This is a genomic window from Flavobacterium tagetis (assembly GCF_016735615.1).
GTDB classification, from domain to species: Bacteria; Bacteroidota; Bacteroidia; order Flavobacteriales; family Flavobacteriaceae; genus Flavobacterium; species Flavobacterium tagetis.
On the sequence record NZ_JAERSF010000001.1, the window covers coordinates 980414 to 1095756 of the forward strand.

Sequence of the window (115343 nt, forward strand, 5' to 3'; positions counted from 1 at the left end):
AATTCTAATTTCAAAAAAGACTTTGATTTTGTTAGACAAATAAGACGTGCATCACTTTCTATATCATCAAATATAGCAGAAGGCTTTGAAAGAAATACAGACAAAGAGTTTATTTACTTTTTATATGTAGCCAAAGCATCAGCAGGAGAAGTAAGATCTCAATTATATTTAGCTTTTGATTTAGAATATATTATAAAAGAAGAATTTGAAATGCTTTTAGAATCGATAACAGAAATATCGAAATTATTAAGCGGTTTCATTAAATATTTGAGCCCAAAGTCATAAAGTCGAAAGTCATAAACTTTATGCTTTAATTCTTGACCTTTTGGCAAAAACAGTCGACAATCCTAAGTCTTTCGACTTTCGACTTTCGACTTTAAGACTAAACAGAAAAATGGATTTAAAAGAAAAATTAGTATCGTCTTTTATGGCTTTTGAAGAGCGTGTTGATGTACATTCAGATTTACATGACATACGCACAAATGCTTTAAAAAACTTCGAAAATAAAGGTTTCCCAACCAAAAAAGAAGAAGCTTGGAAATATACATCGCTAAATGCCATCTTAAAAAATGACTTTACGGTTTTTCCAAAGCAGGAAAATGCAATCGAATTTAATCAGGTAAAAAAATACTTTTTACACGAAATCGATACGTACAAATTAGTATTTATCGATGGCGTTTTCAGTTCGCATTTGTCTTCTACAACGCATGACGGAATCGATGTTTGCTTGATGTCATCAGCATTGACCAAACCAAAATATAAAATGGTTATTGATACGTACTTTAATCAGATTGCAAGTAAAGATGACAGCTTGACTTCATTGAATACGGCTTTTGCAATTGAAGGTGCGTTTATCAATATCCCGAAGAAAAAAGTGGCTGATAAACCAATCGAGATCATGTATTTCTCAACTGGAAACGAAGCAGCTTTAATGGTTCAGCCAAGAAATTTGGTTATTGTGGGCGAAAATTCACATGTTCAAATTATCGAGCGTCACCAAAGTTTGAACGAAAATCCAGTTTTGACAAACTCTGTTACTGAGATTTTTGCTCAAAAACGTGCAATTGTTGATTATTACAAAATTCAAAACGATAATAGCGAAGCGAATTTAATCGACAACACTTATGTTTCTCAACAACAAGAAAGCCACGCTTATGTGCATACTTTCTCTTTTGGTGGAAATTTAACTCGTAACAACCTAAACTTTTACCATTTCGGAGAAAGATTAACAAGTACGTTAAACGGAATTTCTATCTTGAATGACAAACAACACGTTGACCATTATACTTTGGTAAACCACGCACAACCAAACTGCGAAAGTTTCCAAGATTATAAAGGAATTTTCTCTGATCGTTCAACAGGAGTTTTCAACGGAAAAGTTTTGGTAGAAAAAGAAGCTCAAAAAACAAATGCTTTCCAAAAAAGCAACAATATTTTATTGAGCGACAAAGCTACTATCAACGCAAAACCACAATTAGAGATTTTTGCTGATGACGTAAAATGTTCTCACGGATGTACTGTTGGACAGCTTGATGAAACAGCAATGTTCTACATGCAGTCACGTGGAATCCCGAAAAAAGAAGCTAAAGCTTTATTGATGTACGCATTCTCAAATGCCGTGATCGAAAGCATTAAAATACCAGAATTAAAACAAAGAATTACTAAAATCATTGCCACTAAATTAGGCGTGAATTTAGGATTTGATTTGTAGTCAGGTTTTACCGCAAAGGCACAAAGGTTACGCAAAGTTCGCAAAGGTTTATTATAAAACTTTGCGAACTTTGCGCTTTTAAAACAATTTTATTCTTCTACTTTTTTAAATCTTCTCTTAAAAAAGAATACAAACAATGAAAAAATACTGCAAAAAACAATAGCAGTAATTTCATTAATCCATATACTATATATTAAAAACCCAAGACTCCCAATAAAAATTATTGTACTAACTAAATAATACAAAAATCTAAGTTCTTCATTTAATTTTACTTTCATAACTGCCCTAAATTACTTTTTCACAGAAGAAATAACCTCCTTCAAAAACCCGTTAAAATCAAATCCTGGTTCTTCTTCTCTCACTCCCATTCTTACAATTACCATATCTAAAGATGGAATAATCGCCACCATTTGCCCTTGGTAACCACTGCAATAAAACATATCTCTAGGAACATCTGGAAATTTCCCTCCAGCGTTTAACCAAAATTGCGCTCCATATTTTCCATCAGAAGTATTCGTTGGAGTTGCAGTATATTTTACCCAGCTTTCGTCAAGGATTTGTTCGCCGTTCCAGTTTCCTTTATGAAGATATAATAATCCGAATTTTGACCAATCTCTTGGCGTTGCCCATCCATAAGATGAACCTACGAAAGTTCCTGACATATCTTGTTCAACAATCATCGAGTTCATTCCGATTTTATCGATTACAGCGCTGTACCAAAAGTCAAGATATTCCTGTTGTGTTTTAAATTGCCTTCTTAAAATAAGAGACAAGAGATTTGTAGTTCCTGAAGAATAGTTCCAATGCGTATTTGGTTTGAATTGAGCTGGTTTTTCCAATTGTACTTTACCCATATCTTCTGCTTGGAAAAGCATTTTTGTTGCATCGCAGATTGTGCTATAATTCTCTTCCCATTCTAAACCAGAATTCATATGAAGTAAATCGTTAAGCGTAATATTTTTACGCTCATCATTTTTCCATTCTACAACTGGAGCAGGTTTATAAATATCAATTTTCCCTTGTTTAGCCAAAACTCCGAAAGCTGAACTTGTGATACTTTTTGTCATTGACCAACCTAAAATTTTACTGTCTTTATTAAAACCTGTATCGTATTTTTCGGCAATCAATTTATCTTTATATAAAACTACAACAGCGCGAGTTCTTTTAATTCTTCCACCTGTTTTGTCGAATGCATTATCAACTGCTTTTTTCAGTTTCGAATAATCAATATTAGAAAATGAAGTGTCTTTTGGTTCATTATTTCCATATGGAAAAGGAAGATTGTTTTCTAATTTCGTTCTTTTTGGAAGAAGATACGGTTTCGAAACATCAAAATCATCATTAATCAAAGTCGCTCCTAATCCTTCGCGATAAATCGCTTTTCTTTCTTTCAACCCATAAACAGAAGAAATGGCATATTTTCCAGCATCATCAATTGAGTTTTTAGCCAAGTCGACCAAATTGATATCATTATCCGTTTTCTGAATTAAATCCAACGGGCGATTATCTATAAAATGCCCAGACGCGACACTTTTAGCTGAGAAACCAGAAATTAAATCAAGCTTTGGATAAGTCGTAAATCCAAAATATAAAAAAGCAAGAACCACAACAAGCAAAAGTACTTTGAGAAATTTTTTCATGATAGTTAGTTATTTTTAATGCAATATAAATAATTTATGTTCACGATTTTAGAACCCAAATTATAAATCTGGTTCAGATAATTCAGAAAACAGAACAGATTTTTACAGAATCAGCATTTGCGCCTTGTGACAATGGCATCATAAAAGGAAATTATAGAATTACTGTATAAACAAATTTAGTTTTAGTACTTTTGTAAATAGATTTTTTCTAAATAAGACATGCTAGATATTCAAAAAATAAGAGCTGATTTCCCGATACTTTCTGAAACTGTAAACGGAAAGCCATTAGTATATTTCGACAACGGAGCTACTTCGCAAAAACCACAAGTTGTGATTGATGCAGAAGTAAAATATTATCAGGAAATCAACGCCAATATTCACCGCGGCGTTCACACTTTGAGCCAGTTAGCAACTGATGCTTACGAGGTTGCTCGCGGAAAAGTAAAAGATCACATCAACGCAAAACATGCTCACGAAGTGCTTTTTACTTCGGGAACAACGCACGGAATTAACTTAGTTGCAAACGGATTTGCTTCTATTTTAAAACCTGGCGATGAAGTTGTCGTTTCTTCATTAGAACACCACAGCAATATTGTGCCTTGGCAAATGTTATGCGAAAAAACTGGTGCTGTTTTAAAAGTTATTCCAATCGATGATAATGGAGAATTAATCATTGACGAATTTGACAAATTGCTTTCGGATAAAACGAAAATCGTTACTGTAAATCATATTTCAAACGCATTGGGTGTAATCAATCCAATCAAATATATTATTGATAAAGCGCATTCAGTTGGAGCTGCAGTTTTAATTGATGGCGCGCAGGCTGTTCCGCATTTAAAACCAAATGTTCAGGAATTAGATTGTGATTTTTATGCTTTTTCTGGTCATAAAATGTGCGGTCCAACGGGAACTGGAATTTTATACGGAAAAGAAGAATGGCTAAACAAACTTCCTCCTTATCAAGGTGGTGGAGAAATGATCAAAGAAGTTACTTTCGAAAAAACAACTTATGCAGATCTTCCTCATAAATTTGAAGCTGGAACGCCAAACATCGCTGGCGGAATTGTTTTAGGAACTGCAATTGATTATCTAAACGAGATCGGTTTTGATAAAATTCATGAATATGAGAATGAATTGTTAGAACACGCTACAAAACGTCTTAACGAAATTGAAGGCATACGAATTTACGGAAACACAAAAAATAAAGCTTCTGTAGTTTCATTTAATATCGATGGAATTCATCCGTATGATGTTGGTTCAATTATAGATAAATTAGGAATTGCTGTTAGAACCGGGCATCATTGCGCGCAGCCAATCATGAATTTCTTCTGTATTCCGGGAACGATTCGTGCTTCATTTTCTTTCTATAATACAAAAGAAGAAATCGATGCAATGGTTGATGCTGTTAAGAAAGCACAAACTATGTTAAGCTAAAAAAACTAAATATGCGAATAGTATCATTATTGCTCCTGACACTTTTTATTGCTACGGGATGCTGCAGTCAAAAAAAAGCAGACATGAAATCGACTCAAATTGAATATTCTGCAATGTCGAGAGGTTATTACAAGAGTATTGTAGTCCAAAACAAATCGGTTTCGGTTGTTAAAGAACGTAACGCAGAAGCTGTTAAAAGCAATATTGATGATGCAAAATGGAATAAAATTGTTGATGCTTATTCAAAAGTAAATTTAGAAAGTCTTTCTACGTTAAAAGCACCAACAGACAAACGTACTTATGATGGTGCAGCAATAGGAAATTTAAAAATAACTAAAGATGGAAAAACATATGAAACTCCAGGTTTCGACAATGGTTTTCCGCCAAAAGAAATCGAAAAACTAGTAAATTTATTAGTTGATTTTTCTAAAGAATAATTATGACGATAAAAGAAATACAAGACGAAATAATAGATGAGTTTTCAATGTTCGACGACTGGATGCAGCGTTATGAATACATCATCGAACTAGGAAAAAGTCTTCCGTTAATCAAAGAAGAGTACAAAACCGACGATAATTTAATCAAAGGCTGCCAATCAAAAGTTTGGTTGCAAGGTGAAGAACAAGGCGATAAAATCGTTTTTACAGCAGATAGCGATGCTATTTTGACGAAAGGAATAATTGCAATTTTAATTCGCGCTTTCTCAAATCAAAAGGCAAAAGATATTCTAGAAGCTGATACTGATTTTATAGACGAAATTGGTTTAAAAGAACATTTATCTGCAACACGTGCCAACGGTTTGGTTTCGATGATAAAAAACATCAAAATGTACGCTTTGGCTTTTGATGCAAAAAACAAAAATTAAAAAATTTTAAACCATTAAGGCATTAAGATTCATAAAGTAATAAGCTTAATTTTCTAACTATTAAAAGAGAATTAAGCATACTACAAAACTTAATTCCCTTAATATCTTAATGGTAAAAACAAAAATAAAAATGGAACAAGAAATAGACACAAACGAATTAGGAGAATCAATCGTAAGAGTTTTAAAAGGCATTTACGATCCTGAAATTCCTGTAGATATTTACGAATTAGGATTAATTTACGACGTAATGGTAAATACTGATTACGAAGTAAAAATCCTTATGACACTTACATCTCCAAACTGCCCAGTTGCAGAAAGTTTGCCAAGAGAAGTAGAAGAAAAAGTAAAAGCAATAGAAAACATTAAAGATGTTGACGTTGAAATTACTTTTGATCCGCCTTGGAGCAAAGATTTAATGAGCGAAGAAGCTAAATTAGAATTAGGAATGCTTTAAAAAATAGTCATAAAGTTCAAAGTCATAAAGTCTCAAAGTAAAAGGCTTTATGACTTTCGACCTTCGACTTTCAGACTAAAAAAATGGAAGAAATTATCAATAAAGTTGCCAATAGTGCTTTAGAAGTTTTTGATCTTGAGGATTATTACCCAAAAGGAATGCGCGTGCAGATTGACATTTCGCAATGGCTTTTGGAAGGATTTTTATTGAAAGAAAAAGACTTTAGAGAATACCTTAAAAACCACGACTGGTCACAATACCAAGATCAATATGTTGCTGTATACTGTAGCACAGATGCTATTATTCCCGCTTGGGCACTAATTTTAGTGAGTGTTCATTTGGCTCCTTTTGCAAAAAAAGTTGTTAACGGAACTATAGAAGATCTTGACGCTAGCCTTTACGAAGAGCTCTTAAGCAAGATAGATTATTCTGTTTACAAAGGCAAACCCGTTATTGTAAAAGGCTGTTCAAGAAAGCCGGTTCCAATGCGTGCTTATATTTTAGCAGCAAATTATTTACAGCCATTTGTCCGCAGTATTATGTACGGCGAAGCATGCTCTGCAGTGCCTTTATACAAAGAATCTAAGAAATAACCTGCAATAACACTACAACAAACCTTAACTTTCCATTGGTTTTTAGTATATTTGATTATACACTCTAAACTAAAAACCATGAGAAAGCTAACCTTATTACTTTTCATTTTAGTAAACTTCACATTTGTACAAGCCCAAAATTCAGAAAAAGAGTTAATTCAGAATACTGAAAAAGCAGTAAAAAAAATTAACGATACTATAGAAGGCGAAGGCTGGAAAACAAAAGGAACTGTTTCTCTTTTACTAAACCAATCGAGTTTTAACAACTGGATTGCAGGAGGCGAAGACAGTTTTTCTGGAACATTAGGAATCAATTATGATTTCAATTACAAAAAAGATGATTTAACTTGGGACAACAAGGTTTTAGCATCGTACGGTCTTCTTCAAACCAAAAATGATGATTTCACAAAAAAAACAGATGACCGCTTAGAGTTCAATTCTATACTCGGAAAAAGAGCTTTTGGAGAATGGTATTATTCATACTTTCTAAATTTTAGAACACAGTTTTCAACTGGCTATATTTATGATCAAGATGCCAATGGAAAGCAAATCAGGACTGAACAAACCAAATTTATGTCTCCTGGCTATCTAACAACAGGGCCAGGTATTTACTGGACAAAAGATGACAATCTTAAAATAAATTTTGCTCCGCTAACTTCAAAATTCACTTTTGTCGATAATGCCTATACAACTGGAATTGATAGATTTACAGGCCTTCCATATGTAGACGGCAGTTATTTTGGCGTTGACGAAGGTAAAAGTATGCGTTATGAACTTGGTTTTTATGCTTCAGTTTATTACAAATTAGCAATCATGACAAACGTTACTGCCGAAAACACACTTAATCTTTATTCTAATTATCTAGAAGACCCACAAAATGTAGATATAAATTATTCATTAAATGTCATAATGAAAATCAACAAGTTTTTATCTGCTAATTTATCGTTTCAGGCTATTTATGATGATAATGCGTTTGCAGGACTTCAAACTAGAGAAGTATTTGGTCTAGGAGTCAATTTTGGGTTTTAATTATCATAACAACTAAACTTTAAAATTTATAATGCCACAGATTAAAGGATTATTTCAGATTAAAAAATCTTTTAAATCCTTTAATCTGTGGCAAAACAAAAAGAGCTTTTGATAAAATCAAAAGCTCTTTTGTTATTCTTCATCCTTTTCAACTGCATCCTTATAATCAGGATACAAGAAATTATTATAAGGAAAACGTGTTATATGAATCTGGCGGACAGCTTCATAAACTGTCTCTCTGAACTCTTCAAAATTCTCTTTATTTCTAGCAGAAATAAACAATGCGTTATGCTCTCCTACATTACTCATCCAAGTTTGTTTCCACTCGTCAAGCGTCCAGTGTTTTCTGGTTCTTTCTGTGATCAAATCATCTTCGTCGATCGTAAGATGTTTATAGGCATCGATCTTATTAAAAACCATAATAGTTGGTTTGTCGTTGCTTTTGATCTCTTGCAAAGTCTTATTTACAGACTCAATATGATCTTCAAAATCAGGATGTGAAATATCCACCACATGCAAAAGCAAATCGGCTTCTCGAACCTCATCTAAAGTACTTTTAAACGAATCTACCAATTGAGTTGGCAATTTTCGAATAAATCCAACTGTATCAGAAAGCAAGAAAGGAAGGTTTTTAATCACCACTTTTCTAACTGTTGTATCTAAAGTTGCAAACAGCTTATTCTCGACAAAAACATCGCTTTTACCAATTGCATTCATCAAAGTCGATTTTCCAACATTGGTATATCCAACCAAAGCTACACGAACCATTGCTCCACGATTACTTCGTTGAATACTCATTTGTTTATCGATCGTTTTGATTTTATCTTTCAATAACGAAATTCGGTCACGTACAATACGTCTATCGGTTTCAATCTCCGTTTCTCCAGGTCCACGCATACCAATTCCCCCTTTTTGGCGCTCAAGGTGTGTCCATAAACCAGAAAGTCTTGGTAACAAATATTGACATTGTGCCAATTCTACCTGTGTTCTAGCATATGAAGTTTCAGCTCTCTGCGCAAAAATGTCTAGAATTAAGTTGGTTCTGTCTAGAATTTTACAGTCAATAATTCTTGAGATATTTTTCTGCTGCGATGGCGTTAATTCATCATCAAAAATTACAGTCGATATTTTATTTTCTTTTACAAAAAGATTGATGTCATCAATTTTCCCTGTCCCCACAAAAGTTTTCGGATTAGGGCGTTCCATTTTTTGCGAAAAGCGTTTAATAACTTCACCTCCTGCGGTAAAAGTCAAAAACTCCAATTCGTCTAAATATTCATTTAGTTTTTCTTCACTTTGATTCTGAGTAACAATACCAACGATAACTGTTCTCTCAAAATTTATAACTTCTTTTTCTAACATAGTCTTGAATAAGGTGCAAATTTAATCATTTGTCCGCTACAATCAATTATACAATTTTGTTTTTACATTTATATTTAGAAGAATAGACTTCAAAAAAAAATGGAACCCGTCAAGATAAACTCAACAAGGTTCCACTTACTCAATAAATGGTCTAAGTTTAAAACTTTTATTCGTAAATAAACGTTTTTTCCGTTTTCACAATTCCGTTTTCTTCTATTTGAGAACAAGAAATTGGGTAATTTAATTTGTTGTATTTGTATTTTCTGCTCACCGCAACTAAAGCTGTTGATGATGGACTGAAATTCATTTCGTTATTATAAGAAATCGATTCAAACTCAAATTCTTCTTCATGATAAGAAATCATCGGAACGATTACTTTGTAATTATCTCCAAAAAGGTTTTGAACGATTAACTGATCAACCGATTTTTTATCGTCATAAGTATATGATTTTGAGATTTTATCTCCAACCAAACCTTTGTGTCTTGACACGTTATCATTTACATAAACATATTCCAATTTTCCAATAATCGCCTTATTTCTATCGCGAGAAGTACGTCTTACAATAATTCCGTTTTCGACAAGATATTCAATATCATCTACTAAATTCTGATGATTGGTACTCTTTTTTGTTGTTACTTTTACCCTTGCTCCTTCATAAACAAATGAAACAGTTTTGGTAATGTAATTTGGACCTTCCTGATACTTTTTCACAAACTTGGTAATATTGTTATCCGGATTATAAGTATAATTGATTACTTCTTTCCAGTCGCTTCCCACTTTATCTTTTACAGACATATCCAGCAAGCCATTTTTGTTATAATAGAAATGCTGTACAACATCTGAAGTAGTAATAGTTTGAAGTTTACCGTCTTTAAAAACCATTGTTTTATTAACAATTTCGCCGTCTTTAGAGTTTTGGTAATTTGTTTTTACAATGTTAATCTGCTTTAGTTTAACGTTGTCTTGACTGTGCATCAAGAAAGGAAACACCATCATTAAGATGGCAATAAAGTAGGTTTTCATGTGGTATTGTATTGATTTGGGATGACCAAAGTACGAAATTCAATTAGATTTTAACGTTTTGAAATACAAAAACTACAAACTTTTCAACAATACTCTAAAAATCAGCACATTATTTCAATTATTCTAAATTACTTGCTATTTCTCTCCAAATATCTTTATGTCATCTACCATAAATGCACCATTTAGTGTTTTGTCTTTTCCAGAACCAATGTACTTAAAAGCAATATTTATGTTTCCAGAATAAGCAGAAAGATCGATTCCTCCAGAGCTGATAAACTCACGGGTAGGCGTTGAAAGTGTTGGAATTTTTGCTTCCAATTTTGTCCATTTTGCTTTAGTCACGCTTGCGCCATCAAAATTTGTTGAAACGTAAACTTCCAGCGTATTTAACGGAGAATCAACTTTCAAATCGTGTTGAGCACTTCTAAACGAAAGCACCGCATTTTTATACCCTGTTAGATTTATTTTAGGTGAAACAAGCCAAGCCACATTTTCGGCTGCGGTCGTACTCGTAGTATTAAATTCTGCATAGCCATTTCCAGAATATACCATGCTTTTCCAGAGTTTTGTGGCTTTTTCCACAATATTGCTCCAGCCTGGAAGCGCAAAATTCACATTACTTTTAACTGACTGAAAATCTTCAGCAAAAAATGGAGTATTTCTTTTTCCGTTCATTACAATATCACTTTCATATCGAACCATAAATTGATAGTCAGTACCAAATTTTGTTAGAATTCCCTTGACTTTTCCACTTCCTTCTGGCACATCATGATCTGCAAATTTTGCATAACTACTGGTTCTAAAAATAACTTGATTTCCTGTTTTATCTCTCAAATACCAGTTTGTTGAACCTCCAACATTATTAGATTCTTCAAAGTAATGACGCCCTAATGCTGCCTCTGTAAATTCAACATCATTTAATTCAATTAAAGTATTGAGTTTAGAATCTGAAAGAGCCTCTTCTACAGAAAGTGATTTAACCAATTGGCTCTCATCTATATTTGCACACGAAGCGTTTAATACATTTTTGTATTCGTTTTGAGAAATTCTTCCAATTGTCGGATCTCCTGCATTGCTTACGTACAAACTTCCTATTCTTAAACCTCCGTAATACAAATCTGTGAATTGGTTTTTAAGTTTTACAAATACTTTATTTCCTACACGGTAATCAATGTAAGTGTTTGTTGCATCAATAGGAACACTAAAACCAATTGCTGGCACTTTTTCTGTTTCTTTGGTCTGAAGTGAAATAGTTTTAAAAAAATTACCTCCTTCATCGCTTGAAACTACATAAGCTTCTATAATGTCATCATACAAATATTGCTTGGCTGTTGTACCCGAAAGCTCATAGACTTTTTCTACACTTTTATTTACAGTAAGATTTGGCTGAGTGCAAGCTAATTCTGGAGTTTCGACTTCTTTACTGCAGCTAATTAGGCATAATGCAAAAAATATAATTAGGTTTTTCATGAGAAATAGGTTTTCAGTTTATAAACCGATTGTAAGATTTAGAAAATAAGTTCGGCCATAGCCATAATAATATCTTGGGCCAAAAGATGGTGTTCTGCTTGAAGCATCTTGATTTAGCGCTCTAAAATTGGCATTTCTTGCCTGTTCAAAACCGCCTGTTTTATATATTAAATCCAAAACATTATTTACACTGGCAAAAAGCCCCACATATTTTTTATGGATACGCCAAGATTTGCCTCCGCTCAAATTCAACAATGTAACAGGATTAAATTTTTCCTGCTTTAGCAATTCATTTCCTCTTTCTGAAGTTGCCTCAGGAAAAGGAAAACCATTGGCTGGATTGATGTAAAATTGAGATGTTCTAGAAATTGGCGAAACATCGATATAACTTTCTACCAAATAATTGATGTTCCCACCAATCCACCAAAACTTTGGATTGCGATATTCCAATCCAAATGAACACGCTTGCTGTGGAGTTCCTGGCTGTTTATAATTCTTTAAATAAGCTGGCCCAAAATCAAAATTAGTTTGCGCTCCTTCTTTTGCTCTATTGGCATCATTTACAATCATTACATTTGGATTACTGCTATAGATATAATTTCCAAATGCTGCCGATAAAGTTGTTTTTAATGTTGGCCAAATTTGATATTCAAAACTTAATTCTACTCCCGTATTTTTCTTATCCAAATTGGTCAGAGTTTGGCTGACAAATGCATTTGTTGCATCATAACCAGAACCGTTATCAAAAATTCCTTCGGCATAGAAATAAGAAGTTTTTGAAGTATTTTTAATTGCAGTATAATAAGCTGTTAATCGCAATTTGAGTTTTGCTGAACGGTATACGTAATTAGCTTCAGCACTACTAATATTCTCACTTTCGACCCCATCCACAACATTATTATTCAATCGTGAATTCGAAAAAGTATTTCGAAGTGAAGGCGCTCTTGTAAAATGTGCTCCATTAAAAAACAACAATTGTTTTCCTGAAATTTTATAAGTGAAACCGCCTTTGAAGCCGAAATTCTCAAAATTTACTTTCTCACTTTTCCCCAATGAATTTGTCGGGTATAACCCGTTTTGATATAATCCTTCTCTTTGATAATCTGACATAGAATACGATTGTGCCAAGAAGAATTCTGTTTTATTGTAACTAAATTTAAATTGTGCAAAAACATCTAAAGTATTGGCTAGTAAATTATAATTATATCCGTAAATATCTCCTTTTACGACTTGGCGCTCTGGATGCTGTAAGTCAGATTGAGAAAGGCTACCTTTGTAAAACGGATCTATATCTTCAAAATACGCTCCGCCAAGAAGGTCTAATAAATACTGAAAATTATGCGATTTTAATTTCTTAAAAGTAAATCCGCTATCAAAAGAAATATTGGAAGTTATCTGTCTATTCAGATTTGAATTTACAGCAAAAGTCTGATCATCTGTTCTATCTTCATAAAGCACATAATGACTCTGCGCAGGCTCATATCCATTAGTTCCTAGTTTTTGATTAGCAAAATACATTTCGCCCCAATTGATCTGCAGATTTGCTAAAAAAGTTATTTTGCTTTTTTCTGCGTTATCATAATCCGGAGTAAATGCACCAGAAAATTCTCCTTGCTCTTTCGCGTAAAGCGAGCTAAAATAACTTGGCATTTTTTTATAATAAACAGGATCTGGACTATCAGCATTTTGATAATCAATATTACTATTTCCTACTTTTCCGAATTGATACATTACGGCAGAATTCAGATTGGTTTTATCATCAATTTTAAAATAATGGTTTAGCATAAAGAGTGGTTCTTCTACATTTTTCACTCTTGCATTTCGTTTTTCGCCATTCTGAAATCCCCAATATGAGTTATATTTTTCGCCCATTAAATTGGTAACCTCAGCTGTATTAGAAGAGTTTTTTCCTCGAGAATTTGGAGTATAAACCCCTGTAAAGTTGATTGAATTCCTATTGTTTAATTTCTTTTCAACACTAAGGAAAAAAGAGTTGGCATCGAAGTTTGTGCCTTCAAAATAACCTTCATCGGCCCAACGTTTTCCAGCGGAAACCACAAAAGCCCAACCAGAAGCATTCATTCCTGAAGCATAAGTGCCAATTGCTCGACATAAATAAGTAGTATTGCTTCCCGAAAGTGTAAGCGACGCACCTTTTCTATACAAAGAAGCACGTGTAAAAATCTGCTGAGTACCTAAAACACCTCCAAAAGTATAATTGGAAGCTGCTGTTCCAACTGAAAATTCCTGGTTACGAAGCAGATTATTTAAACCGCCCCAATTGCCCCATTGCGGTCTGCCATCGTAGATTTTATTCATTGCCATTCCGTTGAGCATCATAGTTCCGTTTTCGCTATCTAAACCACGAATACGAAATCGAGCTTGCCCCCAATTGAATGCCGATGCTTGCATAAAAGCATCTCTTGAAGATTGCAAAAGTCCAGATGTCATTTCAGATGAACTATTATCATCTGAAAAATCATTATCTGATAAAGTAATTAATGCAGCAGGAACCTCATCTGAATAAGTATCTTCTAATTGTAATATTCCAAGATTGATATTCTGTCCAGCGTTTGACTTTACTTTTAGAAGAAAATCTTTGTATCCCTGACTTCTGAGTAAAAGCAATTGTTCTTTTTGAGGAAATATATGAAGTTCGAATTTTCCTGATATTGAAGTAAGCTGCATCACAGCCGTATTTTGTATTGTTACCACTACATTCTCTAGCGGATTCTGCGTTCTGGCATCAATAACAATTCCTGTTACTGTTATTTCCTGCTGTGCAAAAGCAAAATTAAAAAAACAAAAAATAAAGAAGACTGCGTAATTTTTTACCATTAAAACCTATAATTAACTTTGAAACTTTTTAGGATGATAGTCCTTAATTCAAAAGATAAAATTGGTTCTTGGAAAAAGAGAAACTTAAACTTCTAAGTTAGAAATTCAAAAATAAAAAAAATATTTAATTATAAGTAAATTCTTTCAAATTTATTTTAGTTTAAAGAAAGAATAATCAAATAATGATAATTTTAAAAAGTTGATTTATTAAGCCGATGTCCTAATTTTAGAAACCATAAAAGCAATCAGCACTCCAAAAATTCCGATAAAGGCAAATGAAAACTGCAACCCGAAGCTTTGTGCGATATGACCAATTACCGGTGGTCCCATTAAGAAACCTAAGAAACTTACACTCGAAACAATCGTTAAAGCTTCTCCAGCAGGAACGGTTGGATTTTTACCTGCAATGCTATAAACGGTAGGAACAATTGTTGCAACGCCTAAACCTACAAACATAAATGCGATTGTACACGGAATGATATAAGGAAGAAAAACAGCTGTAAAAAGTCCTGCCGAAATCATCACACCGCTAATTTGCATAACGCGTTCGCGGCCAAATTTGTTGATTAATCCGTCGCCTAGAAATCTTCCGCTGGCCATCATAATCATGAAAGAAGTATAACCTAAAACCACTAAAGGTCCAGGTGCTTTTACAATATCTTTAAAATAAACTCCGCTCCAGTCGAACATAACACCTTCGCTAGCCATACTGCAGAATCCGATGACGCCTAGCCAAAGTAAAGCTGTATCTGGTTTTACAAATAGTTTTTTCCCTTCTTCTTTTGGTTTCTTTTTTTCTTTGGCTCTAACCAAAAATTTAAAGTTAAAGGCTACCATCAATAAAACAATTCCGGCTACAATTATAAAATGATGCAGCGGACTCAATTTTAAAGCCAACATTCCTAAACCTACTAGCGCGCCAGTAAATCCGGCAAAACTCCACATTCCGTGAAAAGAAGACATGATTGTTTTTTTAAACAAAACTTCTGTGTAAACTCCTTGAGTATTTACGGCAATATTGGCAAGATTTCCGAACACGCCAAATAGAAATAATCCTAATGACAGTTGCAATGATGTTGTTGCCAAACCTAAATTTATTAAGCATAAAACATACATTATTAAAGAGAAAATCAGAATGCGATGGCTACCGAATTTGGTTACCATTTTTCCTGAAAAAGGCATAACTATTAGCTGTCCAACCGGAAGTGCAAAAAGTATAGATCCTAAATCGCCTTCTGTTAAATGTAAAGCAGTTTTGATATCTGGAATTCTGCTGGCCCATGTGGCAAAACTCAAACCCATTCCGAAATAGAACATTCCAACAGCAAAACGAATGCGATTTAAATATGAAGCTTTGGCTTCTCTAAATACTTTCTTGATTTTGGCTTTGGTCTGAAAAAGCGATAATGGATTAATGTTTATCAGCATATTGAATTTTATTGGAATGTTGTCAAAAATACTAAAAACGCTCGTTAAAGCGCACAAAACCTAAGGTTATACACAATATACAACGTTATTGTTTATAAATTCAATGGTTTTTATTTGAATTTAGCTTATTAAAATTACAACATTTCAACTTTATTTCTGGAATTGCGGTCAAAAAAAAGACGCACAATAGTGCGTCTCCATTTTATTGTATTCCGATTACCTTTTGTTGTGCATTACTCGCAATCGCAGCTTCTATAACCTGCATTACTTTTACACCTTCATCTGCGGTAACAGGTTCTTTTTTATCGTTTGTAATTGATTCGTAAACGCCATCGAAGAAACTGAAATAATTGCCTTGAAGCGTTGGGATTTTTTCTCGCACAATTTTACCGTCAATTTCGGTATGCAAAAGTCCTTGCAAGCTTACATCTTCAGTTCCCCAAGAATCTAGGTTTGGCTTTTTCCCAATTTTCAAATCATCTTCCTGAACATCTCCACGAGGTTTTAAAAATGAGCCTTTTTTTCCATGCAAAGTATACGCTGGATTGGCTTCTCTCACAAAAAATCCTGCTTTTAGACGGACTCTGAAATTAGAATAAAACAAAGTCAGGTCGATCCAATCGTCTACAACAGAATTTTCTCTGGTTACGCGAATATCTCCAAATACTGCTTTCGGGCATCCAAACAGACTTATCGCTTGATCTATAATATGCGGTCCTAAATCTTTTAGAACTCCTGCTCCATCATTGGCAGTTTCTTTATGCGCTTTCGGACTCAATAACGGATTATATCTGTCAAAGTGAAATTCGGCTTCGACTAAATCTCCTAAAACGCCTTCGTCAATTACTTTTTTTACGGTTTTAAAATCGCTGTCCCATCTTCTGTTCTGAAAAACAGCCAATTTCAAGCCTTTTTCTTTTGCAATTTTTGCCAATTCTTTTGCTTCTGCGGCCGTTGTAGTAAACGCTTTTTCTACCACAGCATGTTTTCCCGCCAAAAGCACTTTTTTAGCATATTCGTAATGGGTTCCAACTGGTGTATTTACAATTACCAAATCGACATCGTCACTTAATAATTCGTCTAGCGAAGCGTAACTTTTTACGTATGGATAATCTTCCTGAATTAATTTTTTGCTTCTTTCCCAAGAACCTAATAATTCAAATCCTTCGTGAATATCTAAAAACGGAGCGTGAAAAACTTTCCCTGACATTCCGTATGATAATAGTGCTGTTTTTATCTTTTGCATTGGTTTTGTTTTAGTTTTTTCGCCACGAATTCACGAATCTATTTTTTAATTCGTTATCCCGATAGCTATCGGGAGTGGCGGAAAAAAAATTTAAAGTTTAGCTCTTTCGTATTGTTTTGGCCATTGAATATCGTCGTTTAATGCTGCGGCAAAATCCAAAGGCAGGTTTGGGTTTCTCAATGATTCTCTAGCGAATAAAATCAAATCGGCTTGATCCAAATTTAAAATTTCTTCTGCTTGTTCTGCTTCTGTAATTAATCCGACTGCACCTGTAGCAATATTCGCTTCTGCTTTCACTTTTTCTGCAAAAGGAACTTGATAACCTGGCCCTAATGTTATTTTCTGATGCGAAACCAATCCGCCTGACGAAACATCGATTAAATCTACTCCTTTTTCTTTTAATATTTTAGAAAGCTGTACAAATTCTTCTGGATTCCATCCGTTTTCCGCCCAATCGGTTGCTGAAATTCTAACAAACAAAGGTAAATCCGAAGGCCATTCTGATTGGACTGCTTCTACAATTTCTAATGTAAAACGGATTCTATTTTTGAAACTTCCTCCATATTCATCTGTTCTTACGTTTGTTAAAGGTGATAAAAACTGGTGTAGCAAATATCCATGAGCCGCATGGATTTCTACAACCTTATACCCTGCTTCGACTACTCTTTTGGTTGCTGTTTTAAAATCGGAGATCACTTTTTGAATTCCGTTTTTGTCTAATTCCTCTGGAAGAAATGGCTCGCCTTCATGATACGGAATCGCACTTGGCGCAACAGTCTGCCATCCGCCTTGAGCGAAATCTAACTTCTTGTTTCCAAGCCACGGAGCCGAAACACTTGCTTTTCTTCCTGCATGCGCTAACTGAATTCCAGGAATAGAATTTTGAGAAACTATAAAGGCGTTGATTTGTTTTAGCTTTTCGATATGTTCATCTTTCCAAATTCCAAGATCGGAAGGAGAAATTCTAGCTTCTGGAGAAACCGCTGTTGCTTCTTGAATAATAAGTCCGGCACCTCCGCTGGCACGGCTTCCTAAGTGGACCAGATGCCAATCATTTGCAAATCCGTCAATTGCAGAATACTGGCACATTGGCGAAATCGCAATTCTATTTTTTAAAGTGATATTTTTTATAGTAAGAGGAGAAAATAATTTCGTTGCCATATACTTGTTACTTTTAATGATTTTATACTACCAATTGAGCAAGGCAGTGTTCGAAAAGTAAAGTTACGGCATCTTGTTAAAACGAGAAATCTAAATGTTTATTAATTAACAAACATTTAAATCACATCTCATTTATTTTAATCAATGAAATTATTTAGCCATTGCCTTGCCAAGAATTTCTCCTTTATCAAATGCATAAGCCATTATTAACATAACTACAAAGCCTAAGACCAAAACATAAAACAAGTTGCTTTTGAAAAACTTCATATTATAATTTTTTAAATTCATAATTTTTATTATCCTTATCAAAGGTTCTATCTATTTTAAGCAGAAAAGAATTTTCCAAAAATGTAACCCGAAAAATAGGCTGCAGCTATCAAAATAAAAGCAGTATACATAACCTTTAATGCTGTTGGAGTTTTTTCAAAAATATCATCCATGATCATTTTTTTTTGTTGTTTGTAAATCAAATATAAGAAAATATCTTACAAATTCAACTTTGAAACATTAATTTAAAATTTCCTTTTTTTTGTAAAATCAACACTATTATATAGTAAGGCATCATGTTTGTAACATAATCAGCAAATAGGTTACTAATAAAATAACGTTTAATTGATTTGTAAAAACTTACCTTAATTATTAACAAACATTTAAAATCTTAAACACTATCTTGCATACTTATATTAAAATAGAAAACGCTACTTTTGTGCGTTAAATACGAATTAAAAACAAAAAATGGATATAGTTATCAAACTCTCTCAATTTCTATTGAGTTTATCTTTACTTATTATTCTTCATGAATTAGGGCATTTTATCCCTGCTAAATTGTTTAAAACTAGAGTCGAAAAATTTTACTTGTTTTTTGATGTTAAATATTCACTTTTCAAAAAGAAAATCGGAGAAACAGAATATGGTATCGGATGGCTTCCACTGGGTGGTTATGTAAAAATTTCTGGAATGATTGACGAAAGTATGGACAAAGAGCAAATGGCTCTGCCTCCTCAGCCTTGGGAATTTCGTACTAAACCAGCTTGGCAACGTTTAATTATTATGCTTGGCGGTGTTACGGTAAACTTTATCTTGGCTTTTATTATCTATATCGGAATGGCATTTGCTTACGGAGATACTTATATTGCTAATGCTGATTTAAAAGACGGTGTTGCAATTGAAAACCCTGCTATGCTTAAGGCTGGTTTTAAAACCGGTGATAAAATTATTTCTATTGATGGAAAGGCTGTAGAAAATTTTGACAGCGATATGAACATGAATGTAATCATGGCTAAACACGTTTTGATTGAAAGAAACGGACAACAACAAACGATTACAATGCCAACAGATTTTGTTGATCAGCTTTCTAAAACAGAAAAAGGCTTATTAGTAGGCATTAGAATGCCATTTGTTGTGGGCAAAGTTACTGAAGAATCTGAAAATACTGCTCTAAAACCAAAAGATTTAGTGGTAAGTCTGAACGGACAGAAAATCAAATATTTTGATGAAGCTAAAGCTATTTTAGAAAGCAATAAAGGAAAATCTATTCCTGCTGTTGTTTTGCGTGATTTGAAAGAAACTCCTATTACAGTAAAAGTATCTAATGCAGGGAAACTTGGAGTTGCTGTTGGCGGTTTAGGAATGGATTCTTTAGAAAAATTAGGTTATTATAAAGTAAGTAAAAAAGAATACGGTTTCTTCGAATCGATTCCGGTTGGTCTTCAAAAAGGAAAAGATCAATTGGTAGGTTACGGAAAACAATTGAAAATGATTTTTAATCCAGAAACTAAAGCTTACAAACAAGTAGGTGGTTTTGCTGCGATTTACAACATTTTTCCAAGTTCTTGGAGCTGGGAAGTTTTCTGGTCAATCACTGCTTTATTGTCGATTATGCTTGGAGTTATGAATTTATTGCCAATTCCGGCACTTGATGGTGGACACGTGATGTTTTTATTGTATGAAATAATTAGTGGTAAAAAACCAAGCGATAAATTCTTAGAGAATGCGCAAATGGTTGGTTTTGTTTTACTTATTTCACTACTACTGTTTGCTAACGGTAACGACATTTACAAAGCAATTGTAGGCAAGTAAAAAAAAGTCAAAAAAAGAGTGAAAATGTTTTTGAGAAACTAAAAATAGTTTTATATTTGCACTCGCTAAAAAGAGCAATACTTTCCTCCTTAGCTCAGTTGGTTAGAGCATCTGACTGTTAATCAGAGGGTCCTTGGTTCGAGCCCAAGAGGGGGAGCAACTTTTTTTAGCAAACATATTAACCTTTTAAGGTGATTCCTCCTTAGCTCAGTTGGTTAGAGCATCTGACTGTTAATCAGAGGGTCCTTGGTTCGAGCCCAAGAGGGGGAGCAAAAAAGACTATCAGAAATGATAGTCTTTTTTTTTGCCCAAATTTCAAAGTTTAAAAATTCCAATATCATAAGACTGCTTATTTAACCGCAAAGTACGCGAAGGTTTTACGCAGAGAACGCTAAGAATTTTTTATCCGAGATTTAATAGGAATCTATAAAAGAGATCGCAAAGGTCGCCAATCTGTGTCGATATGCGAGTGTGATTTATCCTTCGATTGAAATGACAAAACCATTCCATTAAATAAAACAAAAAAAGCTCGCAGAGCTTTATAAACGCAAAACTTTGCGAACTTAATCTTTAGATTTAACTCAAAATAACCTTAGCGAACTTTGCGGTAAAAAAACTTCACACAAAAAAAGCTCGCAGTGCTTTATAAACACAAAGCTTTGCGAACTTAATCTTTAGATTTTGGATAAACTCCACATTAAAATAACTTTGTGCTCTTTGCGTAAATCTTAGCGTACTTTGCGTTAAAAAACTTTTGCACAAACCTTATCGTCCTTTGCGGTTAAAAAAAGACAAAACCTATTTCATAGTCAAAGTTTCACTCTTAAACCTTTTCATTAAAGTATTTGCTTTTTCATCTTCATTAATTGCTTTTAAAGACTGTGCGTATCTATAATAGTAAATAACATCCAAATCTTTGGCTTGATCAAACAACTGTGTGTAATAGCCCGCTGCGGCTGTTAGATTGCCTTCAAAATAAAATCGGTCGGCTACTTTTTTAAGCATATCGATAGATTTGTAACCTTTATCAATCACTTTTTCATAAGTGTCAACCATATTAACAGTGACATATTTGGAACCTGTAGCCACAGGTGCCGCAATTTCAACTTTAACAGGCTCTACGAAGGCAGACGAACTTGCAACTGTTGTTTTTGTTTCTATTGCATTTGGAGCTACTTTAGGTTTTCTTTTTACGTAATTAGGAATTACTGTTCTTGTATTATTAGGTCCAAGATCGTAGGTGTCGACCATGTCCAATTTTGAAACTTGGTAGGTAATAATTCTACCTCCAAAAAGCTTATTTATTCTTTCCTCTACGTAATACGATTGTATTACCAAATCATCTGTAGGGAAACTATCCGTCAATAATGTCGTTTTTCCTGGCGCTGGAGAAGCAGAGACACTGTTTGTGCTCTGAGCAAAACAGCCGAGAGAAAATACGAACGCAAGTGTACATAAAATTGCTTCATACTTTTTCATGATTTTTTGAATAAAATTAATTCTCCTATTAAAAAACTCAGACTAAAGATACTGATTTTCTTTTAGTTAGCTTTTATTCTGACCATGAATTACTTAGAAAGCCGATAAAGTACTTCTTTTTACGCATTTATCATTTGAACACAGGCTTTTGCATTTCTTCGTCTGAAAATAGCTCTAGCACTTTTGCCAACATTTTACTGGTTCTAATGCGACCATAAACTCAAAAAAGCGCCGTAATCCAAAGATTACGGCGCTTTCTATTTTTTTAAAACTCTCAGAATAATTAAACCCCTAATTTCTTAGCAATTTCAGCAGGAATTCCTCCTTTGTTTACTAGTAATGCAGTAGTTTTATATTTTACGAAGTTCTTAGTTACAAACAAGAAGCCTTTGTAGTCGTTTGTTTCTCCCCAAGAATTTTTTACGATATAGTATTCTTTTCCAGTTTGATCTTTTGCAAGACCAATAATGTGCATTCCATGGTCGTCTGTTGTAGTGTAGTTATCAAACGCAGCCTGACGCATTTCTGGAGTAATTTCTGGTTCAGCTTTTGGTCCGTTAAACATGTCTGCTTTTTCTTCAGCCGTCATATCGTCGAATTTTTTAGTTGCAACGTAAGCTACACCATTTTTCCAGCTAAAGCTTTTCTCGCTAACATCTGTTGCCCAAGCTACAGTATATCCTTTTTTAAGCGCATTGTCGATAACGTCTGTCATATCGTTCAATTTTACGTTGTAAACTTGATCCAATGACCAGTTGTCTGGCACCATCATAGTTGTTTTTTGGTAGTATGGAGCATTTGTAAAAGATGACATTTCTACATACTCATCTGGGTTAATTCCTACTACTTCTTTAGCAAAAGATTGTGGCGTATAGCTTTTTCCTTTGTATGTGAAGTTATCTGGCACTTTTCCTAAATAAGAATCAATAACAGCTGAGTAAGCTTTTTGCCAGTTTGGAGTCAATTCTCCGTTCGGGTTTTTAACTACTGCTGCAAGAACACCTTCAATAAGAGAGCTCATTTCAGCAAATTTGTTTTTGTCTGTTCCGTAGTTTAAACCTGTGTAAACTTCTCTTGGTACAGTTCCGTATTTTTTGTACATATTAATTACATCATGAAGAGCACCTCCATCACCAAGCGTAATTGCTCCGTGCATACGAACATAGTTAATCCCTTTTTCTACATATACGTTTCTTGCAGAATAAATTTGAGATAACTCAACAGGCTGTTTTCCTAAACGAATCATTTCTGACTCTAAGAATGAGTTTGTTGAGTAGCTCCAGCAAGTTCCAGATGATCCTTGAGATTTTACTGATGTTGTTCCTAGGTTGATTACTTCTGTAAATTTGAAGTTCTCTTTACTTTTGTCGCTAGCATTTAATTTAAGTGAATTTACTAAAATGTCTTGCGCAAAACAGCCTGCAGTTCCAGCCAAAAATATTGAAGCAGCAAACACTGATTTGAATGAAAATGTATTCATAAGTTATGTTTAAGATTTAATAAAATTAGTCTCAAATGTTTCCAATTTGTTACAAAACAATTAAATATTATACAATTTGTGCAATGTTTAGTTGTTAATATTTTCTTAATGACATTAATTATTAAGGTATTTAATACAAAAAAGCCTCAATATGGTATTATTGAAGCTTTTTGAGTTTTTTATTTATAAATCAACTTCTTACAAGTCTTTTGCTTTTTTTAGCTATCGCATCCAGTTACTTCCAAAAACGATATAGTAAGCCCATTCTTCGTTTCCTTTAGCCACATCGACACCCATGCGAAGTTTGAACTTTCTGGCAATGAGATATCTAAAACCTGTTCCGTAGCTGTACACAACGGGTTTGGCAAAAGCTTGATCCCAATCGTTAAAGGCGCTTGCAAGGCCTCCGTAACCCATAAGACTCCATCTTCGGTACAAATCCCATCTAAATTCTAGTTCAGACACAATACTGGTGTTTCCCATGTATCTCGCTGCGGGAATTCCTCGCATATTGATTCCCGGTTTTAAATAAAAAGGCGGACTCCCCAACGCCTGCTCTCCTTCAATCCTTAGTCCGCCAATTAGAGTTTTCGCCAACGGATAATATCCAATTGCCGATAAATTGATACGCCATGCCTGATAATCGCTCCCCAATGCTTTATCTGACCAAAAGAAATCAGATTGTATTCTTATTCCTTTATCTGGCGTAAATATATTGTCACGTCCGTCAAATTGGAGTGCAAGTCCAAGCTGACTTATGGTGCTTTTAATATCTTTTGGATCTACAAATGGTGGCGGAAGATTAAAATTGGGCAGGTTAATTTTTGAATTTAAAAATAAATACTGCGGTCCTGCACTCCATTTTGCATTATTAAACTGTTTGAGCCATTGTGTATAAAAAATGGTTGATTTAAAATTAAGTTTAAATTCTTCGTCATTATGATTAGGCAGATTATTGGCATAAAATGATAAATTCATATCGCCATAAGCTGCAAAACCACGATATAAGATTTTAGATTTTACCAATGTTGCTGAGCGAAAAGCTCCTGCCAGCCAGCTTTTATTTGCAGTGTACATTCCTAATCCTCCTGTAATATCTGGATTTACAAGACGTTTGGTTCCGTCTGCTTCAATAACTGGTGGACGTTTTTTTAGGAAAACTGGAGCAACAGCAACTCCAAATCCGCCTAAAGCAGGTTCTGTAACAATGGTTGGCACTACTAAGAATCCGTTGGCATAGATAAGAAAATCACTTAAATCGAAAGCTCCATCAAGAGAATCTTTAAAAACTACTTGGTGCTTTTGTGCGCTTAAAACATTAAACGATAAGATAATCCAAAGCAAAAACAGAAATTTTGTATGTATAGTTTTTTTGTTTTTCATAGAATAATTATCGTTTTAGATTTAAATTTTCACTTTGTCAAAAAAATTCAGCAATTATTTTTTCTTAAAACTGAACACGTGCGCCAACGTAATAAAGAAAGTATTTCCTTGAAATCTATTTACCGCGTTTACTTCGCCAATCCATCTAAAACCTGCCGAGGTCATACAGCCAAGATGCAAGTAATTTACCTCAGCGCCTAGTCCGCCAACTCTGTCTTTGTCTGGTTCGATTATGAATGCATTTCCTACCGGAATTTTATCATCTGATACTTTATATTGCAAGTAGTAAATAAGACCTGCATTGAATATGCCTTTTGGAGCCGTTTTTTCAGCATTCATACAATAAAAGGTTTTCCCTAAACCACCTTCAATGCTCAAAATATCTCCTGTTTTAATATCGGTATCTTTCTTTTTTCCGTTGATTTCATAAGCGGCCAATGCAGAAAAATGGAAGGTCTTTTTATCATTAAAATATACTGTTGTTCCTGCAGAAAACTCATTCATAAACATTCCTAAACCGCTATTATTGCTTCCTCCCGCTTCAAATTTTCCTGTTGGCAGATACATTTGATAACTGAAGACAAAATCGGCTCTTTTGTTATGCCATCCTAATTGAACGGGCTGTACGTACATATCTGTAAAAGCAAAATCACTTTTAGAATCTACGTAACCTCCTTGAATCGTATTAGAAGCGCCTGCTAATAAAATGGAAGCCCCATAATTGGCCCCTAAAATTTTAAAATCACTTACATAATTGGCACCAACTCCTGTGATAAACATGGTAAGATTAGGATCTCCTACTTTATCTCCGTCGCTATCTCTTAATGAAGATGCGGCATAAATATATCCTGGAATATAAACACTCAACGTCTTTTCTGGAGCTTGAGTTCCCGATTGGAGTCCCATTGCGCCAAGTATATGTCCTCCTTTTAATTGGGCATTGCTGTAAACAGAAACCAATAAAAACAGTGCTGTAAAGGCTAACTGTGCTTTTTTTCCGGAATAAATATTTTTTAATTTCATGATGGAATATTTTGCATTAAGATCCTGTAACAGCCATTACTTATTATTTTTTCAGAAAAACCTTTACTTAAAGTAATATGCTCCTGAACGGTCAGGATTTATTCGGATTGTTTTAAAGTATTCGGAAGGAGATTTTCCGGTGTGTTTTATAAATGCCCTGAAACAAGTTGTTCTAGATTTAAAACCAGAACCCCATGCCATGCCTTCCAATGATAAATCTTTCCATTCTGGATCATTTATTTTTTCTTTGAAATATTCAATTCTTTTAAGGTTTACATAATCCTGGAAATGAAGTCCGAATTCAGAATTAATTAAATTGGATAAATGATGTACTGATATTCCTGTTTCATCAGACAAATCTCTGATTACAAAATCTTTCTTTAAAAACAGATTTTTAGAGTTTAGCTCATAATCTAATTTTAAAAGGTATTCTTCTCTTTTTTCGAGAGTTAGTTCATTTGCAATTGGAAGCGCATTTTTTGTTTCTTTTGTTTTTACTACTAATGTATTGTCGACAACAAAATCAAATGTCTCTTCTTCATCATGAAAAATTTGGGGTCTGAAATAAAGCCATCCGACAGTAAAAAATAATACCGAAGAAATTAACACATAGCAGGAAAGGTCTGTTGCTTCAACTTTTTTCAGTAAAAAATGATGAACAAAAAGTGCCGAAAACAAAAACAAAATCATAAGATTGTACACTCTAATCCAGTTTATTACTTTACTATGATGAAATTGGTTTCCTTTAAATTTTTTCAGATCATAGTTTAAAATCAACATGGTTTGAAAAAATACATAGAAAAGCCAAATTGTCAAGGTTAAAACTGAAAATGGATTTTTGATTATGGTTGCAATATAATCGACAGCTTTTATATTGGTGTAACTTCCAACATAAACAACTAGCGTTAAAAAGAAATAAATAGCAAATGGCACAAAATGAAGCCAGTCGTATTTTCTGAAACTTTTATTTAATGATAAAATATTTCTAACGTACAAAAATGAGCATGGGGCGGTTAAAAATATAAACGCTTTTGTAATAGTAAGTAGATCTGGGAAATTTTTAAATAAATTGGCCGAAAGATAAAAATTGTAGATACTTACTACCGCCAAACTCAGCAGAAACATTCCCAAAAAGAAACTTTTCGAGTAATTTTTTTTGGAAAATAAAACCATGATTGCAGTAGCAAGGCCCGCAATAGTGGCTATAAAAAAGAATAGAGAAAGTAAAATATCGATCATTTTTTAAGTTTAATTAGTTGTATTAGAAAATTCTCTTAAAATCTTAAAAATAGAATACGATGGGGGCGTATGTATAAGGATAAAGAATTGTACTTGCCAAAGTTCGGCAAGTACAAAATCTTCATTTTTAGTTATTTTTTAACTGCTCCTGGAGGAAAGCCAGCTAATATTTTTTTGATTGCATCGTTGATGAATTGTTCAGGATTGTCTGGTCTGCTGTCAATTTCAGCATTTCCTATTCCCTGCCAAACCAGTTTATCTGTTTTTGTAGACACAATGTCTATTACCAATGAGCCATCAACATAATCGTAAGTATTGAATGTTGTATTAGCACCGCCCATCATAGCACCACCACCCCAATAACCGTATGGACGATACATTCCGCCATAACCGTAAAAGTCTGTGTTAGCACTAACCGATGTTTTGTTTTTTAGGATAGAAACGGCATTCACTTTTAAATCAGGATTACTAGATTCTGTAAATCCTTTTGCCAGCATTTCGTTTCGAATTGCTTTTGCAACACGATCAACATTTAACTGATTTACTTGGCCTTGCTGCGCTTTTAAGTCATAAACCGCAAAAGTTTTGTATTCGCTGAAGTTAGCAGAATGATCATAATCAGTTGTAACTTTTACAGTTGGAGAGCAGCTGTAAAATAAACCCAAAAATAAGACTGGGATTATACGAAGACTTGTTCTTTTAATATTCATGTTGTGGTATTTATTAAATTAATAATTAAATCAGTTTAACTCATGTATTAAAATCGTAAAAATCTTGAACGTGGGGCGGAACAGATGTCAATAATTGCTCGTATAACACAAACTATTACTAAACAATTACTTAGATCACTCTCAAAGATAAATCATTTTCTTTAATTAACAGTATTAAATAAATAAAATCTTACTTTGTGGTTTTCAAGCATATTTTGTTCAATATTTTAAGATTTTTTAAAGTTTTATTTACTTTGTACAGCTACATATCTTTTCTATTTCTTTTAATTGTAAAGAATCAGATTTCTGCAGCTATTGGTAGTTTTCCATGCTTTATCGCTTCGAGCATTTTATTATAATCCGACTCGTTTTGATCGGCATACAAAACCGAAAATTCTGAAATGGCATCGGCAAACTCGTTTGTATCTCCAATATAACCCGAAATCATAGAAGGATCTCCTGAACGTGCATGAGCTCTTGCAAGTGCCCACCCGCAAGCTTTGGCATAATCTGCCATATTTTTAGGTTTCATAACCTCTAAAACCGGTTTTATTTTGGCATCTCTCAGCTGTCTTATATAAAAGAATTTGTCCTTACTATCATTTGTCCAACCCAGAAACATATCAGATGCGGACTGCATTAGCTTTTGTCCCATCACAATACGTTCTCCTTGATGAATATATTTACCCTTTGCTTTTACATTTCCCTCCAATACACTTTTTCTGGCTTCTTTAAACTGTAAAAAAATAGGTTCGCCTGTAGCAGACATTAGCAGACTAATGCCACAAAGAGTTCCAACACTTCCTACACCCACCACTTTTACCACAATATCATGAAGCATGTATCTGCTTAACAAAATCTGTTTCTCATCTGAAAGCGATTCTAGATACCTTTTATGGATAATTTCGCCCTCTTTGGCAACTTGCTTTTCAAGATCTCCGCTTGGGTGAAATATCAAAGGCGGATCATCTTTTATACGTGCTCTAGCTCCGTCAAAATAAGTCATCTTTGCAAACTCTTTTTCATGAGCGGTATATTCTGATGCCTTTTTTATTCTCTTTTGGTCAAACTCTTTGAGTTCTTTATCATGTCCTAATTCAATCAGTTCTGCTAAATCAATATCTGCATACCAAATCTGGAGAGCCGATAATTTACTGTAATCCAACATGTGTCGTTTGTAACTATCAGCAACATGCCAAGCAAATTCTTTACTGTTTTTATTAGAAAATTTTCGCCATCTTCCTGCAATAACAAAACTGGCCGCCAGTCGTTTTACATCCCATTCCCAAGGGCCTGGATATGTTTCGTCAAAATCATTTATATCAAAGACCAATTTTCGTTCTGGAGTTGCAAATCCTCCAAAATTCATTAAATGGCAATCCCCGCAAAGCTGCAGGTTTATTCCCGATACAGAAGTATGAGCTAAGTCAGCAGCCATAATCGCGGCGGCTCCTCTATAAAATGCAAAAGGCGATTCCATCATTCTTCTGTATCGAATCGGCACTAGACTTTCTACTCTTCCTATACTAGTCTGAATCAAAATGTCTACTGGATCTTTTCGGTTTTTAAAAGAATTCCATTCCTGGTGCTTCGCCAAAGGTGTTTTTTTTCTTATCGAAGCTCCTTTTTCATAACGCTGTGCCTTTGATATAATGGGATCAAAAGGCTTCTCGATACTATCCGCAGATTTTTCAGTCATAATGATGGTTTTATTTCACTTCTGTCAAATCACCCATTTTCCAAGTTTTCTCAAAAAATCCTTTTTCTGGACCATAAAAACGAGCCAATAATTCAAATTTTCCTTTTGGATCTGTCGGAACCCAATTTGATTCTTTTCCAGCAGGAGCTTTCGCACCAAAATAAATATCTACAGAACCATCGCTGTTTTTTTGAAGTCCAGGCGATGTTGAAGCACGGCTGAAATACTTCATGTCTTTTATTAAAGCATGCGTTTCACGATCATAAGCTGTAACAGACCAGTATAATTTTACAGGAACATTTGGTGGCAGATGCAATTGATATAATTTTGAACCGTCAAATTCTTGCCCTTTGTCGTCTTTAATTGTCATTAAATAAAATTGTCCTGTTCCCAAATGTTTTGTGCTGAAATAAGCTATAGAGTAACTAATAGCTCTCTCACTTACGGGATAGATATTTGGCGCTTCATAATTAGACATTATTGCTTTTACAACATCTTGTGAAGCAGGTAATGCCCAATTTGTTCCATCATAATAAGGAGGTGTAAATATCTCTTCGTACTTTTTATCAATCCAAGCATGAGCATCTTTTATGGCAGCGTTTAAAATCTCTTTTCTTCTTGAATCAGCCTCAAAAGGTTTGCCTTTTTCAATGCCAATTGATTTCAGAAAATCAACCATAACTAGATCTCGAGTCAGCCACGGTTCTCTCTGTACAAACTGATTTAAAAGTTCGAAAAAATGAAAATTGTACGGAATTATATTGCTGAATGGAACTTGCAATAAATCGACAAATTTTGTAACCGGCGGATTTGATGCCTGAGAATAAGGATAAATTTTTATTCTTTTTCCATAATCAATTGCTCTCTTAAGATCATTCGGACTGCCATCTGTAAGATTTGAACGCAAAATTGCAAAACCAGTATAAGTAGAAGAAGGCATTGCAATATATCCTGCTGGAACTTTATCTTTATAATTTGGTGGCAATATCAAGTATTTCCCTCCTTTTCCTTTGTCAACGCCTGCTGGACCAATATCTTCTATTGCGGTTTGCCAGCCGTCATCTAAACTTCCTGTTAATGAGGAATTTCCTTCTGCAGGCGGAATCTCTAATACAATTGGGCCTTTTCTGGTATCATATAAAGGATTTATATAAACCACATCTGGATTTGGTGTCAAGGTTTGATTTTTTGAATTTATTAATCCTGACCAATAAATAATTTCATTAAAATTACCTTTTGCACTCGTCAGACTTTCATTTAATAATTCGAAATTAACTGCTGGCATTCCCCAGATTACAGCTTCAATTGCACGATTATAAATAATTTGTTCTTGCAGATTTGCTGGTTTAAAAGCACTTGAAACAGATTCTGGAGCAGTGTTTTCTGTTTTTTCTGAGGAAGTTTTATTGCATGAAAAAAATAAAGCAATAAGAAAAAGTGAAATTATTTTAGCCTTCATTTTTATACTATTTAAAAAAATTAAAATGATATTTTCTAAAAACTCTTATCAAAGATTATTGCGGAAATATAAAAGCTACTACCGCTCTCAATCCCCAATCTGGTCTTATGTTTGAATGTCCAACAACTGGAATTAAAGGCATAACGGCAAACTGCATCGTCTGACCGCCTAATTTTGTAATTGCACCAACGTTCGGACTAACTGTAATAAGGGTTGTATTGCCTTGCCAGTTTTGGGTAATTTCTGAAGTGATTCCTAAACTCGCTCCACTTTTGTAACTATGTGTTAGGAATATTTGTGTATAGAACTGATTGAAATCTGCTCTATCAGCATTTCCTGCAACAGACCAAATTTGATTGGCCAAAAAACCTATAGAAAGCCCTTTTCCTTGGTGCATCACCAAAACACTTGGACCAATTCCAAATTTTTCTGTTCCCAAAAGTTTTTCCGTGGCGGTTGGCACTAAAAAAGCAGGACCAACTCCTAATATGATTCCTTTTGTTTTTGGAGCAAAAAATGCTGTTACAGTTGCATCACTTAAACCGAACTCATGAGTGTTTTCTCCTGTAACATCCTGCTGATCTACAACTGGAAGAATATAACGAGTAATTAAGTTTAAATTTTCACTCAATTTAAAAGGAACAACAGGCTGTATATTGATCTGATATTTTATTCCATTATAAGGACCAATTCCATAAGTAAGGTTGTTTTGCAACGGAACACTAATTAAACTCGCTACGGGATTTGCCATTTTATCGGCAAGTTCTTGTGCGCTGTTTCCCGGTTTTGCAGGTTCTTCTTGAGCTGAAATTGTAAAAGTGACAAATAGTAGCAATATTGCTAGAAAAGAATTTTTCATACGGCTTAAAAACTTATTAATTAAAAACTTCAACTCTTTGCCTCCTTAATCTGCAAACAATTCTTTTTCTCTTACTCTGCAAAAACTTTTTTCCAGTCTTTCTGCATATCAACAACATGCCATTTATTTTTTGCCGCTGCATTTAATGAAGCATTATCTTTTTCTTGATACTTGTACTCTCTTATTGAATCGTTATGATTTACAAGTAATTGAAAAGATGGATATTTATTACCCTGCGAATAAGTTAGCATTGCAATATCTCCTGCACCGCCTTCGTTGCCGCAAGCAAAAACTGGTCGCTGTCCAATGTGCAATTGAATACCGACAGGTTTTCCTTCTTTATCGTTAAAATGATCTAGAGCTGCTTCTCGCTGTACTGCATTTTTAGTGGCATCATATTTATATTTAAAAGAAGTTCCTACAACTTGATCTTTCGGAATTCCATAAAAATCTTGAGATATTGCCCGTACCACTTCTATTGTTCCTCCAGTAACGATATAGGTTTTGAATCCATTGGCACGGAGATAGTTCAATAGCTCTAATTGTGGCTGATAACGTATTTGTTTTACCGGAACATTTTTACCAGGATATTGTGCGCTTTTAAAAAAGTCATTCACAGAAGTTTCAAATTCATCTTCCGTCATTCCGGTATGAGTTGCTGCAACCAATTCTATAAGTGCTTTATCGCCCCCTTTTTCGAAGAAAGTCTTGTCTTTTTCTATAACTGCTTTAAAAGGTTGTTTTTGCGCCAATTCAGGTTTTGTTTCTACCATTTTTTTGACTCTATAAAAAGCAAAAAGTTCTTGAACATAAGGCTTTTCGGCCCAAAGTGTTCCATCGTTATCAAAAGTTGCAATTCTGTCTTCTACCGGAATAAAATCTGGACTTCCTTCTTTTGTTACTTTTTCAACGTAGGCAATAATATCTTTTTTTAAAGGGCCATCATTCCAGCTTGGCAATGGATCACCGCTATTTGCAGTAGTTTCTGTTTGTTTATTTTCTGTTGGAGAAGTTACTGTATCCGATTTTTTACAGGAAAAGAAAAACAAAACCGTCAGAGACAATATATAGATACTTTTTTTCATGATGTTTATATTAATAAAGAGATTCAGATTTTTCAACCTGAATCTCTTTTGTTATGATTTATTTTTTCTTTTTTGAAGCTGTTTCTTCTTCTTTTACTTTAGGCAAAACATTTTTCTCCACATACTGATCGGCTTTAATACCCCTTAGAGTCTGCTGCATAATCGTAGTCGGATTAAAACTAGGCGGAATAGAACGTGGTGGATAGTCTTTAAAAGTTTCTGCAAAAACAAAAACATCATTCATAACACCATACATTGTCTGAACATGATTTAACTGCCAATCCCAAAATGTGTTAGAAGTGAAATCAGCACGTTCGTATGGATCTTGAAATATGTTAAATATTTTTTGCAAACGTAGTTCTGTAAATGGTTCTGCCCATACTCCAAGAGTACCAGGACTACGCTGCTCTGCAAAAACATATTTGTAATCTCCTTCTCTCAACCCTACTAAAAGACCATCATCATCAGAATAGAAGAATTTATCTCTAACACTTTTACCCCCTTCTAGCAACTTTGTTTGATCAAAACCATCTAGATGTACTTTATAACTTTTTCCATTTGCATTATATCCTTTCAAAAGTTTATTAACCAAATCAGGTTCTCCTGCAATAGATGCAAAAGTTGGCATCCAATCGTTGTGGCTCATTAATTCGTTAGTGATTGTTCCTGGTTTAATATGGCCTGGCCATCTTACAATGCAAGGTACACGGAAAGCTCCTTCCCAGTTTGTGTTTTTTTCTGAACGAAAAGAGGTCATTGCCCCATCTGGCCATGTATTCATATGAGGACCATTATCTGTTGAATATACTACGATAGTATTGTCTGCAATTCCTAAATCATCCAATGCTTTTAAGATACTTCCAATAGTTTCATCGTGTTCAATCATACCATCAATATACTCGCTATCTCCATGTGTATATCTTCCTCTATGTTCTTTTCTAACGTGTGTACGCAAGTGCATACGAGTAGCATTAAACCAACAGAAAAATGGTTTTCCAGCAGCATTTTGTCTCTTGATAAAATCGATGGCTGCTGCAGAAGTTTCATCATCAACAGTTTCCATTCTTTTTTTAGTAAGAGCTCCAGTATCTTCAATTTTTTGTTTTCCAACTCTACCAAAACGAGGATCTGTTGTCGCATCATCAACATTTGTTGCTACACATTTTAATACCCCTCTTGGACCAAATTTTTTCAAATATTCTGGGTCTTTTGGATAATCTGGCAATTCTGGTTCTTCTTCCGCATTTAAATGGTACAGATTTCCAAAAAATTCGTCAAAACCATTTACAGTTGGCAAACTTTCATTTCTATCTCCAACGTGATTTTTACCAAACTGCCCGGTAACATATCCCAAATTTTTCATTACACCCCCAATAGATGGATCTAACTGGCTCATTCCCATTGGTGCACCAGGAAAACCTACTTTTGTAAGCCCTGTACGAATACCATGCTGTCCTGTTAAAAAGGCCGCACGACCAGCAGTACAGCTCTGTTCTCCATAATAATGTAAAAATCGCATCCCCTCATTAGCCAAACGATCAATGTTGGGTGTAGTATATCCCATAAGTCCATCACTATAAGCACTTATATTGGTAATCCCGATATCATCACCCCAGAGTACCAGGATATTTGGTTTTTTGCTCTGTGCTGTAACAGAAACTCCAGAAAAAAACAATAAAACGAATACCTTTAAAATATTCGTGAATCTGCACTTTAATTTGATTTGTTTCATGATAAAAAAATTCGTTAGTAATTCTTATTGTATGAGTTTTGAAATCCAAAAAATAAAGGGAAAAACGGTAAGCTTTCAAAAAAAAACACTTTTAAAGCGAGGTTGCATTTTTTCGATGTGTTTCAAATTCATTTTATTTTAAAATCTGAAACAGAATATTTTTAACTTTTTCTTAAGTATCTCAAATTTAACTAGTAAAAGAGCGAACTATTGAATTTATAAGGCATGAACTTGTTTCATATTATAATATGAAACAAGATAATTGCAGAATCTGCACCAAAATGTTTCATTTTATAAAATGAAACACCTCAAACTGCCAGAAAATTAAGCAGTTGTAATTCTGGTTATAAAAAAGCAAAAAGGAAGATATAGATAATTTGAAATGATTTTTTGTGTAGATATTTTCTAATATTTTAGTCAAATGAAACAAGAAAAACCTTTCTTTAGTCTAAAATTTTATTAGATTCTCAGAAAATTAAGTGGTAAAATGTCCACAAAAAGACAAAATACCAAATTGGGAAAGTAATTTTACTTTTATAAAAAGTCTTAAAAACAAAAAGCCGCTTAATAAAAAATTAAGCGGCTTTTTTAAAATTTATTTGAAGTGATTATTCGATTTCAGAAACTCTCATCGTGTTAACCATTCCTTTATCTTTAATTGGCATTGCTGCAAGGTTGATTAGATAATCTCCTTTTTGTGCATAACCTTTATCAATTGCGATTTGATTTACATCTGTTACAGTATCGTCTGTACTTTCTTCATTATCATAGTAGAAAGATTTAACTCCCCATAATAAATTCAATTGTGTTAAGATTCTTCTGTTTGAAGTAAACACTAAGATATGAGCCGTTGATGGTCTCCAAGCCGAAATTTGGAAAGCTGTATAACCACTATTTGTTAAAGTACAAATTGCTTTAGCTTCAATTTCGTTAGCCAATAAAGCTGCTTGATGACAAACTGTTTTAGTAACAAAACGTTTAGTTTTAATTTGTGGTGTGTTTTGTGGAACTTGAATAAGTGGTGAATTCTCAACAGCCTCACAAATTTGTGCCATTCTTTGAATAACTTGTACTGGGTAGTTTCCTGTAGCAGTTTCTCCAGATAACATTACAGCATCTGCACCATCCATTACTGAGTTAGCAACGTCGTTTACCTCTGCTCTTGTTGGAGTTAAACTTGTAATCATTGTTTCCATCATTTGGGTAGCAACGATAACCGGAATTCTAGCCGTTTTAGCTCTTCTGATCAAATCTTTTTGTACCAATGGAACTTCGTGAGCAGGAAGCTCAACACCTAGATCTCCACGAGCAACCATTAAACCATCGCAATATGCTACAATTTTGTCCATGTTCTCAAGAGCTTCTGGCATTTCAATTTTAGCAACGATTGGAATTTTAACCTCTGAATGTTTTGCGATTAATTCTTGCAAATCTTGTAAATCGCGTGGAGTCTTTACGAATGAAAGTGCGATCCAGTCTACTTTTTGTTCAACTGCAAAAATTGCATCAGCAATATCTTTTTCTGTTAAAGCTGGTAAAGAAATTTTTGTGTTTGGAAGATTAACTCCTTTTTTAGATTTTAATTCTCCACCTTGAATAACTTTAGCAACAACCTCTGTTTTTTTATCTGTAGAAACAATTTCAAAAATAAGTTTACCATCATCAAGCAAGATTCGCTCTCCTGGGTTAACATCATTTGGGAAATTCTGATATTTCATGAACACTCTTTTTGATGTTCCTATAATATCTTCAGCAGTTGTAAAAGTGATTTCGTCTCCATCATGTACAACAGTTCCTTCTTCCATTACACCAACTCTAAGTTTTGGTCCTTGCAAATCTCCTAGAATTGCAGTTGTGTAACCAAACTCTTCGTTTAATCCTCTAATGATATCGATTTTTTCTTTTACTCCTTCGTAATCTGCATGCGAAAAATTGATTCTAAACACATTAACCCCAGCATCGATCATATCTTTAATGATCTCTCTTGTACTACAAGCGGGCCCAAGTGTAGCAACAATTTTGGTTTTCTTGTTTGTTAGCATTTTTTTTAAAAAATTAGATTGTTTTTTGATTTTATCTTGTCTGTATCAACGGCATAAATAGCCGCAATACTTTCTATTGTGTTTAATTTTTGTTGAATTTCTGAAAAATTAAGCGCCTCTTCGCTATTATCAATTTTCAGGAAAAAATCGACTTTTTTAAATTCAGGAAGTAAATGAATTGTTGTCGAAACCTCACTTGTTTCATTAGAAAACAAATTCTGGAAATCATTTGTACTCACAGAAATGATTTCATTTTTATTCTGAATTAAATTCCAAGAAACAGCTTTTTCTTCATCATAATAATAGAATCTAGAAAAATTTGCTTCACCTTCCTTAGTTTGAGCATGGATCTCGTTTTTGCTCTTACTTAAGTTGATCGGAAGGATTTTATTTATAAAATAGGCCAATCTATAATCTTCTAATGAAGTATGAATTGCCATTAAATAATAATCAATTTCGTCAAATTCGTCTAAATCCAATTTATGAATAGCCATGTCTTGAAAAATCAAGTTGTAAATATACTATTTCTAAACGGAGCATCAACAGTTATGACATGCTTGTTTTGTTAAATTATAAACGAAAACGTTGTAGCCTTGTGATAGTTACAACATTTTTACAGCTATTTCTTGTCAATTTTTTCTTGAAACGCAAAATAAGCTCTCTGCGATGCTTTTTCTTCTGCTTTCTTTTTTGATGTTGCTCGCGCTCTTGCGACAACTTTATCATCAATACTCAATTTGACACCAAATAAGCGTTGGCCATCTATACCATTATCTTCAAAAATGTCATAATGAAAAACTCTTTTTTCTTTCTGACACCATTCGATAACAAGACTTTTATAACTTATAACTTTCCCTTCTAGTCGAGCAATATCGACATAAGGGGTAACTACTCTTTTTTGGATGAATTTTTCGCAGAAAGAATAACCTTTATCCAAATAAATTGCTCCAATCAGAGACTCAAAAATGTTACCATGAATGTTTTCTCCAAAATGCTGAATTGGCACTTTACTTTCAACAAACTGTACTAGATTTAAGTCTTTTCCTAATTCATTTAAATGTTCTCGGCTCACAATTTTTGAACGCATTTTGGTTAAGTAACCTTCGTCGCCATTTGGAGCTTTATTAAATAAATGTGCAGCAATAACGGCACTTAACATAGCATCTCCTAAAAATTCTAAGCGTTCATAATTTATAGGATGCCCATTCTGATCTAATTTATTAGAAGAGCGATGCGTAAAAGCTCTCCGGTAAAAATCAACATTTGTAGGCGGAAAACCAAGAATTTTCTGAATAGTGTCAAAAAAAATCCCGTCTTCTAGAGAACGGGATTTAGAAAATATTTTTTTGATAATATTCATATACAGAAAATTAATCAGCTAGTTTTTTAAACAATACGCAAGCATTGTGTCCACCAAAACCAAATGTATTACTCATAGCAACATTTACTTCTCTTTTTTGAGGTTTGTTTAGAGTAAGGTTTAAAGATGGGTCAATGTTTTCGTCAACAACTGTATGGTTGATCGTTGGAGGAACAATTCCGTGCTGCATTGCCAAGATAGAAGCAATAGCTTCAATAGCTCCAGCCGCACCAAGTAAGTGTCCTGTCATCGATTTTGTAGAGTTGATGTTGATGTTTTTAGCATGATCTCCAAAAACTTTGCTAATCGCTTTTAATTCGGCAACGTCTCCTAATGGAGTAGAAGTTCCGTGAGTATTGATATGATCAACCTGATCAGGAGTCATACCAGCATCTCTCAATGTGTTTTCCATTACTGCAATAACTCCAATTCCTTCCGGATGTGGTGCAGTTAAGTGGTAAGCATCAGACGACATACCGCCACCGCCAATTTCGCAATAGATTTTTGCACCTCTTGCTTTAGCGTGTTCGTAATCTTCAAGAACCAAAGCTCCTGCTCCTTCTCCTAAAACGAAACCATCTCTGGTTGCATCAAAAGGTCTTGAAGCTGTTTCTGGACTTTCGTTTCTTGTAGATAAAGCGTGCATTGAGCTAAATCCTCCCATACCTGCAATTGTAACAGCAGCTTCAGAACCACCAGAAACAATAACATCACACATTCCTAAACGTATGTAGTTGAAGGCATCGATTAATGCATTTGCAGAAGATGCACAAGCAGAAACCGTTGTATAATTTGGCCCCATATACCCGTTACGCATAGAAATGTGCGCAGGAGCAATATCGGCAATCATTTTAGGAATAAAGAAAGGATTGAACTTTGGAGTTCCATCACCCTTTGCATAATACAATACTTCATCTTGGAAAGTCTCTAAACCTCCAATTCCTGCTCCCCAGATAACACCAACTCTTTGCTTGTTTACGTTATCATTTGTGATTCCAGCATCTTTAATAGCTTCATCACTGGCAGCAATTGCATATTGTGCAAATTTATCTAATCTACGAGATTCCTTGCGATCCATGTAATCTTCAATATTGAAGTTTTTTACTTCGCAGGCAAATTTCGTTTTGTGTTTCTCGGTATCATAATATGTGATCGGAGCGGCTCCGCTAACCCCATTCACAAGTGCATTCCAATATTCCTGGATATTATTCCCAATAGGAGTAAGTGCACCTAATCCTGTTACAACAACTCGCCTTAATGCCATAAATATGTGTTTTGTACTTTAAACAAATAAAACCCACGCTTTCTTAACTTATTGTTACTTAAGAGCCATGGGAATTACAATATAAATATATCTTTTTGATTGAAAATCAATCGAAATTTAAAATTTAAAAAAAATAATAACACCCGATTTTTAGAAAATCCAATTTTTCAAAAAACAAATCCCAATTTTGGAATTTGGACATTCAAATTTTGGAATTTTTAAAATTCGGGTGTGGTATTATTATTTTTTTGCTTCTTCGATATAAGAAATAGCTTGACCAACAGTAGCAATGTTTTCTGCTTGATCATCTGGAATTTGAATATCAAATTCTTTTTCGAATTCCATAATAAGCTCAACAGTGTCTAATGAGTCAGCTCCTAAATCATTAGTGAAGCTTGCTTCTGTTACAACTTCGTTTTCGTCAACACCTAATTTGTCTACGATAATCGCTTTTACTCTTGATGCAATGTCTGACATAATCTTTAATTTTAGAATTTAATTTGTTGGCAAAAATAAAAAACTTTATTTTAAAACCATGATTTAGTTAATAAATGTAACACTAATTTATAAAATTAATTTCAAGAAAGGTCCTTTAAAGCTATTTATTTTCGATTTTTATTCCGTTTTTTGCAGTCTTAAAACACACAACTTTATGAAAAAAATTATCGTTTTCGCCTCAGGATCAGGAACTAACGCAGAGAACATTATAAAATATTTTTCAAACACTGAAATTGCAAGGGTCGTTTCGGTCTTCACAAATAATGCCGCAGCAAAAGTGATTGAAAGAGCAAAAAATCATCAAATTCCAGTCGAAATCTTCTCAAAAAACGAACTTTTGGAAAGAAACGTACTACAAAAAGTACAAGAAATCGACCCGGATTTGATAATCTTGGCTGGCTTTTTATTAAAATTCCCAGAAAACATAATCGAACAATATCCAAATAAAATAATCAATATCCATCCAGCACTTTTACCTAATTATGGAGGCAAAGGAATGTATGGAATGCACATACATAGAGCAATTATAAACAATAAGGAAAAGGAAACTGGAATCTCTATTCATTATGTTAACGAAAACTACGATGAAGGCGCTATTATCTTTCAAGCAAATGTAGCCTTAACAGACGAAGATACTCCAGAAACGGTTGCTGAGAAGATTCATGAGCTGGAACAGAAACATTTCCCAGAGATTATTCATAGAATCCTTGAGGAAAATTCCAAAATTTAAATTCCAAATCCCAAACAATCTAAAGTCTAAAATTATTAATGAATCACGAAGTACATATATATACAGATGGCGCGGCAAAAGGAAATCCTGGTAATGGTGGTTACGGCGTGGTAATGGAACTGGTGGGAACTCCACACAAAAAAGAATTTTACGAAGGCTTTCGTCTTACTACCAATAATAGAATGGAACTACTAGCTGTAATTGTTGGCTTAGAAAAACTAAAAAAGCCAAACATGAAAGTTCTTGTAGTTTCAGATTCTAAATATGTGGTTGATTCTGTTGAAAAGAAATGGGTTTTCGGTTGGGAGAAAAAAGGTTATAAAGACAAGAAAAATCCAGATTTATGGAAACGTTTTTTAATTGCATATCGAAAACATCAAGTAGATTTCAAATGGATTAAAGGCCATAATAATCATCCACAAAATGAACGCTGTGATCAATTGGCTGTAATGGCATCCATGCAGCCGAAACTTTCGGTTGACGTTTATTACGAAACCATCGGATCTAAGGAATAAAAAAACGCATCAGAAATCTGATGCGTTTTTTGTAGCAACTTAAAATCTTACTAATTATTCTTTATCCAAATCTTTTGCAGTTTTAAATCCTGTCAAAAGTCCGATTCCCGCCATGATGAAAATGATTGAAGGATAAACTGCACCATCATCTAGAGACGTATAAGTTGTAATTAATAACGCTAGAAAAATTCCAACACCACTTCCTATTAATAAGAAAGCTATATTTACAACAAACACTTTCCAAGCTGGAACTCCGTTTCCTTTTCCTTGTAAAAAGATACTCGCATCTACTCCTTTTTCTATAAGAGCCAAACGCTCTCTATTTCTTGTTGAATAAATTAAATAAACAATTCCGAAGATCATTAAGAAAAAGCTAATTGGAATTAAAATTTTGTCGTCCATGATATTTTACGTTTTTAATTGATTGATATATTCCATATGACGAAGGTTTTTAAATTGAGGTTACAACTTTTGGTGAAAAATTTCAAATTTTAAATCCCAAACTCCAAAACTAATTGATTATCAATTAATTTTGATTCTGAGAAACTTTGTAAAAGTTCACCTATATACATATATAATATGTAAAGAATTAGATTTTTTGGAATTTGGAATTTATTTTCAAATTTCTTGTAACCTAAACAAGCAAACTATCGTCCTATATAATATGAGCGTATTAACTGATCAACATTATATCGATAAAATTCTGCAGGGCGAGACGAATGCTTTTTCCGTTCTTGTGGATCGTTATAAAGATATGATTTTTACTTTGGCACTAAAAATGGTGAAAAGCCGGGAAGAAGCCGAAGAAGTTGCTCAAGATACGTTTATTAAGATTTATAATTCATTGAATAAATTTAAAGGCGATTCTAAATTTTCGACTTGGATTTATAAAATTGCTTATAACACGTGCCTAGACCGTTTGAAAAAAAACAAAAAAGAAGATTTGAATATTTCTATTGATGATTTTTCGTCTCATTTAATTAAAACAATGGACAATGCATTGAGTGCTTTAGAGGAAAAAGAACGAAAGCACACCATTCAGAAATGTTTAAATTTATTACCGAGTGATGAAAATTTCCTTTTAACCTTATTTTATTTTGACGATCAGAATTTAGAAGAAATTGGAAAAATAATGAATATATCGGCCAATAATGCTAAAGTAAAGTTATTTAGGAGCCGACAAAAATTAGCAGTAATTTTGAGACAGCAGTTAGAACCAGAAATAATCGAATGTTATGAGAGAGAGCGATAAAAATATAGAACAACTTATTGAGAAGATAATGGCTGAAAATAACCTGCAGTCACCATCAATAGATTTTACTTCTAAAATTATGGCAAATGTTCAAATTTTGGAAGAAAAAAAATTGATAACATACAAACCTTTAATTTCGAAACCAATCTGGATTTTGATCGGATTGGCTGTAGCTGCATTAGTAATTTATGTTTCCTTTTTCTCCGTTTCTGAAACTGATTTCAAAATTGATGAAGTCGGAAAATTATATTCTGATAGAATGTCAACAGCATTTACTGGAATTCATTTCTCTAAAAATATCTTGTATGCCATTTTGATTGTTCCAATTATGATTTTGGTTCAGATTGGGATTTTGAAGAATTATTTTGACAAAAAGTATCAACTATAAATTTAAAAATGAAAAATAAAACAGCAACTTTTAAACACATTCAAAGACCAAAGAAAACATACATATATTCCTTTTTAATGTTGTTGTTATTTGTTACTAGTTATGCATCGGCAATTCCATCAACCTTTACCACTAAGGAAATAAAATTTGTTAGCGAAGGAATTTCACTTGCGGGAACTATTTTTATGCCTAACAACATACAAGCTGCCGTTGTAATTGTTCATGGATCTGGGCAAGAAAAAAGGATGATAGACTTTGCCACAACTCTTGCCAACAATGGAATTGCAGTTTTAACTTATGACAAACGCGGAGTCGGAGAATCAGGCGGCGTGTATGCAGGACCTGAAGTAGGAACAAATAATGTTGATTTTGCCAATCTAACTCTTTTGTCTTTAGATGCAAGTGCTGCTGTAAATGCTTTATCTAAATCCTTATCAAATAATAAAATATCAATCGGTTTAATAGGCGGTAGTCAAGCTGGATGGATAATTCCATTGGCTGCAGAGAAAAATAAGAAAGTCAAATTTATGACAATCTTTAGCGGAGCTCTTATAACGGTTAAAGAACAATTGAGATTCCAATTTTATACAAATGGTGATCAAAAATTCTGGGACACGCACTCTGAAGAAGAGGCAAGAAAACATGTATTTAATGATCCAGACAAATATGAGTTTGTTGATACAAATCCTATTGATGTACTTTCTAAATTATCTATCCCAGGAATTTGGATTTTTGGAGGCAAGGATATTCAAGTTCCTGTGAATTTATCAATCGAATATCTTGCTAAATTAAAATCAACAGGAAAACACTATAAATATAAATTGTTTCCAAATCTGGGACACAATACAGCATTTTCAAACTCTGAAGAACCGATGAAAGATGCAATCAATTGGATTAAAAATACAAGCAAACTAAAAAATCAGAAGCAAAAAAACTAAGATCGAAGAAAATGCTGTAAAATATTCGCAATTATTTTCAAAAAAGTTGCATCTTAAATTCAAAAAACCTATTATAAACACTGCGAAAAATCAATTTTAACCCATTCATTTACAATAGTTTTACTCCGAAATCGTTGTCATTTTTTTAAGAAAATTTTGAGAACCTAAACCATTGCAAGATTGTAACTTATGAAGTATCTTTGCACCCTAATTCGAAATTCATAAAATGAATAAACTATTGATTGTTGGAACAGTTGCTTTCGACGCGATTGAAACTCCTTTCGGAAAAACAGATAAAATATTAGGTGGTGCTGCAACCTACATCGGATTATCAGCGTCATTTTTTAACTTGCAATCGGCCATTGTTTCTGTAGTTGGCGACGATTTCCCTCAAGAACATTTAGATCTTTTAACTTCAAAAAATATTGATATCTCTGGTATCGAAATTGTAAAAGGCGGAAAGACTTTTTTCTGGAGCGGTTTATACCACAACGATTTAAATTCTAGAGATACTCTTGTAACGGAGTTGAACGTTTTAGCTGATTTTCAGCCGAAGGTTCCTCAAAACTACAAAGATGCTGATGTTGTGATGTTAGGAAACTTGCACCCATTAGTACAAAGCAGTGTTCTAGATCAAATGGAGAAAAAACCAAAATTAGTTGTTTTAGATACAATGAACTTTTGGATGGATTGCGCTCTTCCTGAATTATTAGACGTTATTAAACGTGTAGATGTTATTACAATCAATGACGAAGAAGCTAGACAGCTTTCTGGCGAATATTCATTAGTAAAAGCAGCTTCTAAAATCCAAGACATGGGACCAAAATATGTGGTGATCAAAAAAGGAGAACACGGAGCACTTTTATTCCACAACAGAGAAGTATTTTTTGCACCAGCTTTACCATTAGAAGATGTTTTTGACCCAACTGGAGCTGGAGACACTTTTGCAGGTGGTTTCTCTGGATTTATTGCGCAAAGCGAAAACATTTCGTTTAACAACATGAAGAATGCAATTATTTATGGTTCAAATTTAGCTTCGTTCTGCGTTGAAAAATTTGGAACTGAAAGGATGGAATCATTAAGCAAAGCCGAAGTAGCGATTCGATTACAGCAATTTAAGTCGTTAACTCAGTTTGACATAGAAATATAATGCCTAAGAGCCTCGGATAAAACGGGGCTTTTTTTATTACGTTAATACACACAACTTACAACAACACACAAATAACAAAAAACAATGAGCGACGCTTTAAAACACGAATGTGGGATAGCTTTAGTTAGACTACTTAAACCGCTTGAATATTATAAAGAAAAATACGGAACTGCTTTTTACGGAATCCAGAAGATGTATTTAATGATGGAAAAACAGCACAACCGCGGACAAGACGGAGCTGGTTTTGCAAGTATCAAATTTGATGTTGAACCTGGACAACGCTACATTAGCAGAGTTCGTTCAAATCATTCACAACCTATACAAGATGTTTTCAAACAAATCAATGAGCGTGTTAGTGAAGAACTAAAAGCGCATCCAGAACTTGGAGACGACATGAAAGAGCTAAAAGCAAACATTCCATATATTGGAGAATTGTTTTTAGGTCACGTTCGTTATGGAACTTTTGGAAAAAACAGTATAGAAAGTGTTCACCCATTTTTACGTCAAAGCAACTGGATGCACCGTAACTTGATTTTGGCAGGAAACTTCAACATGACCAATGTTAAAGAACTTTTCGAAAATCTTGTTGAATTAGGACAGCATCCAAAAGAAATGGCTGACACTGTGACTGTAATGGAAAAAATTGGCCACTTCTTAGACAAGGAAGTTATGCAATTGTACCAAGACTGTAAAGCTGAAGGTTACTCAAAAAGAGAGGCTTCTCCAGTAATTGCAGAGCGTTTGGATATTGCAAAAATATTAGCTCGTTCGGCTAAAAACTTAGACGGTGGTTACGCAATGGCTGGTTTATTAGGTCATGGTGATGCTTTTGTTTTTAGAGATCCAGCAGGAATTCGTCCAGCTTACTTTTATCAAGATGATGAAGTAGTAGTTGTGGCTTCTGAAAGACCTGTTATTCAAACGGTATTTAATGTTCCTTTTGAAAGTGTTCAGGAAATCGATCCAGGAAACGCGTTGATTATCAAGAAAAACGGAAAAGTTTCTATGAACCAAATCTTGGAACCAACCGTTAAAAAAGCTTGTTCTTTTGAAAGAATCTATTTCTCAAGAGGAAGTGATGCTGAAATCTATCAAGAACGTAAAGATTTAGGAAAATTAATTTTACCTGCTGTACTTAAAGCAATTGACAGCGATACAGACAACACTGTTTTCTCTTATATTCCAAATACAGCCGAAACTTCTTTTTATGGTTTAGTTGAAGCTGCTCAGGATTTCTTAAATCAGAGAAAAAACAATTATATTCTAGAAAATAGAAATACATTAACAACAGAAACTCTTCAGGAACTTTTAGCTGTAAAGATTCGTACAGAGAAAGTTGCAATTAAAGATGCTAAACTTAGAACTTTTATTACTGAAGATAGCAGCCGTGATGATTTGGTTGCTCACGTTTACGACGTTACTTATGGTGTAATCAAACCAGAAGACAATTTGGTAATTATTGACGACAGTATTGTTCGTGGTACTACACTAAAAATGAGCATCATTAAAATGATGGATCGTTTGAAACCAAAACGTATCGTAATTGTTTCATCGGCACCACAAATCCGTTACCCAGATTGTTACGGAATTGATATGGCGAAACTAGAAGGTTTAGTTGCTTTTAGAGCAGCGCTTGCTTTATTGAAAGAAAGAAACCTATACCATATTGTAGATGAAGTTTATGCTAAATGTAAAGCACAAGAAAATTTCCTTGACAAAGATGTTGTAAACTACGTAACAGCAATTTATGATCAATTTACAGATGAGGAGATTTCAGATAAAATTGCAGAAATGTTAAGCTCACCAGAAATTAATGCTGAAGTAAAAATCATTTTCCAAACCGTAGATGATTTACATAAAGCATGCCCTAAAAATTTAGGTGACTGGTATTTTACTGGAGACTACCCAACTCCTGGTGGAAATCGAGTTGTAAATCGTGCTTTCATGAATTTTTACGAAGGAAAAGACGCTAGGGCTTATTAATAAAATACTAACAAAAGGTTAAATTGTGCATTTCATCGGTTTTTTTTGCCGTTCATCCTATTTCTTTGGTGAAATTGAAAAGCTATGATACTTTTGAAATACCATAACATTAGTAGGTTAAGTTTATGGTAGATTTGGGGCAAAAAGGGTGGAAGCAATTCCACCTTTTTTATTGGAATTAACTCAAGCATTTTATAAACAGCCGATTACATCTCTTCATCGGATTTACTTACCTTTCATCTAAAATTTTTTCATCACAACAATAACTGGCATAAATTTACTATACCATAACATTAGTAGGTTAGTTTATGGTAGATTTGGGGCAAAAAAGGCGGAGTAATATCCGCCTTTTTTATTTTAAACACATAAAGCATTGAAAATCAATTGATTAAATGAATTTAATCGGATTTAATTGCCTTTCATCTAAAAAATTTTCTTTATAAAAATGTCCGCCATACATTTACTGAACCATAACATTAGTAGGTTAGTTTATGGTAGATTTGGGGCAAAAAAGGCGGAGTAACATCCGCCTTTTTTATTTGAAATAAATCCAATAATTTTCACAAATAGCCATTATGAGCGTTTTATCGGATATTATTGCCTTTTGTCTGAAATGTTTCATTCAAAAAAATATCTCCCATACCTTTACAGGACCATAACATTAGTAGGTTAAGTTTATGGTAGATTTGGGGCAAAAAAGGTGGAAGAACTTCCACCTTTTTTATTTTCTTTTTCAGAGAAAAGAAAATAGAGTATAGAATAAAAGACTTTTAAAAATTGAGCATAAAAAAAAAGACGAGCCATAGGTTCGTCTTTTTTTTTATGCTCAATTTTCTTATTTGTCTAAAGCAAATCTTCTAGCAACTTCTGTCCAGTTAATTACACTGAAGAAAGCTTCAATATAATCTGGTCTTCTGTTTTGGTAGTTTAAGTAGTAAGCGTGCTCCCAAACGTCCATTCCTAAGATTGGAGTTCCACCGTGACCAGCAACTTCTGGCATTAATGGATTATCTTGATTTGGAGTACCTACAACTTCTAATTTTCCTCCTTTTTGAACTGTTAACCAAGCCCATCCAGAACCAAATTGTGTTGCACCAGCTTTAGCAAATTTTGCTTTAAATTCTTCGAAAGATCCGAAAGAAGCTTCAATCGCTGCTAATAAATCACCAGTTGGTAATCCTCCTCCGTTTGGAGACATTACAGTCCAGAATAAATTGTGGTTGTAGAAACCTCCACCATTGTTACGAACTGCAGCGTTAGATTTATCTAAGTTAATTAAGATGTTTTCGATAGTTTTTCCTTCTAAATCTGTTCCAGCGATAGCAGCGTTAAGATTTGTCGTATAAGCGTTGTGGTGCTTTGTATGATGGATTTCCATTGTACGTGCATCAATATGTGGTTCTAATGCATCGTATGCATAAGGTAATTGTGGTAATTCAAAAGCCATGGTAAAATGATTTTTATGGTTTATAATAATTTATTCCAAATTTAGACATTTAACTTTGGAATTGAAAATACTATTTCGTTATAATTGAATTAAATTCGCTGATAATTTACATTTTTACAATATAAACACCTGAAAATCTTCATTTTCCATTAAATGTAGTCATTGTATTTTCTAAACCAGCTGTTCCAAAAGTTCTAATAATTTCTGCTGAAGTTTCTAAACGTTCTGGAAGTTTTGCTTCTTCTTCAGCTGTCCATTCTCCTAAAACATAATCTACCTGCTGTCCTTTTTTAAATTGATCACTTATACCAAATCTGTAGCGTGTATAATTTTGCGTATTCAGAACCAAATTGATGTTTTTAAGTCCATTATGACCTCCATCACTTCCTTTTGGCTTGATTCTAATAGTCCCGAATGAAAGGTTTAAATCATCTGTAATAACCAAAATATTCTCTAATGGTATATTTTCTTTATCCATCCAATATTTTACTGCTTTTCCGCTTAAATTCATGTAAGTATTTGGTTTAAGCAGAAAGAAAGCTCTTCCTTTGAATTTATACTCAGCCAAAGAACCTAGTTTTACGGTTTCAAAAGAAAGTCCTTCTTTCTTAGCTAAAAAGTCTAAGACTTTAAATCCGATATTGTGTCTCGTATTTACGTATTCCGCTCCTATATTTCCTAAACCTACTATTAAATATTTCTTCATATTATCTTCTATGTTCTCTTCTTTTGGTGTTGATGAAAACAGTTTTTTTATCCATTTTATCATGATTGCAAAAGTAAGATTAATTAGAGAATGTGACAATTTGTTAATTAGATAATTTGAGAATGCGGCAATTAGACAATTGCTTGCTGGTTGTGATTTAACCGCAAAGATCGCAAGGGTTTTGCGCTAAGAACGCTAAGAAATAGCTTTTACTGAGATTTGCAAAGAACACAAAGACTTCGACTTCGTTCGGCCTGACAACTATGAAAAAACTTAGTATATCAGACTCTTAGCAATTTAGAACCTTATGAAAAAGATATTTTCTCGCTAGCCCTGACAGGAGCGGCATCCTTTTTCTGGCTTCTTTAGCCAGGAAAAGATACAGCGGATGGCAGGAACGTCACGTCTTATGAAAACGGAAAGTTGCTGCTCCTAAAAAATAATTAGAAAATTTGAGAATGTGACAATTAGAGAATTTCTTTTAAAAAAAAACTTAGCATCTCAGCACCTTAGAAACTTAGAAGCTAAAAAAAAAGCCCCAATCGTAAGATTGAGGCTTTTTGTATTGAGTTGAAAAAAATTATTTTTTCTTTCCTTTTGCAGGAGCTTTTGCAGCTTTTGCAGCCTCTTGAGCAGCTTTCATAGCAGCACGAGAGATTCTCACTTGACAAACAACAGTGTTGTCTGGGTGCATAATTTTGTACTCTGGTTTTCCAACTTTAGTAACGTATAATTTGTTACCCATTTCAAGTGGAGTGATGTCAGCTTCAACGAAATCAGGAAGATTTGCTGGTAAAGCTTTAACTTTTAATTTACGTTGGTTTAAACGTAAAACACCTCCCGCAAGAACACCTTTAGATGTACCAACGATTTTCACAGGAACTTCCATTGTGATTTCTTTATCATCAAATAATTGGAAGAAGTCAATGTGTAAAATTTTGTCAGATACTGGGTGAACTTGGATATCTTGCAAAATTGCATTGAATGATTTTCCTTTTCCAAGTTCGATCACAACAGTGTGAGCGTTTGGAGTGTAAACCAAGTTTTTGAATGCAGTAACGTCTGCTGAGAAGTGTACTGCCTGGTTTCCTCCGTATAAAACGCAAGGTACCTGTCCAGCATTACGTAAGGCTTTAGTTGACACTTTGCCCACGCTTTCTCTTTCTGATCCTTTAATTGTAATCGATTTCATTGTAAAAAAATATAGTTATTAAATAAATATTCTATTTTGCTGTAAGCTTTAAGCAATAGGCTTTAGGCTTTTTATGCAAAGTATATAAGCTTATGGCCTAAAGCCTACAGCTTACTGCTTTTACATAATAAATTTTCCACTGATGGAATTGTTGTGGTGAACCATTTGCATTACCTCAGCAAATAAAGGTGCGCAGCTTACCACTTTTATCTTTTTTGACTCTTTCTTTAACGGAATAGAATCTGTTACGATCAATTCTGTTAATTTTGAGTTTTCAATTTTCTCGTATGCTCCGCCTGATAAAATAGCATGCGTACAAATTGCTCTTACACTTAGCGCTCCTTTTTCGATCATAAGGTCTGCCGCTTTCGCTAAAGTTCCTCCTGTATCGATCATGTCGTCTACTAAGATTACGTTACGTCCTTTTACTTCACCAATAAGCTCCATAGTGTCGATAACGTTGGCTGCTTTTCTTTGTTTGTAACAGATTACTACATCTGATTCTAAAAACTTAGAGTAAGCATATGCTCTTTTTGAACCTCCCATATCTGGAGATGCAATTGTTAGATTTTCTAATTTTAAACTTTCTACGTATGGTAAAAAGATTGTAGACGCAAATAAATGATCTACTGGTTTTTCGAAGAATCCTTGAATCTGGTCTGCGTGCAAATCCATTGTCATGATTCTTGTTGCTCCTGCAGCTGTTAGTAAATTAGCTACTAACTTGGCTCCAATTGGAACTCTTGGTTTGTCTTTTCTATCCTGTCTTGCCCAACCAAAATAAGGCATAACAGCTGTAATATGTCTTGCTGATGCACGTTTTGCCGCATCAATCATTAACAACAATTCCATCAGATTATCTGCACTTGGAAAAGTTGAACACACGATAAAAACGCGTAAACCTCTTATTGATTCTTCGTAAGACGGCTGAAATTCTCCATCACTATACGTTGACATCGTTACTTTTCCTAACGGAATCCCGTAATCTTTTGCAATTTTTTCTGCAAGATAAACACTTTGTGAACAAGCAAAAATTTTAGCTTCTGGTTCTAGGTGCGACATTGTAATTTGTTGTTTTATTCCGTTATTTTTCTACAATTCAACTTTATTATTTAAATAAAGCAGAAAGCGTATAAATGTCTCGGATGTAGTTAGTTGTGTGTGCTTCGTTTTAACGAGCTGCAAATTTATAAAATTTATTGAACACTGAAAGCAAAAAATTAAGTATTTTTATTAGAATTTTTAAAATTATTTTTTACATTTGCACCGTGTTAAAGGAATGGCGCCATTTATGACTTCATTCTATTGCGTTAAAATAACTGATTTATCATTTATTTTTTCGTCTGCTACGCCCGGATGGCGGAATTGGTAGACGCGCTGGTCTCAAACACCTGTGGGAAACCGTGCCGGTTCGACTCCGGCTCCGGGTACGAAAAACCTCTTCTTAACGGAAGAGGTTTTTTTATTTTTTATCTATCTGCATATAATTTTAAGTTAATTCCTCAACCTAATCTATTTTACTAAAGATTATAAATTAGATAACTAACCAAAATGCAATATACCAAATCAAAACTACTTTCTTAAAAATGTTATTACTGGATCAAGATTACCAATGATTGTATGACCACCAGTTCTGTAGACTGTTGTATCAACCACTCCTCCTGATTCCACAATATTATGAAACATTTTCTCTGTATCCTTGTAACCAACCCTACTATCTGTTGTATTCCATGAAATATAACCTTGACTAGACACCAGTGATTTATAATCTAATGTAGGATCAAAATGAGGTACATCTGCATAGGAAGAGAACTCTGTTAAAACGTTTAATTTTGTCACAGGAAGTACAGCAAAATATTTTTTGAAAAATTTTAGTTTCTGAGCACCATAAAGCGAATGTAATCCTCCATGAGAGATTCCTCCGATATAATAGTCATTACAATGTCCATAAGTTTTCTCCGCCCAAACAAGAACCTGAGTAAGCTTAGAAATATACGCTTTACTATAAGCTAATCCTCCATCTTCCCAATAATCAGAAACGGTTTTTTTATTTGGCAAGTCAAATTCTATTACTTGCCAACCCAAGTTCGATAGACTATCAACAAAACTTACATTCACAGGATCATTCATTAAGCAAGTACGATGATTATAAATTCCATATACACAACCATGTATAAAAATCAATCTTTTACCAGCAAACTTTTTGTTCGGGTTATGATAAACGAAATTTGAATCTGTAAACAAAGACCTATAAGATGTGTCAATCTTACTTAAATTAAGTTTCAAATTATTAATTGTCACAACATTGCTATCAATTTTATTTTCTTCACAAGAAAAAACAAAAATTAACAATGTTAAAATCGCAAAAAAAGTTGCTTTATAGTATAGTGTTTTCATTTTATAAATTAATAATATAAAAGTATGATACATTGAAATTTAGCTCAAATATAAATTTAAAATTCTGTTCTTGAACATCCTTACAAGAATTCTTAGCAAGCGATGCATAATGAGTCATATTATACAATAAACTATACAACATAAACCTCACAACTCGCATTATGCAAAACTGAAAAATTGCACGAATTAGCTATAAAGCATAATTGATTTGCTTTTTGATGCAATTCTAAAGCCAATTCAACTTTATCTGAATTTGAGATTTTTACTTTCGGATATAATCTTGCCTCAACAAAACGCCCGCTTCCGTCTGGATTTACTTCTAATGTTGCTTCGGCATTGTCTGAATATTCTAAAACTTCTATTCCATTTTGAGAGCAGACATATAAATAGGACATCATGTGGCAGGAAACCAAACTGCTTAACAATAAATCTTCGGGATTATATAATGAAGGATCGCCTTTGAAAGCTTTTGCTGCTGAAACGTCTAAAACCGGTTTTCCTTCAATTTGAATTTGATGACTTTTACTATAGAATCTTTTGGATGATTCTTCTGGGTTTTGTTTTGAAATCCAGTTTAATTGTGCTTTGAATAGATGTTTCATTTCGCTAAGTTAAGATTTTTCCAAACTTGGGATAAATTAATCTCGCAAAGTCGCGGAGCCGTATAGTTTATTTTCTTGGCGTCATTGCGACTTTGCGAGATTAAAAAACAATTCTATTGATTGAATTTTATTGACCCAATTTAGTCAAATCTGAATCTGGTCTTTTAAACGGTTCTGATAAAAACTTATTTGCGACTGCATTAAATACTTCCGGACTTGAAGCTGGAGCAAAATGCGTTTCGCCAGGTAAAATACAAAGCTGTGCTTTAGATAAATTTTCAAAAATTTCGACCGTATGCTCATTTCTGATTACATCCCTATCTCCAGCTATTACAAGCACTTTTGCTTTAATTTTTGACAAATCTTTAGTTGGTATATTAGGTTGATCTACTAAAAGTCCTGAAAGTTGTTTCAACAGATTCCAATTTTCGCTCGTGTCTTTTTCTTTAATTTTCGAAATAACCATTTTTCTCATACCCTGAATGTCTTTTATCGCGTACGAGTTAACAGCCGTAGAATCTGGCCTTAAATTGGCGCCCATGGTTACAATTTTCTTTATTTTTGACTTCCCTGAAATCCCCATTTGCAGCCCAACAATTCCTCCGTCACTCCAGCCAATAACACTTATCGAATCTAATTTTAAGTGATTAACCAGTCCTTCCATATCTTTTGTAATTTGCACATAGGTAAGAGAATCCGTTTTCAATTCCGATTTTCCTTGTCCTCTACTATCGATAGCAATAACTCTATACTTGCTTTTGAAATAATCAATTTGATTTCCCATTGATTCAATACTACCTCCGTTTCCGTGAATCAATAACAAAGGTTCGCCTTTTCCGTATTCTTCATAATAGATTTTAGCACCATTGAGTTCAACAAATTTTCCGACAGCGGAATTTTTACCATAAGGCGTATCAAATTTAAAATTCATCTGAACCTGGGCGTTTGCTATTACACATACAGAATAAGCTAATATGGCCATTAGCAATTTGACTGGTTTCTTCATAAGTAAGTTTTTTTTTGGATAGTTATTTCTCAAATGTAAGAAAGATTCTAAAAATTTAACAAAATACTTATCAAAAATATTCACTCTAATATTTACAAACAAAAAAACCTCGAAAGCACAAACTTTCGAGGTTCTTAGAAATTACTAAATTAATAAACAGATTCTAAAACTATTTCTTAACTGAAAACTTAAAAGTAGTTTTCGTTTTATAATTTTCTCCTGGGTTTAAAACCGTTGTTGGGAAATTTTTGTGGTTTGGAGAATCTGGATAATGTTCTGTTTCTAGACACAATCCTGTTCTATGTGCAAAAGTTCCTCCGTTTGGCATTGGCAAGGTTCCGTCAAGGAAGTTTCCAGAGTAGAACTGAATTCCAGGTTCGTCTGTTGTCATTTCCATAACTCTTCCGCTTGCTGCATGATATACTTTTGCAATAATTGTTTTTCCTTTTTCAGGGTTATTCAACACCCAGCAGTGGTCATAACCTTTTCCTTTTTCTAACTGGTCATTTTTAGCATTGATGTCTTTTCCAATTAATTTCGGAGTTCTGAAATCGAAAGGTGTACCAGCAACATCTTCTAATTTTCCTGTCGGAATCAAATCTGCATCAACTGGAACTAATTTATCAGCATTTAAAGTCACTTCGTGATCTAAGATGGTTTTGGTAAAATCTCCTGATAAATTGAAGTATGAATGTTGAGTTAAATTAACAACTGTTTTTTTGTCTGTTGTTGCTTCGTAAAGCACTTCCAACTGATTATCATTTGTCAAGGTATAAGTCACAAAAACCTTTAAGTTTCCTGGATAACCTTCTTCCATATCTTTACTTACATAAGATAATTTTAAAAAAGCTGTATCGCCAGATTTAACCTCATCTGCTTTCCAAACTACATTAAAAAATCCTTGCGGACCTCCGTGCAAAGCATTTGGAGCGTTGTTTAAAGCTAATTGATATTCTTTTCCATCTAATGAAAATTTACCTTTTGCAATTCGGTTTCCATATCTTCCGATCAAAGCTCCGAAGAAAGGATTTTCTTTTTCATATTGCGCTAAAGAACTAAAACCGATTACTACATTTTCAGAAACACCTGCTTTATTAGGCACTTTCAAATCTGTAATTCTTCCACCAAAAGTGATGATGTCCACTTCCATCCCGTTTTGGTTTTTCAATTTATAGCTTTCTACTTTTTCTCCTTTAGCAGTAGTTCCGTATTCCGATTTGTCAATTGTAACTAAAGCTTTTGCATCGGCTTCCGTTTTTTCTGTATCAGCTTTTTTATCGCCTTTACACTGAACTGAAACTATAGCAATACCAAGCATGCTTAATATGAAAAGAGAGCGTTTTAATACATTCATAAATGATAATTTTGGGTTTGTAAAAAAGTTAAATGTTAGATGTAAATTGTTAGATGTGAAATTTAATCATTTTAAAAATGTAAAAATTACCTTTTTAAGTTTTTTCACATTTTACATCTTACAAATTACATTTTACTGCCTTACAGGCCATGTTGAAACAAATGGAAATACGCTTCGTTAGCATTGATTTTATCTTTAAACTCTCTTACAGTTGTTTTTTCATCAATTACCAATAATTCGATTCCAGCGATGTCTGCAAAATCTTCCATATATTCTGTTGTAATCGACTGGCTGTAAACCGTGTGGTGCGCTCCTCCAGCTAAAATCCAAGCTGTTGCTGCAACTTCTAAATTTGGTTTACAATCCCATAAAACTCTAGCGACAGGAAGTTTTGGTAATTCTGCCATTGGTTTTATAGCTTCAACTTCGTTCACGATTAAACGGAAACGAGTTCCCATATCCACCAAAGAAACATTGATTGCATCTCCTGCAGGCGAATTAAACACCAAACGTGCAGGATCTTCTTTTCCGCCAATTCCTAATGGGTGAACTTCGCAAGAAGGTTTTCCATCAGCAATAGATGGACAAATCTCTAACATGTGAGATCCTAAAACGTATGATTTTTGTGGTGTGAAATGGTACGTATAATCTTCCATGAAAGAAGTTCCGCCTTCTAAACCAACACACATTACTTTTAAAGCTCTAACCATTGCAGCTGTTTTCCAGTCTCCTTCTCCACCAAAACCGTAACCATCGGCCATTAATCTTTGTGTCGCAATTCCTGGAAGTTGTTTCCAAACGCCAAGGTTTTCAAATGTATCTGTAAAAGCGCCGAATCCTCCTTCTTCAAGGAAAGCTCTTAATCCTAATTCGATTTTTGCCGCTTCAACCAAAGAACTTCTTTGTGCTCCGCCTTCTTTTAATGAATCTGTTAAGTTGTATGATTGCTCGTAAACTGTTAATAAATCGTTTAATTCTTTGTCCGTTACTTTTTCGATATGTTTGGTAACATCTGAAGAATCGTAACCGTTTACAGACATTCCGAAACGAATTTGAGCTTCAACTTTATCACCTTCTGTAACGGCAACTTCACGCATGTTGTCTCCAATACGAGCTACTTTTAAGTTTTGAAGTTCGTCCCATCCAAGAACTACTCTTGACCAGATTCCTAATTGTTTTTGAACTCTTTGATCTTCCCAGTGTCCAACAACAACTTTACGTTTTTTACGTAATCTAGACATGATAAAACCAAATTCACGATCTCCGTGAGCCGATTGGTTCAAGTTCATGAAATCCATGTCTATGCTTCCCCACGGAATTTCAGCATTATATTGTGTATGTAAATGGCATAATGGTTTTTTAAAGATATTTAAACCGCCAATCCACATTTTTGCTGGAGAGAAAGTATGCATCCAAGCAATAATTCCGATACAGTTTTTAGCAGAATTTGCTGCCAAACAAACATCTAAAATCTGCGATGGAGATTTCACCACATCTTTGTAAACCACTTTTACCGGAATTGAAGACGAAGCGTCTAATCCTTTTGCAATAATTTGAGAATGTTCTGCTACTTTTCTAAGTGTTTCTTCACCGTATAATTCCTGGCTTCCTACTACAAACCATACTTCTTTTTGAGAAATGTCTATCATTTTGTTATTTTTTGTTTCAAGTTTCAGGTTTCAGGTTATTGGAATCTGAAAACTCGATTTGTTATATTATTGTTTCTGTTTTGTTTGTTTCACATTCCAAATTTTACGTCCCAACAACTTGAAACTAAAAAAACCTGAAACCTGAAACAAAGCCTTTACTGTCCGTAATACGAATCTTTTCCGTGTTTACGGTTGTAATGTTTCTTTATTAATGAATCTTTTAATCTTGGTGCGTTTGGATTTATTTGTAAAGTCAAGTAAGCCATTTCTGCCACAACTTCTAAGACCTTACTGTTGTAAACCGCTTTTGCTGCATTTTTTCCCCATGCGAATGGACCGTGATTTCCAATCAAAATCATTTCTACTTCTTCATAAGAAAGATTCTTTTCTTTGAAGCAATCTAGAATCTGAATTCCGGTATTGTGTTCGTAGTTTCCTTCAATTAAATGATCTGCCATCGGGGGCGCACACGGAATATCTGCCGTTAAATGATCGGCATGCGTTGTTCCGAAAATTGGAATATCTTGTTGCGATTGTGCCCAAGCCACAGAATAAGTAGCGTGTGTATGAGCCACTCCGCCAATATTTGGCCAATGTTTGTATAAATAAGCATGCGTTTTTGTGTCCGATGACGGACGCATTGTGCCTTCAATAACATTATTATCAAAATCGACAATTACGATATCTTCAGGTTTTAAATCTTCATAAGGAACACCGCTTGGTTTAATGGCAAAAACACCATTTTTTCTATCCACGGCACTTACATTTCCAAAAGTATACACCACCAAATTCAATGCATTTAACTGCATGTTGGCTTCGTAACATTCTTGTTTTAAATCTTTATATTGAGAGCTCATGTTGCGATATTTTAAGGTTTGGATCTGCAAAAGCACTTAATTGTTCGTATCCCAAAAGCAGTTTATGATACGCTTCAACTTGGTCTGTTTGAGGGAAATATTCTCCGTCGAAATCACTTCCGATTTTCTGGCTTGCTTCGATTACATTTGGATAAATTTCAGCTGCAACGGCTGCATAGATTGCTGCACCTAAAGCTGGTGTTTGGTCTGAAGCTGCAATTTTAATTGGCTTATTTAAAACATTAGCCAAAGTCTGCATGATGAAAGGAGATTTTCTAGCAACACCGCCAATTCCGATTACGCTGTCAATCTTCACACCTTCTTCTTCAAAACGATCTACAATTTTCTTCGCTCCAAAACAAATTGCGTTTACTAAAGCTTTAAAAATATGAGGTGCTTTTGTTCCTAATGATAAATTTGAAATGGCGCTTTTTAATTCCTGATTAGCATCTGGAGTTCTTCTTCCGTTAATCCAGTCTAAAGCAATTGGAAGACTTTCTGAAACGGGGATTTTCTCTGCTTCTTTTGTTAATTCTACAATTAATTTATCGCTGAATTCCTCTCTTAACTGCTCTTTTTGAGCCTCATTTAAAACAGATGAAGAACCTAATAAATGTTCTGTCGGCCACATTAAAAGTTCTTTGTACCAAGCCAATAAATCTCCAAAAGCAGATTGTCCCGCTTCTAAACCAATAAATCCTGGAATAACAGATCCGTCAACTTGTCCGCAGATACCGCGAACCGTTTTTGTTCCCACCTCATCATAAAAACCCACAAGGATATCGCAAGTGGAAGTTCCCATAACACGAACTAAAGTATTCTCTTCGATTTTTGCTCCAACTGCTCCAGAATGCGCATCGAAGGTTCCAACAGCAACAACTGTTTCTGTTGAAAGTCCTAAACGCTCTGCCCATTCTTGGCTTAATTTTCCAGCAACTAAATCTGAAGTATAGGTTTCATCATATAAATTACCACGAAGCTGTGCTAAATACGGATGTAATTTTTCTAAAAATTCAACTGGCGGCAATCCGTTCCAGTCTGCGTGCCACATTGCTTTGTGTCCCGCAGCGCAACGGCTTCTTTTGAAGGTTTTTAAATCTTTATCTTCAATTAACAAATACGTCATTAAATCGCAGTGCTCCATCCAAGTATGTGCTGCATTTCTAACCGCTTCGTCTTGTCTTGCAATATGAAGGATTTTTGCCCAAAACCATTCCGAAGAATAAATTCCTCCAACGTATTTTGTTACGTCTTCTCCACCCCAGCTTACTGCCAGTTCGTTAATTTCGTTTGCTTCATTTATCGAAGTATGATCTTTCCATAATACCATCATGGCATTTGGATTTTCTTCAAAACCTTTTGTCAAAGCCAATGGCGTTCCGTCTTTTGTAACCGGAACTGGAGATGATCCTGTTGTATCGATACAAATTCCTTTTACCAGTGAAGGATCAACTTTACTTTCTTTAACTACATTTTGAATTGTAATTTCCAAACCTTCGATATGATCCAAAGGATGCTGGCGAAACTGGTTTATAGAGGCATCACAATATTGCTTGTTTTTCCATCTTTTGTAATGAGAAACATTGGATGCCAACTCTTGTCCATTTTCAGCGTCAATCAGCACCGCGCGAACAGAATCTGTTCCGTAGTCCAATCCTATTACATAATTTTTCATTCGTATTTTATTTTAAAATATTGACAAATATAGAGATAAATATTTTATAAGTGTACAAAAAACACTTAATTGAAATTGCATAATTCATTTTTGCTATAAATGCATTAAAACAGCATTTTAGCACCTTTTCAAAAAATAAATGTTAACAATACATTTATAACATTGCGATTATTTCATCTAAAATCCAGAAAATCGCATCTGTCCCGAAAAAAATTTAATTATTTAAATGTTATTTTCCCTCTAAAACCAATACCGAAAATGGTGGAATTGTAATTTCTAACTTTCCTTTTTTGTTTTCAAAACCTTTAAAAACAACTGGAATAATTTTATTTGGGTTTTCGAAAGAGTTATAATCCTGAAGTTTTGAAGCTGTAATTATACTTGCGGTATAGCTTTTAGCGCCAAGCGAAGCCACATCAATTTCCACTTTATTTTTATTTACGGCATCAACATTTACTAATGAAATATGAACCAATCCGCTTGCATCTTTTGAAGCCGAAGCCGAAACTGCTGGAATACTTTCTCCGTTAAAAGTATAAGAAGGTGATTTAAATTCGATCGGAATCAATTTAGCATCTTGATGTACGCTGTACATTTTCATGACGTGATAAGTTGGCGTTGTAATCATTTTGGCTTTGTCGGTCAAAATAACCGCTTGAAGCACATTAACACACTGCGCCAAATTTGCCATTTTAACTCGGTCTGCATGATTATTGAAAATATTTAAAGTTGCGCCTGCCAAAACTGCGTCTCTCATAGTATTTTGCTGATATAAAAATCCAGGATTTGTTCCTTTCTGAACTTCATACCAGCCTCCCCATTCGTCTACAATCATAGCCACCTTTTTTTCTGGATCGTATTTGTCCATAACAGCAGCATGTTTAGTCACTAATTCTTCCATTTTTAAGGCAGACTGCATGGTTAAGAAATACTCTTTTTCGGTAAAATCAACATCGGCACCTTTTTTGTCCCAATTGATTACAGCATAATGATGCACACCTACACCGCCAAGCATATTTAACGGAATATTTTTCATTAAAACTTCTGTCCAATTGTAATCAGAACTGTTTGCTCCAGACGCAATTCTTGTAATTCCACCTGTATTTCCCCAATCAGACATAAAAGTGGCAAACTTTTTATATTCGTTTGCGTAATAATCTGCGGTCATATTTCCTCCACATCCCCAAGCTTCATTTCCAATTCCCCAGTATTTTACTTTCCATGGCTCGGTTCTTCCATTTTTCTTTCTCATATCACTCATCGGACTTTTGCCTCCAAAATTGGTATACTGCACCCAGTCTGCCAATTCCTGAACTGTTCCACTTCCAACATTTCCAGACAAATAAGGTTCAGCGCCAAGCAATTCGCACATGTTTAAAAAATCGTGCGTTCCAAAACTATTGTCTTCTGTTACTCCTCCCCACCATTGGTTCACAATTGTCGGACGCTGTTCTTTTGGACCAATTCCGTCTTTCCAATGATACGTATCGGCAAAACACCCGCCTGGCCATCTCAAATTTGGAATTTTTAAATCTTTTAATGCCTTTACAATATCATTTCGAACTCCGTTGGTATTTGGAATTTTAGAAGTATCTCCAACAAAAAATCCTCCATAAATGCAATGTCCCAAATGTTCGGCAAAATGACCATAAATATGCTTGCTAATAATGGGCGAATCATTATTGTTTTTTATCGAAATTGTAGTGATTTGAGAAAATGCGAACTGACAAAACAGTGCCAGCACCAAAAGGAAAAGTGGTTTTTTCATAATGTGGTTTTTAATGGTAAGTAAGTTTTCAATAAAGCAATTGAATGCTTTTTTTAAGTTTTAAAGCAGACTTAAATAGCAATTAAGTGTGGTTTAAACATTTGTAAATGTAGTTAAAAAATTAACTAATAGTCAATTTAACCATAATTAAAAACAAATTTCCCAACAATTCCTTTAAAATAATTAGAAAGCAATATTTAGAAAATTTGTTATAATAAAAAACTTTGCACTAAATTTGGACACTTCTAAGCCGAACAAAATTTTATCCGCAATTCCCATAATTGTAAACCAAAAAACACATTTTTCGTAACAAATCATAATTAAGTGTAAATATCACATTAATAATTATGAAACCTTTTAGGAAGTTTATATATTTACCCATCCAAATTAATTATATATGCTAAATAGTTATAGCTCTGCTGATAAAGTTTTATTGGCGGTAGATTGCATCATTTTCGGGTTTGATAATGATGGTTTGAAAATTCTTTTGATTCAAAGAGATTTTGAACCAGAAAAAGGAAAATGGTCCTTGATTGGAGGATTTCTAAAACGCGATGAAGTTTTAGACACTGCAGCAACCAGAATATTAAATACGTATACAGGTCTTAACGATATTTATATGGAGCAATTACACGCTTACAGTGAAATCGATCGTGACCCTGTAGAAAGAACCATTTCGGTTTCTTATTTTGCTTTAATTAATATCGAAAACCATAATGCTGAATTGATTCAAAATTATCATGCTGAGTGGTTTCCGATTAACGACGCTCCAAACTTAATTTTTGACCATAACGAAATGGTTCAAAATGCCATAAAGAGACTTCGTTACAAAACTTCTGTAAAACCAATTGGTTTTGAATTGCTTCCTGAGAAATTCACCATGCGTCAGCTTTTAGAATTATATGAAGCTATTTTGAGCAAAGAATTAGACAAACGAAACTTCATCAGCAAAATTAATTCGCTTGGGATTTTAAACAAACTTGACGAAAAAGATATGCAGTCGTCTCGAAAAGGTTCTTACTTGTATACCTTTAATAAGGAGAAATACGAAGAGAAACTGCAAAACAACTTTGCACTTAATTTATAATTAAACTTTTTATTATAAAGAGTTCCTTACTATAAGAGCAGATTTATTTTCGATCTGCTCTTTTATTCCTTTCAGAACCATATCGGCAAGAATTTTTCCCATTAATTCAAAATTGGTCGAAATAGTCGTAATTCCGTTTGCGGCAATTTTCTTCAATGGCGTTTCATTGTATGATATGATGCCAAAATCCTCTCCCAATTTTAAGTTTCTGCTCATTGCATTTTCTATTACCAAAAGTAGGTCGCGGTCATGAGGAATAATATATAAATCTCCAAAAGCAATAGACTGATTGCTGAAATCTGAGATAATTTCATAATCAAAACTATAAGCCTGACAAAACAATTCAAAACCTAGTTTCATTCCAGCAGGTTCTCTAAAACCAGGGAAAATCAAGATCAGTTTCTTATATTTTGACAATCTAGACTTCCCCTTCATTAAACCTTCGTAAATATCTTTTTGATGATTTTGATAAATCGCCGGAAACATTTTTAAATCTGGATTGGTTTGATCCAAAATAATTACGTCGCTTACTGGTAGGGTTTTTATAGAATCGACGACATCATTTAAGTTCGTCGGCATAATAATGTATTTCGTATAATTTCCGTTGCTGTCGCTTATCAGTTTTTTGAAAACCTGAACATTAAAATGATGAAAGAAAATATCGACCTGAACATTTTTTCCAATATTTTTTAAAAACGAATTATAAATGTCTTCTTTGAAAATATTTAATTCATCAAAAAGCAGAAAAATCTTCTGAGTTATAGTGATTTCAATGCTTTTAACGTAATATCCCTTTCCTGGGATGGCATAAATAATTCCTCTTTTCTTCAATTCATCATACGCCAATAAGACCGTATCTCGAGACAAAGAAAAAGCCAGACAGACTTTATTTACCGACGGAAGTGTATCACCTTTAATTAAATTTCCTTCTTCAATCGCTTTTTCGATTGAAAGAATAATCTGCTTATATTTTGGCAGACCAATGTTATTTTGAATTGAAATTATGTTCATAATAAAAGTCATTTTGACTATAAATAACAAAAACTGGTAGGTACTGGTATGCAAAAATAATAAATGTTTCTATTTTTGGATTTCATTTTTGGTAAAAATTATATGGAAATAAAACACATATCGCATTTAAAAGAGACTCACAATTGCAAATTGTTTGGTTTAATGCCTAATAAGGAAGAAATTTATTCTTTTGATCTGGTTAACAAAAACGGAATGAAAGTTCAGATTATCAATTATGGTGCAACGGTAACTTCTATTCAAATTCCGGTAAACGGAAAATTAACAGATGTTGTGTTAGGGTTTGATAATTTAGAATCGTATTTAGAATCATATAATTTACCAAGTGCTCCGTATTTCGGAACCACCGTTGGACGTTACGCTGGACGTATTCATAAAGCATCTTTTAGTCTAAATGATATCGAATTTAAACTAGATGAAAATAATAACAGTAATACGCTTCACGGCGGCGACATGGGATTTGGAAGAAAAATTTGGAATGTAGCAAACGTAATTTCTGGAGAAAATCCATCCGTTACTTTTAGTCTTTTGAGTGAACATCTGGAAGAAGGTTTTCCTGGCGAAATGACGGTTTATTTGACTTATACATTAACAGAAGAAGACGAATTAAAATTAGAATATAAGGCAATTTCAACAGAAGATACAATTATAAATTTGACACATCACAGTTATTTTAACCTTGATGGTCATGACGGAAATGTTCTAGAACAGCAAATGTTTATCAAATCGGCTAAAATGCTGGAAACAAATCCAGATAATATTCCAACGGGAAATTTTACCGATTTGAACGATCATGATTTTGATTTTAGAGCTCCTAAAAACTGTCCGTTTCCAATTGACAATTCTTTTGTAGTAAATTCTAAAACTGAAATTGTAGCACAACTAATTAGTTTGAAAAATAAATTAAGAATGAATGTTTATACCGATCAGCCAAGCGTACATATATATGTAGGCGGAAATTGTTTCGGAAAATTAAAAGGAAAAGAAAATGTCGATTACAATGCTCAAAGCGGTATTTGTTTTGAAACGCAGAATTTTCCAGATGCACCAAATCAAGCTCATTTTCCTAATGCTGTTTTGAAAAAAGGGGAAGAATACACGCAGAAAACACTTTACAAATTTGAAACCATAAACTAACTATTTCTATAATACCACAATTACAACAACTATAATGAATGATATTTTAATACAAAATACTGTTGCTTTTTTTGAGAAATCTTTCGGGTCTTCTCCTCAAAAAACGGTACTTTCTCCAGGCAGAATCAACATCATTGGAGAACATATTGACTACAATGACGGTTATGTTTTACCTGCTGCAATTGACAAAGTGATTTGCTTTGCTTTTGAAAAAAATAACACCAATACTTCTAAAGTAATTGCAATCGATTTGAATGAAGAATTTGAAATTGACTTAACTCAGGAAGTGAAATTGAGTGATGTCGTTTGGACAAATTATATTCGAGGCGTTATTAAGCAATTGCAAGACAACGGATTTTCTTTTGAAGGTTTCAATTGTGTTTTCAGCAGCAATATTCCTGTTGGTTCTGGATTATCTTCTTCTGCGGCTTTAGAATGCGGAATGATTTTCGGAATCAAATCTCTTTTCGATTTAAAAATTGAGAAAAAAGACATTTCATTATTAGGGCAAAAAGCAGAACACTGGGTTGGCATCAACTGCGGAATTATGGATCAGTTTTCTAGTGTTCATGGTCTTGAAAACAAAGTAATTCAGCTTGACTGCAATACTTTAGATTTTGAATATCACAATGCCGATTTCAAAGATTATTCACTGATTTTATTTGATTCTAATGTAAAACATTCTCTTTTTACATCAGAATACAACACCAGAAGAATTGAATGTGAAGAAGGTTTATCGATTATAAAAAGCCATTTTCCAGAAGTGAAAACTTTTAGAAACGCTACAGAAGAGCAAGTTTTGAGCCTTAAAGATAAAATGACTGAAAAGGTTTTCAGCAGAGTTCATTTTGTGGTAAAAGAAATAAACCGCGTCATCAAAGCTTGTAAAGCTTTAGACCAAGGAAATATTGAGCATTTAGGCGAATTGCTTTTTGAAACTCATTACGGATTATCGCAAGAATATGAAGTAAGCTGTGAAGAATTGGACATGCTTGTTGATACCGCAAAAGAAGACGATGCTATTATTGGTTCTCGACTAATGGGAGGCGGTTTTGGAGGCTGCACTATTAATTTAGTTAAAAAAGGGCATGAAAATGAGGTTAAGCGTAAGTTTTCAAAACTTTATTTAGATACATTTGGAATTGAATTAAAATTCTATGATGTAAAAATCTCAAACGGAACAACGCTACTTTAAAAACCACAACACAGTACAATGAAAAATTTTGACATTAACGAAGATCCGCACAGACGCTTCAACCCATTAATTAACGAATGGGTATTAGTTTCGCCTCATCGTGCAAAACGCCCTTGGCAGGGACAAAATGAAACTATTTCAACCGAAGAACTTCCTAAATACGACCCAACTTGTTATTTGTGTCCGGGAAATGTTCGTGCCAACGGAATGAATAACCCTCAATACGAAAGCAGTTTTGTTTTTGAAAATGATTTTGCTGCAATGAAGCAGGACGAAATTATTTTTGAAGACGATATTAAACATACTTTTTTTAAAGCAAAACCAGAACAGGGAATTTCAAGAGTAGTTTGCTTTTCGCCAAGACACGATTTGACTTTACCAGAAATGGAAATTGCCGATATAGAAAATATCATTAGAACTTGGCAAAAAGAATATACCGATTTAGGAAATATTAAATTCATCAACCACGTTCAGATTTTTGAAAACAAAGGAAGCGTTATGGGCTGCAGCAACCCGCACCCACACGGCCAAATTTGGGCACAATCTTCTCTACCAACTCAGGTTGAAAAAACACAAAACAGCTTAAAATCGTACTACGATAAAAATCAGACAACATTGTTAGAAGATTACGTAAAAGCCGAGTTGAAAGCTGGCGATCGTATCGTAATCGAAAATGATCATTTTGTGGCATTGGTTCCGTTTTGGGCAATCTGGCCATACGAAACCATGATTATCAGCAAAAGAGCTGTAAACAAAATCACCAATTTTACTGCCGATGAAAGTACCGCTTTCGCGAAAATCTTAAAGCAACTTACAACGAAGTATGATAATTTATTTAATACTTCATTTCCATATTCATCAGGAATTCACCAATCGCCAACAGATGGTCTAATCCATCCAGAATGGCATTTCCACATGCATTTTTATCCACCTTTGTTGAGATCTGCAACGGTAAAGAAATTTATGGTTGGATATGAAATGTTGGGCGAATCGCAGCGTGATATTACACCTGAAAAAAGTGCTGAAATTTTGAGACAGCTTTCAGATGTACATTACAAAAGCCTAGTAAAAGCGTAACGGTTTGGTGTTGTACTTCATCCAAAACTAAAAATTTAACACAATTCCTGTTGGATAAATGTAAAAAACACATTTACTAATAGTTGATTTCTAAATTTTTATTTTACATTTGGCTTCTGCTTTATTTTCGCAAAAAAATAACAGAAATAAAACACATCTTGCATTTTTAACAAGATTTGACAACACAAAAACTTATTTTAAAACCACATAAACAAACAACCCTATAATAATTATTTAAAATACTACTAACAATGAACCAAAACCTCGCTTTCGCAGACTATGCGGTTTTTATTATTTATTTCATCGTAGTCTCGGTCTACGGTTATACCGTTTACCGCAAACGTAAACAAGACGAACAAGATGCTAAAGCTTACTTTTTGGCTGAAGGAAATTTAACTTGGTGGGCAATTGGAGCTTCTCTTATTGCTTCTAATATCTCTGCAGAACAGTTCATCGGAATGAGTGGTGAAGGATTCTTCTTAGGAATCGCTGTTGCTGCTTACGAATGGCTTGCCGCTATTGCACTTATTATTGTTGCTGTATGGTTTATTCCTGTTTATCTTAAAAACAAGATTTACACGATGCCACAGTTCTTAAAAACACGTTACAACGAATCTACTGCTTTGATTATGGCGGTTTTCTGGTTGTTCTTGTACGTTTTTGTAAACTTAACTTCTATTCTTTATTTGGGAGCTGTTGCCATTAACGGTCTTGCTGGAGGTCAATATCTTCATGCGATAATGATCGGATTGGCTGTTTTTGCTCTATTTATTTCTCTTGGAGGAATGAAAGTGGTAGCTTATACAGACGTTATTCAGGTTGCCGTTTTAATTATTGGAGGTTTGGTAACTTCTTATATCGCATTGGTAACTGTTGGAGAAAAGTTAGGAATAAGCAGTAGTGCAATTGAAGGATTCAAAGTATTAATGACTGAGGCGCCTGAGCATTTTAAAATGATTATTCCAAAACCAACTGCAACATCTTCTCAGCTTGAAATCGATAAATATTTAACTTTCCCTGGATTGTTATCTTACGCTGCTGGTATCTGGATCATCAACTTAAACTATTGGGGATGTAACCAATACATTACACAAAGAGCCCTTGGAGCAGATTTACAAACCGCTCGTACAGGAATTTTATTCGCTGGTATGTTAAAATTATTAATGCCGCTTATCGTAATGTTACCTGGTATTGCTGCTTACGTTTTATACACAAACGGACATTTACCACAATTAGTTGGCGGAAAAGACGGAGCTTATTCTGCTGTATTAACTTTCTTGCCTACAGGTTTAAAAGGACTTTCTGTTGCTGCTTTAACTGCTGCAATTGTAGCTTCGTTAGCTGGAAAAGTAAACAGTATCTCTACAATCTATACATTAGATATTCATAAAAAATACATCCAGAAAGATGCTGGCGAAAAACAACAAGTAAACATTGGTAGACTTGCCGTTTTTGCTGCAATGCTTTTAGCAGTTTTATTTACTTGGAATGACGTTTTAGGAATTGGTGGTGTCGGAGGATTTACCTACATCCAAAAATACACAGGATTCATTAGCCCTGGGGTTTTTGCTATGTTCTTCTTAGGTATGTTCTGGAAAAGAACTACTGGAACAGCTGCAATCGTGGGTGTAATTTTAGGATTCTTATTATCAGTTTTATTCAACGAATACGCTCCAGCTTTATTTGGAAACGACACACTTTTATACACAGCATACTCTAACGGAAAAGGAGCTTTCGAAATTCCTTTCCATATCTGTATGGGATTATCATTCTTATTTACAATGATTGCCATGATTCTGATAAGTTTTGCTGGTCCAAAAGTAAACCCAAAAGCATTCGAGACAGAACCTGGAATGTTCAAAGTACAGCCACAGACTACGGTTTTAATCGTAATTACGTTACTGATTATCGTGGCTCTTTATGTTAAGTTCTGGTAATAAATTATCAGTTCAATTCTCTCTATTTTTACAGCTGTTGTTTGTCATGAACAACAGCTGTAAATTTTTAAAAAGGTTGCTATTGAATTAAAAATAGCCACAGATTAAAGGATTAGAATGATTTTCACAATCTACTTTTGTCAGGCTGAGCGGAGTCGAAGCCCACATCCAATTGGAGCGCCCTTCGACTCCGCTCAGGGTGACAATCTAATTCACAAAACAAGAATTTTAAATTATAATATATAAATACCATGCAGTTATCATTAACCCAAAAAATCATTATCGTTACTGGCGGCGCAAAAGGAATTGGTTTAGGAATCGTGAAGGTTCTGGCCGAAGAAAATGCAATTCCGTTTATCGTTGGACGTAACGAAAATGACAACATCAAAGCCGTAGAAGAATTAAAAGCCATTGGAAAAGAAGCGCATCAAGTTGCTGCCGATTTAACAAAACCTGAAGACTGCAAAAAAGCCGTTGAAGCCGTAATCGCAAAATTCGGTAGAATTGACGGATTGGTGAACAATGCCGGCGTTAATGACGGTGTTGGATTAGAAAACGGAAATTATGAAGATTTCGCTGCTTCGCTTCATAAAAATTTAGTGCACTATTATTTAATGGCGCAACACGCACTTCCATATCTTAAAGAATCAAAAGGAGCTATTGTAAACATTGGTTCTAAAACCGCAGAGACGGGTCAAGGCGGAACCTCAGCTTATGCCGCTTCAAACGGAGGTAGAAATGCTTTAACCAGAGAATGGGCGGTTGAATTATTAAAATACAGCATTCGTGTAAACGCAGTAATTGTCGCTGAATGTTACACACCACTTTATGAAACGTGGATTAATACTTTTGAAAACAAAGAAGAAAAACTGGCTGCAATTACCAAAAATATTCCGCTAGAAAACAGAATGACAACAGCGGAGGAAATTGCGAATATGGTGGTTTTCTTATTGTCTGAAAAGTCAAGCCATACTACCGGACAGATTATTTATGTTGATGGTGGTTATACGCATTTAGATCGTTCTATTTAATTTTTTTTTAGCCACGAATTCACGAATTATTTTTTGATAATCGTTGAGAATAAATTTATGAATTCGTGGCTTACTTTTTTATTTCACTCAGATTTCACAAATTTTTAAATCACCTTAATTTGTGAAATTCAAAATTTTATTTTTAACGCATCTACTGTAATTTTTTTTATCATTTTAATTCGTGAATTCGTGGCTATTTCTTTTCAAACAGATTTGAATACTTTTTAATCTTTATTCCCGATAGCTATCGGGAGTGGCAAAACTAACCTTTGCATTATTCTTAAAATCCGAAGGCGTAATTCCTTTAACTTTTTTGAAGAGTTTATTAAAATTTGAAGCCGTTTTATAACCGCATTCATACGCAATCTCAGACATGCTTTTATCGGTTTCTAATAACAATTTACAGGCATTCGAAATTCTGATTTCGTGCAGATAATCCACAAAATTCTTCTTCGTTTTTACCCTGAACATTCTGCAGAAAGACGTTCGTGTCATATTCGCGACAGCGGCAATTTCTTCTAAGGAAATATTCTTTTTGTAATTTTTATTTACATATTGAAAAACCTCCGAAAGACGATCTACTTTCGAATCCTTTTGCATCAAAGAATAAATTTCATCATTGATATAAATCGTATCCTGACTTTCAGAAAGAATAGACAAAATTTCAAAAAGTCCCACGATAACTTCAAAGTCTTTTTTAGCAACTAACTTCTCTAGTTTCTTTGCGATCTGTTTATTGGTTTTTCCGATAATCGAAATTCCTTTTCCTGCCTGAAAAAAGAGTTCGTTGATTTTTTGGGTTTCTTTTAATTCGTAAAAAGTCGGTCCGAAAATATCTTTATGAAAATATACAACAATCGAATTGGCTCTTAAATCTTCAATTCCCTGATAATATTTCTCATCATTCAGCCAAACATGCGGAATATCAGAACCTAAAAAAACCATGTCTCCGGGTTCAAACGGCATAACGGAATTTCCAATTATTCGCTTGCCGAAACTTTCTTTTACATACACCAATTCCAATTCCGGATGCGAATGAAAGGGCGCTTGAAAAAAAGGTTCCATACGATTCAGCACCGAAACCTTCGTGTTGAGATAAGACGTTATTTTGGTTTGTTCCAATTTCATACTGCAAAGATAATTAAAGATTACATACGGACAATATTAGACTATTAACGAATATGTAAAAAAGCTAATTTTATTTTTCGTTAACTGCCCGAATTTTATACAAAATCAGAGGATTAATTTGTTATAAAAGGAAAACAGTGACATCAAAAAAAAGAAAAAAACAACAACACAATGTCTGAGAATAACACAAAAAAACTGGTTGTAAAACTGCATCCAGATGATAATGTATTGGTTGCCTTAACCGATCTTCAAAAAGGTGAAACGATTCATTTTGAAAATGAAACTTACGTTTTACAAGACCTCATCAAAGCCAAACATAAATTCTACATGCAGGACATGAAGCAGGGAGAAGAAGTAAATATGTACGGTGTTTTGGTTGGAAAAGTGCAAAACGATTTGGCAAAAGGAAGTTTAATGACAACCGAAAACCTTAAACATGCCGCAGATCCGTACGCTTACAGAAATGCTTCTTACGAATGGAATGCGCCTAATGTTTCAAAATTCGAAAACAGAACTTTTAAAGGTTATAAAAGAAAAGACGGACGCGTTGGAACAGCAAATTACTGGCTTTTTGTTCCAACTGTTTTTTGTGAAAACAGAAATCTTGACGTAATCAAAGAAGCATTACACAAACAATTGGGTTATGCTGTAACGGACAAATACAACCAATTTACACATGAATTATTGGAAGGTTATTTGAACGGAAATGACATTAACGATATCAATATTGAACTAAATCCGACTCCAAAAAACAAACGTGTTTTTGAAAATGTAGACGGAATCAAATTTTTAAATCACCAAGGCGGTTGTGGCGGAACACGTCAAGATGCTTCTACTTTGAGCGCTTTATTGGCTTCTTACGCGAATCATCCGAACGTGGGCGGAATCACGCTTTTGAGTTTAGGATGCCAGCATTTACAAGTTCAAGATTTTGTAAACGATGTAAAAAGACAAAACCCAGAGTTCGACAAACCGTTGTTTATTTTTGAACAGCAACAAACAGAAAGCGAAGAAGTTTTGATTACAAATGCCATCAAAAAAACTTTTGAAGGTTTGATTGAAATCAACCAATACGAAAGAACTGAAGCGCCTTTAAGCGATTTATGCATTGGTGTAAAATGTGGCGGAAGCGACGGTTTCAGCGGCGTTTCTGCAAATCCTGCTGTTGGTTATACTTCGGATTTAGTGGTCGCTTTAGGCGGAAAAATTCTTTTGGCTGAATTCCCAGAATTATGTGGCGCTGAGCAGAATTTAATTGACAGATGTGTTACGGAAGATAAGGCTAAAAAATTCATCGATTTAATGGAATCTTATGATGAACTGGCACATAAAGTGGGTTCTGGTTTCCATATGAATCCGTCACCGGGAAATATCAAAGACGGTTTAATTACAGATGCTATCAAAAGTGCTGGAGCAGCCAAAAAAGGCGGAACTTCACCTGTTGTTGATGTTTTAGATTATACAGAACTAGTTACAAAACCAGGTTTAAGTTTAGTTTGCACACCAGGAAATGATGTTGAAGCTACAACCGGAAAAGCAGCTTCGGGAGCGACTTTAATTTTGTTTACAACGGGATTGGGAACTCCGACAGGAAACCCAGTTTGCCCTGTAATTAAAGTGGCAACAAACTCGGTTTTAGCAACCAGAATGAAAGATATTATTGATATTGACTGCGGGCCAATCATTAGTGGTGAAAAATCTATTGAAGAAATGGGCGAGGAAATTTTAGAATACTGCATCAAAGCGGCAAGCGGCGAAATTATTCCGAAAGCGGTTCAATTAAACCAAGACGATTTTATTCCGTGGAAACGCGGCGTATCTTTGTAAAAGACTATTAAAAACAACTCATAAAAATTTATATCAAATGTTTTCATTACAAAATAAAAAAGCAATTATCACAGGCGGTGGAAGCGGAATTGGAAGAGCGATTTCGGTTTTATTGGCAAAACAAGGAGCTGAAGTTCACGTTTTAGAATTGACAGAAGAAAGCGCAAAAGAAACCGTTGAAGAAATTAAAGCTGCTGGCGGAAGTGTTTTTGCTCACGCTTGCGACGTTTCGAACCACGAACAAGTAAATTCAACTTTCGAGAAAATCGGAAACATCAATATTCTAGTAAACAACGCTGGAATTGCTCACGTTGGAAAAGTAGACACAACTTCAGAAACTGATTTTGACCGTATCATGAATGTAAACGTAAAAGGCGTTTACAACTGTCTTCACGCTTCAATTCCTGCATTAAGAAATTCTGGCGGAGGTGTTATTTTGAACTTGGCTTCGATTGCATGTTGGGTTGGAATTCCTGACCGTTTTGCTTATTCTACTGCAAAAGGAGCTGTTATGGCCATGACTTTATCGGTTGCAAAAGATTATTTGAATGATAAAATCAGATGTAATTCTATTTCTCCTGCGAGAGTTCACACTCCTTTCGTAGACGGATTTATCGCTAAAAATTATCCTGGAAAAGAAGAAGAAATTTTTGAAAAATTATCACAGTCACAGCCAATCGGCCGAATGGGAAAACCAGAAGAAATCGCAACTTTAGCCTTATTCTTGTGCAGCGACGAATCTTCTTTCATCACAGGTTCAGATTACCCAATTGATGGTGGATTTATTAAATTGAATAACTAAAAAAGGAAATAGCCACGAATTCACGAATTAAAAAGATTAAAAAATTTGTGAAATCTGTGCGAATTAAAATAACCGCGAATTTCACAAATTATGATTTGTAAAAATTCGTGAATTCGTGGCTAAAAAAAATACATATTACTAAAAAAATTAAAATATGAAACTTATTAGATTCGGAGAAGAAGGAAAGGAAAAACCAGGAGTTTTACTAAATGATAAAAGATATGATGTTTCGTCTATCGTATCAGATTACAACGAAGCTTTTTTTGAAAACGATGGTTTAGCAAAATTAGAAGAAGCCTTAAAAAATAATCCATCTTTACCAGAAGTTAGCGATTCAGTACGTTTAGGTTCGCCTGTTGCGCGTCCTTCAAAAATTATCTGCATCGGGTTAAATTATGTAGATCACTGCGAAGAAACTGGCGCTGCAATTCCAGAAGAACCAATTATTTTCTTCAAATCAACCACTTCTTTATGCGGACCAAATGACAATTTGATCATCCCAAAAAACAGCGAAAAAACAGACTGGGAAGTAGAACTAGCTTTTGTTGTTGGTAAAAAAGCAAGCTACGTTTCTGAAGAAGATGCGCCAAACTACATTGCAGGATATTGCCTTTTGAATGATTACAGCGAAAGAGCTTTCCAAATCGAGCGTGGCGGACAATGGGCAAAAGGAAAAGGTTCTGACACCTTCGCGCCTCTTGGGCCAATTATGGCAACTCCGGACGAAGTGGGCGATGTAAATAACTTAAAAATGTGGCTTACTGTAAACGGAAAAACATTCCAAAACAGTAATACTTCAAACTTGATTTTTAAAATTCCATTTTTAGTACATTATTTAAGCCAGTTTATGACATTGCTTCCTGGCGATGTAATCAGTACAGGAACGCCTCCAGGAGTTGGATTAGGAATCAAACCAGATCCAATTTACATTAAAGCGGGTGACGTAATCGAATTAGGAATTGAAGGTTTAGGCACAAGCAAGCAAACTGCCGTAGCGTATCAACAAAACTAAAATTATGGCAACTCAAAAATTCTATCTGGCTTTAGACTTAAAAGACGACGCCAATTTGATTGCAGAATATAAAGAACTGCATGAAAATGTCTGGCCAGAAATTAAAAAAAGCATTCAAGATTCTGGAATTGAAGTCCTGGATATTTATTGCACGGGAAATCGATTGTTCATGATCATCGAAGCTGATGCCGATTTTACTTTCGAGAAAAAAGACAAAGCCGATGCTGAGAACGAAAAAGTTCAGGAATGGGAAACTTTAATGTGGAAATTCCAGCAAGCTTTACCTTGGGCAAAACCGGGACAAAAATGGATTTTAATGGATAAAATATTTGGATTATAATTCAAAAAAAAGCCCTGATTATTCAGGGCTTTGTTCTTTTTGCATATTTAGTAAATACGCCATATTCGCTATTACGTGATCATGTTTCTTGACAAAAGGATTTTCTTCGTTCCAAACATATCCTGCTAATACAGAACATATTTTTTCTTTCACATCTGGATTTTCAGGTTGGTGGAAAAACAGCGTCTGTAGATTTCCTGTATACCATTCTTGAACGTAAGTGGTAAAAACAGCAATTCCGCGTTTCATATATTGCGTGAATTCCACTTCCCAATCAACAGGAATTCCTTGTGATTCTTTCAAATATAATTTTGCGGCCAACATTCCAGATTCAGTTGCAAAAGCAACTCCCGAAGAGAAAACTGGATCTAAGAATTCAGAACTATTTCCCGTTAAGGCAAAACCGTCACCATACATTCTTTTTACGGCTCTTGAGTAGTTTTCTAATTTAACTGGCTCAAATAAAAATTCTGTTCCCGCAAATCTTTTAATATAATAATCCGATTTCTGAATGGCATTTCGAAGAGCCTCAGCATTGTCTTTATTTTCAGAAAGTGAATTGATAAAATCGGTTGGACCCACAACGCCTAAACTTGTATTTCCGTTAGAAAACGGAATTACCCAAAGCCAAACTTGAGTTTCCAGAATGTCAAATGAAATTTGAGTTCCCTCTATTCCTTCTTCTCTATTAATATCTTTGACATGGGTAAAAATCGAAGAATGCGGATCTAGTTTTGATGGCGTATCCAGATCTAAAAGTCTTGGTAAAACGCGTCCGTAACCACTCGAGTCAATGATAAATTTAGCGTGAATTTCTTTTAGGTTTCCGTCCTTATCTTTTACAATAGTTTTTGAATTTTTCCCTTCAAAAGAAACTTCCAAAACTTCAGTTTCAAATTCCAGATCAATTCCTTTTCTAACAATTTCCTGAGCCATTGTATTGTCAAAATCAGCTCTTGGAACTTGCCAAGTCCAATCCCAACCTTCGCCAAATTTTACACTAAAATCAAAATTGCAGATTTCTTCACCTCTGATAAAACGAGCTCCTAATTTCTTTTCGAAGTTCATCGCGTCAAGGGCGTCAAACAATTCTGCTTCAGCAAAATGATCCATAACACGCGGAATAAGGCTTTCGCCTACTACAAGTCTCGGAAACTTCGTTTTTTCTACAACTTTTACCTTTACGTTGTTTTTAAAAAGATACGATGCCGAAACACATCCAGACGGTCCTGCACCAATCACTAAAACATCAACAAACTCCTTTGTCATATTAGAATTATTATCATTAATTAACCTACATTTGCCATCATCAAAATAACTACATTTATTTTGATAAATAAAATTAAATTAGCACAACCAAAATCGATTTAATGAATACAATAAATGAATATCTAAGTTTAGCAGAATTTGAAGCCATAATCTTTGGGAAAAACAAAGTTGCCATAAGCGATGTGGTTCAAAATCGAGTAAACGAAAGTTTTAATTTCTTAAAAGAATTCTCAGGAAATAAAGTAATCTATGGAGTAAATACTGGCTTTGGTCCGATGGCTCAATATAGAATTAAGGAGTCAGATCAAATTCAATTGCAATATAATTTAATCAGAAGCCATTCTTCTGGAACTGGAAAACCTTTAAATGCTGAGTCCGCAAAAGCAGCAATTTTAGCACGATTAAATACCCTTTCTTTAGGAAATTCAGGAGTTCATTCTTCTGTTATTCATTTAATGGCAGAATTGATCAATCGAGATATTACGCCTTTAATTTTTGAACACGGTGGTGTTGGTGCCAGCGGTGACTTAGTACAATTATCACACTTAGCTTTGGTTTTAATTGGCGAAGGAGAAGTTTTTTATAAAGGAGATAGACGCCCAACGGCAGAAGTTTTCGAAATTGAAGGTTTAAAACCAATTCAAGTAGAAATTAGAGAAGGTCTGGCATTAATCAACGGAACTTCTGTAATGACAGGAATTGGAGTGGTAAATGTTCATTATTCTAAAAAATTATTAGACTGGTCGTTAAAAGCTTCTTGTGCAATTAACGAATTAGTTCAAGCTTATGATGATCATTTTTCTGAAGAATTAAACCAGACTAAACGCCATAAAGGACAACAGGAAGTTGCTGAAAGAATGAGACAAAATCTTTCTGACAGTACTTTAATCCGTAAAAGAGAAGATCATTTATATTCTGGCGAAAACACCGAAGAAATCTTCAAAGAAAAAGTTCAGGAATATTATTCATTACGTTGTGTTCCTCAAATTTTAGGACCAGTTTTAGAAACTATAAATAATGTAGCTTCTATTTTGGAAGACGAATTTAACTCGGCAAACGACAACCCAATTATAGACGTAAAAAACAAACATGTTTATCATGGCGGAAATTTCCACGGAGATTATATTTCGCTAGAAATGGATAAATTGAAAATCGTTATTACAAAATTAACGATGCTGGCAGAACGTCAATTGAATTATTTATTGAATTCAAAAATTAACGAAATTCTTCCTCCATTCGTAAATTTAGGAACATTAGGATTTAATTTCGGAATGCAGGGCGTTCAGTTCGTTGCGACTTCAACAACTGCCGAAAACCAAATGCTGTCTAACCCAATGTATGTACACAGTATTCCAAACAACAATGACAATCAAGACATTGTAAGCATGGGAACTAATGCGGCAGTGATTACATCAAAAGTAATTGAAAACTCATTTGAGGTTTTGGCAATCGAATTAATCACAATTGTTCAGGCAATTGATTATTTGAAACAAAAAGATCAAATTTCGTCTACAACTAAAAAATGGTATGACGATATCAGAAATATAATTCCAGAATTTAAGGAAGATCAAGTAATGTATCCTTTTGTTCAAAAAGTAAAAGATTATTTGATCAACAGTTAAAAATCTTTATTTTACAGTATTAATATTGAATCTTAAAATCATGAAAAAGTCACTTGTTTTTTTATTGCTAAGCTGCATTCAATTTGTTAATAGTCAAGAATTAGCATTAGTTAAAAAAAATTCCAAAATTGGATATATCTCTAAAGATGGATCTTTTAAAATCGAACCTCAATACAAATCTGCAAGAAGTTTTTCTGACGGATTAGCTGCCGTAGAAAATGGCGGAAAATGGGGTTTTATTGATGCAAAAGGAAGCTGGGTAATTCCAGCCGATTTTAAAGATGCTAAAGATTTTAACAGCGGAATCGCAGTTGTACAAAAAGACAAAGACTGGGTTTACATTAATACAAAAGGAGAAGTTCAAAAAGGACCAACTACAGACAAAGTATTTGATTTTAATGACGGAGTTGCTTTTTTCAGACAAAACAACAAAGTGGGGTTAATCAACAACAAAATGAATGTTGTTTTAGAACCAAAATACGATCAGATCAAACCTTTTGAAAATGGTTACGCCAGAGTAGAACTGAACAAAAACTGGGGAATTATTGATGCTAATGGAAAAGAATTGGTTGAACCAGTTTATGCCGAAGTAGGAAATTATTTTAAAGGAACAACTTGGGCTAAAAAAGATAAAACTTTCGGATTGGTAAGCGGTGGAAAATTTATTCCGGTTGAAGGAGCCGAAAAAATCTGGGATTTTGAAACTCAGGATTTGACTTTTGCTAAGAAAAACGGAAAAATTGGTTATATCGATTTAAAAGGAAATTGGGCCATTCTTCCTATTTATGATAAAGGAAAAGCGTTTTCAAAAAATTTAGCTCCAGTCTTGGTTGGAAAAAAATGGGGATTCATTAATCCAGAAGGGAAATTTGTGATTGAACCAACTTACAGCGATGCAGAAGTTTTCAGTACAAATGGTCTGGCTCCTGTAAAAGAAAGCAATTGGGGATTTATAAATGAATCTGGAAAATTGGTTATTCCAACTCAATACGGGATTACTGCAAATGCCATAATCGCAATGTTTGTACAACAAGACAAAGGATTTATTGATGGCGTTGCACGCGTAAAAAACGAAGGAAAATGGGGATTTCTAAAACCAGACGGAACTGTATTAGCCAACCAATGGTTTGAAAATGCTGAACTGTTTTCTAAAAGTGCCGAAAAACCACAACCAGTAGCTGCTCCTGCTGAAAAACCAAAACAGGAAACTAAAGCTGCGACAAAACCAGCAGCAAAGCCTGCACCGAAAAAAAAGAAATAATATTTATCTCCAAATAAATTAGACATTTGCATAAATGAAATCGCATTCTATAAAGCGGTTTCATTTATGATGAATAAAAATAAACCCTACATCAATGAAGTGTGTATTAGTAACAGGCGGTTCGAGAGGAATTGGAAGTGCGATTTGTAAAAAACTAGCCGTAGAATCCGATTATCATATTCTGATTAATTATCATTCGAATAAAACAGCTGCCGAAGAGACATTACAAGAAGTACAAAAATTAGGCGCAACAGGAGAAATCTTAGGTTTTGATGTTTCTAATTTTGAAAACGTACAAAATGTTTTAACTGCTTGGCAGGAAGCAAATCCTGAAAAATTGGTTGAAGCAATTGTAAACAATGCCGGAATCACAAAAGATGGTCTTTTTATGTGGATGACACCAGAAGACTGGAACGGCGTTATGAATACAAGCGTAAACGGTTTCTTTAATGTTACACAATTTTTTATTCAAAAAATGCTACGCAATAAATACGGCCGAATTGTAAATATGGTTTCGGTTTCTGGAGTAAAAGGTACTGCAGGACAAACCAATTATTCGGCTGCAAAAGGTGCAATTGTAGCGGCAACCAAAGCTTTGGCTCAGGAAGTTGCCAAAAGAAATATTACTGTAAATGCTGTTGCTCCAGGTTTTATTAGAACTGACATGACGAGCGAATTGGACGAAAAAGAATTATTAAAGCTCATTCCGGTTAACCGTTTTGGCGAAGCCGAAGAAGTGGCAGATTTGGTAAGCTTTTTGATTTCTAAAAAAGCAAGCTATATTACAGGAGAAATTATCAATATTAACGGCGGAATATATTCTTAAAGAATACTATGTTTGCGAAGATTATTTAAAGTTTTTTAAACATAGAAAATTGCTCGCAATCCCGATGGCTATCGGGAGCTAAGTCGCAAAGTTTAAGCAAAAAGACTTTAAAAAAACTTAGTGCCTTAGTGCCTTTGCGGCAAGATTAAAAAATTACACTTTAAGGATAAAAAATTACTTTTGAAAGACGATGAATAGACGAGTTGTAATTACTGGAATGGGAATTTATTCTTGTATCGGAACTTCTTTAGACGAAGTAAAAGATTCGTTATACGAAGGAAAATCTGGTATTCAGTTTGATACTGAACGTAAAGAATTTGGTTTCCAGTCGGCCTTAACAGGGATGGTTCCGAAAGCCGATCTTAAAAATTTATTGACGCGCAGACAACGTATGAGCATCGGTGAAGAAACCGAATATGCTTATATGGCCACTATAGAAGCTTTAAAAAACGCTAACATTGATGATGCTTTTTTTGACGAACGCGAAGTAGGTATTATGTACGGAAACGACAGCGTTTCTAAAGCTATTATTGACGCAACAGATATTGTTCGCGAGAAAAAAGACACCGCTCTTATTGGTTCTGGCGCTATTTTTAAATCGATGAATTCTACGGTTACGATGAATCTTTCGACGATTTTTAAACTTCGAGGTATCAATCTTACCGTTAGTGCAGCCTGTGCCAGCGGTTCTCATTCAATTGGTTTGGCTTATTTTTTAATCAAAAGCGGTTTTCAAGATATTGTTATTACTGGCGGCGCTCAGGAAATCAATAAATATGCTATGAGCAGTTTTGACGGATTAGGCGTTTTCTCTAACCGAGAAGGCGATCCAACAAAAGCTTCTAGACCTTTTGATATTGGTCGTGATGGATTAATTCCGAGTGGTGGTGGTGCAACTTTAATTTTAGAAAGTTACGAATCTGCCATTGCACGTGGTGCCAATATTATTGCTGAAATTGGCGGTTACGGATTTTCATCAAATGGCGGACATATTTCTACTCCAAACGTAGAAGGCCCCGCAACAGCAATGAAGCGCGCACTTGACGATGCAAAATTAGAAGCTTCAGATATTGAATATATAAATGCTCATGCAACCTCAACACCTGTTGGAGATGCTAATGAAGCTAAAGCTATTTTTGAGGTTTTTGGAGAAAAAAATCCTCCAGTGAGCTCTACAAAATCTATGACAGGCCACGAATGCTGGATGGCGGGAGCCAGCGAAATCATTTATTCTATCTTAATGATGCAGCACGATTTTATCGCGCCAAACATCAATTTGGAAAACCCAGATGAAGATGCGTCAAAATTAAATTTAGTTAAAACTACGTTAAACAAAAAATTTGACATATTTTTGTCCAATTCTTTCGGTTTCGGAGGAACCAACTCTGCGTTGGTGGTTAAAAAGTTTAAATTGAACAATGAATAAAGAAGAGATTATAGCAAAAATTAATGGTTTTTTAGTTGATGAATTTGAAGTTGATAATGACGACATTGAACCAAATGCTAATTTAAAAGATACACTTGGGTTAGACAGTCTGGATTATGTTGACTTAGTCGTTTCAATAGAGGCAAACTTTGGTGTAAAACTAGTTGAAGCAGATTTTGTTGGAATTTCTGATTTTCAAAGTTTTTATGACTTAATCGAAACTAAAATCAAAGCCAAATCAGCTTAAATGAGTCAATGGGATGGTAAATCCAAAGGAACTGTTTTAGGTTATAAAATATTCGTTTTTTTAATTCAAAAAGCGGGTGTAAAAGCTGCTTATGTCTTACTTTATTTTGTTGCTTCCTATTATTTTTTATTTCTAAAAAAAAGCAACAGAGCCATTTTCTATTACTTTAAAGAAAGACTTCAATACTCCTATTTCAAATCCAAAAAAATGGTTTTCAAAAGCTATTATACTTTTGGACAAACCATTATTGACAAAGTTTCTATTTCTGCAGGAATGCGAAACAAATTTACCTACGAGTTTGACGGAATAGAAACACTCAAAAAATTACTTGCCGAGAAAAAAGGAGGCGTCCTGATTAGCGCTCACGTTGGTAATTTTGAAATTGCAGAACATTTTCTGGGAGACATTGACCTTAATTTCCAGATAAATTTAGTGACGACAGATTTAGAACATTCTGCCATTAAAAATTATCTAGAAAGTGTTTCTCAAAAACCAACCGTAAAATTTATCATCATTAAAGAAGATCTCTCTCATATTTTTGAGATCAATGCTGCTTTGGCAAATAATGAATTAATCTGCTTTACTGGCGACCGTTATTTTGAAGGAACTAAATCTCTTTCTGAAAGCCTGCTTGGCAAAGAAGCCAATTTTCCTGCAGGTCCATTTTTAATTGCTTCACGATTAAAAGTTCCTGTCGTTTTTGTTTACGTCATGAAAGAGCCAAATCTTCATTATCATTTGTACGCAAGAGAAGCCGAAGTAAAACATCGAGACGAAAAAGCACTTTTGAAGGAATATGTAAAAAGCGTAGAAAGCATTCTTCATCGATACCCTTTACAATGGTTCAATTATTTTGATTTTTGGAACGACATAAAATCTTAATTTTTTAGCCACGACCCGAGCGATAGCGAACTGGCGAAGCAATTCACGAATTTCGCTAATTATTTGTACCGAAATTTTAGCTGTGAATTTCACTAATTTACATTAATCTATTTTTTGTAAAATCATAACTTTTGCACGAATGATAATTCGTGAAATAAATGTCATTCATAATTTAAACAAAATCATTCATAACAGCTGTATTTTGAATAATCCGTGAATTCGTGGCTAATAAAAAAACGTTGGTCGAAATAAGAAAATTCGTTTAAATAAATTTACTTACTTTTGCGAACCACCAAAGCCAAAAAAACCTAATGAAAAATGTTCTCGTAATTTATTATTCCCAATCTGGACAATTGGAATCTATTGCAAGAAATATTGCAAAACCATTTCTAAATTCAGAAGAAATAAATCTTACTTTTCACGAAATACAATTAGAAAAACCATTTCCGTTCCCTTGGAACAAAGAATCATTTTTTGATGCGTTTCCAGAATCATTTTTACAGATTCCAACAGCATTAAAACCAGTTCCAGAAGAAATCCTAAATACAAAGTTTGATCTAGTTTTATTTCATTATCAGGTTTGGTATTTATCTCCTTCAATTCCGATCAATTCATTTTTGAAAAGTGACGATGCCAAGAAAATCTTGAACAATACGCCTGTTATTACTATCAGCGGTTCAAGAAATATGTGGATTATGGCTCAGGAAAAAATCAAAGTTTTACTCAGAAAAGTCAATGCCAATTTGGTTGGAAATGTAGCTATGGTAGACCGCGTAGGAAATTTAATCAGCGTTATTACAATTGTAGAATGGATGTTTTCTGGAGTTAAGAAAAAGTATTTAGGTATTTTTCCGCTTCCAGGGGTTTCAGAAAAAGACATACAAGAATCGAGTCAGTTTGGAGAAATCATGCTTGATTCTTTACAAAAAGACAATTTAACACAATTACAACCAAAATTAGTAGAGGCAGGCGCTGTAAAAATAAGTTCCTATTTAGTGACTGTTGACAAAACGGCCAATAAAATTTTTAATAAATGGTCAAACATCATTTATAAAAATCAAAAAAACCGAAAACAGCTGCTTAAAGTATTTAATGTTTATTTATTCCTTGCGATATGGTTAATTTCACCAATAGTGTATATATTGCACCTTATTACCTATCCGCTTAAGTTAAAAACTATAAAAAAGGAAACTCAATATTATCAGGGAGTTTAGAAGACGAAATTTAGATTATGTTTGAAGTATATATTACAAAAGCTGCAAAATATTTGCCAAACGAAGCCGTTTCAAATGATGAAATGGAAGCCTACTTGGGCCTTATCAATGATACTGCTTCAAAAGCAAGACGTATTATTTTGCGCAATAATAAAATTACAAGCCGATATTACGCTGTTGACAAAGAAGGAAAAAGCACACACAGCAATGCCGAATTAACAAGAAATGCAATTTTACCATTATTCGACGAAAATTTTACGCCTCAAGATGTAGAAGTACTTTCATGCGGGACCTCAACTCCCGACATTTTTCTGCCTTCGCACGCTGCGATGGTTCATGGTCTGCTAAAAAATAAATCGGTAGAATTAAACTCTTCAACAGGAGTTTGCTGTGCCGGAATGAACTCTCTTAAATTTGGTTTTCTTTCTATTAGATCTGGAAATTCAAAAAATGCAATCTGCACAGGATCAGAAAAAGTTTCTACTTGGCTGAATGCTCAAAAATACAATCACGAGGCCGATAATTTAAAAAGCCTTGAAGAACAACCTATTATTGCTTTCAAAAAAGATTTCTTACGTTGGATGTTATCTGACGGTGCTGGAGCTTTTTTATTAGAAAACAAACCAAGAGGACCAATTTCACTTAAAATAGAATGGATGGAAGCTTTTTCGTATGCGTACGAATTGGAAACTTGCATGTATGCTGGAGGTGATAAATTGGAAAATGGAGAAATTAAAGGCTGGAGCGATTATTCTCCAGAACAATGGCTAAACGAATCTGTTTTCTCAATAAAACAAGACGTTAAATTATTAGACGAATTTATCCTGTCAAAAGGTGCAGAAAGCATGAAAGACGCCATGGATAAAAACAATATTAAATCGGAAGATATCAATTACTTTATTCCTCACGTTTCTTCTAACTTTTTTGTTGAAGGATTGAAAAAAGGATTAACTGAAAAAGGTATCGGAATGAGCGATGACAAATGGTTCATGAATCTTTCTCGAGTAGGAAATGTTGGCTCTGCTTCTATTTACCTAGCTCTTGAAGAATTATTGAATTCAGGGAATTTGAAAAAAGGAGATAAAATTTTATTATCTGTTCCAGAAAGCGGAAGATTTTCTTTTGCTTATGCATATTTAACTGTTTGCTAATGGAAACAATGGCACTTCTAGAAAAAGAAATGGTCGAAAATTTACTGCCACAAAAGTTTCCTTTTGTGATGGTAGATGCTATGCATTCTTATTCTGAAACTTCTTTGGTTGCTGGTTTAGAAATTCAAAGTAATAATATTTTTGTTGCTGAAAATACTTTTCTGGAAGCAGGACTAATCGAACACATGGCACAATCTGTGGCATTGCATACAGGATATCAATATTTTTTAAGAAACGAAATTGCGCCAACTGGTTATATCGGATCTATTAAAGAAATTGAGATTAAAAAGCTACCAAACGTTAACGACAACATTCAATCGGAAGTAACAATTCTACAGGAATTTGCAGGAATTACTTTAGTAGATATTGTGACCACTTTAAACAATGAAGAAATTGCCAGAGGACAAATGAAAACTGTTTTGGCAAAATAAAACAATAATGAAAGCTACTGCTGTTGACATACAAAATTATTTACCGCACCGAGCGCCAATGCTTATGGTGGATTTAATTTTGAATATTGATTCGAGTTCAGTAGAAACTGTTTTTCTTGTTGAAGCAAACAATATTTTTGTTCAAAACAATACTTTTATTGAAGCAGGCTTAATTGAAAATACCGCTCAGACTTGTTCGGCAATTGTTGGAAAAAAATACTTTTTTGATGACAACGGAATTGAAAATGAAAATGTAAACGTAATTGGATTTATTAGTGCTTTGAAAAATGTAAAAATTCATGCGCTCCCAAAAGTCGGTGACACTATTATAACCAAAGCAGATTTAGTTTCGAAATTTACTGGCGACGATTACACTTTATGTACAATGAGCTGTAAAAGTTCAGTCGAAGACCAGATACTCTTAGAATGTGAAATTAACTTGTTCATTCAGAAAACAATTTCAGTTGGATAATTTTAAAAAAGTCATTTCACATTTAGGAATTCGAATCGGGATTTTATTGTCATTGTTTGGATTATTAGTCTTGTATTGGAGCTTCGTTTATGACCCGCATTCACTTTGCGATCAAGACCAACATAGACATACAGATGCAGGTTTAGGAATGTTTTTTTTAGCATTATTCATCACTGTTTTTTTCTATTTTGGATTATTAATAGAAATGATTTATTTATTCGTGAAGAATAAGCGAATTTTAGCTTTCGCAAATCTTGGATTTTTAATAATTAGTTTATGTATACTTTCAATCTGTATGTTTCTAATAAATTAAATTAGCAAAATGGAAAAAGATCAAGTACCTCAGGATCAAAGCAACTTAACGAAAAACAACGTTAAAGAACTTTTGTACGCAACAGATGAAAATGGTAATTATACCACAACATTAAGTACAGGCTGGGAACCTAAAACAATAGCACTTTCAAATTCTATTGACGAAATAAACGAAAGAATTGCCGATGCGAAACAGCAGGTTTTAAACGGCGAAGTAAGTCCGATTGTGTATTTTATGGAAGCCAATAAAATGGATCTTAACATATTATCCAGTTACGTCGGGTTTTGGAAATGGCGCGTAAAAAGACATTTTAAACCTAGTGTTTTTGCAACTTTAAGCGATAAGGTTTTACAGAAATATGCCGATACATTTGGAATTTCAATCGAAGAATTAAAAAACAGCATTACCAAATAAATGGAATTAACTTTCACACATCATCAGTCTGCTCATTGCGAGAATGGAGTAGCGTCAAATCTGCTAAAAAACAGCGGACTAAACATTAGCGAACCGATGGTTTTTGGTATTGGCTCTGGATTATTTTTTGTATATCTGCCTTTTATAAAAGTTAATCATGCACCAGCAATCAGCTACAGAACTTTACCTGGACAGATTTTCAATAAAGTTGCAACCCGTTTAAATTTAAAAATAAAAAGACAAAAATTTTCTTCTATAGCAAATGCAAATAAAGCATTAGACGAAAATTTAAAAAATAATATTCCAACCGGATTACAAGTTGGCGTTTACAATTTAAGTTATTTTCCAGACGAATATCGTTTTCACTTCAACGCGCACAATTTAGTCGTTTACGGAAAAACCGAAACCGAGTATTTAGTGAGCGATCCAGTAATGGAAACCGTTACGACTTTAACTTATGAAGACATGAATAAAGTACGTTTTGCCAAAGGAGCTTTTGCACCTCGCGGACAAATGTACTATCCGATTCAGATTCCAAAAGACGTTGATTTAAAAAGCGCCATCATTAAAGGAATCAAAAATACATGTCGAGATATGCTCGCGCCAATGCCAATTGTTGGTGTTCGCGGCATTAAAATGGTTTCTCGCCAGATTCGTAAATGGCCTGCAAAACATGGCGTTAGAAAAGCCAATCATTACTTGGCGCAAATGGTTCGCATGCAAGAAGAAATTGGAACTGGAGGCGGTGGTTTCCGTTTTATTTATGCGGCATTTTTACAGGAAGCTTCGGTTATTTTGGGCAACGAAGAACTGAAAGCGCTTTCTAAAGAAATGACTCAAATTGGAGATTCATGGCGTGATTTTGCCGTTGAAGCTTCAAGAATTTACAAAAATAGAAGTGCCAAAGAAGACGCCTACAATACTATTGCCGATGAACTTTTGGACATTGCCAATAGAGAAGAAATCTTTTTCAAAAAACTAAAAAAAGCGATCAGCTAAAACACTATTTTGCAATCTATCATTCAAATAGAATCCCTTTCGAAAAAGTACAAAAATGCAGAAATGTATTCTTTGAACAATGTTTCGCTAAATATAAATGAAGGTCAGATTTTTGGCTTGCTTGGACCAAACGGTGCCGGAAAAACAACCTTAATTTCCATCCTCTGCGGATTGGTAAAACCAACTTCGGGACATTTTACAATTGATGGTTTAGACTATCAGCATCAGGCTTCAAAAATTAAAAAAATCATAGGCGTTGTTCCTCAAGAATATGCTTTGTATCCAACATTGACTGCCAGAGAAAATCTGCTTTATTTTGGAAGCATGTACGGTTTAAAAGGTTCTGATTTAAAAGATAAAGTAATCGAAACGCTAGATCTTTTAGGTTTATTGAAATTTGCCGATAAACAAGTTCAGACTTTCTCAGGCGGAATGAAACGCCGTGTCAACCTGATTGCCGGAATTCTTCATAATCCGAAAGTTTTGTTTTTGGATGAACCAACAGTTGGTGTCGACGTGCATTCTAAAACTGCCATTATCGATTATTTGAAAGTGTTGAACCAAAACGGAACGACTATTATTTATACCTCACATCATTTGGCTGAAGCCGAAGATTTCTGTTCTCAAATTGCCATTTTAGATCAAGGACAAATTTATGCGCAGGCAACTCCGTCAGCATTAATTGAATCTACAAAAGATGCTCGAAATCTCGAAGATGTTTTTATTTCATTAACTGGTAAAGCGTTGAGAGATGATATATAAAATTTGGATGTCGGTAGTAAAAGAATTCCTTTTGCTAAAAAGAGATTTAGGCGGACTGATTATTTTATTTGTCATGCCTTTGGTTCTGGTAATTGCCGTAACCTTAATTCAAGACAGTACTTTTAAAGCGGTGACTGATTCTAAACTTCAGATTCTTTTGGTCGATAAAGACCATGGATCTGTTTCTAAAACCGTTTTTGAAAATTTAGAAAAAAGCAAATATTTTACCGTTGTAACACAAATCGACAATAAACCGATTACTGAAGAAATTGCAAAAGAAAATGTATACAAAGGAAAATTTCAATTGGCAATTGTAATTCCAGAAAACCTAAGTTCTGATTTGCAAGAAAAAGTAAATCAGAATGTAGAAAAAATCGTGAGCAATTTAGGATTGACGGACAGTACAACGGCTGCCGAACCTCAGCGCGTTATTAATGAAAAAGAAGTAAAACTGTATTTTGATCCAGCGGTACAAATGAGTTTCAAAAATGCGGTTATGAGTTCGATTGATAAAATGATTTCGCAGATTGAAACCAAATCAATTTACAGCACTTTTCAAAAACAATTAGGCGAAGAAACAATCGATTTTGAGCAAAAGAACTTTATTACTTTCAAAGAAATAATCCCGAGAATCAACAACAAAGAAATTCGTCCAAATTCCGTTCAGCATAATGTTCCGGCGTGGACACTTTTTGCAATCTTTTTTATCGTGATTCCGTTATCTATCAATATAGTAAAAGAAAAATCGCAAGGAACTTTTGTTCGATTAAGAACCAATCCGGTTTCTAATTTAGTGGTGATTATCGGGAAAACCATCACCTACTCGATCATCTGCATGATTCAGTTTTATATGATGGTTGCAGTTGCTGTGTTTTTATTTCCATCAATCGGATTGCCTTCATTAAACATCGAAGGTCATTTCTTGCTGACAAGTGTTGTAGCATTATTTTCAGGTTTTGCAGCCATCGGGTTCGGAATTTTATTGGGAACTGTGGCGAGTACACAAGAGCAATCTGCTCCTTTTGGTGCCACAAGCGTGATCATTCTAGCAGCAATTGGTGGTGTTTGGGTTCCTGTTTTTGCTATGCCCAAAATCATGCAATATATCGCAAAATCATCTCCAATGAACTGGGGATTAGAGGCTTTTTACGATGTATTGCTTAGAAACGTTTCTTTCGTCGAAATCATACCAAGAATAAGTTTATTATTTTTGTTTTTCATTATTACCACTTCCATCGCATTATTTTATGATAAAAAGAAAAGAGCAGTTTAAAGAAGCTACAGATCTAACCGTTTCGCACGAAATCAGGATTCGTTTTAACGAAACAGATCCGCTTGGAATTGTTTGGCACGGCAATTATATCACTTATTTCGAAGATGGACGTGAAGCGTTTGGGCGTCAACATGGACTTACGTATCTGGATATTGCCAAAACGGGTTATACGACGCCAATTGTAAAATCGACTTGCGAACACAAATTGTCTTTGCGTTATGGTGATGTAGTAACAATTGAAACCACTGTTGTTGACACTCCTGCGGCTAAAATGATTTACCGTTTTAAAATTATTGATGACAATGGAGAAGTGGCCTGTACAGGCGAAACCACTCAGGTTTTTTTAGATGCAGCAGGAAATTTAATGCTGACAAATCCGCCTTTTTATGAGGAATGGAAAAGGAAAGTTGGGTTGTTGAAATAGTTTTTTTTTTGCCACAGATTACACAGATTAAAAGGATTTAAAAAAATCTGCTCGCCCAAGTGATAGTGAAGAGGCGAAGCAATCTGCCAAATCTGCGAGCAAAAATTTCACGAAATTAAAATCATAAAATGTCAAGAGAAATATATATCACAGAAACGAATTGTATCACGCCTTTAGGTTTTGATGTTGAATCTAATATCAGCGCCATTCTTAGTGGTGATTCTGGAATTCAGCTCCATAACGATGTTTCTTTGATGCCGAATCCGTTTTATGCTTCGATTATTTCTGATGAAAAAATAAACAGTGCTTTTTCAAAAATCAGCGCTGATACCAAATATTCCCGTTTAGAGAAAATGATGATTTTGGCTTTAGAACCTATTATCAAAAACTCAAACGTAGAACTAAATTCAAAAACGGCTTTTATACTTTCTACCACAAAAGGAAATGTTACCGCTTTAGCAAATAATTCTGAAGAAAGTTTCAACAACGCACATTTAGATGTTTTAGCTAAAAACGTTGCCAATTTCTTCGAATTCCAAACTCAGCCAATTGTGGTTTCGAATGCTTGCGTTTCTGGAATTTTAGCCGTTTCTGTTGCCAAAAGAATGATTCAATCTGAACTTTACGACAACATTTTTGTAGTGGCTGGCGACGAAGTTTCAGAATTTGTTTTGTCTGGTTTTAATGCATTCCAAGCGATGAGCGAGCAACCTTGTAAACCGTATTCTAAAAACAGAACCGGAGTAAGTTTAGGCGAAGCGACAGCAGCTATTTTAGTTTCGGCGGAAGCCAAAAATGCTAAAATAAAAGTGATTGGAGATAGTTCGATAAACGATGCCAATCATATTTCTGGACCTTCAAGAACAGGTGAAGGTTTGTTTAGAAGCATTCAGAATGCCTTAAAAGAAGCACAAATTGAAGCTAACAAATTAGATTATATTTCAGCCCACGGAACTGCAACTCCTTACAACGACGAAATGGAAGCGATTGCGTTAACTCGTTTAGATTTACAAAACGTTCCTGTAAATAGTTTAAAAGGTTTTTACGGTCATACACTTGGCGCTTCGGGATTATTGGAAACGGTTATAGCGATAGAATCTGCCAATCAAAATACACTTTTTGAATCAAAAGGTTTTGATGAAATTGGGGTTAGTGAAACAATCAATGTTATTGAGAAAAACGAAGAAAAGAAAATTGATTATTTTCTGAAAACGGCTTCTGGATTTGGAGGTTGTAATACGGCTGTGGTTTTTGAAAAAGTGAAATAAATAATAACAGAACTATTTATTAAAGAATGCTGAACCATTTAATTCTCTTTCTTTTAAAATAGTATCAACAATTTTAATGATTTTAATTTTTGAAACATTTTGATTCTCTAAATTCATAGTAGAATATACAGTATCAACAAGCACTTTTGATAAAAAGCCTTTTTGTTTTAATACTGGATATTTTTCGTAGAATTTCATGAGATATCAAATCTATAAAATTTAATTCCAACTTGTAAATAAATCTTACAAGTTCAACATAGTTAATTAAAAAATGAAGCTATCAAAATTCATATTTATAACACTCACCATTCTTTCATCTTTTGGATGTAAGAAGAAGTGCCTAAATCTGAATTTGAAAAAGAGGTTTTAAATAGTGTTTTTGTCGAAATTGTAGATTCTATTTATATAGATCGAAGAACTATGTACCCTCCTCCAATGCCAAGATTAGATTTTAAAACAAATAAAGAAGATACAATCGGTTATCATGAAAAATTAAAAAGATATCAGATTGAACAAGACAGTATTAAAAATGACAAAAACAGAATTTTAATTGGTGTTTATGATTTTGTAGTAAGTAATGGAATTAATGATAGCAAATTTGACTTGACTCCTTTTAAAAATAATAAAAAGTTTGATTTTCAATATACATCTAAATTTCCTGAAGAAATATATTGGGACATAAACGACAAAAAAAGCAAAATGCCGGTTGGCACTATTAAAGTTTATAAAATTTATTTCAATAAAACGAGGACATATGGAGTTTTATCTGTCCGCGCTTCATGTGGGGGAGGAAAATGCGGAAGAGGATTTGAGATTACAATTGAAAACAAATCCGAAGAATGGCATATTACAAATATTGTTGATACTTGGGTTTCATAAAAATTAATCCTTAAAATGATTCAAAAATCTAAGAAAAGTATATTAAAAATAGGAGGCATTTTATTGTTTCTTTTTCTTTTTTATAAGTTAGGAAATGCATTTGCCCCAGGAAGTTATCCTTATGCCGAACATTATGAATTTAATTATTCCGAGCAAAAAGTAGTAGAAGCAATCGAAATAATTAAAAGAGAAAATATAAATTTAAAAGTCGGAAAAGTCTGGGAAGATACTAACCCAACAGATCATTGGAATCATATATATTTTAATTTTCATAACAGAATGTTGTTAACATGGTTACGATCAGATGGCGAAAATAAAACAATATTTGCATTTGTAAGCATACAGGGCGAAAACTCTAAGTGGAAATCTATCAATAATGATTTCGGTTATTTCGAAAATCGAAAAATTAAAAAGGAATTTGAGAAAGAGATCGTAGAAAAGATAAAAAAACAATTAATGAAAAGTTCTCATTAAACAAATGACTCAAAACAAAACCTACATACAATCCTACATCACCATCCAAAACAACGAAATTGTTTTGAACGGAACTTCTGTATTCAAAACTGAGCCAACAGATTTTGCTGATTTCTCTAAACAAGCGTATCGTAATTTTGAAATGCAATATCCAAAGTTTTTCAAAATGGATGCTTTGAGCAAACTGGCTTTTTTGGGATCAGAATTGCTTTTGAGTCCGATAACCTCAACAGAGCAGGAAAATAATATTGCTCTGGTTTTGGCCAATAAATCGTCTAGTTTGGACACCGATGTAAAATATCAGGAATCTATTTCAGACAAAGAAAACTATTATCCGAGTCCGGCGGTCTTTGTTTATACGCTGCCAAATATTTGTTTGGGCGAAATAAGTATCCGCCATCAGCTGAAAAGTGAGAATTCTTTCTTTATATTTGACACCTTTAACACCGAATTTATGTCGAATTATTCGAATATTCTTCTGAATACGAATAAAGCAGATGTAGTTTTGTGCGGTTGGGTAGAATATTTTAACGACAATTATAAAGCTTTTTTATGTACAATTAGTACAGAAGAAAATGCAAAATATACAAACGAGACTATCAATACATTATACAATAAATAATCATGGAAGCATTAAAAGAAGAATTAAAAAATAAAATCATAACGACTTTAAACCTTGAAGATATCGCAGTTGAAGATATTGCTGATAACGATCCTTTGTTTGGAGATGGTTTAGGTTTAGACTCGATTGATGCACTTGAATTGATCGTGATTTTAGATAAAGATTACGGAATTAAATTAGTAGATCCGAAAGAAGGAAAATCTATTTTCCAATCTATCGAAACTATGGCAGCGTATATCAGCGCAAATAGAACGAAATAATCGAAATAAATTTTGTCAAAGAATGCTAAAACTTAGCGACTCTGCGACTTTGCGAGATTAAATTTATAAGCTTTGTTTATTAGCTGAGAAATATGCTCGCAAAGACGCGAAGACGCAAAGTTAATCTAAAATCTAAAATCTAAAATGGCAAGAGGTGTTGCAATAACGGGAATGGGAATTATCTCTGCGATTGGTAATTCGGTTGAGGAAAATTATATTTCGCTGACCGAAAACAAAATCGGTATTTCTCGTATTCAAAATATTTCGACTGTTCACGCAGATGTTATCAAAGTTGGCGAAATCAAAAAAACCAACGAAGATCTTGTTGATGAACTGAAATTAAATGAGAATAATAATTTCTCCAGAACCGCTATGATTGGCACTTTGGCAGCAAAACAAGCTGTTGAAAATGCTGGCATTACCGATATAAATGAATTTAGAACCGGACTTATTTCGGCTACAAGTGTAGGCGGAATGGACATGACTGAAAGACATTATTACGATTATTTCGAAAAACCAGAATTGACCAAATACATCACTTGCCACGATGGCGGAGATGTTGCCGAAAAAATTGCTGAAGAATTAGGTTTAAAAGGAATGGTTACAACGATAAGTACTGCTTGTTCGTCTGCAGCCAATTCAATTATGTTGGGCGCGAGATTAATCAAAATGGGAAAACTAGATCGCGTAATTGTGGGCGGAGCCGATGCTTTAGCAAAGTTTACCATCAACGGATTTAAGACTTTGATGATTTTATCTGACGATTACAACAAACCTTTTGACAACACTAGAAAAGGATTAAATCTTGGTGAAGCAGCCGCTTTTCTAGTTTTAGAATCGGATGAAATTGTGGCTAAGCAAAACAAAAAAGTGCTGGCAAGAGTTTCGGGTTATGGAAATGCAAACGACGCTTATCACCAAACTGCTTCTTCAGAAAATGGAGACGGCGCTTATTTGGCTATGAAAAAAGCATTTGACGTTTCGGGTTTAAAACCTTCTGAAATTGATTACATCAATGTTCACGGAACCGCAACGCCAAACAACGATTTATCTGAAGGAAGAGCTTTACTTCGAATTTATGAAAATGAAAAAGTTCCAGATTTCAGTTCTACAAAACCTTTTACAGGACATACATTAGCGGCTGCAGCTGCAATTGAAGCTGTTTATAGCGTTTTGGCTATTCAGAATAATGTGGTTTATCCAAACTTGAATTTTGAAGTTCCGATGGAAGAATTTGATTTGAAACCGCAGACAACTTTAAAAAATAAAACTATCGAACACGTTTTATCCAACTCTTTTGGTTTTGGAGGAAACTGTTCAACTCTTATATTTTCAAAAAGCTAATGACAAAAAGAACCTATATAAATGGAGTAGGCTGTATTTCGACTCAAAAAACATTTGATACTGTTTTTTTGGAAGAGGCTATTGTAAATCATGAAGAAAATGTACTGGCAATTGTTCCGCCAGCATACAAAGAATATATTTCGCCTGCTGCGAGCCGACGCATGGCAAAAGGTGTTAAAAACGGAATCGTTGCTTCGGCTTTGGCTATGAAAGATGCTAATGTTGAAAGTGTCGATGCCATTATTACTGGAACTGGTTTAGGCTGTATCGAAGATTCTGAAAAATTCCTAAAAAGCATTTTAGATAATAACGAAGAGTTTTTAACTCCGACTTCTTTCATTCAATCTACACATAATACTGTTGGAGCGCAAATTGCACTTTTACAACAATGTAAAGGTTATAATTTTACGTATGTAAATGGCGCTGTTTCTTTTGAATCGGCTCTTATTGATGCTAAAATGCAGATCGAAGAAGACGAAGCCAATTCTATTTTAGTGGGTGGAGTTGATGAAAATGGTGATTATACTACTTCCCTTTTTAAATTAAACGGACGTATTAAAGCAGATAATACTGCTCCATATGATGTTTTGAATTCTACAACGAGCGGTGCCGTTTATGGTGAAGGCGCGAGTTTTTTTGTTTTAGAAAACGAAAAAAAAGAAAACACTTATGCCGAACTTCTGGATGTTTCTATAATAAATACTCTAGAAAAAAATGAAGTTGAAGCAGCAATTCATTCATTTTTAAAATCTAATAATTTAGAAATTTCAGATATCGATGCCATAGTTTTAGGTTTTGATGGAAATGCTGATTTTGAAAATTATTACCGAAATCTTGCTGAAAATTCGTTTGCTCAAACTCCTGTTTTGTATTACAAACATTTAAGCGGAGAATATGATACCGCTTCTGCTTTTGCTTTTTGGATGGCTTCTAAAATATTGAAAACTCAAGAAATTCCTGAAATCGCAAAAGTGAATAGTATTGAAAAATCAGAGTACAAAACGATTTTATTATACAATCAATTAAACGGAAAAAACCATAGTTTTACGCTGCTGTCAAAATGATAACGCACAAAAACATATCACTGTTTTTTATCTTTTTATTGCTTTTATTGTTTCTTCTGAACCTTTACATCGCAATCTATTTTCTATGGTTTGTCGTTATAATTCTACTTTGGATTGGTATAAATGCTTTTGGTTCCTCTAGAATTTCTTCCAATTATCATGTAAAAACATTTTGCAGTAATCCGTTAGAAACGGAAAAAAAAATCGCGCTTACTTTTGATGACGGTCCAAGCATTTATACTTTGGAAGTTTTAGAACTTCTGAAAAAATACAATGCCAAAGCGACTTTTTTCTGTATCGGAAAAAACATTGAAACGCATCCTGAAATTCTTCAGAAAGTGATTGATGAAGGCCATTTAGTTGGAAATCATTCGTATTCGCATTCTAAGTTTTTTGATTTTTATAATGCCAAAAAAATAACGGAAGAACTTCAGAAAACAGATACGCTTCTGGAAAAATTCACTTCTAGAAAAATCAACTTTTTTCGTCCACCTTACGGAGTTACAACTCCTTCGATAAGAAGAGCTTTAAAAGTAACAGGACATAAAACAATTGGTTGGAATATCCGTTCTCTTGATGGAGGAACAAGAAATCAGGAATTAATTTTCAATCGGTTAATTAAACATATTTCTCCTGGCGGAATCGTACTTTTGCACGACACAGGCGAACACTCTGTTTTGGTCTTGGAACAGTTTTTGCAATTTTTACAGCAAAATAATTATCAAGTCGTTTCGATTGAAGAACTTTTGAATCTAAAAGCTTATGCAAACTAAAATATATCTTTTCCTATTTTTAATTATCAGTGGTTTCAACCTATCAGCGCAGGAACAAAAAATGACCGATGCTGAAATTGCGTCTTTTAAACAAGATGTAAATGTTGTAGCCAAAAAAATCAAAACCTTGACTACTGATTTTGTTCAGTACAAACATTTAGATTTTTTATCGAAAGACATTGAAACTTCAGGAAAAATGGTTTTTAAAGAACCTGCTTTACTTCAATGGCAATATAAAAAACCATATAACTATAGCATCACTTTCAAAAACGGAAAAATCCTGATTAACGACGAAGGAAAGAAAAGCGCCGTTGATATTGGAAATAGTAAAATCTTTGCGAGAATCAATAAATTAATCGTTGGAAGCGTAAGCGGTAATATGTTTGATGATAAAGAATTTGCGATTTCGTATTTTAAATTGAAAGGTCAGAATCTTGCGAAATTTATTCCGAAAGATGCGACGCTGAAAAAATACATCAAACAGATTGAACTGACTTTTGACAAAGAAGAAGCAACAGTGGTTCAGGTAAAATTATTAGAATCATCTGAAGATTATACTCGAATTGTACTTAAAAATAAAGTGATCAATGCAAAAATCGACGATTCAGTTTTTACTAATTAATTGCTTTCTGGCAATTGTTTTAATCTCTTGTGGCTCGGTCACAAAAAAATATACGCCTAAAAAATTAGACAAAACGTCTTATACCGTTCCGTATTTTTCAGACTCAAAAACCGATTATGTTTATAAAACCAACATCAGTGTTTACGGAAATGAATTGTCTGGAATCTTCATTGCCAAGAAGATAAATGACACTACGCATCGAATAGTTTTTACAACAGAATTCGGAAACAAATTAATGGATTTTGAAATCTCAGATACCGATTTTAAAGTCAATTCTATTGTTTCTGAATTGGATAGAAAAATATTGATTAATACTTTAAAAGAAGATTTTCGATTGCTTTTAAAGAAAGAGTATTTGATTCAAGAGCAATTCGAAAATGAATCAGATGACATTTATAAATCGGCAGATGGCAAGCGTGACAATTATATTTTTATCTCCAAAAAAGATCAGATATTAGAAAAGATCGTTCATGCTTCTCAAACAAAAGAAAAATTTACACTGTTTTTCAGTTCAGAAAACAATATTTTTGCCGAAAAGATTCAAATAATTCATCAGAATATTAAATTGAAAATTGAGCTGAATTATTTCAAATCAGAATAAAAAACTTAAACTAATCCTAAACTTTAAATCAATTAGAAATGAGAAATTTTGTTGTACTTGCATTTGTTTTATTAATCGGAATCCAAGCAGAAGCGCAGGTAAAAGTTAGCCCTGGACTTAGGGGAGGTTTGAATGTCTCAACATTAAGCAATATCGATGATAATAGCTCAAAAACAGACTTCTACGTTGGTGGATTAGTGAATATTAAATTCAATAAATTTTTCTCAGTTCAGCCAGAAATAAATTATTCAAGACAAGGTGATGAAGGAAGATACTTTGAAAATGGCCGTTATTATTCTGAAAAGTATGAGCTAAATTATATAACGCTTGGAGCGGTTGCTAAATTTAACTTTGGAGGTGGTGGTTTTCATCTATTAGCAGGACCATCATTAGATTTAAAAGTTAGTGATAATTACATTAATTCTAATCCAGAGGATTTTGACCTTGCCTTTGTTGGTGGTTTGGGCTATACATTACCAAACGGACTGACTTTTGAAGCGAGAATTAAGCAGGGATTAGTTGACATTTATGGCTATAATGGATATCATAATGATAATGATTATTATTACGATGATGTGATTTTGAACCAAGTTTTCCAGATTGGTATCAGCTATACATTCAAGACAAAATAAAAAATATGATTTTACAAGATTTTTATAAAATACTATCAGAAGAAAAAGTATCTGATTCAAAATATACTGTTACAATTTTAGTCAACGAAAAACATGAGGTTTTTAAAGGACATTTCCCCGGAAATCCTATTATGCCTGGTGTTTGCATGATTCAAATTATTAAAGAACTGACAGAATCTATTACCAAAAGTTCGCTGATGATTCAATCTTTGGCAAATGTAAAATTCATGGCGCTGATTAATCCTGAGGTTACACCAGAATTACGATTAGAACTTGATGTTACAACTACTGAAGATGGTTTAGTAAAAGTGAAAAACACGACTTACTTTAACGACACTACTGCTCTTAAATTGAGTAATGTGTACAAAAAAATATAATTATGAAACTGTTACTAACATTACTTTTATGGGTTAGTTTTGCTGGAACGCCAGATTTGGCTTCTATCCGCAAAATGTATTCTGATGTAGCAAAATCTGAAACCAATGCTAAAGAGTTTGTAACAAAGCTTTCTGGTGTTTCAAATAATGATGATAAGATTTTAGTAGCCTACAAAGCAGCTTCTATTTTAGTAGATTCTAAATTCGAAAAGAAATTAGGTCAGAAAATGGAGCGTTTTAAAGAAGGCGCAAAATTACTTGAAGCAACAATAAAAAGCGATCCAAGCAATATAGAAATGCGAATGATCAGACTGAGTGTTCAAGAAGATGTTCCTGGTATTACGGGCTACAAGAAAAACATCAAAGAAGATAAAAAATTCATCACGACATATTATGCTTCGCAAGGTGCTGTTTTGAAAGATTATCTTAAAGACTTTGTTTTACAATCTAAAAGTTTCTCTGAAAAAGAGAAGCAATTTGTGAAGTAAGCTCAAAAAATACCACATGAAATCACAGCAAGAATTACTTAGTTCGACTAACTTTTGCGTTATTGTACCTACGTACAATAATCAAAAAACGCTGAAAAAAGTACTGGATTCTATTTTAGATTTCACCACAAATGTCATTATTATCAATGACGGTTCAACCGATTCAACTGCCGAAATTCTAAAATCATATTCGCTGCTAACTCAAATTCATCATCCGAAAAATTTAGGAAAAGGAAGAGCGCTGAGAAACGGATTTAGAAAAGCGCTTGAACTAAATTTTGAATATGCCATTACAATCGATTCTGACGGTCAGCATTTTGCAACAGATATTCCTGCTTTTTTGGCAGCAATTCAAGAAGAGCCAAATGCTCTTTTGATTGGAAGCCGAAATATGACACAGGAAAATGTTCCGAAAAAAAGCAGTTTTGGAAATAAGTTTTCTAATTTCTGGTTCAAGTTTGAAACTGGAATTAAACTAGACGACACACAATCTGGATTTAGATTGTATCCGCTTCGTTTGCTTCCAAAACGTTTTTATACCAATAAATTTGAGTTTGAAATTGAAGTTATTGTTCGCGCTGCTTGGAAGGGAATTGTGGTAAAAAATATTCCGATTCAGGTTTTATACGATCCTGCCGAAAGGGTTTCGCATTTTCGACCGTTTCAAGATTTTACCCGAATCAGTATTTTAAATACGGTTTTGGTGACCAATGCATTGCTGTATATAAAGCCGAGAGATTTTTTTAGAAGAGCTAAAAAAAAAGGTTTTAAAAAATTCTTTTTAGAAGATATTTTAGAAAGCAACGATTCTAATTTTAAAAAATCGGCCGCAATTGCTTTAGGTATTTTTATCGGACTTTCTCCTTTCTGGGGATTTCAAACCATATTACTTTTTACTTTTGCCGCTTTGTTTAGGCTCAACAAAGTCATTGCTTACCTTACTTCAAACGTAAGTTTCCCGCCTTTTATTCCGTTTATTATTTTTGCTTCACTTCAAGTTGGAAGTGTTTTCGTATCTAGCGATGCGCCACTGGTTTTGGACAGTTCAATCACTCTCGATGATATTCAAAAAAATGCTACGCAATATATCGTAGGAAGTCTTATTTTAGCAACCGTTTCAGCACTATCAGTTGGTCTCATAAGTTATTTGCTTTTAACGGCTTTTAGTTCTAAAAACAAACCGAATATTTAAGTTAAGTTTGCCACAGATTAAAAGGATTAAAATGATTTTTATATCCAGTTTGTCAGGCTGAGCGAAGTCGAAGCCCACGTCCAATTGGAACGCCCTTCGACTTCGCTCAGGGTGACAAACTAAAGCTAATCTTTGAATTGCGTCAAAAAATAAAATTACCATGCATCAATACTTCTATGCCATTCATTTGTTTGTAAACCGAAGAAAATCTCTTTCGGTTCTATTGGCTGTTTTGATGCTTCTAGTTTTTGGATTTTTCGCTTCAAGATTGAAGTTTGAAGAAGATATTACCAAACTTATCCCGACCAACGACAAAACCGATGTTACTGCCAAAGTCTTAAAACAATTAAACTTTGCCGATAAAACTACCGTAATTTTCAGTTTGGATAAAAATGGTTCTGCCGAAGATTTAAAAGAAATGGCAACTGTTTTTTCAGATAGCGTTTCTAAATCTTGCAAACCGTACATAACAGGAATTCAAGGAAAAATTGACGAAGAAAACATTCAAGAAACTATTGATTTTGTTTACAACAATCTGCCTCTTTTTCTGGATGATACTGATTATAAAAACATAGAGCAAAAACTGCAAAAAGACAGTATTGCAGGAACCGTTCAAGGAAATTACAAATCGATCATTTCTCCTTCGGGATTTATAACCAAAGATTTTATTCTACAAGATCCGTTTGGGATATCTTTTATTGCTTTAAAAAAATTACAGCAATTAAATATTGGCGATGATTTTACGCTCGAAAATGGTTTTGTAATGACGAAGGATAAAAAGAAATTACTGCTTTTTATTACTTCAAATATTCCGTCGAGCGAAACAGAAAAGAATACCATTTTTGCTGAAAAACTGAAATCAATTCAGGAAAATCTAAATACCCAATTTAAAGGAAAAACGTCTATTAGTTATTTTGGTTCTGCATTAATTGCAGTTGCCAATGCCAATCAGATTAAAGGAGATATTATTTTAACAACATCAATTGCGATGTTTACTTTAATGCTGATTCTAATTTTATTTTATCGCAAAGTCTTAATTCCGCTGATTATTTTTCTGCCAACGGTTTTTGGAGGTTTGTTTGCGGTTGCCTTTTTATATTTTGTGAGAGAACAAATCTCAGCAATTTCATTAGGAATTGGTTCTATTTTATTGGGAATTACGATTGATTATTCTATTCACATTCTCACACATTATAAGCATAATAGCGATGTAAAAACGTTGTACAAAGACATTACGATGCCGGTCATCATGAGCAGTTCTACAACTGCGGTTGCTTTTTTATGTTTGCTTTTTGTAAAATCGGATGCCTTAAACGATCTCGGAATTTTCGCTGCCGTTATTGTTATGGCAACGGGAGTTTTCTCTCTTTTGATTGTTCCGCATTTATACAAACCAACAGAAAATCCAGCAGATCATAAAAAGAATGTGATCGATAAAATGGCTCATTTTTCTTTTCATAACAATAAAATCTTAATCGGACTTTGCGTTATCATTACCATAATCTGTTGTTTTACTTATAATGATGTCGGTTTCAATAACGATTTATCGCAACTGAATTTTATTCCGAAAGAAATCAAAGCTGCCGAAAAACAATTGGAAGAAAGCACAAGTTTAACTTCCAAAACTATTTATGTTGCTTCATACGGAAAAACCATGGAAGAAGCTTTGCAATACAACAGTAAACTTTTTGAGGATTTATCTGCAGCAAAACAACAAGATAAAATTTTAAATTTCAGTTCTGTTGGCGGAATTGTACTTTCGCAACAAGCTCAAATTGAAAAAATTAAGAAATGGAATTCGTTTTGGAATTCGCAGAAAAAACAATTTGTAAAATCTGAATTAATCTCAGAAGGTGCTAAACTTGGTTTTAAACCCACAACATACAATCTGTTTTTTGATCACTTAGACTTTGATTTCAAACCAGTTTCTGCATCTGAATTTTTAAAAATCAAAGCGCTTCAATTACAAGAATTTATAACCGAAAAAAATGGTTTTTATACCATTTCAACTTTAGTAAAAGTATCGCCAGAACAACGAGATACTTTTGTAAAATCGGCTTCCACAAAAGAAAACATAATTGCGATTGATCGCCAGCAGATGAACGAAACGTTTTTCAGCACTTTAAAAACCGATTTTAATTCGCTTGTAAATTATTCTTTTGTAGCCGTAATTTTAATTCTGTTTTTCTTTTTCCGAAGAATCGAATTGGTTATCATAAGCTGTATTCCAATTGCTTTGACAGGAATTGTAACCGCAGGAATTATGGGCATTTTTGGCATTCAGATGAACATTTTCAGTATGATTGTCTGCACTTTAATTTTTGGTCACGGAGTCGATTTTAGTATTTTCATGACCAGTGCCTTGCAAAAAGAATACACCAATGGCGTTAACGAAATTGCGATTTACAGAACCTCAATCATCTTGGCCGTTATCACGACAATCTTAGGAATCGGCGCGATGATTTTTGCCAAACATCCTGCACTTACTTCGATTTCACTGGTTTCTTTAATCGGGGTTTTTGCGGCGCTGATTATTACTTTTATTTTCTATCCGATTTTATTCAAACTGTTTTTATCGAATCGTCCGAAAAAAGGAAATCCGCCTTTTCAATTACGAACATTTATTCATGGTGTAATTTCATTTGCTTATTATGGTTTGGGCGGAATCGTAATGTCGATTTTCAGTTTTACGATCATGCCGATCTTGCCTTTCAGCAAAAAATCAAAAATGAAAGCTTTCCGATATGTGATTTCAAAATTCATGAAATCGGTATTGTATTCGAATCCGTTTATTCGCAAAAAAGTCGTTAACAATTTCAATGAAACTTTTGAGAAACCAGCCGTAATTATTGCCAATCATTCTTCGTTTCTAGACATTTTAGCAATCGGAATGCTGAGTCCAAAAATCATTTTCTTGGTGAGCGACTGGGTTTACAACTCTCCTATTTTTGGCGGTGTTGTGAGAAAAGCAGGTTTTTATCCCGTTTCTGAAGGTTTGGAGGGCGGTGTTGAACATTTACGCAAAAAAGTAGAACAAGGTTATTCTTTAATGGTCTTTCCAGAAGGAACACGTTCAGAAAATAATGTGGTGAAACGATTCCACAAAGGTGCTTTTTTCCTTGCCGAAGAATTTAAAATTGATATTATTCCGGTGGTTATTCATGGTGCTTCGGAGTTAATTCCGAAAGGTGATTTTGTCATTCACCACGGAAAATTGACGGTTACGATTTTAGAAAGAATTGCTCCAGATGATCTTTCATTTGGAACTAATTATACCGAAAGAACCAAACAAATCAGTTCGTTCTTTAAGGCCGAATATCGCAAAATAAGACAAGAACTTGAAGGTCCAGATTATTTCAAAACAATGCTTATTAACAGTTACGATTATAAAGAAATCGAAGTTGGAAATAGCGTAAAAAAGGATTTAAAACAGAATCTGGAAGTCTATTATAATTTAAACAAATACATTACTCCAAAAGCAAAAATCCTTCATTTAGGAAGCGATTACGGCCAGTTGGATGTTTTGCTTGCTTTACAGGAACCACAGCGAAAAATAGTTTCTTTTATAAATGATGAAGAAAAATTGCTGGTTGCCAAAACGAATTATTTAGTTAAAAAGAGGAAAATAACATATCTCGAAAAGTTAGAATCGGCATTTGAAAATCAATATGATATTGTTTTAATTTCTGACGAAAGCTATCACGATGAAATCGAAAAACGGGTTCTAAATGTTTCTTTTATAATTTTAGTCAATTCTTCTCGTTTAAAAAGTCAGTTTGAGAATTTTGAAATTGTTTCTGAAGAAAATGCTTTACTAGTTTTAAAGAAAAAAGGATGAAAAAACAATACGATGTAGTCATAATTGGCAGCGGTTTAGGCGGATTGGTTTCTGCTGTTATTCTGGCAAAAGAAGGCTACAGCGTTTGTGTACTCGAAAAAAACAATCAATATGGCGGAAATCTTCAGACTTTCGTTAGAGATAAAACCATTTTTGATACCGGAATTCATTATATCGGAGGTTTAGGCGAAGGCCAAAATCTTCATCAGTATTTCAAATATATTGGAATAATGGACCATTTGAATCTGAAAAAATTAGACGAAAATGGTTTTGATATTATTTCTTTTGATGATGATAAAACCGAATATCCGCATGCGCAAGGTTTCGAAAATTTCATTCAGCAACTGACAAAATACTTTCCTGAAGAAAAAGAAAATCTCTTCGACTATTGTCAAAGAATAAAAGAGGTCTGCAAAGCATTTCCGCTTTACAATCTAGAATCGGAGGGAAAATATGACGATGAAATTTTAGCGCTCAACGCGAAAGAAACCATCGATTCTTTTACTGAAAATGAAAAACTGAAAGCGGTTTTAGCTGGATCCAATTTTCTCTACGCCGGAATTCCAGATAAATCGCCATTTTACGTTCATGCTCTTGTGGTCAATTCGTATATCGAAAGTTCATGGCGTTGTGTAAATGGCGGAAGTCAGATTACCAAACAATTGCTGAAACAGCTAAAAAAATATGGTGGAGAATTTTTCAAACATAAAGAAGTCACCAAGATCGAAGTCGAAAACCTAAAGGTAAATTCGGTACAAATGAAAGACGGAACCGAAGTTTCTGGAACGTATTTTATTTCGAACATAGAACCAAAAACGACTTTGAAAATGGCGGGTCAAGAGAACTTTAGAAAACCGTTTTTCAATAGAATTCAAAATCTTGAAAGTGTACTTTCTGCTTTCAGTTTGTATATCGTTTTTAAACCCAAATCTTTTAAATACATCAATCATAATTATTACCATTTTAAAAGTGCAGATGATGTTTGGACCGCTTATGAATACGACGAAAATTCATGGCCCAAAACCTTTATGGCATCTATGAATCCGTCAAAAAAAGACGAAGAATGGGCAGACGGAATGACGTTTTTGACTTATATGAAATATGATGATGTCAAAGCTTGGGAAGATACTTTCAATACCACTTTTGAAGAAAACGACCGAGGAGAAAGTTATGAGGATTTCAAAGCTAAAAAAGCTGCCAAATTTTTAGAAGAAATCGAGAAAAAATTTCCTGGAATAAAAGAATGTATTAAATCGGTTCATACTTCTACTCCACTTTCCTATCGCGACTACATAGGTGGAGACGGCGGAAATATGTACGGATATGTTAAAGATTCTAATAATCCGATGAAAACTTTAATTCCGACTAAAACTAAGGTAGAAAATCTTTATCTTACAGGCCAAAGTATTAACATGCATGGTGTCTTGGGAGTTACGGTTGGAGCGGTCATAACTTGCTCTGAAATTGTAGGAAAAGAATATCTGCTGGAAAAAATTAAAAAAGCATCTGAATAATTGAATCATGAAAAGCCGAATTTTTTATTTCTTTCTTATCGGTTTTTTAAGCTTGATGACTTCCTGCGGTACTTCAAAATCAAAAAAACATATTCCAGATATCGCTGCTTTTAATTCGACAAAACCTGTTGTTGAAAAAATATCAGACAGTATTTTTCTTTCTGGAAAAAACTCACTTTTAAAAAACAAACAAGGTCTTTGGGAATTATATGTAGAAGGCGATCCGCTCGAAATTGGACTTTCGACTGGCGCGCTGACTGATTCTCTTTTGCACAAACAGCAGCGTATTTTTTTCTCGAAAATAACCGATTTAATTCCGTCAAAATTCCAGCAGAAAATGCTTCGTCAGTTTTTAAAATGGTACAATCGAAAATTATACTTGAATGTTCCCGACGAATATCAAACCGAAATTTATGGTGTTTCGCAATATACTTCGAATGACTTTGATAATATCGCACCGCAATATCAGCGCAGTTTGTACTTACATGCCGCTCATGATATTGGACACGCGTTACAGGATTTGGCTTTAGTGGGCTGTTCTTCTTTTGCGGCTTGGAACGAAAAATCGGAAGATGGAAATTTAATTCTGGCTCGAAATTTTGATTTTTATGTGAATGATGCTTTCGCGGAAAATAAAATTGTGGCCTTTATCAAACCAAAAGAAGGATATCCTTTTATGATGGTAACTTGGCCAGGAATGATTGGCGCTGTTTCTGGAATGAATTACGAAGGATTGACTGTAACCATAAATGCTTCTAAATCTAAAATTCCGCTTAGCGCGAAAACTCCGATTTCGATCTTGACTCGCGAAATTTTGCAACATGCGAAAAATCTGGACGAAGCCATTGCCATTGCAAAAAAAAGAAAAGTCTTTGTTTCTGAATCCATTATGGTTGGAAGTGCCAATGATAACAAAGCCATTTTAATTGAAGTTTCTCCAAATAAAATGGACGTTTATGATGTTCCAAACAGCGATCAATTAATTTGTTCGAATCATTTTCAAGGTGAAGCTTTCAAAGAAGATAAACGAAATCTGGAACAAATTGCCAACAGCCATTCCGAATACCGTTATGAAAGAATGCAGGAATTGCTATCTGAAAATCCGAAAGTAAATCCTGAGATTGCTTCGGAAATTCTTCGAGACAAAGAAGGCTTAAAAAATATTTCTTTAGGATATGGAAATGAAAAAGCCTTGAATCAACTTTTGGCACATCACGGAATTATCTTTAAACCAAAAGAAAAATTAGTTTGGGTTTCGGCAAATCCGTTTCAATTGGGTGAATTTGTCTGTTATGATTTAGATTCGATTTTTGGTGAAAACCATGATGCAGCAAAATCTTTTCAAAAAGAAAATCTGAATATTGCCAAAGATCCTTTTTTGGAAACAACCGCTTTTCAAAACTTTAAAAAATTTAAAATTGAAGATCATAAAATAGATTCTATTTTAGAAAAGAAAAAAAACGTTTCTCCCGAGTTTCTTCAGAATTATCAAGCGTTAAACCCTAATTATTGGGTTGTATATTATAAGGCAGGATTGTACTTTTACCAAAAAAAGGAATTTCTTCAGGCAAAGCTTAATTTTGAAAAAGCTTTAAGCCATGAAATTACTACAGTTCCTCAAAAACAAGAGATTGAAAAATATTTAAAAAAAGTCAAAAGAAAATTACAATGATTCCAGCAATAGAAAAAGATTCTTTAGAAGAGATTAAAATTTTTCAAGAAAAAAAATTAGCCGAACTTTTAGCTTATATCAGTGAGAATTCTCCTTTTTATAAAAGACTTTTTGCAGGACAGAATATTGATATTTCGAAGGTAAAAACACTGGAAGATTTACAACATTTACCTGTTACAACCAAAGAAGATTTACAGCAATATAATGATGATTTTTTGTGCGTTCCGCAACATAAAATTATAGATTATGCCTCGACCTCGGGAACTTTAGGCGATCCCGTTACTTTCGGTCTAACTGATTCTGACTTAGATCGATTGGCTTATAATGAGGCTATTTCATTTGCCTGCGCCGGAATTGCAGAAGGCGATGTGGTACAATTAATGACCACAATTGATAGAAAATTTATGGCTGGTTTGGCTTATTTTCTTGGTCTTCGAAAACTGAAAGTTGGGGTAATTCGTGTTGGCGCTGGAATTCCAGAAATGCAATGGGATTCTATCCTAAAATACAATCCGTCTTATTTGATTACAGTTCCTTCTTTCCTTTTAAAATTAATCGAATATGCTGAAATGCACGGAATCGATTATAACAATTCAAGCATAAAAGGTGCAATCTGTATTGGGGAATCTTTGAGAGAACAAGATTTCTCCATGAATATTCTATCGAAAAAAATCACCGATAAATGGAATATTAAGTTGTTTTCGACTTATGCTTCTACCGAAATGAGCACCGCTTTTACAGAATGTGAACACGGAAAAGGCGGACATCATCACCCAGAATTGATCATTGTTGAAGTTTTAGACGAAAATAATCAGCCAGTAAAAAACGGGGAAACGGGCGAATTAACCTTTACTACTTTAGGAATTGAAGCGATGCCTTTACTGCGTTTTAAAACGGGAGACATGGTTCAGTTTCATGATGAGCCTTGCGCTTGCGGAAGAAATACTTTACGTGTTGGTCCAGTTGTTGGCCGTAAAAAACAAATGATTAAATATAAAGGTACAACGCTTTATCCACCAGCAATGAACGATGTTCTAAGCAGTTTTGATAATATCGAAAATCATTTGATTGAAATTTCAACTAACGATTTAGGCACAGATGAAATCCTGATTAAAATTGCGGTAAAAAATCAAACCCCAGAATTTTTACAAGAAATAAAAGATCACTTTAGAGCCAAATTGAGAGTGACTCCAAAAATAGAATTTGCTTCAAAAGAAGTTTTGAATCCGCTGGTTTTTAATCCAATGAGCCGAAAACCAATTCGATTTTTTGATTATAGGTCTTAATATAGGAGCAAAGTAACAAAGCAACAAAGGTTCAAAGGCTGTTAATCAGTACTATAAAAAGCCTTTGTCACTTTGTTACTTTGAGCCTTTGTCTCTCGAATTGTGCCAATTCGACTAAAATGTTGTAATTTTGCAAAAAATTACGAAGATGGTCAAGATTGGCAACATAGAATTACCCGAATTTCCTTTATTACTAGCACCGATGGAAGATGTTAGCGATCCGCCGTTTCGCAGATTATGCAAAACACATGGCGCTGACATGATGTATTCTGAATTTATTTCGTCGGAAGGATTAATTCGTGACGCTATAAAAAGCCGCATGAAGCTGGATATTTTTGATTACGAACGCCCTATTGGAATTCAGATTTTTGGTGGTGATGAAGAAGCAATGGAAATGTCATCTAAAATTGTTTCTACTGTAAAACCTGACTTAGTGGATATCAATTTTGGATGCCCAGTAAAAAAAGTAGTTTGTCGTGGTGCTGGAGCAGGAGTTTTAAAAGACGTTGATTTGATGGTACGTTTAACCAAAGCGGTTATCAAAGGAACAGATTTGCCTGTTACAGTAAAAACGCGTTTAGGCTGGGATGATAGCTCAATAAATATTGATGAAGTTGCAGAAAGACTTCAGGATATTGGCGTTCAAGCTTTAACTATTCACGCTAGAACTCGTGCGCAAATGTACAAAGGTCATTCTGACTGGTCTCATATTGCACGTGTGAAAAACAATCCAAGAATTACAATGCCAATTTTCGGAAATGGCGATATTGACAGTCCAGAAAAAGCATTAAAATATAAAAATGAATACGGAATTGATGGTATCATGATTGGCCGCGCCGCGATTGGTTATCCATGGATTTTTAACGAAATCAAACACTATTTCAAAACTGGCGAGCACTTGCCTGCTCCAACGGTTATCGATCGTGTTGAAGCAGCCAGAAACCACTTAAAATGGTCTATGGAATGGAAAGGCGAACGTTTGGGAATTGTAGAAATGCGTCGTCATTATACAAACTATTTCAAAGGAATTCATTCGTTTAAAGAATTCAAACAAAAACTGGTTACCACAGATGCTCCTGAAGATTTATTTACGATTATGAAGGAAATTGAAGAAGTTTATTCTGGATATGAGTTTGTTTAAAATAAAAAAGACCTTCATTTCTGAAGGTCTTTTCTTTTAAAAATATTTAATTTAAAGATTCTAAAATCTTCTCTGCAATTTCATTTTGCCCTTTTTCGCTGGTGATATAATTTCTATCCTTTTCATTAGATAAAAATCCCATCTCTAAATGTACCATAGGACACTCTGCGTTTTTTAAGATATAAAAAGGTGCTTCATTTACATATCTCTTTGCTAGATTTCCTGTTCCAGAAATCTTATTTATTACCGTTTCTGCAGTCTCTTTCGATTGATCGTAAAATGTTTTCTTTGAAGAAATACAAGCTCCCACTCCATTTACTTTATCATTTACATTAGCATCAACGTGTAATGAAATCACTAAGTCGGGTTTAAGGTTGTTTATAATCCTAGTTCGTTCTCTTAAATCCATGCTGGTGTCTCCGTCACGAATTAAAACGATTTCAAGATTCTCATTTTTATTCAGTTCTTTCATTTTAACAGCAACTGCTTCGGTAATTGCTTTTTCTTCAAATCCTTTTACATCTGCACCTACATCATAACCTCCATGACCTGCATCAATAGCAACGATTTTTTTATCTAATGGTCTAAAAGCCATAAATCCGAATATGGCTAAACAAAAAACTACTAAAACTTTGATTTTGGTTTTCATAAATCTACTTTTTTGGTTTAAATAGATTTAACGATTAAAACTAAGAAATATTGTACAAACTAAACTTGAAATCTCTTCCACTTTCCTCTTTTATAGAAAAAGATTCCAGTTAAAGTTATCGCCGTTTCAGCTACAGGAATGGCAATAAAAACTCCTGTCGGTCCCATATTAAAATGTTTTGCAAGAACAAAAGCTAATGGAATTTGAAACAGCCAAAATCCGAAAAAGTTAATTCCTGTTGGTGTCCAAGTGTCTCCAGCTCCGTTAAACGTGTTAATTAAAACCATTCCGATTCCGTAGAAAATAAATCCGATGCTCATAATCTGCAATGCTTCAATCGCAATGGTTTTAACCTGTTGATCATTCGTGAAAAACGAAATAATATATTGTCCAAAAACCAAAGTAATAATCATAATCGAAGCCATGAAAATTACATTATATCTGGCAGTTGTATAAACTGATTTTTCAGCTCGTTCGATTTGTTTGGCTCCTAAATTCTGACCAACCAAAGTCGCAGCGGCATTACTCAATCCCCAAGCTGGAAGAATAAAAAACATCATAATTCTCAATGCCGTTTGATAACCTGCAGAACCGTGATCACCGCCTGTTGTTGCTACTAATTGTGCCAAGAAAATCCAACTGCAGGAAGCAATTACAAATTGCAAAATTCCAGGCGCGGCGATTTTTACTAAAGCTTTGATTTGTTTAAAATCGGGAGCGAAATAGGGAATCTTAATCTTCAGAATTCCACTTCCAAAAAACAAATGATATACTTGATATAAAACTCCAATACTTCTTCCAATAGTAGTTGCCAAGGCTGCACCAACTAGTCCGAAAGCTGGAATTGGTCCGAAGCCATTAATTAGAACTGGACATAAAATAATATTACAAATATTTGCAATCCAAAGGCTTTTCATTGCAATGGCAGCATTTCCTGCTCCGCGGAATATTCCGTTTATTAAGAACAAAAGCATAATGCACAAACTAGAGCCAATCATAATCTGAGTAAATCGGAAACCATGTTCTGCAGATTCTACAGAAGATCCCATCAAAATTAAAATCTCTTTGGCATAAATAACTCCAAAGATGCTCATCAAACTGTTAACTGCAAATGCAATTATGATGGCTTGCATTCCAGCTTTTGCCGCAGCGACAGGATCTTTTTCTCCAATTCTTCGTGCCACAACTGCTGTTGCAGCCATACTCATTCCAATTGCGAGAGAATAAATTACTGTCAATACAGATTCGGTCAAACCGACGGTCTGAATGGCAAAACTGCTATGTTCTAAATGCCCAACGAAATATAAATCGACTAGAGCAAAAACCGATTCCATCATCATTTCTAAAACCATCGGAATGGCCAATAGAATTACTGCTTTCTTAATACTTCCAGAAGTATAGTCAAAAGATTCGTCGCCTTTTAAAGCTTGTTTTAAAGTGGTAAAAATTTTAGAAAAGAAGCTTTTCTTTATAGATGTTTCTGTCATGATATTTTAGGATAAATGATAAAATTGGTCCAGATGTATCTTAATCTGAACTAAAAAAGTAAACGTAAGTATCCTAATTATTCTAAAAAAATAAAATAGGATTAGGCAGAAACAATCATATGCTGTAGTTTTTTAAGGCGGTAAATATAATTAATATTTCTTAAGAAATTATTAATCAAGTAGTTTTTTACTTACGCGACTACTTGCAATTAAGGAAGCTACAAAGCCTAAAGAAATAATTGTAGCCATTACGATTAAAACATTTTCGACTGTAAAAACAACTGGATAGGCCAAGGTTGGCGTGATCATGATAAGCTCAAATTTCTGCTGTAATATCACGAGAATGATACCTAAAGCAAGTCCGATTAAGCCACCAAAAACACTTAGTAAAGTTCCTTGCAACAAAAATATCTTTCGAAGATCACCAATGTCAGAGCCTAAATTGAAAAGGGTTTTCAGATTACCCTTTTTTTCTAAAATCATCATAATCAATGCGCCAATCAAATTAAAAAGAGCCACAATGATTACTAATGTAAAAATGAGATATACCGCAATGTTTTCGGTATTAAGCATTCTATATAAAGACTCATTTAGCTGTGCTCTATTTTTTAATGTGATTTTATTTTTAAAAATAGAATTTAGCTGATTTTTAATAGCATTCTCATCAGCATTTTCTTTTAATTTAAATTCAATTCCAGAAATTTGATTCGGTTTATAGATTAGTAATTCTTGTACTAAACTTAAATCTGCAAATACATATTTCGAATCTAAATCTTCACTGATTGAATAAATTCCAACAGGCAAAACATCTATTTTAGTGAAAGCTTCTTCTGGATTTTCAATTGCTCCTTTTCCAGGTTTCGGAGCAAAAATCTGAAGTGGATTTTCAAAATCAAGAATTCCCATGGAGAAATTTTGTGCTAAACCGTACCCAATTACAACCTGAAAACTGTCTGGTTTCAGCCATTGTCCATTAAAAAGTTTTTTCTTGATATCGTTAACCACCGGATATAAACTGTCAATGCCTTTCAAGTATGTAACTTGCTGTTTGTCTTTGAACAAAAACAAAACACGTTCTTCTATGATTTTTGTGTAAGAAGCAACACCATCTATTTTTTTGATTTGTTTTTCTTGATCTGGAGTAAGCAAAAAAGATTTTCCGTAAGTACTTGTCAATTTTAAATCAGGATCGATTTCGTTTGTGAAAGAAAGACTGAAAACCTTTAATCCGCTGAAAACAGATAAAACTACAAACAAAGCCATTGTACCAACAATGATTCCCATGCTGGCAATACGGTTAATAATATTGATAGCATTGTTTTTACTACTGCTAAAAATATAACGTTTGGCTATGTATAAAGGGAAATTCAAATTATGACTTTCTTCTTTTTTCTAAAAGATCACGGTTTTCTATTGGGTTTTCTTTTCCTGCAAGTGCGTTGTCAATTTTCTCTATATAATCTAGAGAATCATCTATAAAGAATACCAAATTCGGAACACGACGTAATTGCAAACGTACACGCTGCGACAAATCATGTTTAATTAAATTTGAATTTGTTTTTATTGCTTCTAAAGTTTCTTTGGCTTTTTCTTGTGGAAAAATGCTTAAATATACTGTCGCTATAGATAAATCTGTAGTTACACTTACTTTGGATACTGAAATTACCAAGTTTGTAATTCCGTTTTTTCTCACTTCACCTTGCAAAATGTCAACCAGATCTTTCTGAAGAACACCGCCTATTTTTTTCTGTCTATTTGTTTCCATACTGCAAAAATAATACTTTTAAATTCAATGGTAACAATTTCAAAACAACTTCAATCTTAAATTAGTATTTATTACTTGAAATTAAAATCAAAACGAGTGTTTTTCCATCCTCATTTCAAAAAAATGCTATCTAATATACGACTTCTTCCTATTTTTTCTGCTGACAAAAGTCATCTTTCTTTTGCTAAATATTGATCAATTTTGATCTAAATCTAACACATCTAATTATGAAAAAGAGAGAACCAATTAGCCACATCATGACCAAAAGTGTAATTACAGTAAGTCACAATGATGATTTAAAAAATGTTGTAGAAAAATTAAAATCCAATTCTATACGACATCTTCCAGTTGTTAATGGAAAAGATGTAGTCGGAATTATCAGCCGTACTGATATTAACCGGCTTACGTTTGGTGCATTGTTCGATGGACAAGATGGTGCAGACGAAGCTATTTTGGAAATGCTTACAATTCCGCAAATAATGACTTCAAAACCTAAAACCGTCTCATCAGATCTTATTATCAGAGATTTGGCAGAAATTTTCGTGAAAGAAGAATTTCATGCAGCACCGGTTGTTGACAAAGGAGAATTAAAAGGTATTGTAACTACAACTGATGTTTTAAAATATTTCTTAGAAGAAAATTATTAATACAAAAAAGGGAGCTAAATGCTCCCTTAAATTTTTATCTGCTTTGCAACCATCCTTCCGGATTATTGTTTGATGTATTTTGCAGAATCAAGAATTTAATAATGGTTTTTCCTGTGTCACCACTTGTTCTCACTTTTCCGATGTTTTGCTTAATTGTCACTTTATCACCTTGACTTACAGAAACAGAACTTAAGTTTTGATAGACGGTAAAAAAGTCTCCATGCTGAATTACAACTGCTTTATTTACTGGCGATAATACAATAACCTTAGAAACTTCACCGGCAAATACTGCTCTAGCGCTTGCGCCATCTTCGGTAGTTATCTCAACTCCAGAATTATGAACAGTGATTGAAGGGTGCAGCGGGTGTGGCTGGTCTCCATAACCAAGAGAAATAAATCCTTTTTCTACTGGCCAAGGCAATCTTCCTCTGTTTGCTTTAAAGTCAGCTGCTAGAATTTTATCTTCAGGCGTCAATGCAATTTTTGAAGAAGAAACTGGTGCTTTTGCTTCACTCGAACCTGGATTTGCTTTTGCTCTTTCTGCAGCAGCTTTTCTATTGGCTTCTGCAATAGCTTCACGAATTAAACGGTCAATTTGTTTATCAATACGTTTAGATTCGTTTTGTTTTGATCGAATATCAGCAGCAATTTTGTTTTTATCTTTTTTAAGAGCATTAACTAATTTCTGCTGTTCTTTTTTCTCTGCTTCCAGAGTAACTTTCTCTTTCTGGTTTTCAGCAATTACTTTCTTTTTTATTTGTCTTTGCCCATCAAGTTTTGCATTAAAATCTACTAATTGAGCGGTTTTAGATTGAATTTCGAGACCTTGGTTTTTTCTAAAAGTAGTATATTGTTTTAAGTATTGTGCTCTTTTGTAAGCTTGCAAGAAGCTTTCAGAAGATAAA

Annotated in this window: 107 protein-coding genes and 3 tRNA genes (2 of these 110 running past the window's edge); 64 read left to right on the plus strand and 46 right to left on the minus strand. The window is 34.0% G+C overall.

Features of this window, described 5'->3' with window-relative positions; all coding sequences use genetic code 11:
• Both JI750_RS04220 and sufD read left to right on the plus strand, forming a co-directional pair.
• Positions 1-285, plus strand: the 3' portion of a protein-coding gene (locus JI750_RS04220) for a four helix bundle protein (protein ID WP_012023264.1). It extends 84 nt beyond the left edge of the window; the window shows 285 of its 369 coding nt (coding positions 85-369); its start codon lies off the left edge, out of view; it ends in the stop codon at positions 283-285.
• Between the two features lie 109 nt (positions 286-394).
• Positions 395-1711, plus strand: a complete 1317-nt coding sequence (gene sufD / locus JI750_RS04225; RefSeq protein ID WP_111368792.1) for a Fe-S cluster assembly protein SufD — start codon at positions 395-397, stop codon at positions 1709-1711.
• A 290-nt stretch (positions 1712-2001) separates the two neighbouring features.
• Here sufD and JI750_RS04230 read toward each other — a convergent pair whose 3' ends face one another.
• The gene (locus JI750_RS04230; RefSeq protein ID WP_201999099.1) at positions 2002-3351 is read right to left on the minus strand and encodes a serine hydrolase domain-containing protein; all 1350 of its coding nucleotides are present in this window, start codon (positions 3349-3351) and stop codon (positions 2002-2004) included.
• 219 nt (positions 3352-3570) lie between these two features.
• Here JI750_RS04230 and JI750_RS04235 point away from each other — a divergent pair, with 219 nt between their 5' ends.
• The 6 genes from JI750_RS04235 to JI750_RS04260 all read left to right on the plus strand — a co-directional run bounded on the left by JI750_RS04235 (position 3571) and on the right by JI750_RS04260 (position 7726).
• Entirely contained in the window at positions 3571-4785 is a 1215-nt protein-coding gene (locus JI750_RS04235) for an aminotransferase class V-fold PLP-dependent enzyme (protein WP_201999100.1), read from the plus strand.
• 11 nt (positions 4786-4796) lie between these two features.
• Positions 4797-5222: a hypothetical protein gene (locus tag JI750_RS04240; RefSeq protein WP_111378873.1), complete on the plus strand. Its 426-nt coding sequence runs from the start codon at positions 4797-4799 to the stop codon at positions 5220-5222.
• A gap of 2 nt (positions 5223-5224) precedes the next feature.
• On the plus strand, positions 5225-5650 hold the full coding sequence (locus tag JI750_RS04245) for a SufE family protein (protein WP_201999101.1): 426 nt from the start codon (positions 5225-5227) through the stop codon (positions 5648-5650).
• Positions 5651-5780: 130 nt separating this feature from the next.
• Positions 5781-6104: an SUF system Fe-S cluster assembly protein gene (locus JI750_RS04250; protein WP_008466058.1), complete on the plus strand. Its 324-nt coding sequence runs from the start codon at positions 5781-5783 to the stop codon at positions 6102-6104.
• A gap of 83 nt (positions 6105-6187) precedes the next feature.
• Positions 6188-6697 carry a DUF2480 family protein gene (locus tag JI750_RS04255; protein WP_201999102.1) on the plus strand — a complete coding sequence of 170 codons (510 nt, stop codon included), beginning with the start codon at positions 6188-6190 and terminating at the stop codon, positions 6695-6697.
• Between the two features lie 78 nt (positions 6698-6775).
• The gene (locus JI750_RS04260; RefSeq protein ID WP_201999103.1) at positions 6776-7726 is read left to right on the plus strand and encodes a DUF3078 domain-containing protein; all 951 of its coding nucleotides are present in this window, start codon (positions 6776-6778) and stop codon (positions 7724-7726) included.
• A 132-nt stretch (positions 7727-7858) separates the two neighbouring features.
• On the opposite strand, the gene hflX is transcribed toward JI750_RS04260, so the two are convergent.
• From hflX to JI750_RS04295, 7 genes are all read right to left on the minus strand, one after another.
• Positions 7859-9088: a GTPase HflX gene (gene hflX, locus JI750_RS04265; RefSeq protein WP_201999104.1), complete on the minus strand. Its 1230-nt coding sequence runs from the start codon at positions 9086-9088 to the stop codon at positions 7859-7861.
• Positions 9089-9254: 166 nt separating this feature from the next.
• Complete coding sequence (locus tag JI750_RS04270) at positions 9255-10112, minus strand: hypothetical protein (RefSeq protein WP_201999105.1); 858 nt, start codon at positions 10110-10112, stop codon at positions 9255-9257.
• Between the two features lie 135 nt (positions 10113-10247).
• Complete coding sequence (locus JI750_RS04275; protein ID WP_201999106.1) at positions 10248-11582, minus strand: DUF5689 domain-containing protein; 1335 nt, start codon at positions 11580-11582, stop codon at positions 10248-10250.
• 18 nt (positions 11583-11600) lie between these two features.
• Positions 11601-14420: a carboxypeptidase-like regulatory domain-containing protein gene (locus tag JI750_RS04280; protein WP_201999107.1), complete on the minus strand. Its 2820-nt coding sequence runs from the start codon at positions 14418-14420 to the stop codon at positions 11601-11603.
• 207 nt (positions 14421-14627) lie between these two features.
• The gene (locus JI750_RS04285) at positions 14628-15848 is read right to left on the minus strand and encodes an MFS transporter (protein ID WP_201999108.1); all 1221 of its coding nucleotides are present in this window, start codon (positions 15846-15848) and stop codon (positions 14628-14630) included.
• Between the two features lie 202 nt (positions 15849-16050).
• On the minus strand, positions 16051-17094 hold the full coding sequence (locus JI750_RS04290) for a Gfo/Idh/MocA family oxidoreductase (protein ID WP_201999109.1): 1044 nt from the start codon (positions 17092-17094) through the stop codon (positions 16051-16053).
• Between the two features lie 90 nt (positions 17095-17184).
• The gene (locus tag JI750_RS04295) at positions 17185-18255 is read right to left on the minus strand and encodes an NADH:flavin oxidoreductase/NADH oxidase (protein ID WP_201999110.1); all 1071 of its coding nucleotides are present in this window, start codon (positions 18253-18255) and stop codon (positions 17185-17187) included.
• Between the two features lie 735 nt (positions 18256-18990).
• Here JI750_RS04295 and rseP point away from each other — a divergent pair.
• The 3 genes from rseP (at position 18991) to JI750_RS04310 (ending at position 20604) form a co-directional block, all read left to right on the plus strand.
• Positions 18991-20334 (plus strand): RIP metalloprotease RseP, encoded by a 1344-nt coding sequence (rseP, locus tag JI750_RS04300; RefSeq protein WP_201999111.1) that lies wholly within the window; start codon positions 18991-18993, stop codon positions 20332-20334.
• A gap of 83 nt (positions 20335-20417) precedes the next feature.
• Positions 20418-20491, plus strand: a tRNA-Asn gene (locus JI750_RS04305).
• 39 nt (positions 20492-20530) lie between these two features.
• Positions 20531-20604, plus strand: a tRNA-Asn gene (locus JI750_RS04310).
• Between the two features lie 528 nt (positions 20605-21132).
• Here JI750_RS04310 and JI750_RS04315 read toward each other — a convergent pair.
• The 16 genes from JI750_RS04315 to JI750_RS04390 form a co-directional block, all read right to left on the minus strand.
• The gene (locus JI750_RS04315; RefSeq protein ID WP_201999112.1) at positions 21133-21813 is read right to left on the minus strand and encodes a hypothetical protein; all 681 of its coding nucleotides are present in this window, start codon (positions 21811-21813) and stop codon (positions 21133-21135) included.
• Positions 21814-22096: 283 nt separating this feature from the next.
• Positions 22097-23293: a C1 family peptidase gene (locus tag JI750_RS04320; RefSeq protein WP_201999113.1), complete on the minus strand. Its 1197-nt coding sequence runs from the start codon at positions 23291-23293 to the stop codon at positions 22097-22099.
• Positions 23294-23515: 222 nt separating this feature from the next.
• Positions 23516-24676: a BamA/TamA family outer membrane protein gene (locus tag JI750_RS04325; RefSeq protein WP_201999114.1), complete on the minus strand. Its 1161-nt coding sequence runs from the start codon at positions 24674-24676 to the stop codon at positions 23516-23518.
• Between the two features lie 54 nt (positions 24677-24730).
• Positions 24731-25699, minus strand: a complete 969-nt coding sequence (locus JI750_RS04330) for a SphA family protein (protein WP_201999115.1) — start codon at positions 25697-25699, stop codon at positions 24731-24733.
• A 63-nt stretch (positions 25700-25762) separates the two neighbouring features.
• Positions 25763-26938 carry a helix-turn-helix domain-containing protein gene (locus JI750_RS04335; protein ID WP_201999116.1) on the minus strand — a complete coding sequence of 392 codons (1176 nt, stop codon included), beginning with the start codon at positions 26936-26938 and terminating at the stop codon, positions 25763-25765.
• Positions 26939-27069: 131 nt separating this feature from the next.
• Positions 27070-27648, minus strand: a complete 579-nt coding sequence (locus JI750_RS04340; RefSeq protein ID WP_201999117.1) for a DUF4136 domain-containing protein — start codon at positions 27646-27648, stop codon at positions 27070-27072.
• Positions 27649-27946: 298 nt separating this feature from the next.
• A complete protein-coding gene (locus tag JI750_RS04345; protein WP_201999118.1) occupies positions 27947-29347 on the minus strand; it encodes a DUF2252 domain-containing protein in 1401 nt (466 codons plus the stop codon).
• Between the two features lie 10 nt (positions 29348-29357).
• Complete coding sequence (locus JI750_RS04350; RefSeq protein WP_201999119.1) at positions 29358-30806, minus strand: DUF1254 domain-containing protein; 1449 nt, start codon at positions 30804-30806, stop codon at positions 29358-29360.
• Positions 30807-30861: 55 nt separating this feature from the next.
• Complete coding sequence (locus tag JI750_RS04355; protein ID WP_201999120.1) at positions 30862-31665, minus strand: hypothetical protein; 804 nt, start codon at positions 31663-31665, stop codon at positions 30862-30864.
• A 71-nt stretch (positions 31666-31736) separates the two neighbouring features.
• Positions 31737-32750, minus strand: a complete 1014-nt coding sequence (locus tag JI750_RS04360; RefSeq protein WP_201999121.1) for an HAD family hydrolase — start codon at positions 32748-32750, stop codon at positions 31737-31739.
• A gap of 58 nt (positions 32751-32808) precedes the next feature.
• A complete protein-coding gene (locus JI750_RS04365) occupies positions 32809-34482 on the minus strand; it encodes an arylsulfatase (RefSeq protein ID WP_201999122.1) in 1674 nt (557 codons plus the stop codon).
• 608 nt (positions 34483-35090) lie between these two features.
• A complete protein-coding gene (pyk, locus tag JI750_RS04370; RefSeq protein WP_201999123.1) occupies positions 35091-36524 on the minus strand; it encodes a pyruvate kinase in 1434 nt (477 codons plus the stop codon).
• 5 nt (positions 36525-36529) lie between these two features.
• On the minus strand, positions 36530-37018 hold the full coding sequence (locus JI750_RS04375) for an IPExxxVDY family protein (RefSeq protein ID WP_095930692.1): 489 nt from the start codon (positions 37016-37018) through the stop codon (positions 36530-36532).
• A 125-nt stretch (positions 37019-37143) separates the two neighbouring features.
• A complete protein-coding gene (rnc, locus tag JI750_RS04380; protein ID WP_095930691.1) occupies positions 37144-37884 on the minus strand; it encodes a ribonuclease III in 741 nt (246 codons plus the stop codon).
• 10 nt (positions 37885-37894) lie between these two features.
• Positions 37895-39148, minus strand: coding sequence for a beta-ketoacyl-ACP synthase II (gene fabF / locus JI750_RS04385; RefSeq protein ID WP_111368511.1), 1254 nt, complete (start codon positions 39146-39148; stop codon positions 37895-37897).
• 240 nt (positions 39149-39388) lie between these two features.
• Positions 39389-39625 carry an acyl carrier protein gene (locus JI750_RS04390; RefSeq protein ID WP_007137004.1) on the minus strand — a complete coding sequence of 79 codons (237 nt, stop codon included), beginning with the start codon at positions 39623-39625 and terminating at the stop codon, positions 39389-39391.
• A 175-nt stretch (positions 39626-39800) separates the two neighbouring features.
• Here JI750_RS04390 and purN point away from each other — a divergent pair, with 175 nt between their 5' ends.
• Both purN and rnhA read left to right on the plus strand, forming a co-directional pair.
• Positions 39801-40376 carry a phosphoribosylglycinamide formyltransferase gene (purN, locus tag JI750_RS04395; protein WP_201999124.1) on the plus strand — a complete coding sequence of 192 codons (576 nt, stop codon included), beginning with the start codon at positions 39801-39803 and terminating at the stop codon, positions 40374-40376.
• A 38-nt stretch (positions 40377-40414) separates the two neighbouring features.
• Complete coding sequence (gene rnhA / locus JI750_RS04400) at positions 40415-40891, plus strand: ribonuclease HI (protein WP_111368508.1); 477 nt, start codon at positions 40415-40417, stop codon at positions 40889-40891.
• Positions 40892-40945: 54 nt separating this feature from the next.
• Here rnhA and JI750_RS04405 read toward each other — a convergent pair whose 3' ends face one another.
• On the minus strand, positions 40946-41293 hold the full coding sequence (locus tag JI750_RS04405; protein ID WP_201999125.1) for a DUF6249 domain-containing protein: 348 nt from the start codon (positions 41291-41293) through the stop codon (positions 40946-40948).
• 262 nt (positions 41294-41555) lie between these two features.
• Here JI750_RS04405 and JI750_RS04410 point away from each other — a divergent pair, with 262 nt between their 5' ends.
• The 5 genes from JI750_RS04410 to JI750_RS04430 all read left to right on the plus strand — a co-directional run bounded on the left by JI750_RS04410 (position 41556) and on the right by JI750_RS04430 (position 46602).
• On the plus strand, positions 41556-42143 hold the full coding sequence (locus tag JI750_RS04410; RefSeq protein ID WP_201999778.1) for an RNA polymerase sigma factor: 588 nt from the start codon (positions 41556-41558) through the stop codon (positions 42141-42143).
• On the plus strand, positions 42127-42531 hold the full coding sequence (locus tag JI750_RS04415) for a hypothetical protein (RefSeq protein WP_201999126.1): 405 nt from the start codon (positions 42127-42129) through the stop codon (positions 42529-42531). The genes JI750_RS04410 and JI750_RS04415 overlap by 17 nt, the downstream gene beginning before the upstream one ends.
• A gap of 8 nt (positions 42532-42539) precedes the next feature.
• Positions 42540-43469, plus strand: a complete 930-nt coding sequence (locus tag JI750_RS04420) for an alpha/beta hydrolase family protein (RefSeq protein WP_201999127.1) — start codon at positions 42540-42542, stop codon at positions 43467-43469.
• 226 nt (positions 43470-43695) lie between these two features.
• Entirely contained in the window at positions 43696-44619 is a 924-nt protein-coding gene (locus tag JI750_RS04425; RefSeq protein WP_177211420.1) for a PfkB family carbohydrate kinase, read from the plus strand.
• Positions 44620-44703: 84 nt separating this feature from the next.
• Complete coding sequence (locus tag JI750_RS04430) at positions 44704-46602, plus strand: amidophosphoribosyltransferase (RefSeq protein ID WP_201999128.1); 1899 nt, start codon at positions 44704-44706, stop codon at positions 46600-46602.
• Positions 46603-47437: 835 nt separating this feature from the next.
• Here JI750_RS04430 and JI750_RS04435 read toward each other — a convergent pair.
• From JI750_RS04435 to JI750_RS04450, 4 genes are all read right to left on the minus strand, one after another.
• A complete protein-coding gene (locus tag JI750_RS04435; protein WP_091490394.1) occupies positions 47438-48049 on the minus strand; it encodes a superoxide dismutase in 612 nt (203 codons plus the stop codon).
• A 139-nt stretch (positions 48050-48188) separates the two neighbouring features.
• Positions 48189-48818, minus strand: a complete 630-nt coding sequence (gene pth / locus JI750_RS04440; protein WP_201999129.1) for an aminoacyl-tRNA hydrolase — start codon at positions 48816-48818, stop codon at positions 48189-48191.
• Between the two features lie 517 nt (positions 48819-49335).
• Positions 49336-49947 (minus strand): 50S ribosomal protein L25/general stress protein Ctc, encoded by a 612-nt coding sequence (locus JI750_RS04445; protein ID WP_111368498.1) that lies wholly within the window; start codon positions 49945-49947, stop codon positions 49336-49338.
• 120 nt (positions 49948-50067) lie between these two features.
• Positions 50068-51009 (minus strand): ribose-phosphate pyrophosphokinase, encoded by a 942-nt coding sequence (locus tag JI750_RS04450; RefSeq protein WP_177211423.1) that lies wholly within the window; start codon positions 51007-51009, stop codon positions 50068-50070.
• Between the two features lie 288 nt (positions 51010-51297).
• On the opposite strand from JI750_RS04450, the gene JI750_RS04455 reads away from it, so the two are divergent.
• A tRNA-Leu gene (locus JI750_RS04455) sits at positions 51298-51377 on the plus strand.
• 142 nt (positions 51378-51519) lie between these two features.
• On the opposite strand, the gene JI750_RS04460 is transcribed toward JI750_RS04455, so the two are convergent.
• The 8 genes from JI750_RS04460 to JI750_RS04495 all read right to left on the minus strand — a co-directional run bounded on the left by JI750_RS04460 (position 51520) and on the right by JI750_RS04495 (position 61255).
• Positions 51520-52344: a hypothetical protein gene (locus JI750_RS04460; RefSeq protein WP_201999130.1), complete on the minus strand. Its 825-nt coding sequence runs from the start codon at positions 52342-52344 to the stop codon at positions 51520-51522.
• A gap of 131 nt (positions 52345-52475) precedes the next feature.
• Positions 52476-52946 carry an OsmC family protein gene (locus JI750_RS04465; protein ID WP_201999131.1) on the minus strand — a complete coding sequence of 157 codons (471 nt, stop codon included), beginning with the start codon at positions 52944-52946 and terminating at the stop codon, positions 52476-52478.
• A gap of 127 nt (positions 52947-53073) precedes the next feature.
• Positions 53074-53952, minus strand: coding sequence for an alpha/beta fold hydrolase (locus JI750_RS04470; protein WP_201999132.1), 879 nt, complete (start codon positions 53950-53952; stop codon positions 53074-53076).
• Positions 53953-54121: 169 nt separating this feature from the next.
• Positions 54122-55306, minus strand: a complete 1185-nt coding sequence (locus tag JI750_RS04475) for an aldose epimerase family protein (RefSeq protein ID WP_201999133.1) — start codon at positions 55304-55306, stop codon at positions 54122-54124.
• A gap of 140 nt (positions 55307-55446) precedes the next feature.
• Entirely contained in the window at positions 55447-56955 is a 1509-nt protein-coding gene (gene araA / locus JI750_RS04480) for an L-arabinose isomerase (RefSeq protein ID WP_201999134.1), read from the minus strand.
• 155 nt (positions 56956-57110) lie between these two features.
• Entirely contained in the window at positions 57111-57812 is a 702-nt protein-coding gene (locus JI750_RS04485) for an L-ribulose-5-phosphate 4-epimerase (RefSeq protein WP_095930674.1), read from the minus strand.
• On the minus strand, positions 57796-59487 hold the full coding sequence (locus JI750_RS04490; protein ID WP_201999135.1) for a ribulokinase: 1692 nt from the start codon (positions 59485-59487) through the stop codon (positions 57796-57798). Before JI750_RS04490 ends, JI750_RS04485 begins: the two co-directional genes overlap by 17 nt.
• Before the next feature lie 229 nt (positions 59488-59716).
• The gene (locus JI750_RS04495; RefSeq protein ID WP_236672971.1) at positions 59717-61255 is read right to left on the minus strand and encodes an alpha-N-arabinofuranosidase; all 1539 of its coding nucleotides are present in this window, start codon (positions 61253-61255) and stop codon (positions 59717-59719) included.
• Positions 61256-61652: 397 nt separating this feature from the next.
• Here JI750_RS04495 and JI750_RS04500 point away from each other — a divergent pair, with 397 nt between their 5' ends.
• A complete protein-coding gene (locus JI750_RS04500; protein ID WP_201999136.1) occupies positions 61653-62342 on the plus strand; it encodes an NUDIX hydrolase in 690 nt (229 codons plus the stop codon).
• A 12-nt stretch (positions 62343-62354) separates the two neighbouring features.
• Here JI750_RS04500 and JI750_RS04505 read toward each other — a convergent pair whose 3' ends face one another.
• On the minus strand, positions 62355-63353 hold the full coding sequence (locus JI750_RS04505) for a GntR family transcriptional regulator (protein WP_201999137.1): 999 nt from the start codon (positions 63351-63353) through the stop codon (positions 62355-62357).
• 102 nt (positions 63354-63455) lie between these two features.
• Between JI750_RS04505 and JI750_RS04510 the strand changes: the two genes are divergently transcribed.
• The 5 genes from JI750_RS04510 (at position 63456) to JI750_RS04530 (ending at position 69748) form a co-directional block, all read left to right on the plus strand.
• Positions 63456-64508 (plus strand): aldose epimerase family protein, encoded by a 1053-nt coding sequence (locus tag JI750_RS04510; RefSeq protein WP_201999138.1) that lies wholly within the window; start codon positions 63456-63458, stop codon positions 64506-64508.
• Between the two features lie 34 nt (positions 64509-64542).
• Positions 64543-65703, plus strand: a complete 1161-nt coding sequence (gene galK, locus JI750_RS04515) for a galactokinase (RefSeq protein WP_201999139.1) — start codon at positions 64543-64545, stop codon at positions 65701-65703.
• A gap of 18 nt (positions 65704-65721) precedes the next feature.
• On the plus strand, positions 65722-66780 hold the full coding sequence (locus tag JI750_RS04520) for a UDP-glucose--hexose-1-phosphate uridylyltransferase (protein ID WP_095930661.1): 1059 nt from the start codon (positions 65722-65724) through the stop codon (positions 66778-66780).
• A gap of 251 nt (positions 66781-67031) precedes the next feature.
• On the plus strand, positions 67032-68717 hold the full coding sequence (locus JI750_RS04525) for a sodium/sugar symporter (RefSeq protein WP_201999140.1): 1686 nt from the start codon (positions 67032-67034) through the stop codon (positions 68715-68717).
• 251 nt (positions 68718-68968) lie between these two features.
• On the plus strand, positions 68969-69748 hold the full coding sequence (locus tag JI750_RS04530; protein ID WP_057115557.1) for an L-fucose dehydrogenase: 780 nt from the start codon (positions 68969-68971) through the stop codon (positions 69746-69748).
• A gap of 231 nt (positions 69749-69979) precedes the next feature.
• Here the strand turns inward: JI750_RS04530 and JI750_RS04535 are convergent, their stop codons facing one another.
• Positions 69980-70876 (minus strand): AraC family transcriptional regulator, encoded by an 897-nt coding sequence (locus JI750_RS04535; RefSeq protein WP_201999141.1) that lies wholly within the window; start codon positions 70874-70876, stop codon positions 69980-69982.
• Between the two features lie 171 nt (positions 70877-71047).
• Between JI750_RS04535 and JI750_RS04540 the strand changes: the two genes are divergently transcribed.
• The 4 genes from JI750_RS04540 (at position 71048) to JI750_RS04555 (ending at position 74857) form a co-directional block, all read left to right on the plus strand.
• Positions 71048-72703 carry a UxaA family hydrolase gene (locus JI750_RS04540; RefSeq protein WP_201999142.1) on the plus strand — a complete coding sequence of 552 codons (1656 nt, stop codon included), beginning with the start codon at positions 71048-71050 and terminating at the stop codon, positions 72701-72703.
• A gap of 37 nt (positions 72704-72740) precedes the next feature.
• Positions 72741-73505, plus strand: coding sequence for an SDR family NAD(P)-dependent oxidoreductase (locus JI750_RS04545; RefSeq protein ID WP_201999143.1), 765 nt, complete (start codon positions 72741-72743; stop codon positions 73503-73505).
• 154 nt (positions 73506-73659) lie between these two features.
• Positions 73660-74517 (plus strand): fumarylacetoacetate hydrolase family protein, encoded by an 858-nt coding sequence (locus JI750_RS04550; RefSeq protein WP_201999144.1) that lies wholly within the window; start codon positions 73660-73662, stop codon positions 74515-74517.
• A 4-nt stretch (positions 74518-74521) separates the two neighbouring features.
• Positions 74522-74857 carry an L-rhamnose mutarotase gene (locus JI750_RS04555; protein ID WP_201999145.1) on the plus strand — a complete coding sequence of 112 codons (336 nt, stop codon included), beginning with the start codon at positions 74522-74524 and terminating at the stop codon, positions 74855-74857.
• An 18-nt stretch (positions 74858-74875) separates the two neighbouring features.
• On the opposite strand, the gene JI750_RS04560 is transcribed toward JI750_RS04555, so the two are convergent.
• A complete protein-coding gene (locus JI750_RS04560) occupies positions 74876-76126 on the minus strand; it encodes an NAD(P)/FAD-dependent oxidoreductase (RefSeq protein WP_201999146.1) in 1251 nt (416 codons plus the stop codon).
• A gap of 101 nt (positions 76127-76227) precedes the next feature.
• Here JI750_RS04560 and flxA point away from each other — a divergent pair, with 101 nt between their 5' ends.
• From flxA to JI750_RS04640, 16 genes are all read left to right on the plus strand, one after another.
• Positions 76228-77748, plus strand: a complete 1521-nt coding sequence (gene flxA / locus JI750_RS04565; RefSeq protein ID WP_201999147.1) for a flexirubin biosynthesis tyrosine ammonia-lyase FlxA — start codon at positions 76228-76230, stop codon at positions 77746-77748.
• A gap of 40 nt (positions 77749-77788) precedes the next feature.
• Positions 77789-79009: a WG repeat-containing protein gene (locus JI750_RS04570; RefSeq protein WP_201999148.1), complete on the plus strand. Its 1221-nt coding sequence runs from the start codon at positions 77789-77791 to the stop codon at positions 79007-79009.
• A 94-nt stretch (positions 79010-79103) separates the two neighbouring features.
• On the plus strand, positions 79104-79835 hold the full coding sequence (flxB, locus tag JI750_RS04575) for a flexirubin biosynthesis SDR family reductase FlxB (protein ID WP_201999149.1): 732 nt from the start codon (positions 79104-79106) through the stop codon (positions 79833-79835).
• Between the two features lie 190 nt (positions 79836-80025).
• A complete protein-coding gene (locus JI750_RS04580; RefSeq protein ID WP_201999150.1) occupies positions 80026-81261 on the plus strand; it encodes a beta-ketoacyl-[acyl-carrier-protein] synthase family protein in 1236 nt (411 codons plus the stop codon).
• Positions 81254-81508, plus strand: a complete 255-nt coding sequence (locus JI750_RS04585) for an acyl carrier protein (RefSeq protein WP_008465907.1) — start codon at positions 81254-81256, stop codon at positions 81506-81508. The genes JI750_RS04580 and JI750_RS04585 overlap by 8 nt, the downstream gene beginning before the upstream one ends.
• Complete coding sequence (locus JI750_RS04590) at positions 81509-82390, plus strand: lysophospholipid acyltransferase family protein (protein WP_201999151.1); 882 nt, start codon at positions 81509-81511, stop codon at positions 82388-82390.
• Between the two features lie 311 nt (positions 82391-82701).
• The gene (locus JI750_RS04595; RefSeq protein WP_201999152.1) at positions 82702-83604 is read left to right on the plus strand and encodes an NADPH-dependent FMN reductase family protein; all 903 of its coding nucleotides are present in this window, start codon (positions 82702-82704) and stop codon (positions 83602-83604) included.
• Positions 83605-83621: 17 nt separating this feature from the next.
• On the plus strand, positions 83622-84755 hold the full coding sequence (darB, locus tag JI750_RS04600) for a dialkylresorcinol biosynthesis protein DarB (protein ID WP_201999153.1): 1134 nt from the start codon (positions 83622-83624) through the stop codon (positions 84753-84755).
• Positions 84755-85186 carry a hotdog family protein gene (locus tag JI750_RS04605; RefSeq protein ID WP_201999154.1) on the plus strand — a complete coding sequence of 144 codons (432 nt, stop codon included), beginning with the start codon at positions 84755-84757 and terminating at the stop codon, positions 85184-85186. Before darB ends, JI750_RS04605 begins: the two co-directional genes overlap by 1 nt.
• A gap of 7 nt (positions 85187-85193) precedes the next feature.
• Positions 85194-85658 (plus strand): hotdog family protein, encoded by a 465-nt coding sequence (locus tag JI750_RS04610; RefSeq protein ID WP_201999155.1) that lies wholly within the window; start codon positions 85194-85196, stop codon positions 85656-85658.
• 322 nt (positions 85659-85980) lie between these two features.
• Positions 85981-86385: a flexirubin biosynthesis protein DarG gene (gene DarG / locus JI750_RS04615; RefSeq protein WP_201999156.1), complete on the plus strand. Its 405-nt coding sequence runs from the start codon at positions 85981-85983 to the stop codon at positions 86383-86385.
• Positions 86386-87384 (plus strand): BtrH-related acyltransferase DarH, encoded by a 999-nt coding sequence (darH, locus tag JI750_RS04620; RefSeq protein ID WP_201999157.1) that lies wholly within the window; start codon positions 86386-86388, stop codon positions 87382-87384. It abuts the gene before it with no gap.
• 63 nt (positions 87385-87447) lie between these two features.
• Positions 87448-88146, plus strand: a complete 699-nt coding sequence (locus tag JI750_RS04625; RefSeq protein WP_201999158.1) for an ABC transporter ATP-binding protein — start codon at positions 87448-87450, stop codon at positions 88144-88146.
• Positions 88136-89419: an ABC transporter permease gene (locus tag JI750_RS04630; protein ID WP_201999159.1), complete on the plus strand. Its 1284-nt coding sequence runs from the start codon at positions 88136-88138 to the stop codon at positions 89417-89419. The genes JI750_RS04625 and JI750_RS04630 overlap by 11 nt, the downstream gene beginning before the upstream one ends.
• The gene (locus JI750_RS04635) at positions 89394-89843 is read left to right on the plus strand and encodes an acyl-CoA thioesterase (protein ID WP_201999160.1); all 450 of its coding nucleotides are present in this window, start codon (positions 89394-89396) and stop codon (positions 89841-89843) included. The genes JI750_RS04630 and JI750_RS04635 overlap by 26 nt, the downstream gene beginning before the upstream one ends.
• Before the next feature lie 128 nt (positions 89844-89971).
• A complete protein-coding gene (locus tag JI750_RS04640; RefSeq protein ID WP_201999161.1) occupies positions 89972-91111 on the plus strand; it encodes a beta-ketoacyl-[acyl-carrier-protein] synthase family protein in 1140 nt (379 codons plus the stop codon).
• A 12-nt stretch (positions 91112-91123) separates the two neighbouring features.
• Here the strand turns inward: JI750_RS04640 and JI750_RS04645 are convergent, their stop codons facing one another.
• Positions 91124-91309 (minus strand): hypothetical protein, encoded by a 186-nt coding sequence (locus tag JI750_RS04645; RefSeq protein WP_201999162.1) that lies wholly within the window; start codon positions 91307-91309, stop codon positions 91124-91126.
• A gap of 138 nt (positions 91310-91447) precedes the next feature.
• On the opposite strand from JI750_RS04645, the gene JI750_RS04650 reads away from it, so the two are divergent.
• The 18 genes from JI750_RS04650 (at position 91448) to dusB (ending at position 109890) form a co-directional block, all read left to right on the plus strand.
• A complete protein-coding gene (locus JI750_RS04650) occupies positions 91448-91990 on the plus strand; it encodes a hypothetical protein (protein WP_201999163.1) in 543 nt (180 codons plus the stop codon).
• A 15-nt stretch (positions 91991-92005) separates the two neighbouring features.
• Positions 92006-92464, plus strand: coding sequence for a hypothetical protein (locus JI750_RS04655; protein WP_201999164.1), 459 nt, complete (start codon positions 92006-92008; stop codon positions 92462-92464).
• A gap of 4 nt (positions 92465-92468) precedes the next feature.
• Positions 92469-93086, plus strand: a complete 618-nt coding sequence (locus tag JI750_RS04660) for a 3-oxoacyl-ACP synthase (RefSeq protein WP_201999165.1) — start codon at positions 92469-92471, stop codon at positions 93084-93086.
• 2 nt (positions 93087-93088) lie between these two features.
• Positions 93089-93346 (plus strand): phosphopantetheine-binding protein, encoded by a 258-nt coding sequence (locus JI750_RS04665; protein ID WP_111378796.1) that lies wholly within the window; start codon positions 93089-93091, stop codon positions 93344-93346.
• A gap of 144 nt (positions 93347-93490) precedes the next feature.
• The gene (locus JI750_RS04670; protein WP_201999166.1) at positions 93491-94690 is read left to right on the plus strand and encodes a beta-ketoacyl-[acyl-carrier-protein] synthase family protein; all 1200 of its coding nucleotides are present in this window, start codon (positions 93491-93493) and stop codon (positions 94688-94690) included.
• Positions 94690-95754 (plus strand): beta-ketoacyl synthase N-terminal-like domain-containing protein, encoded by a 1065-nt coding sequence (locus tag JI750_RS04675; RefSeq protein ID WP_201999167.1) that lies wholly within the window; start codon positions 94690-94692, stop codon positions 95752-95754. Before JI750_RS04670 ends, JI750_RS04675 begins: the two co-directional genes overlap by 1 nt.
• A complete protein-coding gene (locus tag JI750_RS04680; protein ID WP_201999168.1) occupies positions 95751-96527 on the plus strand; it encodes a polysaccharide deacetylase family protein in 777 nt (258 codons plus the stop codon). The genes JI750_RS04675 and JI750_RS04680 overlap by 4 nt, the downstream gene beginning before the upstream one ends.
• Positions 96517-97149, plus strand: a complete 633-nt coding sequence (gene lolA2, locus JI750_RS04685; protein ID WP_201999169.1) for a flexirubin biosynthesis/transport protein LolA2 — start codon at positions 96517-96519, stop codon at positions 97147-97149. The genes JI750_RS04680 and lolA2 overlap by 11 nt, the downstream gene beginning before the upstream one ends.
• Positions 97115-97750 carry a flexirubin biosynthesis protein LolB2 gene (lolB2, locus tag JI750_RS04690; protein WP_201999170.1) on the plus strand — a complete coding sequence of 212 codons (636 nt, stop codon included), beginning with the start codon at positions 97115-97117 and terminating at the stop codon, positions 97748-97750. Before lolA2 ends, lolB2 begins: the two co-directional genes overlap by 35 nt.
• Before the next feature lie 38 nt (positions 97751-97788).
• Positions 97789-98382: a porin family protein gene (locus JI750_RS04695; RefSeq protein ID WP_201999171.1), complete on the plus strand. Its 594-nt coding sequence runs from the start codon at positions 97789-97791 to the stop codon at positions 98380-98382.
• 5 nt (positions 98383-98387) lie between these two features.
• Positions 98388-98759 (plus strand): ApeI family dehydratase, encoded by a 372-nt coding sequence (locus JI750_RS04700; RefSeq protein ID WP_201999172.1) that lies wholly within the window; start codon positions 98388-98390, stop codon positions 98757-98759.
• A 2-nt stretch (positions 98760-98761) separates the two neighbouring features.
• The gene (locus tag JI750_RS04705; protein WP_201999173.1) at positions 98762-99247 is read left to right on the plus strand and encodes a hypothetical protein; all 486 of its coding nucleotides are present in this window, start codon (positions 98762-98764) and stop codon (positions 99245-99247) included.
• A 16-nt stretch (positions 99248-99263) separates the two neighbouring features.
• Positions 99264-100439 carry a DUF2062 domain-containing protein gene (locus JI750_RS04710; protein ID WP_201999174.1) on the plus strand — a complete coding sequence of 392 codons (1176 nt, stop codon included), beginning with the start codon at positions 99264-99266 and terminating at the stop codon, positions 100437-100439.
• A gap of 160 nt (positions 100440-100599) precedes the next feature.
• A complete protein-coding gene (locus tag JI750_RS04715) occupies positions 100600-104277 on the plus strand; it encodes a 1-acyl-sn-glycerol-3-phosphate acyltransferase (protein ID WP_201999175.1) in 3678 nt (1225 codons plus the stop codon).
• Positions 104274-105791: a phytoene desaturase family protein gene (locus JI750_RS04720; protein WP_201999176.1), complete on the plus strand. Its 1518-nt coding sequence runs from the start codon at positions 104274-104276 to the stop codon at positions 105789-105791. Before JI750_RS04715 ends, JI750_RS04720 begins: the two co-directional genes overlap by 4 nt.
• Before the next feature lie 7 nt (positions 105792-105798).
• Entirely contained in the window at positions 105799-107463 is a 1665-nt protein-coding gene (locus JI750_RS04725; protein ID WP_201999177.1) for a C45 family autoproteolytic acyltransferase/hydrolase, read from the plus strand.
• Positions 107460-108749: a flexirubin biosynthesis putative acyl-CoA ligase FlxY gene (gene flxY, locus JI750_RS04730; RefSeq protein WP_201999178.1), complete on the plus strand. Its 1290-nt coding sequence runs from the start codon at positions 107460-107462 to the stop codon at positions 108747-108749. Before JI750_RS04725 ends, flxY begins: the two co-directional genes overlap by 4 nt.
• Positions 108750-108897: 148 nt before the next feature.
• Positions 108898-109890 carry a tRNA dihydrouridine synthase DusB gene (dusB, locus tag JI750_RS04735; RefSeq protein WP_201999179.1) on the plus strand — a complete coding sequence of 331 codons (993 nt, stop codon included), beginning with the start codon at positions 108898-108900 and terminating at the stop codon, positions 109888-109890.
• A gap of 46 nt (positions 109891-109936) precedes the next feature.
• Here dusB and JI750_RS04740 read toward each other — a convergent pair whose 3' ends face one another.
• From JI750_RS04740 to rbfA, 4 genes are all read right to left on the minus strand, one after another.
• Positions 109937-110539, minus strand: coding sequence for an N-acetylmuramoyl-L-alanine amidase family protein (locus JI750_RS04740; protein ID WP_201999180.1), 603 nt, complete (start codon positions 110537-110539; stop codon positions 109937-109939).
• 59 nt (positions 110540-110598) lie between these two features.
• Positions 110599-112026 (minus strand): MATE family efflux transporter, encoded by a 1428-nt coding sequence (locus JI750_RS04745; protein WP_201999181.1) that lies wholly within the window; start codon positions 112024-112026, stop codon positions 110599-110601.
• A gap of 171 nt (positions 112027-112197) precedes the next feature.
• Positions 112198-113397, minus strand: a complete 1200-nt coding sequence (locus tag JI750_RS04750; RefSeq protein WP_201999182.1) for an ABC transporter permease — start codon at positions 113395-113397, stop codon at positions 112198-112200.
• A gap of 1 nt (position 113398) precedes the next feature.
• Entirely contained in the window at positions 113399-113791 is a 393-nt protein-coding gene (rbfA, locus tag JI750_RS04755) for a 30S ribosome-binding factor RbfA (protein ID WP_201999183.1), read from the minus strand.
• A gap of 227 nt (positions 113792-114018) precedes the next feature.
• On the opposite strand from rbfA, the gene JI750_RS04760 reads away from it, so the two are divergent.
• Positions 114019-114438: a CBS domain-containing protein gene (locus JI750_RS04760; RefSeq protein ID WP_201999184.1), complete on the plus strand. Its 420-nt coding sequence runs from the start codon at positions 114019-114021 to the stop codon at positions 114436-114438.
• Positions 114439-114472: 34 nt separating this feature from the next.
• Here JI750_RS04760 and JI750_RS04765 read toward each other — a convergent pair whose 3' ends face one another.
• Positions 114473-115343: the 3' portion of a murein hydrolase activator EnvC family protein gene (locus tag JI750_RS04765; protein ID WP_201999185.1), read on the minus strand. It continues 383 nt past the right edge of the window; the window shows 871 of its 1254 coding nt (coding positions 384-1254); its start codon lies off the right edge, out of view; its stop codon occupies positions 114473-114475.

Excerpts from the sequence above, each read along its gene's own strand:
- JI750_RS04295 (WP_201999110.1), bottom strand. The coding sequence starts at position 18,255 with ATGGCAACGAAATTATTTTCTCCTCTTACTATAAAAAATATCACTTTA.
- JI750_RS04275 (WP_201999106.1), bottom strand. The coding sequence starts at position 11,582 with ATGAAAAACCTAATTATATTTTTTGCATTATGCCTAATTAGCTGCAGT.
- lolA2 (WP_201999169.1), top strand. The coding sequence starts at position 96,517 with ATGCAAACTAAAATATATCTTTTCCTATTTTTAATTATCAGTGGTTTC.
- lolB2 (WP_201999170.1), top strand. The coding sequence starts at position 97,115 with ATGCAAAAATCGACGATTCAGTTTTTACTAATTAATTGCTTTCTGGCA.
- JI750_RS04260 (WP_201999103.1), top strand. The coding sequence starts at position 6,776 with ATGAGAAAGCTAACCTTATTACTTTTCATTTTAGTAAACTTCACATTT.
- JI750_RS04580 (WP_201999150.1), top strand. The coding sequence starts at position 80,026 with ATGAATAGACGAGTTGTAATTACTGGAATGGGAATTTATTCTTGTATC.
- JI750_RS04465 (WP_201999131.1), bottom strand. The coding sequence starts at position 52,946 with ATGAAACATCTATTCAAAGCACAATTAAACTGGATTTCAAAACAAAAC.
- JI750_RS04485 (WP_095930674.1), bottom strand. The coding sequence starts at position 57,812 with ATGAGCTCTCAATATAAAGATTTAAAACAAGAATGTTACGAAGCCAAC.
- purN (WP_201999124.1), top strand. The coding sequence starts at position 39,801 with ATGAAAAAAATTATCGTTTTCGCCTCAGGATCAGGAACTAACGCAGAG.
- JI750_RS04560 (WP_201999146.1), bottom strand. The coding sequence starts at position 76,126 with ATGACAAAGGAGTTTGTTGATGTTTTAGTGATTGGTGCAGGACCGTCT.
- pyk (WP_201999123.1), bottom strand. The coding sequence starts at position 36,524 with ATGCTAACAAACAAGAAAACCAAAATTGTTGCTACACTTGGGCCCGCT.
- flxB (WP_201999149.1), top strand. The coding sequence starts at position 79,104 with ATGAAGTGTGTATTAGTAACAGGCGGTTCGAGAGGAATTGGAAGTGCG.
- JI750_RS04740 (WP_201999180.1), bottom strand. The coding sequence starts at position 110,539 with ATGAAAACCAAAATCAAAGTTTTAGTAGTTTTTTGTTTAGCCATATTC.
- JI750_RS04595 (WP_201999152.1), top strand. The coding sequence starts at position 82,702 with ATGAAAAATGTTCTCGTAATTTATTATTCCCAATCTGGACAATTGGAA.
- JI750_RS04585 (WP_008465907.1), top strand. The coding sequence starts at position 81,254 with ATGAATAAAGAAGAGATTATAGCAAAAATTAATGGTTTTTTAGTTGAT.
- JI750_RS04590 (WP_201999151.1), top strand. The coding sequence starts at position 81,509 with ATGAGTCAATGGGATGGTAAATCCAAAGGAACTGTTTTAGGTTATAAA.
- JI750_RS04625 (WP_201999158.1), top strand. The coding sequence starts at position 87,448 with ATGTATTCTTTGAACAATGTTTCGCTAAATATAAATGAAGGTCAGATT.
- JI750_RS04420 (WP_201999127.1), top strand. The coding sequence starts at position 42,540 with ATGAAAAATAAAACAGCAACTTTTAAACACATTCAAAGACCAAAGAAA.
- araA (WP_201999134.1), bottom strand. The coding sequence starts at position 56,955 with ATGATAGACATTTCTCAAAAAGAAGTATGGTTTGTAGTAGGAAGCCAG.
- JI750_RS04240 (WP_111378873.1), top strand. The coding sequence starts at position 4,797 with ATGCGAATAGTATCATTATTGCTCCTGACACTTTTTATTGCTACGGGA.
- JI750_RS04415 (WP_201999126.1), top strand. The coding sequence starts at position 42,127 with ATGAGAGAGAGCGATAAAAATATAGAACAACTTATTGAGAAGATAATG.
- flxY (WP_201999178.1), top strand. The coding sequence starts at position 107,460 with ATGATTCCAGCAATAGAAAAAGATTCTTTAGAAGAGATTAAAATTTTT.
- JI750_RS04700 (WP_201999172.1), top strand. The coding sequence starts at position 98,388 with ATGATTTTACAAGATTTTTATAAAATACTATCAGAAGAAAAAGTATCT.
- JI750_RS04660 (WP_201999165.1), top strand. The coding sequence starts at position 92,469 with ATGACTCAAAACAAAACCTACATACAATCCTACATCACCATCCAAAAC.
- JI750_RS04340 (WP_201999117.1), bottom strand. The coding sequence starts at position 27,648 with ATGAATATTAAAAGAACAAGTCTTCGTATAATCCCAGTCTTATTTTTG.
- JI750_RS04280 (WP_201999107.1), bottom strand. The coding sequence starts at position 14,420 with ATGGTAAAAAATTACGCAGTCTTCTTTATTTTTTGTTTTTTTAATTTT.
- JI750_RS04250 (WP_008466058.1), top strand. The coding sequence starts at position 5,781 with ATGGAACAAGAAATAGACACAAACGAATTAGGAGAATCAATCGTAAGA.
- JI750_RS04445 (WP_111368498.1), bottom strand. The coding sequence starts at position 49,947 with ATGAAATCGATTACAATTAAAGGATCAGAAAGAGAAAGCGTGGGCAAA.
- JI750_RS04355 (WP_201999120.1), bottom strand. The coding sequence starts at position 31,665 with ATGAAAAATTCTTTTCTAGCAATATTGCTACTATTTGTCACTTTTACA.
- JI750_RS04290 (WP_201999109.1), bottom strand. The coding sequence starts at position 17,094 with ATGCAAAAGATAAAAACAGCACTATTATCATACGGAATGTCAGGGAAA.
- JI750_RS04335 (WP_201999116.1), bottom strand. The coding sequence starts at position 26,938 with ATGATCGATATTTTACTTTCTCTATTCTTTTTTATAGCCACTATTGCG.
- JI750_RS04555 (WP_201999145.1), top strand. The coding sequence starts at position 74,522 with ATGGCAACTCAAAAATTCTATCTGGCTTTAGACTTAAAAGACGACGCC.
- JI750_RS04640 (WP_201999161.1), top strand. The coding sequence starts at position 89,972 with ATGTCAAGAGAAATATATATCACAGAAACGAATTGTATCACGCCTTTA.
- JI750_RS04325 (WP_201999114.1), bottom strand. The coding sequence starts at position 24,676 with ATGAAAAACAAAAAAACTATACATACAAAATTTCTGTTTTTGCTTTGG.
- rbfA (WP_201999183.1), bottom strand. The coding sequence starts at position 113,791 with ATGGAAACAAATAGACAGAAAAAAATAGGCGGTGTTCTTCAGAAAGAT.
- JI750_RS04645 (WP_201999162.1), bottom strand. The coding sequence starts at position 91,309 with ATGAAATTCTACGAAAAATATCCAGTATTAAAACAAAAAGGCTTTTTA.
- JI750_RS04530 (WP_057115557.1), top strand. The coding sequence starts at position 68,969 with ATGCAGTTATCATTAACCCAAAAAATCATTATCGTTACTGGCGGCGCA.
- JI750_RS04670 (WP_201999166.1), top strand. The coding sequence starts at position 93,491 with ATGGCAAGAGGTGTTGCAATAACGGGAATGGGAATTATCTCTGCGATT.
- JI750_RS04505 (WP_201999137.1), bottom strand. The coding sequence starts at position 63,353 with ATGAACATAATTTCAATTCAAAATAACATTGGTCTGCCAAAATATAAG.
- JI750_RS04680 (WP_201999168.1), top strand. The coding sequence starts at position 95,751 with ATGATAACGCACAAAAACATATCACTGTTTTTTATCTTTTTATTGCTT.
- JI750_RS04635 (WP_201999160.1), top strand. The coding sequence starts at position 89,394 with ATGATAAAAAGAAAAGAGCAGTTTAAAGAAGCTACAGATCTAACCGTT.
- pth (WP_201999129.1), bottom strand. The coding sequence starts at position 48,818 with ATGATAAAATGGATAAAAAAACTGTTTTCATCAACACCAAAAGAAGAG.
- rnc (WP_095930691.1), bottom strand. The coding sequence starts at position 37,884 with ATGAATATTATCAAAAAAATATTTTCTAAATCCCGTTCTCTAGAAGAC.
- JI750_RS04495 (WP_236672971.1), bottom strand. The coding sequence starts at position 61,255 with ATGAAAAAACCACTTTTCCTTTTGGTGCTGGCACTGTTTTGTCAGTTC.
- JI750_RS04450 (WP_177211423.1), bottom strand. The coding sequence starts at position 51,009 with ATGTCGCACCTAGAACCAGAAGCTAAAATTTTTGCTTGTTCACAAAGT.
- JI750_RS04320 (WP_201999113.1), bottom strand. The coding sequence starts at position 23,293 with ATGAATACATTTTCATTCAAATCAGTGTTTGCTGCTTCAATATTTTTG.
- JI750_RS04360 (WP_201999121.1), bottom strand. The coding sequence starts at position 32,750 with ATGAAAAAAAGTATCTATATATTGTCTCTGACGGTTTTGTTTTTCTTT.
- JI750_RS04365 (WP_201999122.1), bottom strand. The coding sequence starts at position 34,482 with ATGAAACAAATCAAATTAAAGTGCAGATTCACGAATATTTTAAAGGTA.
- JI750_RS04315 (WP_201999112.1), bottom strand. The coding sequence starts at position 21,813 with ATGAAAAAGTATGAAGCAATTTTATGTACACTTGCGTTCGTATTTTCT.
- JI750_RS04540 (WP_201999142.1), top strand. The coding sequence starts at position 71,048 with ATGTCTGAGAATAACACAAAAAAACTGGTTGTAAAACTGCATCCAGAT.
- JI750_RS04705 (WP_201999173.1), top strand. The coding sequence starts at position 98,762 with ATGAAACTGTTACTAACATTACTTTTATGGGTTAGTTTTGCTGGAACG.
- JI750_RS04285 (WP_201999108.1), bottom strand. The coding sequence starts at position 15,848 with ATGCTGATAAACATTAATCCATTATCGCTTTTTCAGACCAAAGCCAAA.
- sufD (WP_111368792.1), top strand. The coding sequence starts at position 395 with ATGGATTTAAAAGAAAAATTAGTATCGTCTTTTATGGCTTTTGAAGAG.
- JI750_RS04460 (WP_201999130.1), bottom strand. The coding sequence starts at position 52,344 with ATGAAAACACTATACTATAAAGCAACTTTTTTTGCGATTTTAACATTG.
- JI750_RS04350 (WP_201999119.1), bottom strand. The coding sequence starts at position 30,806 with ATGAAGGCTAAAATAATTTCACTTTTTCTTATTGCTTTATTTTTTTCA.
- JI750_RS04230 (WP_201999099.1), bottom strand. The coding sequence starts at position 3,351 with ATGAAAAAATTTCTCAAAGTACTTTTGCTTGTTGTGGTTCTTGCTTTT.
- JI750_RS04405 (WP_201999125.1), bottom strand. The coding sequence starts at position 41,293 with ATGGACGACAAAATTTTAATTCCAATTAGCTTTTTCTTAATGATCTTC.
- JI750_RS04710 (WP_201999174.1), top strand. The coding sequence starts at position 99,264 with ATGAAATCACAGCAAGAATTACTTAGTTCGACTAACTTTTGCGTTATT.
- JI750_RS04475 (WP_201999133.1), bottom strand. The coding sequence starts at position 55,306 with ATGAATGTATTAAAACGCTCTCTTTTCATATTAAGCATGCTTGGTATT.
- JI750_RS04375 (WP_095930692.1), bottom strand. The coding sequence starts at position 37,018 with ATGGCTATTCATAAATTGGATTTAGACGAATTTGACGAAATTGATTAT.
- JI750_RS04715 (WP_201999175.1), top strand. The coding sequence starts at position 100,600 with ATGCATCAATACTTCTATGCCATTCATTTGTTTGTAAACCGAAGAAAA.
- JI750_RS04390 (WP_007137004.1), bottom strand. The coding sequence starts at position 39,625 with ATGTCAGACATTGCATCAAGAGTAAAAGCGATTATCGTAGACAAATTA.
- darH (WP_201999157.1), top strand. The coding sequence starts at position 86,386 with ATGGAATTAACTTTCACACATCATCAGTCTGCTCATTGCGAGAATGGA.
- JI750_RS04525 (WP_201999140.1), top strand. The coding sequence starts at position 67,032 with ATGAACCAAAACCTCGCTTTCGCAGACTATGCGGTTTTTATTATTTAT.
- JI750_RS04425 (WP_177211420.1), top strand. The coding sequence starts at position 43,696 with ATGAATAAACTATTGATTGTTGGAACAGTTGCTTTCGACGCGATTGAA.
- galK (WP_201999139.1), top strand. The coding sequence starts at position 64,543 with ATGAATGATATTTTAATACAAAATACTGTTGCTTTTTTTGAGAAATCT.
- JI750_RS04490 (WP_201999135.1), bottom strand. The coding sequence starts at position 59,487 with ATGAAAAATTATGTAATAGGATTGGACTACGGAACAGATTCTGTTCGC.
- JI750_RS04435 (WP_091490394.1), bottom strand. The coding sequence starts at position 48,049 with ATGGCTTTTGAATTACCACAATTACCTTATGCATACGATGCATTAGAA.
- JI750_RS04345 (WP_201999118.1), bottom strand. The coding sequence starts at position 29,347 with ATGACTGAAAAATCTGCGGATAGTATCGAGAAGCCTTTTGATCCCATT.
- fabF (WP_111368511.1), bottom strand. The coding sequence starts at position 39,148 with ATGGCATTAAGGCGAGTTGTTGTAACAGGATTAGGTGCACTTACTCCT.
- JI750_RS04470 (WP_201999132.1), bottom strand. The coding sequence starts at position 53,952 with ATGAAGAAACCAGTCAAATTGCTAATGGCCATATTAGCTTATTCTGTA.
- JI750_RS04410 (WP_201999778.1), top strand. The coding sequence starts at position 41,556 with ATGAGCGTATTAACTGATCAACATTATATCGATAAAATTCTGCAGGGC.
- JI750_RS04520 (WP_095930661.1), top strand. The coding sequence starts at position 65,722 with ATGAAAAATTTTGACATTAACGAAGATCCGCACAGACGCTTCAACCCA.
- JI750_RS04725 (WP_201999177.1), top strand. The coding sequence starts at position 105,799 with ATGAAAAGCCGAATTTTTTATTTCTTTCTTATCGGTTTTTTAAGCTTG.
- JI750_RS04760 (WP_201999184.1), top strand. The coding sequence starts at position 114,019 with ATGAAAAAGAGAGAACCAATTAGCCACATCATGACCAAAAGTGTAATT.
- JI750_RS04550 (WP_201999144.1), top strand. The coding sequence starts at position 73,660 with ATGAAACTTATTAGATTCGGAGAAGAAGGAAAGGAAAAACCAGGAGTT.
- dusB (WP_201999179.1), top strand. The coding sequence starts at position 108,898 with ATGGTCAAGATTGGCAACATAGAATTACCCGAATTTCCTTTATTACTA.
- rnhA (WP_111368508.1), top strand. The coding sequence starts at position 40,415 with ATGAATCACGAAGTACATATATATACAGATGGCGCGGCAAAAGGAAAT.
- JI750_RS04255 (WP_201999102.1), top strand. The coding sequence starts at position 6,188 with ATGGAAGAAATTATCAATAAAGTTGCCAATAGTGCTTTAGAAGTTTTT.
- JI750_RS04330 (WP_201999115.1), bottom strand. The coding sequence starts at position 25,699 with ATGAAATTAAAAAATATTTATTCCGGAAAAAAAGCACAGTTAGCCTTT.
- JI750_RS04720 (WP_201999176.1), top strand. The coding sequence starts at position 104,274 with ATGAAAAAACAATACGATGTAGTCATAATTGGCAGCGGTTTAGGCGGA.
- JI750_RS04745 (WP_201999181.1), bottom strand. The coding sequence starts at position 112,026 with ATGACAGAAACATCTATAAAGAAAAGCTTCTTTTCTAAAATTTTTACC.
- hflX (WP_201999104.1), bottom strand. The coding sequence starts at position 9,088 with ATGTTAGAAAAAGAAGTTATAAATTTTGAGAGAACAGTTATCGTTGGT.
- JI750_RS04500 (WP_201999136.1), top strand. The coding sequence starts at position 61,653 with ATGCTAAATAGTTATAGCTCTGCTGATAAAGTTTTATTGGCGGTAGAT.
- JI750_RS04570 (WP_201999148.1), top strand. The coding sequence starts at position 77,789 with ATGAAAAAGTCACTTGTTTTTTTATTGCTAAGCTGCATTCAATTTGTT.
- JI750_RS04535 (WP_201999141.1), bottom strand. The coding sequence starts at position 70,876 with ATGAAATTGGAACAAACCAAAATAACGTCTTATCTCAACACGAAGGTT.
- JI750_RS04245 (WP_201999101.1), top strand. The coding sequence starts at position 5,225 with ATGACGATAAAAGAAATACAAGACGAAATAATAGATGAGTTTTCAATG.
- JI750_RS04235 (WP_201999100.1), top strand. The coding sequence starts at position 3,571 with ATGCTAGATATTCAAAAAATAAGAGCTGATTTCCCGATACTTTCTGAA.
- JI750_RS04605 (WP_201999154.1), top strand. The coding sequence starts at position 84,755 with ATGGAAACAATGGCACTTCTAGAAAAAGAAATGGTCGAAAATTTACTG.
- darB (WP_201999153.1), top strand. The coding sequence starts at position 83,622 with ATGTTTGAAGTATATATTACAAAAGCTGCAAAATATTTGCCAAACGAA.
- JI750_RS04665 (WP_111378796.1), top strand. The coding sequence starts at position 93,089 with ATGGAAGCATTAAAAGAAGAATTAAAAAATAAAATCATAACGACTTTA.
- JI750_RS04510 (WP_201999138.1), top strand. The coding sequence starts at position 63,456 with ATGGAAATAAAACACATATCGCATTTAAAAGAGACTCACAATTGCAAA.
- JI750_RS04675 (WP_201999167.1), top strand. The coding sequence starts at position 94,690 with ATGACAAAAAGAACCTATATAAATGGAGTAGGCTGTATTTCGACTCAA.
- DarG (WP_201999156.1), top strand. The coding sequence starts at position 85,981 with ATGGAAAAAGATCAAGTACCTCAGGATCAAAGCAACTTAACGAAAAAC.
- JI750_RS04270 (WP_201999105.1), bottom strand. The coding sequence starts at position 10,112 with ATGAAAACCTACTTTATTGCCATCTTAATGATGGTGTTTCCTTTCTTG.
- JI750_RS04655 (WP_201999164.1), top strand. The coding sequence starts at position 92,006 with ATGATTCAAAAATCTAAGAAAAGTATATTAAAAATAGGAGGCATTTTA.
- JI750_RS04630 (WP_201999159.1), top strand. The coding sequence starts at position 88,136 with ATGATATATAAAATTTGGATGTCGGTAGTAAAAGAATTCCTTTTGCTA.
- rseP (WP_201999111.1), top strand. The coding sequence starts at position 18,991 with ATGGATATAGTTATCAAACTCTCTCAATTTCTATTGAGTTTATCTTTA.
- JI750_RS04545 (WP_201999143.1), top strand. The coding sequence starts at position 72,741 with ATGTTTTCATTACAAAATAAAAAAGCAATTATCACAGGCGGTGGAAGC.
- flxA (WP_201999147.1), top strand. The coding sequence starts at position 76,228 with ATGAATACAATAAATGAATATCTAAGTTTAGCAGAATTTGAAGCCATA.
- JI750_RS04695 (WP_201999171.1), top strand. The coding sequence starts at position 97,789 with ATGAGAAATTTTGTTGTACTTGCATTTGTTTTATTAATCGGAATCCAA.
- JI750_RS04430 (WP_201999128.1), top strand. The coding sequence starts at position 44,704 with ATGAGCGACGCTTTAAAACACGAATGTGGGATAGCTTTAGTTAGACTA.
- JI750_RS04610 (WP_201999155.1), top strand. The coding sequence starts at position 85,194 with ATGAAAGCTACTGCTGTTGACATACAAAATTATTTACCGCACCGAGCG.